The sequence below is a fragment of the Geomonas edaphica genome, from assembly GCF_004917075.1.
Taxonomy (GTDB): Bacteria; Desulfobacterota; Desulfuromonadia; order Geobacterales; family Geobacteraceae; genus Geomonas; species Geomonas edaphica.
In genome coordinates, this window is sequence record NZ_SSYB01000001.1 from 978,385 (window position 1) to 1,093,727 (window position 115,343).

The following is a 115,343-nucleotide window of genomic DNA, read 5'->3' on the forward strand; positions in this document are numbered from 1 at the left end:
CAGCGTCGCGGAGTCCGAAGAATCGAACAACTCCGCCTTCGGTACTATCCCCTAGCACCTCACCCTCCCCAAAAGGCAGGGGCTTAAGCCCCTGCCCCCCTTTCACCAAGCGCCCCCCTTACCTGCCACTGCACCACCTCGCCTAACCGATGACCGGCTGGTTACCGGCACCACGGCAGTGCTCCCCCCGTTTCCTTCCTCTCAACATTAAAGCAGAAGGGGCTGCAATTTAATTGTCTCACTCGCTGTACAACCGTGGGAGCTTCGCTATATTGAACGGCAGCAGTGTTAGCGCGCCTTAACTATCAAAAAAACGGAGGTGACGATGCTACATCTAAGGTACAAATTATCCGGTAAAACGTTGGTGGTCCTCGGCGACTGCCAACGGTACTACGGCGGATTGGCCACCCTGTCGTTGTACAAAAAAGCGGCCGAGCTGGCGGTTCCTCTGGAGGTGATCGGCGCAGCGATCAGTGACGCGGAGCAGAAGTACCGCAATGCCATCAACTACGACCGCGTCGCCATCGTAATGCGGAACCAGGCCTTCAAAGTCATGATCGATTTATTCAAGAAGGTCGCCGCTTATCTCCAGGTAGTCGCGACGGAAGACGACATCCCCGCACTGCTGCAGGCAGGACTTGAAGTGATTGCGTCCCCTAAAAAGAAAAGGACCACCACCTCTTCGCCTGATTAGGTGCCACCACAGCTCACCGTTACCCCTCCCTCGGGATGGAAGCTCCCCGAGGGAGGCCTTTCCTCGTTCCCGTCTCAACCTTGCCCACTTCAGGATGCCCCTTCACACCCCGCTTCGTGCCTTGCGACACTTCATTTGGGCTAAGCGCCATGGCACATCGTGCAATAAGCCATGGCACATCGTGCAATAGGTCATGGCACATCGTGCAATAGGTCATGGCAACTCGCGTAATAAGCCATGGCACATTGCGCAATAGGTCGTGGCACATTGCGCAATAGGTCGTGTCACATTGCGCAATAGGTCGTGTCACATCGCGCAATAGGTCATGGCACGTCGTGCAATAGGCCATGGCACATCGCGCAATAGGTCATGGCACATCGTGCAATAGGTCACGGCACATCGCGCAATAGGCCATGGCACATCACGCAATAGGCCATGGCACATCGCGCAATAGGCCATGGCACATCGTGCAATAGGCCATGGCACATCGTGCAATAGGCCATGGCACATCGTGCAATAGGCCATGGCACATCGCGCAATAGGTCATGGCGCATCGCGCAATATGTCATGGCACATCGCGCAATAGGTCATGGCGCATCGCGCAATATGTCATGGCGCATCGCGCAATATGTCATGGCACATCGCGCAATAGGTCATGGCGCATCGCGCAATATGTCATGGCACATCGCTTGATAGGTCATGGCACATCGCGCGATACGTTACTCCATCGAGCCCTAAGGGGATGACGCATGGCTCGATGCATTGCTCCATGTTTAAATGGGGGGGGCGGTTCGTAGATTGGCTTGACTGGCAGGGGGAATTGACATAAAGAGTGAAGAAATGAAAACCATCAAGAGACAAATAACTGCGTCGTTCTTTGAAACGGTGCTCTCGTCTTCCGTCGACAAAGGAGCAACTCGTTTCGCACTTTGGTTTTACCCTTCAACCACGAAGAACCAAAGAAGACGAGTGACCGACAGGTTCCGCTCGTACGCCTTAGGCCGTGAGGAACTGGAACCGGTTACTCTTTATTTCGAGACTGGTGATGCTCCTGAAGGGACACCGGTCGAGGCGATGCCCCTGACGTTCAGACTCAACGAGGAGTCGATAAATAAGCTGACCCCGCACCTGAAAAGACTGGTCCGGACATGTGATGCCGTCGCCACTTACGCCGACAACGATAGCTCGTTCCGCTGCGCCATCGTCCTTCACGAAAAGACTGTGCACCTGAAGGGGTGATTCAAGCGGACTCTATGATGAACGTAATGATCCCGCACACTACCACCATCAGCAGCAAACCGAAGATAAAAACGGCGTCTGCTACCCGCTCTATCCTGTACATGCGCTGCCGCTTTCTGGTTCTCAAGGCCCAATAGGACAGTAAACACGAGGTAAGAAAGATAAGCGACGCGACAGCCAAAATGTCATCCGCAAGTGTATCGACCCGCTTAATGGTTATGAAGACGCGTACCAGGCCGATTACCGTAAGGCAGACACCAACCATCGCGGCCGAAGCAGTGAAGATGTGGACGCTTATGTCCTCTTCGAGCTGGTACTCCTCAAGCTTGTCTTGCTCCATACAAACCCGCTCCCAAGCCCTCTTGCTCACCCTTTCCTGACTATATCGACGGAAATCTCCACAGCGGGGATCGTGCCTCTGTTCTCGAGCCAGTGCATGGTGTTCCTGTCCTCGGGCCAGCCTGCCCCCGGACCGTAGTCCGTGGCTATGCCGTTTCGGTGGTCCGTTATGGTTCCCTGCAGAATATAGACGGTGCCAGGCCGGTCTATATGGTCGTGCAGCGGACCGAAGACCCCTCCGGGCTCGATGGTCACCATGCGCATGCGCAGTTCGCGTCCCGCCATCCCCTCTATTTCAGGACCAAGATCTACACTGGTGAGTAGCTGCACCGTTACCCCTTTGGTCTCGATGCTTAACGGGTCATCACTCATCGCGCCCTCCTTCGTTCTCGAGGCGACGCTTCACTGCGTCTTTGAAAGGGTGAAGGACTTTACCATCTCCTGCACGGCAGGCAGATCCCTTGCGAAATAATACCGGTCCGGCGCCGAGTAGGTGATCTGGTAGTACCAGTTATCATGCACGAAGCCGTAGACCTCGGTACGATATTTCAGGCCAGATTTAGTGCTGTAAGTCAGGCGGACACGAAAACCGGGCTCCCCACCAATCATCGCGGGTTCATTTCCCTCCACCGCGTCCACCGGGAAGTTCTGGTCCGACTGGAATTCGTCGATGACAACTTCGGCAAGTTCCTGCGGCAGCATCCCCGCAGTCACCCGTCGCTTCGTGTGGGTAAACTGCTTCTCCTCCTGGAGCCCCTTCCTGGCGATCTCTACGTTCTGCAGGGCGGGATACTCCTTGCTGACCAGCATCAGCGCGCTGGTCCTTTGCTCTTTCCAGCCGGGCGGTTGGGTCACCGAAAAAGGCCGATTTTGCGTCCCCGGCTTGGTCGTGGCACAGCCGCCAAGGAGAACCAGCACCATCACAAGCAGCACCCTTTTCATTTATTGCCTCCCCTAATGCAGGTTTTGCAACATCCCCTCGATGTACCCGCGATCCTGAGCACCAGGTTGCAGCTTCAGATACTCACCAAGTGACTTACGCGCAAGCTCCGCGTCCTTTTCCTTGTAGGCGATAAGGCCCAACATGCGGTAAGGCTCGGGATACAGCGGGTCCAGCCGGACCGCCTTCTGATACAGCTCTTTTGCTTTCACCAGATCGGGATGGCTGCTGTCGCGGCGGTACGTCTCCCCCATGAGCAGGCAGGCCCGGGCATCCTCGCCACGGGCTACGATATAACGCGTGATGCAGTCCTGCGCCCTCCCGAAGTGTCCCGCCTTCATGTCCATCTCCGCATTTTCCAGCAGCAGCACGGCAAAGGTCCGCAGGTACCCCTCGGCATTGTTTTTCCCCTTTTTACCGTTCGCCTCGACGGCGAGAAGGGCGTTGAAGTTGTCGATCCGCGCCTGGAGCATCGGGTGCGAGGCGAAGAAAAAGGTCTCTTTGCGGTCTTCCGCCTTGGCCTCCTTCTGAAGGGCACTGAAGACTTTGGGTGCCTCGTAGGGATCGTAACCTGCCCGCATCAGCAACCGGAACCCTTCGCGATCGGCTTCAGCTTCCAGCTCGCGGGAGTATCCCTTCATGGATGCAAACGCTCCCAGGTGTCCCAGAGGGGTCAGGAGGTTCCCGGTCAGCATGCCGAGCACCGTCGAAAGAGCACTCTTGTCTTTTGCGTCGCGGAACTCCTTCAGCATGTGGCGATTGATGGCATGGATGCTTTCGTGGGCCAGGATCGTGGCGAGCTGCGCCTCGTTCTCCATGTTCGCCAACATGCCGGTATTGATGTAACCGCTACCGTTAGGGAAGATAAACGCGTTGCAGGACCGCTCCCTGATGATCCGAAACTTGAGAGGGAAGGCCGCGAGCTCCTCCCTGGTGCGCAGCGTCTTCACAACCTGGTCCAAGTAAAGTTCCATCTCCGCGTTCTTGTAGATCTGGCTGCTGACGTTCAGCTTCTTCACTTCCTCGTCAACCCGCAGCCAAAGCCGCCGCTCATCGTCATCCTGCGGGTATGCCGGCCCGGCACCTGCCACCGCGAAGGAGGCCGGACAGCAAAGCGCAAGAAACATGACGATGAGGCAAAGCCTGATCATTTCTTCAGTCCCGGGAATTCGTCGAGAGCCACCTCGACGAAACCTTTTGCCTGGTCCGGGTCGCGCAGGTTCGTCGAACCGCCCTTCAGGTTGTGCCAGAGGACGGTCCCGTTGCGGTCAACGAGGGCTATTCTGAGGGTCGTCCCCTCCCCTCTCGGTACGACGACGATCCCGGTGAACGCCGACATCATCACGCCCGAGACAGTGCCGAGGACATTCACAGCCTTTTTCCCGGCACTGGCATACTGGTCCACTCCATGGACGAGGAGCAGGGCATCGGCCCCAGCCGGATCCAGGATCTTGGGGATCGGACCGACGGAGTAGTCTGCGCCTGTCTCGTACGTCATCGGGGCGCTTTGGGTGAATCCGGGCTGAGCCGGAGCGGCATGGTACATGATGGCGTTACTCACCACCGGGAAGAGAGCGAGCACTTCCTTCATCTCCTGCTCATTTTGAGGGTCCGTCTTCAGCACCGATATTTTGGTGCCGGAGCCTTCAAACTGGGCGAGCAGGGCCTTGGTGACGTTGTCACTTGCGAGGTTCGACCATTCATCCATAAGTTCAGGGACGCCACCGGCGGAAACGAGGTAAACCTTTATGTCCGGTTTGGCAAAAACGATGCTCTTTATGTTCTGACATTTCTGTGAGAGGGCGGGATGAGTCTGGATGGTCCGTGGTGCGGCACACCCCAGCAGCAAGAGGGAGAAACCTATCGCGATAAAAACCAGCCGGGCACATCGTTTAAGGTTGTCCATAAAGCCTCCGACATAGTCAGAAAAAAAGCGAGATAGAAGCTGTAACGGTGGTCTCCAAACAAAGGGAATTCAAATACAGTAAGATTTTATGTCACAGTGAAATATTGTCAAAAATAACCAGTCTGGAATCATTGCAGCAACCAGTTTGGAACTCGAAGGATCCTCACCCCGTTACACCTACAGAGAAACCCTTGATTTTCCGAACTCTATCTGGTACAAGTCGTGTCCGTAAAGTAACCATTGACGCCGGCACCGCTTGTTCGATCCCGGCATTGCAGCCAATAAGCAACAGGGGACCAGCTATTTTAGCTGGTCCCCTGTTGCCGTTTTGGAGGAGCGTAGGTGAAAGACGGACACCCAGTCAGGAGAATTCCCCATGATCAGCAGACATAAGATGCTGCAGAAAGAGAATGCACAGACCTTGAAGCTGCCCATGGACCAACTGCAGTTCTTGCAGCAGTGTGCAGGATTCGAGTCGAAAGTGGCGACGTTGTACCACCATTACGCCAATATCTTTGCCGATGACGAAAGCCTCTCCATGTTGTTCAAGAAGACGGCAGTCGAGGAGGAAAACCACACCCAGCAGTTCCACCTGGCGATCAGGCTGCAAGGGACTGGCATGGAAGCGGTCAAGATCGACGTCACCAAAGCGTCCGCCAACCTGAAAAAACTGGAGGAAATCGTCGAGCGGCTGACAGGCTCGACGCCGTTTCCCGAAGACGCGCTTGACATGGCCATCCGCCTGGAGGAGCAAGTGGCCCTTTTGCATATGTCCAACGTGGTGCATTTCCAAGACGCAGGACTCAAGCAGCTTTTCGAGGCGATGATGGCGCATGACAACGGCCATGTCACCATGTTGAAGGATTACCGGGAGGTCATCCGCATGGGGAAAAGTACGATGGAATTTTGCTGACACCGAGATGTGAGCGGCACGTTACGCACGTCCCGCAAGGCAGGCAGCAGCCCCGTCACGAAGCCCATGCGCCAGCCGCTGGTGATGGACGATGTGCAGGGCCTTACACGCCCTGGTTATAGCGACGTACAGGAGGTTTCTGTCCGGGTCGGTCTGGCGGTAGTCGAAGGAGCTCGGGTTGTAGAGGATCACGTTGGTGAACTCGACTCCCTTGATGGCGTGAGCATGGATCACCTGGACCCCGGGCGAAAAGGAGACCTCCCCTTCGGCGTGCAGGCCGGGAACGCCGGAGAGCGCAGCGTGCAGCGCCTTGACGTCCGCCTTCTTCTTGCAAATGACACCGGTAAGCGAGCCGGGTGAGGCCAGCACCAGCCCCTCGACGATTTCCCGGATCTTCGCCATGGACTCGGCGGCGTTTCGCGTGGCATGGAAATCGAGTGCACCGGAATGGGCCTTGGTGGTGTCGGCGCTCCGCCCGCTCACCTGGGCGGCCAGATCGACGATCTCCTTCGGACAGCGGTAGGAAACGGTCAGGTTCTCCTTTTCCAACCCCTGCGAGTGGAGTTGGGCCATGACGCTTGAGAACCCCTGCGAGTCGAGGAAACTCAGGATCTGCTGCTTTTCATCGGCGCAGATGGTGATGCTTCGCGCCGCGGAGGTAGCGGCCACGATGGTGCGCAGCTCGAGCGAGGAAAGATCCTGGGCTTCGTCGACCACGATGTGGTCGTAGGCGTTCAGAGCCCCGAGCACTACGGTCCCTGCCGGGCGCCGCAGCTGAGCCAGGCGGAGCAGGATGCTGACATCGGAGAACGAGACCGTCCGCTCCTTCGCCTCGAACTTCCTTTGTGCCGCCCGCAGGAACTCCGCTCCGGAGTCGGTGCAAAGCGCGGCTACGACGTAGTCCTGCATGAGGAAGCGCCACAGGTCGGTGACCGGCTCGATCTTCGTGGTCTCCTTCACGTATTTCGCGAGAAGGGCCGGAACCCGGCTGCTTTTCTTCTGCGCCCCGAAGGGATCGTCGAAGACCGTCTTCAACGAGTGCACGCCGAGGGCGGCAAGCGCCGTCAGGGACCATGCGCTGTAGGTATCCACCCGGACCGGACCGAGGAGGGTATCGCTGCTTTGCTTCACGTAGTCGCGCAGAACCCTGTTGAACATGAGGACGATGCACCGCTCCGGGCGGTACCTCTCGGGGGCGTCGAACATGAGGTAGGAGAGCCTGTGGAGCGCCACCGTGGTCTTCCCTGCCCCGGCCGCACCGTTTATCACCACCACGCCGTCTTTTAGTTTGGTGATGGCGCGGAACTGCTCGGGAGAGATGAGGGCAGCAATGGAATCCACCATCCGGTGGTCCTCGGTCCGCTCCTTGGTGTCGGCGGTCGATTCGCCGGCCGAGCCGTTCTTGTGCCACGTGTCGCCGCGCAGTTCGTAGGTCTCCGAAGGGGTCTCGATCCTGTGCAAAGCCTTCCTGGTGATGGTCACCTTGTCCCGGCGGGTGATCACCCCTTCCCTCTCAACACCCCTGATGGTGAGTTCGTACTCCTCCCCTATGTCATACCCCTCGTAGAACGGACCCGTGATCTCCGCCTTGCGCCAGTCGATGACGATCACACGCTGGCCGTCCATGAGCGTCTGGTTGCCGATCAGGTACTCCTTCTTTCCGATCCTGCGGTCGGTGTCATGGATGCCTAAGATGCCGAAGTAGGGAGAGGCCTGCTGGGTGAATTCATGAAGGTACTTGCGCGGCGAGTGGTGCCCGTGCTCGATCAGTTTCTCCGCGATATCGTTCTTCTCGCGCCAGTCCACCGAGGCGAGGCGCTGCTGTTCCAGCTCCTTCGTGTAAGCCTCGTGCCTCCCGATCGTCTGCAGGCGGTCGACCGCGTATCGCCCGATCGCCTCATGCACCCTGTCCAGCCGCTCTATTTCCTGCTTTACGATTTCCATCAACTCCTCATACCGAACATAAAAAAGCACCCGCAGGAAAACCCGCAAGTGCCTTGTAGCTTTGGTTCCATGATACGTGTAACGCTTCGTCCAGGAAGCTCCACGCGGACTAGATATACCGAGATTCAAGCCCTCTTTCAAGCACTTTCTACGCCGAGGCCCGCCCCTTTCCCATCTGCGGTATCTACAAGAACAGACGGTAATCGAGATCGAGCGCAGCAGCCAGCTTTTTGGCGGTTTCCCTGCCTATCGGCCTCTTGCCACGCTCCATTTCGGACAAGTGCCGCTGCGGTATCCCGCAGAGTTCCGACAGCCTGGTCTGGGTAACCCCCACCTTACCTCGTGCGCCGCGCAGGATCGAGGCCGGCACGCTGCCGCGTCGCTCCGCCACCTCCCGCCAAGGGACCGACTCCGACTGTTCCAGTTGCTCGGCATATTTGGTAATGGCAGCAACGTTTGCTGGATGAACCATCAACTGCAGCGCAACCAGTCCTTCAGTAGGGCGCTTTTTCGTGCGTGCCAACATAGATTACCTCCAGGACGCTCACCCGACCGTTCACCACTTCCCAGACGGCAACGTAAGTAGGCTTCCCTTTCTTCACATGGCAGTGATACCTTTGGCTCCCACCAGCGAGTTTCGAGTAGTTCTTCCAATTATGTCGATTGGGGCCAAGAAGTTCCAACTCCGCAGTCAGCAGGTCCATGCGGTCCTGTACCGCACTCGGCAGTTCATCGTACTGCTTGGCTGCCTTCCTGGTATAGGTTACGAGCCATCTCATTCGCCATCCTATACTAGCTTTTAGTATAAAGTCAACGCACGCTCTGCGAGAGACTAATGGTGAATGGCCAGCAATGCAAAACGGATCACAACATCAGTCGTGACCCGTTTCCATTCCGATTTTACCACCAAAACCCCAAGGCTCCCGCTTGGAGCATCCCTCTCAGACAGTTCCGGCCTCTCGCATCGGGTTATAGCCTGCACATTTCGCACAGGAGATCCGGCAGACGCCGGTCTGGGAAGTGATGACCGGGAAATCAGAAACGAAAAGTTTTTTCTCGGTGCCGCAAATCCAGACAGTGGCCTTGGTAGCATCGCCAATCTGCTGAACTGTTACCACTTCCTGGTACCACAGTTTCATCTTTAATAGGTGTGACTGCTCGATGAGTTCATTGAGGCGATCGTTCACTTCCAGCACATCAGGAAAGCCCTCTGCGGTAAGGATGGGGGCCCCGTCCTGAAGGACGATTTTTGATCCACTCTCTCGGACCATCTCTACAGGCAACTCAGGTAGCTCGGCCTGGTGCACCACGTCCACGAACTCTTCCTCGACGTACCTGGCGTTCATCACCCTGTAGGAAAGAATCTTGGTGGTTCCATCGCAAGTTGGACAAGTAATCTTGCCACGCCCTTTACATTTCGTGCACGTGTGCCTGCCGGAGCCGTGGCAATGCAGGCAGGTGGTACTACTGGTATGAGACGAACCGTCATTACCCGTCCTCGTGACGTGCCCGGACCCGAAGCACCAGAAGCAAGAGGACCTTCCGGTCCCTGAACAATCCGGACAAGTGATCTTGCCACCAACGCATTTGCAGGCCTCCACTTTATCCGTGTGCGGTATCCGATACAGGTGGCGGCTCGTCTCGAAGATCTTCGGAGTGTCGAGCGGCATGTCCCAGATGGAGGGTGGGGTTCCCTCGTTATCCAGCGGACCGCCTCGATAGGGTTTCCTCTCGATGGAGTCCCATCTGGTCTCAAACTGGCTCTTCAGTCGGTAGCTGAATACAGACATCGAGAGGATCTTGGTAACCTTGTAGTGCGCGGACAGGTACCTTGGTTGCATCGGCGCTTGCCAGCCCCATTCATCAAGAAGGCTCAGAATCTCCTCGTGCGTTGGTGGTACTACTGTGATTTCGGTTATGGTTCCCATTGCGCGGCCTCTTTTCGGGATGTGTCAGGAAACTCCCGGTGGGAATTAGCAGAATGCTTCGCATTATGAAAGTGGTTTGATTATTTTAGGCTCCCAAACATGCCGACGGGAAAGCCATCAAGAGTGAGACCAGCCGCACTCTCCAACATCACCAGAGAGAAATGCCGACCTACGGGGGCAAGATCTATATCACGGCACAATTCGTTGATTACTTTTTACGCACTTAGCTTGGTCCGGGGTACTCATGATGGTAGGCACTCTGGCTGACATGCAGTTGTTCATACGCAAGCATAATAGCTAGATAATTTTTGCTTATTTATGAGCTTGCATTCAAAAAAATCTTGCCAAACTCTGCGTTTTTGCATAAAAATGCCAAATCCTCCCACGTGGAAAAAATCCCAAAGTTAGAAGGAGTCCTTGCTATGCGTATGATTGCCCTGTCGGCTGTACTTGTCGTCTCTGCCTTGTCACTAAACGGATGCATCATGCCTCATCAACCGACAGCGGAAGAGATGGAAATGCGTCAGAAACTAATGCAGGGTTTCCTTAACAGAATGGGACAGCCCCAGGAGGCCCAAGCCAAACAAGCGGCTAAGATCGAACAGGCTCCGGCCGTGAGCGAACAGGATCTCGCTGCGCAGATCGCCGCTTTCCCGGAACTTCCCGGTGGCGCAACCATTGTGAAGAAGAAGGACGGCTTTGAAGCGAACGGCAGGCGCCACATCGATCCCGAGGGCCAGATCGTCAAATACGGCTCCAGCGCCAGAACTGGCGATGTCACCTATATGGCCCAACTTTCCGAAGACAGCTATGCCATCAAGACCATGCGGGTCGGTAGCGAACCGATAACCATTGCCACCGCGAACGTGACCGCGACCGGCTGGAGCGTCGTCACCGCCACCGGCAAGAAACTCACAGGCGAAGCGATCATTCCATTGTCGCGAGGCTTCCTGGTCGGCCGTTCAACCGCCGGCTTCCTCTATACACCTGGCAAAGGGATCACCAGCATAGCTGTCCCGGACGGCTTCCTGATTGCACCTTTCCAGAACGGTGACATCGTCGGAACGCGTTACCTCCTGGTAGAGCGACAGGATATCGACAAAAGCGACCAGGTGGGCGGCATCATGAATGCCGTGTCCAGTCTTGGGAGCACTCTCGGCATCAACAAGAAGGAAGACTACATCCTCCTCCATATGGACTCCGGGAAGCAGGTTCCCATCAACGTGAGCATGGATGACAAGAAGGAAGGCGACTACTCGCAGTGCCGCCGTAAGGGAGCGGTGATGAATGCCTGCAAGAAAGTGGAGTTCTTCGAAAGCCTCTACGACAAGTACGGCATGCCCAACGGTGGTCACTACTACTGGCGCATTTCCTGGCAGAAAAGCGACAGCGGTCCGCTCCTGATCATCACCGAAAACAGCATGCGTGAAACCACCGTCGAGAACCTTGCCACCGGCAAGAAAACCCCGCTCTTCAACCGGCTGCTCGGCATCAACTACGTCATCGTGACTGAAAAGCCGGACGGCCGCATTGCCGCGACAGCGAAGCTGGGCTTTGATACCCAGACCATTGATGATGTCGAGCAGGCCCTCAACAAAGTGACCACCGCAGCACAATAGGAAGTACATCTTTAAATTGAAAAAAGGCCCCGGCGCGAAGCTGTACAAGCTCTCGCCGGGGCCTTTTCTTATGTTACGGAGTGTGTCAAAGAATCCACATGATAAGGGAAGCGTAAAAGGCGTCCCCTTTCTTCTACCCGGGTTACAGATGTCAAGACGGCGGCATAATTGATGGAGGGCACAAAAAAAGAAACTGCTTTGGGAGGTTGCCGCTGTAATTAGGACTGTTTTTAGCAAGTCCAATTGCGGTCTCTGACCAAAGCAGTTTCGTTGGTGGCTCCCGGCGGCAGAGTAGCGTTTTTAATGCTAGCAGTGTCTACGCTCAGCGGTCGGTTTTTTCAGGACCGATGGCTGGTGGAGCGGGAGCCTTTACCTGGTTCTGAAGGTTTTCGTTTTCGATAGATGTGGTTGGCATCCTTTCGGTACGATTGTCTTCATAGCAGGTAAGAGTAATTATCTGCCTGTCAGCTAGAAATGCAAACAGGAATTTTGGACATAACAAGCACCATAATTCCCGCGCGCCCCTCGCACCACCTGGGATGGCGCCCGACCTCGCCACCCCACGTCTTCTCCGCGCGCAGCACCCGACAGTATGCGATGGTGGTGCGTACCGCGCCATCGCCAGTAACCAGATACATCCTCCAGGCCCATCGGCCGGAATCAGGTCACCGCGACATCGAGGGTTCCTTCCCATAGACCATGTAGGTTGCACTGCTGTTTTGCCACCAGTGTAACCTTCCCGGTCGACGCTGCCTCTTTGGGGACCACAACGGTGAAGGCAACTTTCGGTACCAGGTACCCCCTCGGCTGCAGATCCACTCTTCCAGCGGGCTCGTTGCCAAGACTGAGCTCGATAAAGCCTATCCAGTGGGCGGGCATCATCCCGTGAAGCACTTCCCCGACCGATACTTCCACGGTGAAAGGCTTGCCGGCCGTTACTGATGCAGGAGCGGTGATGACAGGCGCATGGCTTTTCTCGAGCGGAGTCTTTTTAGTTGGGTCCTTTACCCTGTTGATTGTATCGAAGAGCCTCATGTCAACTTGGGTCGGGAAATAGCGCTCGGCCGCCGCAACCGTTCCAGCGAAGCCCGCGACTAAAGAGCCGGCAACTGTGGTTTTCAGAAAAGCCCGTCTGTTCATTTGAAACCTCCTCATGACATTGTCATCAGTCTGTTAATGATTGTGCCCCATCTGAGTCTAGTGGCTGGAGGAGACAAGTCAACGGAAGGTCGCTCATAATAGCAATACAGGGAAGCAGTTCGGTACGTACCACAGTGGAGGGCAGCCGGTGGAAGTAACTCAGGTGAACGTCTCCACCGGCGTGACTGACACGGTGCTGGCTGAGATTTTCAGGATGAGGAACAAGGGAACGCCTATAAGATTATTAGTTTCTCTTAGCGTCTTTAAGTCAATGCGGGGGCGATGCAAAGTTTGCCAAAACAAAAATGGGAGGGGGGGACGTTGTTGAGTTGGTTGACTTGCTGGAGTGAACTCAACGAAGTCAACAACGTCCCACTGCCCCTGCAGTCGTGCCCCGCTAGATTCAATGTTATTGCGCCGAAGAGCCAAAATGGCAACGGCAGTAGAGTCTCTGGTCCAGAATCTTATAAACTTACACGTGTCCCCTTGGCTCTTTGGCTCCCTTGGCTCCCCAGTTATCTCACTGTGTCTCATTCTGACGGAAGTGATGTCACCGGTAGCTCTCTTGCAAGCGGTTCGTCCTCTCGGGCCGGAACGAGGTGCCAATTCTGAATTCGCTCTAGGTGCGTCAGTACCCACCGTTCTTCGTCCGCAAGAAAGACCGGCACTTCTCCTTTGCTGTAAGCCGGGGGAGCAATGGTTGTGGCCCACTCCGGAATTTGGGGGGGCGACCTCATCACCAGAGTTGCATCAACGAAATCCTCGCCCTGATAGACTCCAGTTTCTGGGGAATAAAAATAGATTTTCATGGCGATTCTCCAGGCGTTTTCGTTTCATCCCTAAACATCACCATATCCCTTGGCATATTAAGACGGCGTGAAAATCCTCACCGAGGGCGTTAAGAAGCCGTGAAGACAAAAGAATTCTTCAACAGCACCTTTCCAGTAATAACAGGTGCAGTGAACCTTGCGATGACAAGCGAGTCTGGAATTAATCTGAGCAGGACAAACAATGAGTATTCAGATGTCTCTTTGCTGATTTGAAGATTGGCGAGCAGCAGGAAAACAGGGTAACGGGTGGGGACTAGCTTGGTTTATGGCGCTTCAGTTCTGTCGCAGGTTTTATGCCGCGCATGTAGTTGTGCCTCATGTAATTGCGTGAAGGTCTTTGGTATTACGGAATCCGGTTTGGCTATGTCAGTTGTAAAGGGGACGGCGGGGACGTTGTTAATATTTTTCACTTTTGCTCTACGTGCCCCACCCAATGTAAGTAGATTAACAACGTCCCCCTGCCCTATTGATCGGGATTTTGGTTCCTGCCGATCGTAGACAAAGTTTCGGTTTCCATGTTCACACCCCGATATCTTCATTCCACAGTTCGGGCTTTTGCCGAATAAACTCCTCCATCATACCAATACACTGCTTGTCCTGCAGAACTTCAACAGTCACATTACGCGATTTGAGGACATCCTCTTCACCCATGAACGTGTGGTTCTCTCCGATTATGACATGCGGTATCCCATACAAGATAATGGCACCGCTACACATAGGGCAAGGCGAGAGAGTGGTATAAAGCACGCAGTTCCGATATACAGAGGCAGGCTGGCGCCCGGCATTCTCCAGAGCATCCATCTCACCATGCAGAATAGCACTTCCGTTTTGCACTCTTCGGTTATGGCCCCTGCCGATAATTTTGCCGTCATGCACTATAACTGACCCGATTGGTACTCCGCCTTCTGACAAACCGGTTCGAGCCTCTTCCAGAGCTGCTTGCATGAATTTGTCCATGGAAAATTCCTCTCAGAGTTCAGTGTCGACATACACTGGAATAGGCGCAGTGTATGCGATTTGTCTCGCATTGATATGATACTGTAAATCACCATATCGTAAGTGACCAGGGTGACGACTTCCCTCTACTGTCATTCCTTCATTGACCGATGGGCCACGGCCTCATCCCGGTCCATGGCCAGCGCCAGCACCCGGTCGCCATTACTGTCAGTAAAATCTTCGTCGATCTGCAGCAGTGCCTGCCAGCGCCTAAACGCAGAAACAAAGACGACCGTCATCAGCGCCATCAGCATGACAGACAGGCTCGCCAAAAGATATAACCCCTTCGGCAGGAAGTTTCGGGTGATGTTGAGATACCCGGCCCACATACAGATCGGCATCATGAACAGCCCCGGACCAGCGGTGACCCAGGCATACTTTGCCTTGCCGAGCCGTGTTAACATGATGGAGCCAACGACCAGTGCGCAGGTGGCCAGCAACTGGTTGCTCATGCCAAACAGCGGCCAGATGGTGGAGATATCTCCGGTATAGACCAGATATCCCCAGGCTGTGGTGAACATGGCACCGGTAAAGACGATACCGGGAGTCCATGAGTTGTCGGCAAAAGGGGCGTACAGTCTGCCGAGCATCTCCTGCAGCAGGTAGCGCCCCACGCGGGTTCCCGCATCAACAGCGGTGAGGATGAAGACCGCCTCGAACATGATCGCAAAGTGATACCAGTAGGCCATCATCCCCTTCATGAGAGATACGGATGAAAAAATGTAGGCCATGCCCACCGCCAGAGATACGGCACCGCCGGGTCGTCCCTGGACCTGCTCGCCGACTTGGCGAGACAGTTCCGGCAGGTTGACCGGGATAAGACCGAGCTTGGAATAAGCGGCGGGCGCCGCATTGATGGCAAAATAATCGGTCGGCAGCAGCACACAGGCAGCAATCAGGGCCATGATGGCAACAAAGCCTTCGACCAGCATGGCGCCGTAGCCGACAAAGAGGACATCGCGTTCATTGGCAATCATCTTCGGCGTGGTGCCGGTGCCGATAATGGCATGGAAACCGGATAGGGCACCACAGGCGATGGTGATGAAAAGAAATGGGAAGGCGGCACCCGGGATGATCGGGCCGCCACCGAAGAAATACGGCGTAATGGCCGGCATGTGCAGGGTCGGATGGACGAAGATGATGCCGAGGGCCAGAGCGCCGATGGTGCCGATTTTCAGGTAAGTGGAGAGATAGTCGCGCGGCACCAGCAGGAACCAGACCGGCAGAGTCGAAGCGGCAAAGCCGTAGGCCGGAAGGAGCAGAGCGAGCTGCTTCTTCGAAAAGGTCAACATGCCCGCCAGGGTCGGGTCGGCGGCGACATGGGGGCCGGCATAGATCGACAGCGCCAGCAGCAATACGCCAATGATGCTCCCCCCTTTGATGTCGCCGGGGCGGATCTTCTGCATGTAGATCCCCATGATCATGGCGATCGGCATGGTGGCAAAGACGGTGAAGGTTCCCCAGGGACTGTTGAACATGGCGTTGACAACAGCGATGCAGAGCCCGGCCAGGGTCAGGATCAGGATGAAGAGCACGGCGACTGAAGCTACTTTCCCCGCCACCGTGCCGATCTCGGCTTCAGCGATCACCGAGATGCTTTTTCCCTTGTGCCGCACCGAGGCAAACAGCACAACCATGTCGTGAACCCCGCCCGCAAGTACCGCACCGATCAAAATCCAGAGCGCACCCGGGAGGAACCCGAACTGGGCGGCGAGCACCGGACCCAAGAGCGGCCCGGCTGCTGCAATGGCGGCAAAGTGATGACCGAAGAGGACGTACTTATTGGTCTTCAGGTAATCATGGCCGTCTGCGTAGCGCACAGCGGGTGTTTCCAACTCCACACGCAGGTTCATTACCCTGTTTGCCAGGAACAGCCCATAGAATCGGTAGGCGATGGCGAAAAGACAGGCCGCGGCAAAAATAAGGGTGAGTGAATTCATTGAGCACCTGTCACGCTGTTGGACTCGAGGATCTTCTGGGCAAGTTTCATTGCCTCCTGCATAACGGTATCTTCATCCAACGTAAGAAGCTTCCTGTTCTTCATGACAATCTTGCCGTTGATGATCACGGTTTCCACATCCTCTCCATTAGCGGCATACACAAGCTGTGAGTAAACGTTGTACAACGGAACCAGGTGTGGGCTATTCAGGTCGATGACGATCAGGTCGGCCCGCTTCCCCTCTTCCAACGAACCGATGCGCCTTTCCAGCCCCAATACCTTCGCCCCGCCGATGGTGGCTGCTTTGACCGTGTCGCGGGCGCTCATGGCTGTCGGATCAAGCCGCGACACCTTTTGCAGCAACGCGGCGGCGTTCATCTCTTTGAACATGTCCAGGTTGTTATTGCTGGCTGCCCCGTCGGTACCGAGTCCGACTGCGATTCCAGCACGGAGCATCTCCGGTACGGGGGCAACGCCGCTGGCAAGTTTCATGTTGCTTCCCGGATTGTGGGCCACACCCACCCCTCTTTCTGCCATGAGTCGGATTTCTCCGGTGGTCGGATACACGGCATGGGCCACGATGACCGTCCCCCCGAAAAAGCCGAGTTGATCGAGATACTCAAAGGGTGGCACGCCGTATTTTACCGTCATGTCGCTGACCTCCTTGCGGGTTTCGGCAACATGTATGGTAAGCGGCAGCCCCAAGGCGTCAGCCTGTTTTTTTGCGGACTTGAGGGTACCAGGGGAGCAGGTGTACGGGGAGTGGGTTCCGACCGCAATCGTTACCAGCGGATCGTTTCTCCACTTGGAAGCCAGCTTTTCAATGGTCTTAAAACTCTCTTCAGGACTCTTGCTGTCAGGTGTTGGAAAATCAAGCACCGCTTCCGCCACAACCGCTCTGACGCCGGCTTTTTTCGCCGCTTGAGCCAGCTCGTCGGCAAAGAAATACATGTCGCTGAAGGTGGTCGTGCCGGAGCGGATCATTTCAGCCAGCGCCAGATTGGCGCCGGTGCGGACCGAAGCGGCGGTGATGAACTTAGCCTCGGCCGGCCAGATATGCTTCGTGAGCCAGGTGTCGAGCGGCAGGTCGTCGGCCAGCCCCCGGAAGAGAGTCATGGCCGCGTGGGTATGGGTGTTCACCAAGCCGGGCATTATGACTTTGCCCGCCGCATCGATGTTCTGCCGGGCGGTATATCTCTTTTCCATGGTTGACGAAGGGCCGATGGCCACTATTTCACCCCGGTCTACCACAATGCTGCTGTGTTCGAGAATGGTCATTCCGTCATTCATAGAAACGACCAGACCGTCGGCAATGATGAGATCAACCGGGATTGTCGCACCGTTCACGTTTCGACTGCCGACAATCAGTAACAAAATGAATAAAACGTTAAATACTTTCATCCGGTTGAGGCCTCCGCCCTGAAGGTGATAACCGCTACGGTTGGATGTACATCCGGGGCCATCCTGAACGGAAACATCATGGTTTTGTTTTATCCGCCAGTTCCGCCGCAGCGGCCCGTCCCGCCACACGGCCGGTCAGAATGGACGTTCCCAGGAATGTTCCTTCAAGTGAAGCCTTCCCATTCACACCGGCGAGACCGGTAAGTTCACCCGCGGCATAGAGGCCGGGAATGCGCCCTCCCGACTCATCAAGGACCCGACAGGACCGATCGATAGATACGCCCACCATGCTCTTTCGTGCGAGCGGGTAACAAAACATTTGCTGGAATCATTCTGCAGCTCCTTTTGCGGCACGACCGCTTTTCATAAGAGGAAAGGCTATTGTTTCGCAAAATATTCCGCCGTTGTCCTGACCGATTTGATCCCGACCGAAATGGTCGAACCATCCACTTTCCTGCCGTGCAGGACGAATTCGCTAAGGCCGGTGTGGTTGCTGCTTCCCCAGTCATAGGTATAGCCGAGGCGGGTCCATGGATAGGGGGATGAGCCGGTGTTGTAGACGTTTCTGGTGCGGTTGTTGAACCAGGAGGAGTACGTTTTGAACACCCCGTAGTCCGTCCCTTCGGTCGCTCTGACCTTGTTGCTCAGGTCCAGCATGCGGAATGGATCGCTCGGAAAGCTCGTTTCGCAGGCCGTATCGGATATCTCGGTGTCGGGACAGGGGCGGAAAAGGTCCTGCGGCGAGACCCACATCTCGAGCATGTATTTCGCCTCTTTGGGATCACCCGCAACGGCATATTCTGGTGGCAATCCCAGCAGCTGGGCGATACGTAATGGCTGTGGCACGGCGTTCCCGAAGTAGTTCCTGATCTCGGGCACCACGGTCACCCAGGAATCGTACTTATAGGTCGGGCATTCGCCCCCCTCCAGGCAGGCCGTATTGCCGCTGCACCCCGCGGGATCTGAGCATTTGTAGTATTTTCCAGCATCCCCCAGCCAAGTCACCACCAGCAGGCGTGACCCGACCACACCGTTCTCCCAGACCAGATCGGGGTTCTCGTTGTTGATAGGCGTCAAGTAGCGTGAAATCTCTCCCGGAGTTGCCGTGCGGGCATCGGCCACGGCGCTTGAATACTGCGCCTGGAGCCTCACCGGCGTCGTAGGGACAGGCGCCGACGAATCACTGCCGCAGGCGGCAAGCAGGCATATGAGAGACATTGACGCCACTATGGTCAGGTGCTTTCGATATCGCACGACAGATCTCATTGCGCCAGTGACGGCAGCACCGCGAGCGCGGCGGCCTCAGCCGTACAATCAACAGCCGGTGTCAGCCCTTTGGCTTTCGCAGCGGCAATTTCAGCTTTTGCGGCTTCCAGCTCCGCCAGGAAGGCAGGATCCGCATGCAGCTTGGCAACGGCCGCCGCAGCAATGACGCGCCCCTGGACAACGTCGCTGTGCCAGTGGACGTTGCATACATTCCGGCTCTCGCCGAATGCAAGGCCTCGTGAAATAATCGCGTTGGTCTGGTCCGGAGAAATCTCGGAGAGAATAAGAGCCCACCCCCAACCGACCGCGGTATGTCCGGAAGGGTATGAGCCGTCGGTTTCCAGCTGGTCCATTTCATCTGGAGTGCAAATCGGTTGGTTGTTTATGACGAACGGCCGTGTCCGCTGGTATTTCTTCTTCGCGGCGTAGGTCGATAGGCCTATGTCTGTCAGGGTTCTGCGCAGCAGCATATACAGGTGCGGCGTATCAGCTTCATTGATAGCCGTATTTACCGAGCAGGCAAAGGTGCCGGCCGCATGGGGAAATGAGAGATCTGCGTCGGAGATGGCCTGTGCCCAGCGGGGTGTATCCTTCAGGGCAAAACTGCGCTGGCTGATCTCGGTATCAAGCGTTAGCGCGGCCGTTCCTTCTGCCGGAGGAGGCGGAAGCAAGGCAATGCTGTCGGGAAGAGCGCTGGTTGACAGATACCCCTGAAGAGTTCCCGGAATGGGGCCCGGGCCCGGGTTAACCACTGCATTGCCGGCAGTCTGGTTGCTGTCGCTGCCGCAGCCTGCCAGGCATGCCACGATTGCCGGCACGAGAAAATAACGGTTGCAGCAGAGTTTGGACAGAAAATTGGTCATCTCACCCCCCTCAGTAATTGGCTATTATGTTCTGCATTGCAGTGCTCAGCTGTTTGACCAGCTCGGCATCAATTGATCACGATCGAAATAGAATCCTTGCCAGTCGTTCCATTGCTCCTCGTTGCCGTGACCGTTACCGAGTGGGACCCCGCTGACAGCCCCGCTAAAGGGATGCCCGCGGCCCAGACTCTTCCATAGCTATTTCTGACGGCCGCAAGGGGACTCGACGTGAGGCCGTCATCTATGCTGTATTCGACGGAAGTGACTGTTTCCGGCGAGAAGACCATGGTTTTCAGCATAATGGTCTGTCCTGTGGTGAAGGGCTGCGCATTGGGGTTGCCCCCGCTATAGGAGGCGGTATTGCCGAGCGCGCTATTGGCCGGGGTCGTAATAAAGACAATTGGCCACTCAACGGTGTTAGGCTTTGTTGCATCAATGTTCACCAGCTTGACGGCAGGACTCATTGCCTCAAAATCGTAAGCAACAAGATAAAAGGTTGCCTGCTTCCCATGGGCACCGAAGGTATCAGCCCGGACGACCAGGGACTTATTACCGAGCCACTCGAGTCCGTGGGCGTGAACATGCCCGCTGAGATAAATTGGCGCCTTGAATTCGTCTATCAGTTGTTTCATGCGACCATTGCCATCGGTAATCTGGAACATATACTGGCCAATATTTGTTCCCGGAACATAGGGAATATAGCTTTCTGCGACGGGGCTATGGCCGAGTACGACATTGAGCGCCACAGGCTGGTTGCGGTCAGGATGGTTTAAAAGGGCCTGCTGCTGACTTGCCGGGAAATTGCCAATTATGTTTTCCATGTTTCGCGTTTGTGGATTTGCCGATGTGGATGCGGCGGTGTTGGTGCGAATCAGTCGTACGGTTCCCACCGAGCTTTCGAGGGTTGTGTAGCCATACCTGCTTGCCGTCTGGGAATATAGCAGGAAGTTCTGCAAACCGGCTTCGTAATCTAAAAGGGGATTTTGAACCTTGACGTCGTGGTTGCCGACAATATCAACATAGTTCGGGTAGGATGTCAGGATGCTGCTCTTCAAGAGATTACTGTAGGTCTGCCATGTCTCCTCAATGTACCCCTTTTCAGTCATGTCGCCAGTATGGACAATAGCAAGAGGGTTAATCACCGGTACAACCTCGGTAATGAGAGCGTTCATCAGTGCCTTGCCGCTCTGGGTAAGGTCTACGCCGTCTGTTGAAAGTCCGGTATTCGTTGCCGTCTTGGTATCCAAGTGCGTATCGGAGATATGCACAAAGAAGATCGGTTCAAGAGAGGAACGAGAGCTGGTCAATAATTGGTTTAACGCGAGCGTGGCGGTGTAAGTGGTCGGATTAGCGGGATCAGCGGGGTTTACTTCAACCACACTGGTATGGATTGCCGTTGTATCATCACTGAGAAGAGCCGTGTAGGTAAGGGTATGATTGCCGCCGGAAGTAGTCACGCACACCAGCTGGCCATTGATGATACTCCATGTCCCGCCAAAGGTTGCCGTATCAATCGTTGTGCTCCAGGTGCCGTCGGCATTGAATGCGAGTGTTCCCCTGGCACCGGTGCTGGCATGGGTAAATGTTTTGCCGGATACCTGCCCGGTGGTAAAGGTTGCGGTGAAAGCGGCAGTGCCGGCCACCGGGTTATTGGGGTCAGCGGGGTTTACTTCGTCGAAGCTGGCATTCATGCTGTTTGACGTAGTAGTGAGCAGTGTGTAGGTAATGGTATGATCCCCGCCGGCGGTTGTCACGCAGACCAGCTTGCCGTTGGTGATATTCCATGTCCCGCTGAAGGTTGACGTACCAATCGTTGTACTCCAGGTGCCGTCGGCATTGAAAGCGAGTGTTCCTGTGGAACCGGCGCTGGAATAGGCGAACGTTTTGCCGGATACCTTGTCAGCAGTAAATGTTCCTGTCGGCGTGCTGTCTGCACAGCCCGCCAATAGCAGTACCGCGACACTTAAAACCACAAAAAAGACCCGGCGACTGAAGCGCAGCATACCTTCCATGGTAGTTCTCCTCTACGGGTTGAGAAACTTGGCAACGCGGTTGGCGGCGTTGGCGGCGAGGTTGCCGTAATAGAACGCGTAGTCATAAATGTGGAAAAAGCCTGGCGCCACTGGGCTTGGACGCTTGAAATCTGCCGGGTCGACGGTTGAGCAGAGCACCACATGCGTCGCAGAGTTCGGGTCGAGAGCGCTCGTGACCGGATCGATGGCGGCGATTTGCGCATCTGCATAGCCGGCCACGGTCTGCACGGGGATCATGACATCGCCCTGATAGAACGGGGCCGTTGCGGTTGCATCGAACAGGCGCAGCGAGCCGGCATTGGCTGAGGCTGGGGCCTGTGTTGTCGTTCTGGTCCAGGAGATGGGGTTTATTGCCATGGCACCGGGGAAGACCACGGGGTTTCTGCCCGTAAAGGAAGGGCTTTGGGTGTTGTACGAGATGATCACACCGGTATCATCCGGCCCCTGGGCGAATTTCAGGTGGGGGTTGCGGTCGAAATAATCCTGCGTGAAGGACCAGCCGATGGCGTAGGCGGCGATCATCCTCTGATAGACGTCAGGATTGGCCTTCATGTAGTTTTGCAGCAGGAGAGCGGTTACCGTTGACCCCTGGGAATGACTGACAAGGATGAACGGCCGGTTGTTGTTGTAGTTTTTGATGTAGTAATCGAACGCTGCGGTGACATCCGTGGCCGGTGTCCCGTTGATAAAGTCATACACGGCGTCCGCAGTCGGCAAAGCCAGCGTGTAGAAGGCATCCGCCTGCCGATAGTAGGGGGCGTAGAGATTGCCGACAGCGGCAAAGGCGGTCGCCTGCTTCTGAAACCACGATTTTGCGCCGGCCACCATGAGGGGGTCGTCTATCGGCCCGATAACCGAACCATTGGTACCGGCAAAGTACGATGTCGGATAGACGTAGAAGATGTCGACATTTTTGACGGGATCAAGCTGTGACGGCACGGACAGCCAATTGGCGGCCTTTGCATAATCGATGGCCGGGGGATTCCGGGTCGCGGTGTCGCTGCCACACCCGGCCACGACCGTAAAGGCCGAAAGAATTGCGATTAACACCACCAAAAACCTGTTTCCCATGTGATCCTCCTTGTGCGTGATTTCCTGTCCGAATGATTTGTTTGCATCATCAAAGGCCCACCGCCGCATTGGGCGGTATACGTTTTCCGCATCAGGCAAGCGGGGTGTCTGCACGACACAGCCCTGGATCAATACCGGCTGCAAGGGCGGCAATCCGCGTCAGCTCGAGTTCTGACAAAAGCCGCAGCTCCGTGGGGGACAGCCTATAGCCTTGCTGCAGACATGCCGCCTCAAGGGAATCACCCACGGCGCGGCAAAAACGTGCATCGGTAATCAGTCGTCCCAATACTCGCTCAACCGCATCTTGTGACATAGCTACCTCCGGCCCTGGACGCCCTGTCCTAAACGGGACAGATTTGTTCGTTGCGAAGAACCATTACACAATAGGAGAGGCGAGTTTCGTGCCAGATGAAATAACGCGCGGTTTCGGTAGGTTATGGAAATACGACGGAGGGGGCTTGTCCCGGGCCGGACAAGCTGTCCGAAATCGGACAGCTGCGGATAATGAGATCAGTAGAAAAGCTTTCGGGAGGCTTTCAGCAGGCGTGCGGCAGAGGATTTGTTGTCCTTGCACTTCTCCAGAGCCCACTCCATCAACTGTCCGTTGACGGCATCCAACGAAAACTCTTCAGGTGAGAAATTGAAATTGAGGCAGATCCGGTCATCGGCCGGACCTGCGTTAAAAGTTCGAGGCTCTTTATGCAGACGTAGATGCTCGGGCTGGATCAGTTCGCCGTTGGTGACGATGCAGGCGTATTCCAGCATGTTGCGCAGCTCCCGCACGTTGCCGGGCCAGTCATGGGCAAGCATCAGGTCGAGGGCCGCCCGGGAGAGGCCGGGGAGCGATTTCCCCTGGTGTTTCCGGAAGCTGTTCAGTAAATGTTCCGAAAGCTGAGGAATGTCCTCGCGGCGTTCGCGCAGGGGGGGAATGGTGATCGGGAAGATGTTCAGCCGATGATAGAGATCCCGCCGAAAGGTTCCCTGGTTGCAGCATTCTTCAAGGTTGCGGTGGGTTGCCACGATGATCCTGAAGTCGGCGGTCTGCTGCCGGTCGGAGCCGACCTTCTCGTACACCCTCTCCTCCAAAAGACGCAGCAGCTTGGGCTGGAGCGAAAGCGGCATGTCGCCGATCTCGTCCAAAAAAAGGGTGCCTCCCCGTGCCCGGCTGCACTTCCCCTCGCGCTCCCGGTCGGCACCGGTGAAGGCGCCCTTCGCGTGACCAAACAGCTCGCTTTCCAGAAGGGTTTCCGGAATTGCGGCACAGTTGACGGCGACAAAACTGGCCATGGTCTGTCCGGTCCCCACATGGATGGCCCGGGCCAACACCTCTTTTCCCACTCCGCTTTCTCCATGGATGGAAACGGTGGTGCGGGGCGAAGCGACCACCTGCTTGGCCGCCGACAGCGTTTTCCCCATGACGGGGGAGATACTGGTGATGTTTTGAAAACTGTACTTTTCCCGTTCCGAATCGACCATGCGGCCATAGTTGTCCCGCAGCCGGGCACACTCCAAGAGCCTCTCCACCACCACCAGCAGTTCTTCCTGGATGAGCGGTTTCAGCAGGTAGTCATTGGCTCCCTCTTTCATGGCCGCCACGGCGGTGTCGATGCTGCCGTGGGCGGTGATGACCACAAACGGGAGCTGCGGATGGCTGCTGCGCACCTGGCGCAGCAATGTCATGCCGTCCATTTCCGGCATGACCATGTCGGACAGCACCAGGTCAAAACCGCCCTGCTCCAGCAGCGCCAGGGACTCAACCCCGCTTGCTGCGCATTCCACCTGGCACCCGGCATCCTCCAGATACCCCTTGATCATGAAGCGGTAGCTCTTTTTATCATCGACCACCAGCAACCGTGCACCTGGATTCATGCTGCGCACTCCTTCCCCAATCCGGCGGGTAATTGTTCCATTACCAGCCTTAGCTGTTCATGGCTGGCAGAGTGGGCATTTTGTTGCAGCCAGGACGCCAGTTCTGCCGGTTTCCGGTCGGCAAGGTGCCCGCACAAACCTTTCAGGGTGTGGGCGGCCCGGCAAAGACCATTGCGGTCGTCGCTCCCAAGGGCGATCTGCAGACACTCCAGTTCATCGTCGATGTCGGCCAGCAGCATCTCACGATACTGCCGGGCGCGCTCGGGGTTGTTGTTCAGGTCACTGCAGGTTCGCCCGTTCAAGAGCTGGTCCCCAGCAATAGACGTCACAACGGTTCTTCCACACTGGTCATGCATGGCCTTCGCCAGTTGTTCGGGGACAACCGGTTTGGGCAGCACCGCGTTGATGCCGACGCCAAGACATGCTTCAAAGGTGGCCGCTTCGACATCGGCGGTAATGGCGATGATCGGAACGGGTGTCTGCCGTCCCTCCTGCTCCCGCCCCCTGATCCGGCGGGCGACCTCCATGCCGTCCATGTCAGGCATGCGGATATCCATCAGGATCAGGTCAAAAGGTCGCTGTTCAAAAAACTCAAGACCCTGCGACCCGTTTTCCGCCAACACAACCTGATGCCCCCAGCTGGTCAAAATATCCCCCAGCAGCCGGCGGTTGAATTCGTTGTCCTCAATGACCAGCACCGAGCCCGAAGCCAGGTCGACGCGGTTTGGGGGCTCATCGGACAACGGTTCCGCTTCGCGCAAAGGCAACTCGACTAAAAAAGAGCTCCCGGCGCCGTGTCGGCTATGCATGGTTATACGCCCGCGCATCATTTCGACCAGGCTGTGCACGATGGCCAAACCGAGCCCGCTGCCGCCGAATTTGCGGGTGATGGTCGCATCGAGCTGCCGGAACGGTTGAAAAAGATGGGCGCGGGCAGCTTCGGGAATGCCGATACCGGTATCCCTCACCTCAAAACGAAGCAGCGGCTCTCCGGCTGTCAAGGTACGATCGGACGAGCTGACGACGAAGCCAACCTCACCGCTATCGGTGAACTTGACGGCATTGGCAAGGAGGTTGGCCAGGATCTGCCGCAGGCGGACCGGGTCACCAAAGCCCCACTCCGGAAGCCCATCGGCCATTTCGGCACGGAAAGCCAATTTTTTTTGCTCCGCCAGGGGGCGATACTGTTCTTCCAGCCCGTCTGCCAACTGGCGCAGATTGAACGGCACCGCTTCGAGCTCCATGTGTCCGGCCTCGATCTTGCTCATATCCAGGATGTCGTTGACCAGTTCCATAAGGGAGCGGGACGATTGTTCGAGGATCGCATGGTACTGTTCCAGTTTGACGGGATCGGTCGTCGTGCGAACCAGGCTGCTGAATCCCACCAGGGCGTTCAACGGGGTACGGATCTCGTGGCTGACGGTGGCCAGAAATTGGCTTTTTGCAAGGCTGGCGGCTTCCGCGGCTTTCTTTGCCTCGGAAAGCTGTATCGTTCGCTCTGCGACCTGCTCCTCCAGCAGCTGATTGCGTTCCGTGAGTTCCTGCAGCGGATAGACTTCGCCGGCACGGGCCATGCCATCGGGAAGTGATATGCTGCTGTGGCAAATTTTCCAGCCGGCGACTTCCTTGCGGAAGATGAGTACCAGACGGGCCACCGTCCGTGACAGGACGTGATCTTCAATGGGGAGATGAAGCGTGGAAAAGGCGGTGGTAACGGCGATGGTGTCTGACAACGACTGGATGGCCAGGTCTTTAAGCTCAATCCTCAGCGGATCTTTGACCTGGTCGAAATCCTTACGGGTGATCGCGACCCATTCCACCCGGTCTTTGATCAGCTTGTCCCCTCCCCCGGTAAATCCGGAAAAGTTCTCGCTGAATAAGCCTGTCAGCCGGTCATCGCGGGACGCATACATCCGGTGGTAGTCGTCAAACAGCTGCCGGATTTCTTCGTGGTCGATTGCATCCATTGAGTACGCCCTTCTTATAGGTACTTTGGGGATTTACACCCTAGGAGAGGACATCTTTCGTCTCAAGAGTCTTATCGACCGCTCAGTCAGTTATCTTGAAGAGTATCTTGTGGTTTGCGGTTAGGGGGAAAGACATGGCTGTGAAGGGGGAGTGCCTGTAAGGGCATAAATTATATGATTGAATTCCTACTGAGGTATTTGCTCAATATTTCACGTTGCGGGTTTTTTGTGCGCCCTCGCTCGCTTCACCGCAAGGGGTACAAGTGGACGCCTAAAGGTTATAAATTTCTCCCAGCGCCTTCAAGGCAATACATGTGTAATATAAACTTTGCAAAAATAAAAAGGATTACAGCAGATGCTGTAACCCTTTTATCGTTAGTACGAGAGAGGATTGTTGCTGAGATTTGATACTTCTTTACGATGGTCGGTCGAGCAAGATGAGTGTCGTGGCGTGGCCTGTATGAGCGACAGCTTTTCCACTTGTGGCAGGCCTGAATCTACTTACCGTACGAGGGGTAAAACTCTTTGCCGTGCTGCTTAATCGCATCACTTAACTTCTGTAGCGTCAACGTTTCAAAGTGCAGCACGTCCAGTTTGAAGACAAGATCCAACGACTCTAATTCATCCAGCAGACGAGAAAATTCAACACTATCCATTTCGGGAGCAATCACGGCCAGGTCAATGTCGGAATAGGGTTTCTCAGTCCCCTTGGCGCGTGAACCGAATATCATAACCTTCTGAACATGAGAGTACCTGCCGAAAACACCGGCAAGTTCCAGATAGTGACGGCGCGCCAAACCGTAGATCAGATCGTCGTCTGCCATGTCACCGCCTTTTGCGCTAGTTGCCGGAAAAGGGTTATCCCCTGCGCCACCACGAATGAATAAACTTCCTCAGCAAGTTCCTCGTTGTAGGTATGGCTGGTCATGTTTCGCATCTTCTGCAGATCACTCCAGGCATTGCCGTCCTCTATGAAGCCTGCTTCCAGTGAGGCCTGCAAGGTCTCGCGCGGCGTCCTGGCAAAAACATCCTCTTTCTCGAGGCGCAGCTTAAGCATCTTCCAGGCGAGTTCATGGGTAAACTCGAAACGCTGGATCACAGAATCCCTGAGAAACTCGTCCTTCGGTTGGCTGCCGGCCTTTTCCAACTGGGACAGAGCCTTGAGATAGTCCGAGACACGTTCTTCCAACCGTTCAGAATCCATTCTCGACTCCATATGCTGACGATGATGGTCGTTGGATGATAATTATCAAAAAAAATGGGTTACAGCAATGTTGCCGTAACCCATTTGATTTTTGTGGCGTCCCCGAGACGATTCGAACGTCCGACCCCTTCCAGGGCTCTACCGTCCTTCTCGTCTGTTCTAATTGCGACGCTACCGCGTCGGATTTGGTGCGCTCTTACCAGCTTAAAGGCTGCACTCAAAAACCAAACCCGAACCCCTCGAAAACCTCTATGTGTCACAGTTTGTGACACAGTGACTATTGCCCGAATTGTATATCAAATGCTGTCATGAATCAACCCCAAAAGCCCCGGCTATTGGTCGGCTCCCGCTTGCCCTACCCGTCCCGGACCATCTACCCCTGGACCACGTAGGAAAGGCCAACCCACAGGCCATCCTAGTGAGCCGACCAACCGTTTCACTTCTCCCGGTCGGGTTTCGTTTTACCCTTCCGGGCTCTCAGCTTTCCTGCAGGTTTTCGGCTCCGTCCTGACACCGTCAATTGAACGCGGCGCTTTTTCAGTATGTGTTTACGTATCCCCGCCCACCTGTAATTTAGGAAGATATGTTTCAGTCGATGGTGACGGTCGCAGAGCAACTCAACATCGTGGATAAGGTGGTGGTCTTTGTGATGCCCATGCCCCTTGCGCCCGCAGTGCCTACAAACTCCCCCTTGCTCCCTGCCCTCTGAAACAGCGCGTGCATACCTGAACGCAGTGAATTTTTTTGCATGTTTCTCTCCTTTCGTCGCCACCAACTCGTCATATCGACAGGGCCAACAAATATCTTCGCGAACCGGTCTGAAGCAAATCCAGGCGTACAGGTCTATAGGCTGCTCTTTGCCGCAGCAATTGCAAATCTTGGTCTCTTCCTTGTACCGCTGCACACTTCCTCCCTTAGAACGGTAGCAGCGCCTCCGGGTCATCCTGCTGCCCGATTCTAGCCTGGCGCTCATGCTCCAACTCCTTGCCAGCCCGCCTAGCCTTCTCCCGCACCATGTCGTATACCTGCTGCTCCGCGATGGACAGCTTTGCTCGTGGTCCGCGTTTCGCACCCTCCGGTGTGCCGCGCTTTTCCCGCTTGCTCTGTGTGTTCTTGGCAGTGCGGTTGGCCTTGTCGATGGCTTCACCGTACCAGCGGCGAATATCGCGGATGGACACTACTAGGTTCTCGTCAATGTCGATGAGGTCGTAATCGTACAGTGCGTTCCAGTAACGCTCGACATCACCGGGGGAGTAATCGTGCTTTTTTCCATACGTTTCAACCGTATACGGCTTCGACGCAGATGCCATTAGCCTACCCACGGTGCCATCAATAATCATAAGGGCGTCAGTCAACATAAGGGTGAAAAACCCAAGGATATGTTTGTCAGTGGCGTAGCGAGCTGATTCCACGTCGTTACTCTTGTACCAGTCTGTTGGAAAACAGAAATAGGGGAGCTTGGACATGGAGAGGTTCAAAATCCTGTTCCTGGATTCGTACAGGGCATCCTCCTTTTGCTACACAACACTTCACCGTTATGCCGCTCTTATACTTCTTTACTTGGCTTTCTTCTCCGCTGCTATTCGCGCGTCAGAGTCGGCTAACACCTGCAGGAACCACGCTGCGTCTTCAGTATCCTGCCAGCGCTCGAACCGTCCGGCGCGGCGGGCCGCTTCATCTTGCTCTTTCAGGATGGCGGAGATTGTTACTGAAAGTGTCGCAGGGCTCGTAAAAACACGCCTGTGCTGCCTCGTCGTACCAGCGGCGGCAGTTGAAGTACTATTCCTCGTCAAGCAGTCCTGCAAAATAGGCCCTGGTCGCTTCCCGCGATACCACGTATTCGATATCCATCTTTACACCTCTTCGACCGGGCGGGTGCAGGGCTCCATCCGTAGCTCCCGGCGAATCACTTCCAACCGCCCACCGTGCGCCTCCAGGTCTCCAGATGCATTTGGTCTAGGTCGTTGTGGTGTAGGTATTGAGGTCGCCGAACCGCTCCGACATGAAGTTACGGCAACCGACGCCGTGGCAGTCGCAGTAGAGGTCGGTCCAGTCCTCCTCGTAGTCACCTTGTTCGGGTCCTGCCGCCTCTTGGTCAAGTTCCCAATCGCGTTTCATGTATCCCATTGCTCAATCTCCTATCGCGCTCTCTCGTGCTGTTCTACAGTTGTGATGTAGTCGGTGGCGTGGTGCCCGGAGTCGCAGCCCCCGCAGTCCCACAGGAACTCGTACGAGGCCACCAGCTCGGAGTCAAAAGGTGCAGGATAGTCATTCAACAGCTAACAGTGCCCGGCGTCGCGGATGGCGGTCATGAAATCAACTGGGTCGGTGATGCTGTTCGTTCTGTGTCTCAACTTATCATCCTTGTCCGGTTGCGCTACCAGGGGTAGCAGCCAGTATTGGCGGTGGCGGCGTCGGTTAGGGTGTTAAACAAACCGTTGAAGATTACCTGCTCCGTCTCGGCCTGAAGTGCCAGTTGTTCTTCCAACATCTTGATGTGCTTGCAGTCGGTTCCAGGGCGGAATGTATTGCCTTTGCAACTGCACCGCCACCGGTAGGAGCGCTCAATAATATACGCGGGCTTGCCATCCTTGTGAATTCCGTAGCGACCATCGGCATAACTAATAAGGACGTAGATGGGCGTGGCCTTCTTCTGGTTCTCCTGCGCTCTTAGTGACATGGCTAGACCTCCTCAGTCGGGGCGGCCTTCCTGGTCTTATAGGCAGCATACAACTCGCGGCGGCGGCGATTGCGCCGTATCCGGGCATAGGTGGCCAGCAGCTCCTTGCGGCTGAAGTGGACCAGCCAGGTCTCAACCTCCAAGGTGATGTTGTTGCGACAGATGGTGCAGGTAATGGCGTCGTTTTTCACGGCGGTACTCTCCGTTCTATGGGTGTCGTTTCCTAGTGCGTGTAGTCATGACACCCCTGTCACGGTGTCATTGTCCTAATAGACTCTTTGTTGCCAAGGATGTTGTGAATGTAACAAATCTTTTTAAACGTGTAAAGTGTGTTTAGTACAAAAAAGTCTTACAAAACATACGCTTATTATGTTTTTTGATATAGCTAATATCAATAATTATAACAAGGTAACAGCTTTATATAGTATATGTTACTGGTAGTTTATCTCAATGAACTGAATTACAAATTCTGATATAGTATGCTTGAAAAACATTTTTTGAGGAGATGGTTTTTTTGTGTGGGCTGAGGGGGCTGAGGGACAAAAACTAAGTTTTTCGTACAGTAGCCTTGGAAAAATAACTCTATTGCGCTGGGGTTGGTATTGCTGAGGTGCAGGACAGTGTCGGCGAGATTCGGGAGGTGGGCTTGGTACTAGTGAAGTTTGTCATTGATTTGTCCGCTGACAAACCAGGGACATCCGCTGACAAACTGTGGACGTTCGTGGACAAATAACTTAAACAACATTTAATCAAATTTAGAGGGAATTGGGGCTCAACCAGCGATGTTTCATCAAGTGTGGCAACAGCGATAACACACTTAAATATTTAGACATTTAGGAAATTATTTGTCAGCTGACAACTTGAGTTTGTCCGCAATTTGTCCATTACCTAGAAGAGAAGACAAATGCTATTTTATATCACTTTTTATAACCCAAGATGCTCACTCTTATAAACTCCCTCCCCTCTAAGGACCAAAGATACCGCACATCTGGAGGGATACGCCCCGGTCACTGGGTCCCGGTACACGGATAGGTTTTTTCGGTAAGCGCCTACCCCATTTTTGGGTAGACCGGTTGTCTCAGCCAGCGCGAATATCTCCAAGAGAGGGTGGTATTCCTGGTGCCCAAGGCAGGTTCCAATTCCTCGCCACGCGAGAGACCGGTCCGTTTCAGAGGTCGTCGCCCTCACCCCAAGTTTTTTGGAGTCGTGTGAGCCTGGGGAAAGAGAGCCTTTTCAGGCCAACCTCTCAACGACAGGCAAACAAAACCCTGGCGCTGCGCGGTTGCCATACGACGGCTGACAGAAAGGCGTCGGCATGGACAACCTGGCTTACTTGCAGTTTTTTTTGACCGCGCCCTCTTTCTGATTGGCCCTGTAGTTGGTCAGGATTCGGCTGAGAGCCCAGCCTTCCAGTTTGCCGTGTCCGGCCCCGAACAGCAAGGCGGCGCGCTCTTTCATCCCCATCGGCATTATTTGCTGCCTGATGAGTTCGCGATTGCCCCAGAGCTTCGCGTACGACTCCAGGAAGAAAAACGCATCCTCGGTCATATCTCGGTTCAGAACCCTCGCCTTTTCAAGTTCAGGGATGGCTTTCACTGGTATTACGAAATCCGCAGAGAGCTGCTTCGGGCTCATATCTACCCCTTTTCTGGTTAGACAGAAAGTAAGGTACTTCCGTTTATAACCAGCAAATGCAACTTACAGCTTCCACAGACCCCTTTGCCCTTGCGCTCTGTTCTTCAGCAGTGCTTTGGGAGCGAATATTTTGCGGTTGGGTTCTCGACCATGGGACAACCATGGCTCGCCAGTGCGGAAGGGACTACCTCACCATCAAATCTCTGACCTTAAACCCGGATTTTACGGTTTAGCCGGAACAGCTTCAGGTTTGCCGTCCTTCTTCTTCCTCAATGGTCTCGGAGGTCTGGGGGGAATCTTTTCACTTAACCGTTTGGTTTTGACCTCATGGATATAGAGGGATTCAATAAGGCTTTCGCATAAATCGAGGATATTGTTGAGTTCTCTAGGGTTGGGGCAGTAGTCCCGGTGTATCGTGGCGTGTCCGGCATCCAGAACAACTTCCAGCCGTTCCCTCTGTTTTGTTGAGATAAACCCCTGTCTGCACATTTCATCCAGGTTGGCGGCAAAGGTGCCATGGTCGGTGACTTTGTCTATCATCATGGTCTCGATAATGGCGCGTATCCCCATGGTGGCAAGACGGTTGCTGCCGTTTTGCATGGCTATGTGTACTTCATCAAACATCTCTTCTATGAGACTGAGCTTGGTGCTACCCAAAGAAATTATGTCCCGGAACCAGGAAGGCTTTTTCCTGGAAATGGCGGGTGGGTAGTACTTGGTAGTGACGACAAGGCCGTCTTCGTCCCAGTCCTCCGAAAACCGTGACCGGTGTCGCAGGATAATCGCCTCGCACCCACAGCACTTCAGCAATTCATATGCGTCATCGCCGTAAATGTCGCATTCATCGTCACTCCATTTGGTCTTATGCAGGAAAAGAAGATGATGGTTTCTTTCCCCCAAGCAACTGTTACAGTGGGATTTAACGATTACCTGCTTTTCCGGCGATTCCGTCATATCATTTTCCTTGAGCTGGGACATCAACTAGTTATCTCATCGAATGGAGCTTCCTCTTTTGGAAAAATCGTGGTCAGCTCTTCGACGGTCAACTTGTCATTAAAAAATTCCTTAGCAGTAAGATTCCACATGGTTATATTATCGTTGCAGCTCAATTTCAAGGTGTTGCGGATACACTGCAGGGTTTCGTCAGCCATTTTTGGGTCAAATGGCGATATTACCAACATCTTGCGGGAATGGTCGCCGTTAAGCGCCTGTGAGATTATGCCATTGATATGCTCATCAGCGAAGCCATAGCCGACGCATATCAGCAGCTGAACCTCAGTCATCAGGCGTTTCCTGAATTCATAGGCAAAGAAGAGGAACGGGTCGATGTACTGCAGCTTGTACGTGGTTCCGAAAATTATTTCTATTTGCTCGGACGGTATACCTTTGTCCTTATAGGTGAGTTTCCCCCCGTCCCGTATCCAGTCTATAGAACCGTGGAGTTTATACAGAAAAATATTATTTTCGAGCTGAGCCTCGTTTTCATATATTTTCCAGTCCCAATACTTATCATCGCCGAACCCCCTCTCTACACCGGACTCCTTGCAAGATTTCTCCACACAGAGGTCATAATTCAGCGTGAACACACGCAACGGATGATTATAGCGTTTTTGAAACCTTGACAAACCCTCAAAGTACTGGGAGTGTTCATCATATTCGGAGTGAACCCATTGTTGGCTCAACTCTTCAACAATTTTTGTGCGGAAGGCACCAAGCTTCTCGAAAGTATTGTCAGTGACTTCCGGCAATTTGGGGTTCCAGGAGCCGATAAATGGGAAGAGCGGGTGTTCATCGCTTTTCCTCAGTTCGTCAAGGGTGTTCACCAGCCGCTCAATGTTAAAGTTGCCGTACTCAAACTTGCCCTTGATGCCATCCCCGTAGATAATCGCGGACTTCACGAAATTGTATAAGGATTCGAACCCTTTCCACGATGGCGTTTTGAGGAGGGTTTCCAATTTGCTAATCATGCCGCAGGATGCCGGGATACCAGCATCAACGCTTGCCCCAGCACCGAGAAGAAATATCACCTCATCTTTTCTGAATTCCATAAGAACTCCTTCTATAGGAACCACGGCGGCATGTTTTCAATATCTATCTCTGGGAGGCCAAGCTTGTCGAAATGGCCGATATAGTCAGCGATTATCTTGGCGTAATAAACCGATACCGGAGACGTTTTGGCGTTAAATCCGCGCCAGTTGGCTCCCGATAGGTTTATGGCATCTTGCAGATAGCTAATTTCGTCACTGCTGCTTAATTCCTCAGCGCTGAAGTGAATAAACTCAACATTCATTGGTCTGGCAATACGGTGGCGGACGGTTGGGTTGTGGTACTGCAGACCTTCGAACCAGACGAGGTATTGCCGCCGCCCCAGCGGAACGCATGAGCTTTCGAACGGTACTTTGCTGTTATTTTCGAGGGCAAATCCGAAATATTTACTGTGCTCGTTGAATTTTATTACGACGATTTCTTTCCCGCCAACATTCACCAACCCCGCCTTCAGCGCTTCAACCTCCTCAGACCTGAGCTTAAACGGTGTATGTATAACGAACTTATCGTATTTAGCAGCCATGCTGTTGATGACACCCTTGATGTTCTCTGTGAGGCCGTTCAGATAGGTGTCCTGCTGTTCTGACTTCGAAAGGATTTTGATGCTGTCGTACAGGCCACTGGAGTCGGTCAGGACAGAGTAGGCGAAGTACCGCGATATGGTGCCATCGTCCTGTTTTCTGTGGGCCTGACCAATACCAATAATCAGGCATTTTTCATGGCGGGGTTGCAGCTTCCATGGAAGACCACCGAGCTTGCTGAATGCCCCAAGCCCGATATTGGAGATTGACCACTTGAGGCCGTCCCTTGCCCGCATCCTCTGGAGGCTGACGAACTGTGTGGGCAACCCTTTTGACAGGAACTGATGCTTGATACGATAGTAGGCATCATTTTCTTCAGGTGTACACTCCATTCTTGACCATGGGATGAGCAATAGGGGTAACGTAGGCCGGTCACCTGCAATCTCTTTCAATTGGGTAATGGCGGCAGCTATGGTTTCCGGGGAATAATCTGCCAAAGGAAGACCGGTGACGTGCTCCCTCCCCAGAGAGAAGGAGAACATTGCCTCCATGCCGGGAAAGGTGCCAAACTTGTCGCCTTTCAAGGCATGGAACAGTTCGTAGGAGAATGGTTTGTCTTCAGGCCGGTACATGAAACAAATGAGGCTGTTATCGGCCATCCTGATGAGAGGGCCATGTTTCTTGATGCCCTGGAACTGAGAGGTTTCTACCCGGTTGTTGTTGAAAATGTATTTCTTGGCTTCCAGGTGCTTGCTGGTAAGTTCCCCGAACGTGGTTCTCAGGTCGGTTCCCTCCTCAAGCGGGAATAACCTTGGTTTGTAATAGCCTATGAACAGTTGCAATTTTTTATAAATATCGGCGTAGAAGTTGATATTTTCCCTGCCGTCCGGCCCTAGGCTGAGGCTTTTCTGCTGAACAGCCTTGTTGAACGGTTGTCCCTCAGCTTTGTTGAAATGGAAGCCAATCAGGAACCCGAATTTTTGGGAGGCGTTCAGATAATAAGGTTCCAACCATATCACCTCGTTGCCGAGGTCAGATACCGAGATTATGAAGTCTACTCTCTTTTTGAAGCTGTCATTGACCGTGAAATCGGTGCCTTCTCGTAATACCTGCCTGCATTTTCGCACCAGGCTCTCAAACAACTTGTGAAGGGTCAGGATATTGTTGACAGACGAGCTGATGGTCACTGACTCGAACCCCTCAATGACAGTATCAGAAATAAAGTACGGCGCGAACTTAGTGTCCGGATTGTTTAAATTTCCAGGTAAGTTATATCTCTTGACGTTCGGATACGGAGATGGCTGGTCAAGGTCTACCACCTTTTTCAGATAGCAACTCACCTGAAACTGCTGGTTTATGATTTCCAGAAAATTGAGGGCAACTTTATCATTAAGCTCAGCCATCATTAAACCTCGTCTTTATTTGCTTGTCCCTATCATCTGTTTCCCTGGGGGTCAATTTACTTGTTAGTAAAGGTGGTGACTGTGCCAATAGCAGGATAAACAAACGAATTGGCAGGTAATTTGTTTCTTTCAAACATGAGGAATGATTCTTGAATCTCCTTATAGGTCCCTACTATGCCAGCAAGGGTAGGACAAATGATGAACATGGAGACATTTTCCCCTTTATCCCCTCCCGCCACGAGTTCTCCAGAATAGCTCTTCATTACCAAAAAGTTGTTCCCCAAGTTCGGATGAACCAAATCACACAGGAGATTGTACAATGATTGTAGATTCTTAGACTCCTTACACCAGTGTTCAATACATGTCATTACGTTTGTTTGGGAAGGATGTTCTTGTCCCGCCTGATTAGTCAGCTCGGTAAACCTTCCCTCCATAAATGCATCCCAAGAAAATCTATTACCCCTAACCAATTTATCTAATAAATTAATTAAGTTTTTAAGAGTTGCTTCACTGTACCCATCATCGCACTTGGAAGAGAATAGCTCACTGAAACCTTTGTTCCGGGCATAATACCTAAAGGTTGCAGCGTTTTCTATAATGGAACGGCCACACATTGAATAAACAAGGTAATTTTCGTCTAAAAGACTTTGAGCGAGTGCAGCATAAAGTTGTCTGAACTTGTCGATGTACACAGATAATGCAAAATCTATATACGAATTATAAAATTTTATTGTATTAGGATGTTGTTTGAATGAACATCCAGTTTTTGCGTAGCCAGTTAATGCGTCAATTACGTTAGACAGGTCATCGACCAAGACCCAATGAGTGTTAGGAAGAAGTTCTTTTAGTTTATCCATTTGCATTCATGACTCCACATTACCATCTCTGCAAAAATAGCTAAATCATATCTTATATGCAGCGATGTCTACATCCTTTGTTGTCTATGAAACCTTTTTCGAAACGGTAATCATGGAATCGACAAGTCTTTTGATGTCCAACACACTATCACCTTTTACCAGCACCCCTGCTTCTAGTGCAACTGCCAGGGAAGATGCCAGCATATTGGCAGAGCCAATGTAGGCTTGGGTGTCATCCCCTAGAACCAACTTTGCATGAAATGTTTCAAAAGGGATACGTCGCCCTTCATGACGAAGGTTGTAGTCAAGCAATCGCACCTGCAAACGGTCCAGTTCACCTGCAACTTCGGTCAGTGACAACTTGGCCGCGTGATAGTCACGAAGTATCAAGATTCGCTCTACGCGTTTACCGTCAGTCAGCTTGAACATGCCTACTATCCATTCAGCGCCGACCTTGTCAATAAATGGGGTCACAATAACGAGCCGATGATTCGCCTCCCGAGCTATGATGGAAAAAACCGAATCGGTCACACCAAGCCTCACGCAGTAGGGGCCCTGCTCGGGTAATACGTCGCACAGCATGCTTGGTTCTTCAGGCAGGGTCAATACGACTTGGACTTCGTCTTTGTCTTTATGTACACGCTGGTAAATTGCCGCCCCAGTCAATTGTTGAGCAAGAGCCAATAAGTCTTGAGGTTCGACAGTCGCCACCCACCATCCTGGTCCAGTTTCGTCAATCATCCCGACGGCTGCCATTGAGTTCAGAATATGCGGAATACGCACAGCTTCATGCATGCCCAAATCTGCGGACCGTTCAATAAACTGGGCAGACACTGCGTTATGTCCGGATTTTGCCAATACCCGGACTACATTCCCCGCAGAGGCAGGATAAGGCCATATCAGTTCGAAGAATTTTTCTATGGTGCCTTCTTTCATGCCGTCGTAAATGTGAAATAACCGACCAAGTCCTCTCTTTGAAGGGACCATCGGGGGGCAGGGCCATTTTTCAAAGCACTACGAGACAATAGCTGGTTCCCTGCTATGCAAGTAGTCTCTGGTAGCATGATACAGCCGGGACAAGCTCCCCCTCGATGGTCACAAAGAGAGCCCGAACTACACTGCAGCTTATTCGCAGACAACAGCTGTTCCAACACGGTCACGTTGAAGTTACGCCACATGGACGATAGATTGCCTAGGTCCGGAGTCATCCCGCTTCTGTAAACGATAAATGCCAAATCAGCAGGAAACAGATATTCACCAAACGAACCCTGCTCCAGTCCCGAGAATTCTGAAATGGTGACGATAAACTGGTGGGCCATCGTGTGGAGTAGCATATACGTCATGTTGCAGATTGTCCTTGCGACATCGGCCTCCTGACTCTTGTAGTCGTCCAGATATGGACCAAAATCGAAATATTGTTCGATGTAACTTGCCCCGAACTTCCTCCCGTTGGCTAGGTGTAGTCCCGGCAACTGGTTCGCTCCTAGCCACGTTAAGACCATTGCCTCATCGAGCTGGACGTAAAAGGCCTCGTTCTTCTGGTGCAAGACGTATAACGGTCGCTGCCCTCTCGCGACCGGTTCGAACGAACGTAGACAGACCGGCATTTGCAAGCCTTTCTGTTCGGTGGTTGGAGTTGGCGAAACCCTTGTGTATCCGTATGAGTACTGGACTAGGTCAAGTTCCCGAAGCATTAGGAATTTGCTAACGCCAAGCTGCCCCAACACCGTCCTCAATCTCTCCTGGTACACCTCCTTTACCTCTTGCTTGGATGTACCTTCAGGAGCGACATCTGGAGGAGGGTTCAATAAGTCGAAAATCTGTTTGCGTATGCCCCCGGCAGTTTGAAGTTTCTTTTCCTGAAGGCGCGAATGCTCAATTCCAAGGCGGATAGGGTCGAATCTGCGAGTATAGTCTTGTCGTTCCCGCACCCTGGCTGACAGCTCATCGGGAATAGCAACCCCTCGTTCTAACCATCCTTTTTGCCTCCAATCCTCAACCATTTTGTCAAGCTGTTCCTGGAAATGTGATGCCACGTCCGCTGGAGCAGCGGCTTTCATGGTCTTCATTCCTGCATAAACCACATAAGCCCCGCCCTGGCCGGCATTCTCCAGGGCGGCCTTCATCTCATCGTCGGATGCTGGCCGCTGTGGATAGTTGTAAATGGTCATGAGTTCGCCAGCCAAATCGTCTTGCTTGTCCGGACGCAATAGTTCAAAAATGGCGGCATCAGGATACGGAATAAATCTGTCGGTCTGCACATAGTAAAGCGACGATGCCCGGTATGAAACTGGCAGCATCAGCATTTCTTTCGGCTGGTGCACCGTCCCCTGCCGGATTTTCTCCTCCAGCAACTCCTTTGTCTTCGGGTCACGTCGGGTCAGTTCCTGCGTGGATGGACATCCTTCCTTGCTACACTTAAAATGCCAGTCTGAAAAGACACCGGTATTTGATTTAATAAGATAAAATTCATTATTGCCGCATTGACAAGGCCGTTCTGGGAACAAAGGCTCATAGTTCCCGCTCCAGTGGGCAAAAACTACGTCTAGCTGAACCCATCGATGCTTCCCGCCAGTTTTCTTACAATCAGTGCGGTTCTTCTGCTCCTCATTACTTCTCGCATAAACGTCTACGTCAGAATATTTATGCAAGAGGCCACAATCAGCACAAACAAAGTTCAAGGGGTCCGGATAGTAGCCAATCTGCGTTGGCTCCAATAGGATAAACTGGCTCATATCGAAGGCGGGCTCTTCACGAAAATCGAGAAAAGCTGCACGGTCGAGAACCTGCCTCGGATAAACTGGAGGACCTGAAGCATCACGGGTTCTCATCCCGGCTTGAAACCAGTTCGAGATAATCTCTCGCATCTGCTCTTCAATCTGCTGGGCAACGACGGTAACAATATTGGAGTTATAAGCATTAGTGAGTATTGGGACGGAAAGAAAACACCCCTTCCCCCCCTCAAAGGTGAACAAGGACCCCGGAGCATAGCTCAATGCTAATTGAACTTTAGAACGACTTATGATTGGTCCTTTTTCAGACATAGCTATGCGTCTCCTTCATTGTCCATTTCAGAAAACACTGCGGTTTGCTTCCTTACATCCCTCGTCGCAATCAGTATCGCGCTGTCTATTGCTGGTCTTTTCAAGATACCTTTCTGTGCTCGCTCGGGAAGATACTTGCCCGCCATGATTACCCCTGCTTCATCGATATCTCGTAACGAGGTCATCGGCCTTCTTGCAACACGAGACCCAGGCCAGAACTTGTCAAGGGCAGTCAGGGTATCGGAACGTTCATCAAATTCGGTTGCCAGACCGTTAATCTCGGTACGAATCAAACCGTTATAATGCTCTCGGTGGTTCGGCTGTCCAATACAGCCATGCCCCCTGCCGGTGACGCCTACGGCCTTTACGGCGAAGTCTCCAGCAGCAGTTAAGAACTGTGCAAACGTCATGTCCCTGATGAGCTTTTTCACCTCATGAGTGTTATCAATAGGGGAAACAGCTGTCTTGTCTGCTGCCTTGACAAAAATCCTCTGTTCTTCACACCCAACCAGCCACGTTTGGAAAAAGCTCGGAATTACCCTCTTGAGCGCATTGTCAGCCCACCTTTCTATCGCAGCCGGAGCAATCATTCGCTCAAGGAAGCGATGGAAGATATCGTGTACCTCGACTATATACCGGTCGCGCCGCCGCTGGGGGACCGGTATAAGGAGGCTAAATCCGACGTGGGTCCTACCCACCCTCGATGACGCCTGAATATATTCAGCTATGTCTGTAGGGGTACCGGCAAAGAACATGGCGTTAAACTTGTCAACGTCAACCCCATGGGAGATAGCAGATGTAGCGACGATGTTCCGGAGGGAATCGTGCAACTTATCAGGGGTGACCGAATCACTAGCAACCCGCATGATATTTTGAATGGTCTTGACATCTACTCCGCCAGAAATAAGTTCAGTTTTAATATTGGCTGGAGGTAAGCCTGCAGCAATATGAAGTTTTGGTGCTTCTCCAGACAGAGCGTCTATAACCTGGTCGCCGCCTTTTTTGTTTGTAACGTAGGTGAGTGATATTCGAAACAAGTCGACCAGACTTAACAACGCCTCCGCATCAACTGCCAGCGCGTCAAGAACGGCTTCGTGGTACACCCTTACTGGAGAGTCGGAGAGAGCTGCCTTAAGAAGCTCGACCGCCGCTGGCGCATCATCTTGGACAAGCCGCCATAATTTCGAAATCATCGTGTGGTAAGCGCTCAGGACATTTACCGTGGTGACGGTGTGCAGTCTGCCATTGGTCATTATTGAGGCATATACCCTCGCCCATGGTGCATGAAATTCCGAAACCTGTTCCCTCTGGTCTGAAGGTGCAACCTCAACCGTATGCTGACGGTGGGGGTTCGGAGCCTCTTGGGGGTGCGCATAAAAGCTTTCGTAAAGAGAAGTGCCGGGATATGGGAACTGCAGGTGCTGCCGTTGATATAGTGCTTCGATTTGACGTTTTGGAGTAGAAATGGTCGCCGTAGCAGCAATCACTTTCGGCATCCTCGGTTTACCGTTTTCCCCTTTCACGACCCTGGAGCCAAGTAAAGGTGAAAGGCCAATTAGCAGTTGCTCGAAGGCTGTTTCAAAAAGACCGGCGAAGGTACCGAGGCTTTCTTCGAGGAGGTGCGCCTCGTCCTGAATCATCAGCGACGGAAACGGGTCAGAAAATAACTCATCTCCATCTTCAAAAGCCGGGGCAACACGAGTCAGCTCCGGATTTTCGAGAGCGGCTTGGAGGTCCCTACGACTTCGTGGACTACTGAGCCTGCCAGTGGAATCAACGAATCGGGCTAGGCCCAACATACCAACTATTTTATTGATGGTGGAATCGTGTTGGCCAATCAGGGCAAGCTTGTCGATGGTTCCAAGAACTATGGCAGGGGCATGAGCGTAGATATCTTGGTCGGTAAGCAGAAACGGCAGTGGCGTAATGCTACCATTCATCCGGTTCCAATTGCAGTCATCCTGAGCGCATATTATGCCGACCCTGTTATCCCGGTCAGGATAGTATCTCAACTCGGTAGGCCCTCTATTGCAGTATGGGCAAATCGGGACTTTATTGAATGCGTCGTTGGCAAGGTCGTAAGAAACTCTATCAGATGTTCCTTCGGCAGGCATTTTTTCGCCAATTTTGAGAATTCCTTTGATATCCTCCGGGGTATTTCTGTTTGGTGTATTTGCTTTCCCCACCCAGAATCCGATTTCGAAAGGGGCACCTTTTATTTTTTCTTCGTATTTTATTTTCTCCGCATATGCAAGCAGTCCAAAAAGCCGTTGAGCCTGCTGCAGGGTCAAGAGACGCAAGGGATACCGGATAAGTGAGGTAATCCCACGGTGTTTCCCACGTAAACGGTCGAAAAACAGGTTGAAAATAAGGAGCCCGTAAAAAGCCTCAGATTTACCGCCGCCAGTGGAGAAATAAAGAAGCGAAGCCATTTCCTCATCCAGCGTGTGGTCCTGCCAAGCTCGAAATTCCTCCATTCTTGAGGCTATCGTCGGAATATGCGCAATTATAAAGGCTTCCTGAAAAAGACGCCAACCTTCAACCCCCTTGTCCACCCCTGCAGTGAACATGGTCTTGTTCAATAGCACCCAAGACCTGTAGGGGATTGCTTTTCTGCAAGATGGGTCCTGTCTGAACGCCACCTGAGATTCCTTCAGCAGGTCTATCCCCCGACGGACCAAAGAACATTCCCTCTCGAAGGCTTCCAGAGCGGTTTTATATTCTTCAGTTTCCTCATGACGCTTGCGCACGTCGGTTTCGTATTGTGCCGGATTCACTTTCTTTTGCTGGAGAATCCACTCTGCGTATTCATCTGTGATGCGACACAATTCGTCGATATTCGTTGAAACGTCGCATAGTTCTTGGTATTTCCACGGAATCCCCAAAATCGCCCTCGGGGTGATTCGGGGGAGAATGTATCTCGGGAGCCAAGTTGTCCTCAGCAAGACGTTCTCAGTGTTTCCCGCCCCCACCTCAACACCGCAATTAATGCCCAAGGCCGGATAGGTCATAAAGTTTCGGAAGCGGAATGATGGTTGAATCCTCGCCAATTTCAAGCGTTTGTGAACCGCAACAGGAACGGCCACAACCACCTGCACTTGGTGAACCGCTGCATCGTGGCACAGGTACCTATTTCGGGCTGGCGCATTATTTTGGTTTTCAAATGACACCCTGACGTTGAGAACCGAGGAGTCAGAGAAGTCAGGAGTCCGGTCAAGGACCAAACGCAGCTTGTCCAAGGGAGGCAACAAAGCCGAAATATCTGGTGCGGTCTGCCTCACTAAAACCAGTAACGCATCCCAGGCAGCTTGGTTTCCGATTTGGGATGGCGCTATCATCTGTTCTCTGTATGCCCACTCTAGGCCCTCCTGAGAGGCGAGCCACACCCTCACCTTCTGAGCGATATTAGTCCAAAGCCGCAACTCGAAATCCCGCAATAGACTGTCAATTTCCGCCGCTGGTGCTGCGAGTGGTAAAGTTACCTGCTCAGATACGACGGAAAATCTACGCCATTTTTGAGGGATGTCTGTAGGCTGGGCAAGACCATCAGGCAGGACGACATCAGTGCCAGCTGTTATCACAGCAGGCCGGCTCGATTCTTCCTCCTCAGGAGCAGTCTTGTCTTGTTCTCCAGCGGCTTCGTCATCTTGGTCCAATTCAGAGATGCCGTCCTGACCGTTTATGATAATGCCCCGCTGGCGGTATATCTCCTCACTGGCAACAACTCGAAGAAGCGCTTTTTTGCGGCGTTGGTCCTCTGGCTTGCCCTGCTCCTCCGCGAGAAGGGCATCAGTACGATTCCTGATTGCATCGCGTATCTCCCTTTGCACTGTCGAACGGAGCTGGAAGGTGGGCTTTAGCTGGTATTTTTCAATTTCTTCCCAAGTGGGTAGGACCCTGATGTAGACGGCGAAAGAAACCTCCACCCCCATATCACCGGATGCTGGATTGCTGACCTGTAAATCCATGCCTAAATTGCTGATATGAATGTCACTGGTTTCGTCGTCTGTACCGCTCTCACTCATCGCTGGCAGCAGGAAACCTGACACGAACTTCCTGCTAGGCTTTGTTCCATATACAATTTCGCCATCAGCGCCCTGCCCAGAAACAAATCTGTACGTCAGATTCAATAGGCTGTCGGTTAGCGCTTCCTTTGCCTCAACGAAATCTTTGCCCTTAATGTTCCGTATTTCCATTTTCATGCTCCCTGATAATGTAAGCTACGGTAAATACATTTCTGCAGGCGATATCTATCAGATTCAGCAGGTCTGTTTCGTCCCCATGGAAAAACTGCTTAACTGATGCCGGGTCCAGGAGGAGCTTGTAGAAAACCCTGTTCCTGTCAAGACCCGCACGGATGCGAACCTTTCGTGTGCTTTGTATGGCGGCAGCCCAATACCAATCAATCTCACCGTCAGACACCCCAAGTGCTTTCATAAAGAGCTTGAAAACCTTCCTAATTTTAGGCGCATTCGGTTTTACGAGGTCTCGGGGCATTTCAAGCAGTCCCTCAACATTAATCCACCTGACAATATTGCCGACATTTTCACCTTCTCCGATATCGGCCCCGCGCGCATCGCATTGCATCCGGCGCTGAATGGCTTCAGCCTTCTCCCGCATACTGCCTCGGATTCCGCGCACTTTCTCAACGACTCTAGCGTGGTATGCCTTCAGCGTTTCAGAAGCCATAGCGGTGATGTTGATTTTGTCCGAAGCAGCATCTAGAAATTCAGAAGTTATGACAAAAAATCTGTCGCCACTTTTAAGTTGCGAAACCTGCACCTTGGAAAAAGGCTGGAGGTCATTCTCTTCCTGGTAGAGCAGAATTTCAGACCCCTCATAGGCGGAAACTTGGGCACTGTCATCGGTTACGATTATCACAGGATGCCCCTGAAACTGGCCATGTTCAATCTCGCGTAGGTTGTAGATGAAGGCATTGGCAATCATCTTCACTTCATCTAACTCACCTAGCAATGAGATTCGGCTTCCTGCAGCTCTTTCTAAAGCTTCACGCATTGCAAGTAGTCGTGGTTTGATTACCCCCAGTCCGGGAACCTTCTCAAGAATGCCTACGTAATGAATGAGAGACAAGACGGTCCCGGCATCACAGAGAAAGGTGATGTCAGGAGGCATCACCGTCTGCGCAATCAATGGCGATAGGTATTTTTGCCGAGGCAAAACAAAATAGACCTTCTTAGTTTCCGTCAAGAGGGTCGTTGATAAATCAAGCGCTTGTCTGGCATCAAACAGAACCAGTTTGGCGTCGCCATTGCCATTCCCGTTAGTTATGTGTTTTAACCGGTTAGCTATCATCCACTCCGCAAAAGCCTTCACTGGCTTACTTGGAAAAACCACAGCATGGCTAATCTCAGGGTGTGATAAGAGCTTTTGATAAACCACTTCGAGCCGTGACTGAAGGGGGGTTGATTTTTTCAAACCATCAATAATGGTACGAGTGTTTTTTAGAAAGGTCTCCGCTTCAAACCTTTCTGCGCCAGCCTCAGCCATTTCCACGAGCTCTTTGGTTTTTGTCCACTCTTCGACGGGTTTAATTGCTACCGTTTTGACGTCACGGCCAGATTGGTCGCAATACTCTTCGAGGAAGTTCATATAATCGTCAAAACCACCAGGCAGATTTACGGCATTTCGTACAGTCTGGTTCAGGGCATCAATTTGGTCCGCAAGTTCCTCAGAACCTAAGTCTTTGACTTTGTTTCTGAGTTCTTGGCCAGCGGTAAAGACATCCGCCATTTCCTCAGCAAAGGGAGCCACCATGACCGAGGGAATGGGACTGCCATCGGCCACTTTCTCTTTGTCGTCAAAGATACTTTGCACTACATTAAGGAAAGAATACTGGGATACATGCCGTTTCTGCCGACGCTGTTCCTCATAGTCGGCAAGTGTTTTGAGGTGGAGTCTGTTGAAAATAGTGGGGTCTTCAGTGAGAGCCAAGAGAGGTGGGGTCCCGCGTTCATGCCCCGAGAAAGCCTTTGTCAGAGCAGAAAGGAGTTCCGCAAGCTGCTTTTGCCAATCTTTTCCGATGCGGCTATATGGGTTGTATAGGTCCAAGAGCACCACATCGGGCCTGCGTGCGGAAAACAAATCTCCTCGTGTTAGGTCCCGCTTTCTGTAGCTACTTGGAATCCCCAGCATGAAAAAAATGGCAGATTCAATTTGCAGCAGTGGCCCATCCGTGAGGGAAGCACTGATATACCTTTGGGCTCGCTTGAGGAACCCCTGATTGGCTAGGGGGAGATGTTTAACAAATCCGGGCTGGAACGTCGCTTGGGGGGTTATCTCGTATAATGTGGGGTGGGTAAGTTCTGGGTGTCTCGGAAGAATAGAGTGGTGGCCCCCTCCAAAGGTTTGCTTGATGTGCGCTTCGGGGTTTAAATCCTTCACCCGATTCAGGGCCATATGAAATTCGAAATTCAGGTCTTTCTTCGAATCAAAACAGCCGTTCAAGCATCTTAAATTGCCCTCAACAAACTCCTTTCGGTCTACAAGGATTCGCTTCTGCGCAATATCGGTGTTTTGTTTCCATGGCCAAAAGTAAGAGCAAAATGAAAAGACCTCACGTGTATCAGGAGCGTTAGTTTCAGCTGCTATTTGGATTAATTGAGACAGCGCATGAAGTACCGCAACATTTTCGACTCGAGAAGGCCAGGTAAGAACAGCAGTAGATTCATCTGTTTCCATGCAGAGACAAAATAGCTCTAAGAGGCCCCTAGCAACATCGTTCAAATGAACAATGGAGTTGGGGTCGGAGACGTGTCTGAACGGGAAATCGATGGGCAACTCGTAGCAGGTCATTTTTTTGTCATTGCAGTCCTGCGGTAGGATTCTTCTATGAAATCATCCATTTCATTGGTGTCGATATTGCCGCTCAACCACTCTCTGACAAGGGAGGGTGATGGCAATGGCAAATCTTTAAGTAGCTTTACCGAAATACTCACTGTGCCTGATATCTGACGATATCTGTTGTCAACGGGCTTACTATTGAGGAGCCGACACATCGCCTCATACCCGAGGCTTTGTTCGACTCCTGGAAGTGGATAAACAACAATCGTGTGGTTCTCACTTATAAAGGACCTGAACTCGTCAAGCATGCTTTGAGGTATGTACCCAGCTATGAGCCTCCTGGCCTGCCGCCGATTGGTAGTCCTTTGCAGAATGACCGCCGGGCTGTTGATGAGCGATTGGCTGGGCTCATCAAACCTCACTAAAGACATCAGGTGTGCTTGACCATGAAGTCTGTGGGTTGAGAGCCTGCACGGCTGATTCGGCTTGACACAGTGAGCCCATACAAGTGGGTATTCATTGCTGTCAGGGCTATCGCCTTCTCTGCATCGTTCCTTTTGTCGGTTCCACACGAAATAACCAGCTCTGGCTCCATACCCGTAGTCTGCAAGTCTTGCGAATGAATCCGAGAAAAAACCCTGGGTTAATAGATTGGGAGAGGACTCACATGGTAGAACCCATGCGCGGTCCGAGGGGGTGGATGGAACGTCGATAGTCCCCAATTCCTGATATGTACCATCATTATTCAGATACCTGCAGCTAGGAATACTTTTGGGGTCCTTTCCGTCCTTTTTTCGCAAAAAAAGAACGCAGGCGTCCTGGAGAACGTCCACGAAAAGGCCATCTCTTTCATCAATCAAATCAATTGCCAAAACATCGGCATCCTCAAGAATTGATTTTCGGAGGTTCGCAAACGAAGGACCCGCGAAAAAACTGGTGGGGATAACGAGGGCTATAAAACCGCCCTTCTTTGCCCAGTCGATAGACAGCCGTATGAAGAGGGCGTATTTGTTGACTTGTCTGTCCGTCAAAGAGTCAGCAAATTTCTCTAAGATATCGGCGTCAGGGTTCAGTATCTTTCCATAAGGAGGGTTGCTTACGACCACATCGTATTGGCTATCTTGCCCAACTACTCTCAAAGAATCTTCATTCAGAATCACTCCTGACATATCCTTTTTAAAAGTAGGAAGTTGCAAGGAAATGTAATCATTGAGAATGATACCTGACAATTTAGCAAGGCTGTTATCGATTTCGACGCCAGAGAGATGGGTCAAAAGATGAATACCAATTTCGGCATCAGCCTTCCCTTGGGCTCTCAAATCTTCTATCAATGCGGCAGACAGAGGCGTTAAGAAAGCGGCCCCACCGGAGGCGGGGTCGATGATTCGAGAGGAAGCGAGTTCGCAGCCAAGTTGTTTAGCCCTGGTTATGGTGTACTTGGCAATGAGAGGTGGGGTAAAATATGCAGCTAGCTCCCTCTTGGTAGCTCTGGGAATCAGACTGGTAAAGATATTCCCTAACCAGTAATATCTTTCTTCAACGTTCAAAGGCTCCATGAACGCTGGCATTGGCTGTTCGCCGGTAAGAATGCGTGCACAGATGTCTACAGGTGCAACCTGCTGAGCAATCTCTTCCTTGACACCTTCTATGTACTCCTTGACCGCATTTGGTGAAGGCCTCGAGTTTTTCATTTCCGCTTGTTGATGCGGTTCCCATGTGGCATTGGCGATAGTCGAAGTAACGAACTGGGTGCAGATGTTACGGTCAGTGACAAATTTCTTCACCTGCGCCCTCCTTCATAGAATCCCATAATCACAACATTTTAAGCCGCCAACCTACAAAATTAAAAGATTTTTGTCAAGTCTAGAGGAGACTATCAAAAAAAGGAATCACTGAATCATTTCCTGTGAGATTTGTTGACGCGACCCAATCGACCTCCTTTCATTTACTCTTTGTTCGGCCTTTAAAGTCTTATCGAAGTGCTCCAACAGGACTCTAGCAACCCTGCATGGCCTTTTGATAGGTCGTGGCAATGTATCAATTATTGTAACGTGGTAGCGGAGCTCGCAATAACATACTTCTCTAAGCGGCCGCAACAGAGTCCAAATTTGAGCGAGCAAGTAAATAAATACTTCGTATTACTGAACAGGGATAAGTCAATTGTTGTGGTGACTGATACAGCCTCATCGCAATTCGACCCCTTATATCCCAACAACTTATGCTATCTTGATGGTCGTTGAGCACATACAGGAGGGTGAGACATGGAGTCTGAGCAATTAAGACAGCAAGCCAAGGATGGGGATGTGCTCCTGGTGGAGGGTTGACAATGCCGGTCACGCGGCGAGGCTCGGCCAGGCACTCGATGCAGCGGCGATGACGTACGCAACGCAGTAGGCTGACAGAGCCATCGCGTCCCTTCAGAGTCCGGTTTCTGACTCCACACCGGCACAAGTCGAAGGGATGACCATCATCAACAACGCAGGCACAGGGGGCTAACCTTCACGATTTACTTGACAAGTCATACCAAAACGTGCTAATTTTCCGCTGCTTTCGATGGGAAATCTCACTTGTTCTAATGGACAAGTGGGATTTTCTTTTGGGAGGTGTGGATATGGTTGTGTTCCTTGTGCTGTTGTCCATCGGGTCGTGCGTGTTGACGTTCGCCTGCATGATTTGGCCGTCGCTGAATGATGCATTACTAGTGTTCGGCATCGACCACCTTGGCGCGTGGGCATTCCTCGCGCAGCTCTGTTCTATAATGCTCGTTGTCGCTTATTCCGGGTCATTTGGGGTTCCGGTTAACATAACAAACGACCACGAGCCCCGCACCGTGGTGCACGTCCACACCCGCCAGCGTCGCAGCCGCCGCCAGAAGCGTCAGGACGCAGAGCCCCCGCAGCCGCCCGCTCCATACTCCTAATCCCTCCCCGTCCTGTGGTTGGCCTCGGCTATTCTATTGCCGGGGCCTTCCGTCGCCGGGGCCGCACATCTCAAGCAGCATCATCTCCCGTGCCGACTTGCAAGGCCGGATGTAATGCGGAACAGCTGTGACTATCAGAGTTACAGCATCCTCGGCCCGCCTATTGAAGGCTTCCATCTCTTCAACGCTAGGGTTTTTGGACTCTGCGTATTGCTCGGCTAGCTCGAATATGATTTCGTCCCTTGTCATTTCGACATAGACAGGATTGCAGTGCTGGAGCGTCGCGTAGACTCTAGGTATTCTTCCTATGGCCGCACCTCCTTGTAACTATCATCGAAAAACATAAATAAAGCATACCGTAAATTACCAAAAAAAGATAATAAAAATAGGCGTTTAAACTATACAGAACGACCTATTTTCACCTTGTTCCAGTCCACAGGATACACCAACTTCTCGATGTCCTCTTTCAGGGCTAGAACCTCGGTTAGGCTGGTATAGGTCTTATCTGTCTCCGTGTCGGTCCTCCTCTCGTGTCCTACGATGTCAGCTCTGTGCGTTGCAGTCACCCCGGCGTCATTCAGCCTGGTGCTCAACGTGCTGCGCCAAGAATGAAACACTTTGCACGGGTCCAAAATCTTCTTCCGAAGCTCCCGCATGTACCATTTATAGTCGTACTCTCCGTTAGCTCGATGGCGCGGCACATCGAACAACTTTGCCCCGTCCGGCAGCGAGTCAACATATTCCAGTAGCCCTAGCTCTAACAACTGGCTATGGATAGGGACCGGCCTCGCGCTCGCCCCGGTTTTGTGATTGTCCATCATCACACACCGCACCCCTCCCCTATCGACGAAATCCTCTTTGACCAGGTCGCAAATGTCCCCGGACCTTGCCCCGGTGAAGCAGCCAATCAAAGGAAGCCAGTACATGTAGGAGCGCCACCGTTTGCCGCCTGGGTGCTGCAGCATCTCTTCTAAAATCCATCTGACTTCATCATCGGTATATGGCTTGTAGCTATTGCTGTTTATCTCGGCCTTGGGCACCTCATATTTCACTTCTACGCATGGGTTGTTTTGGATGATGCCAGCCGCGACAGAGTAGCGCAGAATCGATGAGAGTCTTTGAAGGTATTTGTTAACGGTGCGGGGAGCGCAACCGGTGGCGCTGATGTGCTCGCGGATTTTGATGACAAGAGAGCGGTCGATAAGCCTCACGACCTTGTCACCTATGGCCCCTTCAAACATCTGGTAGGCCCGCCAGTATTCCTGACGTCCTTTCGCATCCCAGCCGCCGCCCTTGCTTTGCTCGTACTCCTCTGCCATAGACCTAAGAGTCGGTTCGCCCTTGCTCTGGCCGCTGTACTCCACCGCAGACGCGACCAAGGCCCGCGACTCGCTCCATGTGAGCTTCAAAAGGCGGATGTCAGCAAACGCCTTATCTATGCGGTCGTCAATCTGTCCGGCGATGCGGTCGGCCACTCGCTTGCTGTTAGTCCGCAATGAAATACGAATTTGGGGGGTGTGGTAGCAAAATAGAAGGTCTTGCGGGATGCGCCGACGATAGCTGTATTTTTTGCCGCGCTGAATGAGGTACGGAGACATAAAAAAACCCCTTGAAATGCATCGATGTGTCCAGTAAGTGACACAGTGACATTATTTCAAGGGGTTTTGATTTTAAAACGCCAGCTTTTCTGCACACTTAGCTAGCGTTTTTTGCGTATGGCGTCCCCGAGACGATTCGAACGTCCGACCCCTTCCTTAGGAGGGAAGTGCTCTATCCGGCTGAGCTACGGGGACAAGTCAGACGGACTTTATACAACAGCACCATCTGTTTTGCAAGATGTTTTGTTAAAACTTGAGCAGCGAGAAGACCTTGTCTTCGGGCAGTTTCTTCCGCCCTTCGAGGAACTCAAGCTCGGCCATGAAGCAGCATTCGACGAGCTCTACGTCCATGCTGGTGATCATGTCGACGACGGCGGCCATGGTACCACCGGTGGCCAAAAGATCGTCGGCGATCAGCACGCGGTCACCCTTGTTGAAGGCGTCGGTGTGGATCTCGAGGGTGTCGGTGCCGTACTCGAGGTCGTAGGTCTTCTTGACGGTGGTGGAGGGAAGCTTACCGGGCTTTCTAACGAGCACGATGCCGGCACCCAGCTTGTACGCGAGGGCCGCGCCGATGATGAAGCCGCGAGCCTCAACTCCGACTACCTTGTCGATCTTCTGCCCGACGTAACGGTGCGACATGAGGTCTACCATGCGCTGAAACGACTTGGCGTCTCCTAAAAGCGTGGTGATGTCCTTGAAGAGGATCCCCTTCTTGGGGAAGTCCGGGATGTTCCTGATGATGCTTTTAAGATCTTCCATGTCCAACGGCCGCTCCTTATTTTCCATTAGTAGCACTGCGCCCCATTATGTCGGTGGCTTCCACAATTTTTCTGAGTTTCTCGAGGGACTTCGCCTCGATTTGGCGGATCCTCTCGCGGGTCACGCCGAAGCTGCGCCCGATGGTGTCTAGTGTCTGCGGGTCCTTGTCGTCGAGGCCGAAACGAAGGGTCAGGATCTTCTTCTCGGCGTCGGAAAGGGTCTCGAACCACTGGGATACCAGCTCGTACTTGTTCAGGTCCTCAAGCAGCACCGCGGGGGAGATGGTCGAGGTGTCCTCGATGGTGTCGATGAGGAAGTAGTCGTTGTTCTCCCCCATGGGACGCTCGATCGAGTAGGTCTTTTTCAGAAGCACCATGAGACGGCGCACGTAGGTGACGTTCACCTCTAGGGCGTCGGCGACTTCCTTCACCGAGGGCTCGCGGTTCATCTTCTGCACCAGCTCGCGGGTCACCCTGAGCATCTTGTTGATGTCGTCGGAGACGTGCACGGGGAGGCGGATGGTGCGGGACTGGTTCACTAGGGCACGCTCGATGGACTGCCTGATCCACCAGGTGGCGTAGGTGGAGAAGCGGCACTCCTTGGAGAGCTTGAAGCGCTCCACCGCCTTGATGAGACCCATGTTCCCCTCTTCGATCAGGTCGAGGAAGGGAAGCCCGCGGTTTATGTAGCGCTTGGCGATCTTCACCACGAGGCGAAGGTTGGAGACGATCATCCGGTCGCGGGCGGCCTTGTCTCCAAGATCGATGCGCGCCGCCAGTTCCTTCTCCTCGTCGGCGGTGAGCAGCTTGGTCTTCTGGATCTCGCGCAGGTAGAGCTTGATGGCGTCATCGAAATGTTCCACCTCGACGGCCTTGATCTCCTCTTCTTCTACCTCGGCCTCTTCGTCCGCCTCTTCCTCGACCCGTTCAAGTTCTACCGCGTCGGGGTCCTGCTCGCCGTCAAGAAAGAGAGGTTCCTTCTCCTCCAACAGTTCGTCGTTTTCCATGCAAGACTCCTTTGGCAAGGGTTAGGTGTATGTACAGGTCCTGCCTACGCTTCGTCGCTCCAGCCGTTTTTCCCGATCAGTCTCACGAATCTGCAGTCGTCTGCCTCTTCACGGGTCACGCTACCGTCTATCCCTTTTCTTACTACCAACAGTTTCTGATCAACGCGGTCGCCGACCGGAATCACCAGGCGTCCGCCCGGTGCGAGCTGCTCGATGAGGCACTCAGGAAGAAACGGTGCGCCGGCGGTGACGAGGATGGCGTCGAACGGTGCTTCCTCGGGCCACCCTTCGGTGCCGTCGCCGATCTTCAGGTTTACGTTCAAAAGCCTCAGGCTGTCGAGGGCCTTGCGGGCCTTCAGCGCCAGGGGCCGGATCCTTTCCACGGTGCAAACGCGATCGGCGAGGGTCGCCAGCACGGCGGCCTGGTAGCCGGACCCGGTGCCTAGTTCAAGCACCTTCTCGCGCCCGGTGAGCGCCAAAAGCTCGGTCATGCGCGCCACGATGTAGGGCTGCGATATGGTCTGTTTCTCTCCGATCGGGAGTGACCCGTCGCTGTAGGCCTGGGCCGACATCGCCTCTTCGACGAAGATGTGCCTCGGCAACTCGAGCATGACGTTGATCACTCGCTGGTCGGTTATGCCGCGTTTCACCAGCTCTGCGACCATCCTCTTGCGTGCTACAGCTGAATTCATTCCACCCCCGATCTTTAGCAACGGGGAAATATAGCAAATGGCGTGCTAAAAGTCCAGCATCACGGCAATTCCCACGCCTCCAGCTGGCCAATTGCAGCGTGGTTGGTGAAGTCGATCTGCAGCGGTGAGACGGAAATGTGCCCGCGAGAAACGGCGTGATAATCGGTGCCGGGTACGTCCTGGAAACTGAGATCAACGGTGCCGATCCAGTAGTAGTTCCTGCCGCGCGGATCGACCTTGTCCACGATGGTCCCTTCGTAGCTCCGTCTACCCTGGCGGGTGACCAGCGCGGGGAGGAGCGCTTCGGCGGGGACATCGGGGACGTTGACGTTCAGGTAGGTGTCGCGCGGCAGGCCGCGTTCGGCTACGGACTGGGCGAGGCGGGCGGCGAAGGAGGCTGCTGCGTCGTAGTTGTCGCCCGCGCCGCGCGTAACGAGGGACACCGCGATGGCGGGGATCCCCATGAGGGTGGCTTCCAGTGCGGCGGCCACGGTGCCGGAATAGGTGACATCGTCGCCTATGTTGGCGCCGCGGTTGATGCCGGAGATGACGAGGTCGGGCCTGAAGGAGAGGAGGTTGTGGATGCCCAGGTTGACGCAGTCGGTCGGCGTCCCCTCCACCGAGAAGATGTTGTCGGCGATGCGGGCGGCCCTTAAGGGATGGTGCAGCGTGAGCGCGTGCGAGACGGCGCTTTGTTCACGGTCCGGGGCGACGACGACCACCTCGGCTACCTCGCCCATCCTCCTGGCAAGTGCGGCGAGCCCGGGGGCGTGGACGCCGTCGTCGTTGGTAAGCAACACTTTCACGGTGGTTCCCTCTCTGGTCGTTATCCCCGGCACGATGCACACCTATCTTGCATCGGCCGTGTGGGGGGAAACTTTAATTCGCTCTAACCAACAGCAATCATCTTGAGGATGGCGCAAGGCAAATCCCCCCTGCCCCCCCCTTCGCAAAGGGGGGGACGCCGGGGCTCGTGCAGCGCTTCGTGGGTACCTGCACTTCGCGTTCACCGAATTCCCGTTAGCCTACACGAGCTAGGGAAGAGGACAGGCTGATCGAGCCGCTGCGCTCCCCCTCCCTGTCCCTCCCCCTCCGGGGGCGGGGACGCAACGAAGGCTTAGTCAGCGTTTCCCTTCTTTCCCTTGAACTCGGCGCAGGCCCAGTCGATCTGGGAAAGAAGACCGCGCAGCGAAGCGACCTCGCGCTCGTCGAGTTCGGCGCGGGAGAAGATGCGCCGCATGGTGCGCATCATGTGGTCCGGGTTCTGCGGGTTCAAGTAACCGATCCTCAGGAAGGTCTTTTCCATGTGGCCGTACATCGGCTCGAGCGACGCGGAACCGGCAAGTTCACGGGCTTCCTTTACCGGGACAGGTGCCGCTACACCTTTCAGGAACTCGTAGCAGAAGATGAGCACGGCCTGGGAGAGGTTCAGGGAACCGAACTCGTCCGCGGTCTCGATGGTGGACTGCCAGCGGCAAAGTGCCACCTCGTCGGTGGTGAGCCCGCTGTCCTCGCGTCCGAAGACGAGGGCCAGGCGGCTTGTCGGGGCGCAGGCGGCGAACTTCTCTACGATCTCGGGCGGCGTGCTGATCTCGCTGCGGTACTTGCCGTGGCGCCGCGTCGTGGCGACGGAGTACTCGCAGTCGGCGATGGCATCCTCGAGGGAGGTGAAAATGCGGGCGCGCTCCAGCAGATTACGCGCGGAGACGGCGAACTTGATCGCGTCCAGGTGGTCTACCTGGCAGGGGTTCACCAGGCGCAGATCGGCCAGACCCATGTTTTTCATGGCACGGCAGACCATGCCTATGTTGCCGGGACTCTGGGTCCCTACCAGGACGACGGAAACTCTTTGCTTCAAATCCATGCGGTACCTTTGTTCATTGTGCGGAATGGCGTCCGGTTGGGGCGCGGCGGGCATTAGACCATAAAAGGGAGGTGATTGACAATTGGCAATTGAGGATTGGCGACGGTGGGCATGGGTGGGGCTTGAGGCAACTCCCCTCTGTCCCCCCTTCGCCAAGGGGGGGACGTTAGGGTTCGGGCAGTGCTGCGTGGACCCCGCGCAGGTGTAACCTATGTCTCCGCACGTGTGTAACCCATGTCTCCGAACAGGTGTCACCTAAGTCTCCGAACGCATCCCTAATCTACCACCAATTGAAAGGTGGACCGCTGGGGCTCGGGTGGGACTGAGCAAGGGCTTGGGACATGTGAGGCGGGGACGGCTAGAGGCAAATCCCCCCTGTCCCCCCTTCGCCAAGGCTACGGGGGGCAGGCTCCCCCTTCGCAAAAGGGGGGGACGCAATGGCAGCAGCGTTCTTCAACGCAACACTATCTCTTAAGCTAATGTCGCAGCAAGCTTCCCCAAAAGAGGTGAGTCTTGAGGTTTCCGTCCCTATGGGTCAGGCGCGTGGGGGGTGGGGGGTGGGCCTGGGGTGTCGGGGGCGGGACTTGATGCGGTTCAGGCGGGCTCGCGCGTGCCGCTTGCGCCAACGGTGCACGACGAAATGACTGGACCAGAAACAGGCGATGACACCGGCTAATACGAGCATCAGGTACGGCTCGTAACTCTCCAGATCTTCTATGAAGAGGGATGCAGTCTTACCAAAGAGATAGCCGGCAAGCGAGAAGATGACGGACCAGGTAAGAGCGGAGAGCAGGTTTAGAAACAGAAAGCGACGCGAGGGAAAGGTGGTCATGCCCAGGATGATCGGGAGGATGATGCGGAAACCGTAGGTGTAACGGGAGACGAACGCAACGAAGGTGCCGTAACGCTCGATGAGCCGCAGGGCTTTACGGAACTTTCGGGCGATGGTGGTGAAAAGCCGGAGGAGTTGCGCCCCTTTCCGGCGCCCTATCTGGAAGTAGAACTGGTCGCCAAGGAAAGAGCCGACCAGGGCGGAGAGGATGACCAGGTATATGTCGAGGTATCCCTGGAAGGCGAGAAAGCCCGCGAAGATGAGGACGGCTTCTCCTTCAAGGAAGGTGCCTAGAAAGAGCACCCAGTAACCGTGAACCTGCAGGTATTCCTTGAACAGTTCCTGCACGGCAGCTCCAGTTATGACAGTGGGGGATCGGCTGATTCAGTGACCGGGACACTGGAGAGTATACCGCATTCTCTGTCGTCCTTTGGATGTTGGGGGAGTGTGGGACGGGAAATCCCCACTGAACGCTCGGGCTCGTGCGTGCTTCGTGGGAATGGTTTAGGACGGGCTGGCGTTTCGGGTGAGGAATAATTTCTGGGCGGGAGGATGTTGGACTAAGACAGAGCTGCAAATCCCCCCTGTCCCCCCTTCGCAAAGGGGGGAACGCTAGGGCTCGTGGGGGCTTCGTGGGCGAACACCCTCACGGTGCTCAGGGTTGTCTAAAGAAGGGCTACTTGCGGTAGACGGGGTTTTGGCCTCTGACTTCGACTACGGGGGCGTCTTCTAGTTCTTCGAGATTGCCGGTGTCGTCTTCATAGTCGTTCTCGCCGACGGCCCAGGCGTAGAATTTTTCGGAATCGAGAAGCACCGGCTTGGCCGGAATGCCGTAGACGCGATTCTGCATCGCCTCGTCATAGAGACCTACGCATCCGTGAGAGGCGGGCTTGCCGGGTAGATCGCGGGCGTGGATCCAGTAGGCGGCGTTGTCGGGACCGATGTGGAAACGCATCGCGTTGTCCATCGGATATTGACCGGTTTCGTCCTCAGTTTTGTACAGGGAGGAGGTGTGGGTGCGATGCCGCGCATCGATGCGGAAGATGCCAACGGGGGTTTCATGCCCGGGCGCGCCGGTGGCGGCTGGGGCGGAGAAACGAAGCTTGCCGTTCTCGTAGGCGCCCATCCACTGCTCGGTCATGTCGATGAGGATGTATTTCCCGTAGCGTTTCGCCTCGGGGTACTCGGCGGGCATCGGGGTGTAACTGCGCGCGGCGGCCATATCAACGGGAACCTTGATTGTCATCCCCGGATAGACGTGACGCCGGTCGATGCGGTTAAAGCGCGCCACGACGGGCCAGTCCTCGCCGAAGAGGGACTCCAGGGTCTCGCTGGGCTGTATGAAATGCCCGCGCCAGGCGACCTTGGCGAGGCTCGGGTACTCCACGCGGGTCAGGTCTTCCTTGGCTGGATCTTGGGGGTTCGCTCCGGGTAAGGAGATAGCGGAGGGGTTATATACAACGATGGAAAAAAGGACTGCCAGTACGACGAACGCCAGAAGCTTACGTAACATTCTTGCCTACTCCCAACCGGAAAACGACTAATGGGGCCTTAGGCCCCATTTCTGTGTTAATTAACACTTTTGCCGTGGCCGGTCAAGTAAAAGCGCTTCCCGCCATGACTTTCTGCACCGCGCTGTAGGGATCGGTACTCCTGTCGCGCAGCCCGGTGAGGATCTCCTGGTAGGTGCCATTCGCACTGATGGCGCTCATGACGCTATCGAAGAGTTCGTCCCTCAGTGTATCGGCGAACACCTTGGCGTTTCGCTCCTCGATCAGGCGCTGCAGGGCACCAGACTCTTTCAGGTAGGTGCGGTGCGCGTCGAACTCCTCGACTAGTTCCTCGATGCCGACGCCCCTGCTCCCCTCGGTTTTCATGACACGGGGAAACCAGCCGTCGTCGTCTGGGTGTTTCATCTCGAGCATGGTGGTGAGTTCGCGTGCGGTACGCTCGGCGCCGTCGCGGTCGGCCTTGTTCACGACGAAGACGTCGCCGATCTCGAGGATGCCCGCCTTGATCGCCTGGATATCATCGCCAAGGCCTGGGACCATGACGACGACCGTGGTGTGCGCTGTGCTGACAATATCGACTTCGTCCTGTCCGACGCCGACGGTCTCGATGACGATGACGTCCATCCCCATGGCGTCCATGACGTTCGCAACATCCATGGTGGAGCGTGAGAGGCCACCCAAGGCGCCGCGCGTGGCGAGGCTGCGGATGAAGACGCCTGCGTCGTCGGCGTGGCGGTTCATGCGGATGCGGTCACCGAGGATGGCGCCTCCCGAGAAGGGGCTGGTCGGGTCGATGGCGACTACGCCTACCAGGAGGTCACGTTTCCGGTAGGCCGCGACGATCTGGTCGACGAGGGTCGACTTCCCCGCCCCCGGAGGACCGGTGATGCCTATGATGTAGGCGTTGCCGGTATGGGGGTAGAGGGTTTTCAGCTCCTCGACGGCGCTTTTGAAGCGGTCGTCGATGTCGCGCATCAGACGCGCGGCGGCACGGATGTCGCCGTCGAGCACACGTTCGGCTAAGGACATAAGGACTCCAAAAAACGTTCAACGTTCAGCGTTCAACGTTCGATTTGCTTGGCCGGCTGGGGCCGACGCTTTTCTGGCTTACCATTAAGACAGCGAGTAGACGTTCGACATTCAATGTTAGTTGGGCGTCAAAACCTCACCCAAAGAGTGCACCAAGTGATACGCCGCGGGCTGCCTGTTTGGCAATCACGCGGCGCATGGTGGTTTCGGTTTGTAACGTTGAACGTTGAACGTTGAACGGCCGTTCAGGCCGTTAAGCGTGGGGCGTTATGTTGTCGCGCACCCAGCCTACGATGGTCTCGGTGGAGGTGCCGGGGGTGAAGACTTCGGCGATGCCGGCTTTCTTGAGGCCGGGGATGTCATCCTCGGGAATGACGCCGCCTGCCATGAGCACGATGTCGGCAGCTCCCTTCTCAACGAGGATCTCTTTCACCGCGGGAAGCAGGGTGTTGTGTGCGCCGGAAAGGATGGAAAGAGCGACGCAGTCAACGTCTTCCTGGATGGCGGCGGAGACGATCTGCTCCGGGGTCTGGTGCAGACCGGTGTAGATTACCTCGAAACCGGCATCACGGAAGGCACGGGCGATGATCTTTGCCCCCCTGTCGTGCCCGTCCAGACCGGGCTTTCCTACCAACACGCGAACTCTTCTTTCTGCCATGGCAAACCTCCGCTATCAAGTATATTGAATGGTAAGTTATTTCTCGATGCCGACGCGCGCGTTGACGCCCGCCTTGTAGTAGTGCTTGATCTCGCACATCTCGGTGACCAGATCGGCCGCCGCGATGACGCGCTCATGTGCATTACGGCCGGTTAGAACGAGCTCGACCTTTTCCGGCTTCTTCGCCATGAGATCAAGCAGCGCTTCCACCGGTAAGAGTCCCATGGATACGGCGCCGTTCACCTCGTCGAGAATGACGAGATCGTACTCCCCTCCCTGCAACTTCTCCGCAGCCAGGGCGAGCGCCTCTGCAGCAAGATCCTTGTCGGCCTGGTGCGGGTTGTCCTTGTTCACCCAGCCGGGACGCCCGGTCTGGATGATGGTGAGAAAAGGCGCCAGTTTCTCGGCGGCCATCTGCTCACCGTAGGGCCCGCCCCCCTTCATGAACTGGATCATGCAGACCTTCAGCTCGCGACCGACGGCACGCAGGGCAAGTCCCAGCGAAGCGGTGGTTTTTCCCTTGCCGTTGCCGGTATACACCTGAATAAGACCGCGTTCCAGTTCCAAAACGACACCTCTTGGTATTTGTGCAGGGCCCCTATTGGCAGGGTAAGAAACTGTTTGCGCTGACGCTAACGGAAGCCCCTCGAGACGCCGCACTATAGCAACAGCCAAAGGACCGTGTCAAGGCGAAATAGGTATAATCTAGAACGATGTTAGCGCGCAAAGAGCCGACGGTGCCGGTTCGCGTAGACCCGTCCCGTCAGGTCATCCCTCCCCCCCGCAGCACATGCCTCCATCCGCCCATCGTGTATCTCGCCACATGTTTGCAGATCGAAGACCTGTGACGCTCAGACAGAGGAAGGCAGGCAGAAGGTGACAGCCAATCAGGAAATTTTCGCATCAGACTAGGACGAATAAGTATCAGCACCAGCGTCAATACTTGTCCTTTATCGGCCGTGAGTGCGGCTTGAGCGGCGATAAACAGTCTTGACATCGATTGGGCCATCTGATACATACACAGAACACATCGGGCGATTAGCTCAGCGGGAGAGCACTGCCTTCACACGGCAGGGGTCACTGGTTCGAACCCAGTATCGCCCACCATGAAAAAAGCAAAGGCCAAGTCGAATGACTTGGCCTTTTTCTTTTATCTTTGCAACTGATCAGCGGTCGGTGATGTCGCGGTCGATGCCTCGGAAACCGCAGAAATTCCCGTCATCGTCGAAGATGGGAACGCCGCTACTCTCTAGAAGCACTTCCTTGCCGTCCTTGCGCAGATTCACGTTCTTCAGGTTATGGAAAGGCTCGCGCCTTGATACGATGTCGCCAAAGACCATGAGCAGCCGCTCTGCCTCGTGACACGGCATGAGGTCGAAGGGGGTCTTCCCGAGTACCTCTTCGGGACCGTAACCCAAAAGGTCGTACACCTTCGGGCTTACGTAGCTGTACTCCCCCTTCTCGTTCACCTCCCAGACCCAGTCAGAGGTCACCTCGACTAGTGATTTGAAGCGCTGCTCGCTCTCCCTAAGCGCTTCCTCGGCCTGTTTCTGCTTCGTGATGTCCAGAAGCACCATGCGGCACTCCTGATGCGCGGCGGAGGCCTCCATCGCCAATAGTACCGGCGTCCCGTTTAACAGCCTCACCTCGCACTCGAGCTTTCCCTTGCGATGCCGGACCCGCTCCAGGCACTCCAGAAGTGAGGAGCGGTATCCCTTGGCCACGAGATCGAGAAAATCCATCCCCTGCAGGACGATCCGGTCCCGCTTCAGAAGCGAGCAGCAGGTGAGGTTGGTCTTCACGATGCGCCGGTCGAAGTCGGTGGAGAGATAGCCGACGGGGGCGTTGTCGTAGAGTTCCGCGTACTGGGCCATGGCGCGGTCCAGTTGGGTGTAGGCGTCCAGCAGTTGCTGGTTCTGCCGTTCCAGCTCATTATTTTGGGCGTTGGAATCTGCCATGCGGCCCCCGGAACTATCAGAACTTGAGCCTGAGACCGACAGTAGCGTTGTGGGTTTTAAGCTCCATTTCGGTGTTCAAAAAGGAGGCTTCGGTGGTACCAAAGTACCGATAGGCGAGGTCCAGAGAAAGCAGGCGGTTCAGCGGAACCTCTAGACCGGCACCCACCTGATAGGCAAAAACAACGTCGTCATCGGATAAATAGGAAAGCTCACCGGTGCCGTTAGTCTGATAGCCGTAAGTGTCGTTCAGATGCAAGGCGGCGAAGCCAACCCCGCCACCGATGTAAGGTGTTATCGGACTCTGGTTGCGTAGATCGAAAAACACGTTCGCCATGAACGCCGTCGTATCAACGCTACCGTCCACGACCTTGAATCGCCCACCGGCGTTGTCATTTATCGTGTCGAACCTGATGTCCTTGTAGGAGACTTCCCCCTCAAAGCGGACCCCACCGAAGTCGTACCCAAGGACACCGCCAACGTTCACGCCAGGCTCAAAAGAAATTCTGTCGTTAAAAACGGAGGTGCCGTCATAGCTGGTCGCATCGGTCTTCTCCGGGACGGTTACGCCTACAAAGCCGCCGATGTAGGGCCCCTGGCGAAATGGAGCCGCCGACGCCAGGGTCGGAAGTGCGAGTGATGCCACAACAAGGATTGCTAAAGTTGTTTTTTTCATGGATGTCCTCCTTCTGTTTGCAGGTCTCTTCTCAATCAACAGCAATAACAACAGACATGCGGTGAAGTATACAGCGTCCTGCTACGCTTTGTACAGTTTTCGTTATCTACAATGGAATATAGCGAGCCTTTCCGATGCAGTAGCGGGAGTCTCTTTGTCAGCCACGGCAGGCGTTGACAGCTTCCAGTGACTTTTCTATTGCTACGAAAAGGTCCTTGTAGTCCACCGGCTTCGCTATGTAATGATCGAGGTGGAATCCGGTTCCGACACTGTGTTCGACGGTTGCCCTGCCGGTGTCGGCAGTGATGAAGATCAACTGCACATCCGGTTTCATGGCCCGGAGGGCCTGGACCATAGCTATCCCATCCATCTCAGGCATGTTCACGTCGGTGATCACGATGTCGAAGCTCTCCTGCGTGAAGAGATCGACCCCTTTTCTGCCATTGTTCGCCGTGCAGATCTCCATGTCGACGTACTTGCGCTGCAGCACCACGCCCAGTATCTCCAGGGTGTCCCTGTCATCTTCAACGACCATCATTCTAAGCTTCATATCAGACCTCTATCCTGAACTCAGCGCCGCCCGCGACGTTGCGCGCGGTGAGCACCCCTCCCATGTTTTTTTCAATGATGGTCTTGGACATGAAGAGTCCTACCCCGGTTCCGGCCTGCGGCCCCTTCGTGGTGAAATACGGGTCGAAGATCTTGTCGATGATCTCCTCCGGGATCCCCCCCGCGTTGTCGGTGACCACCACTATCGACCTATCCTTCTCCTCTCCGATGGCGATGAGCACCCGCGGTGACTCGATGGCACGCTCGACGATGGCGTCGCGTGCATTAAGCAGAATGTTCAGCAGCACCTGGGAAAACTCGTTCGGGTACCCATCGATACAGGGGTCGCCTTCCTGCTTCAATTCCACGGTGATGTTGAGCGACTGCAACCATCCGTCCACGAGGGAGAGGGTCTTGCCGACCTCATAGGCGATCCTGAAGCGAACCTTCTCCTTATCCGGACGGAAGAAGCTCCTGAAATCGTCGATGGTCTGCGACATGTGCTTCACGATCTGCATGGTCTTGCGCGCATGCTCTTCCAGGTATTCCCGGTCTACCTGACCAAGCTCGTAAAAAAGAGGCGGTTGCTGGACCATGAGGCCAAGGGCGTTAAGCGGCTGGCGCCATTGATGGGCGATGTTGCCGATCATCTCCCCCAGGGCCGCCTGCCGGCTTTGCTGGGTGAGAAGCTGTTCCTGCCTGCGCAACTCCTCGAGGGCACGGATCTTTTCCGCGGTCTCGCTACGCAGCTCGTCCATAGCGAGGGAGAGCTGCCGCTCGGCAAGATCGCGCTCCGTCTCGCGCCGCTGCAACAGATGCGACGCCTGCACGAGCGCCTCAGCCACCTCGGTAGTCTCCTTGACCGACTCGCTGCGTATGCTCGTCACCACCCTCCCCTGCCCTATGGCGAGCGCGGGCTCCACGAGGCTCAGCACGTCTTTGGCGATGCGGCGCCCGATGAAGGTGGCCAAAAGGAGGCCGAGCATGGAAATGGCGGCCACCCCGGCGACGGTCCACGCCACCCAGAGGTAGATCTGGTGCAGTACCAACCGCTTGGGCACCCCGAAGGCGACGGTCCAGCCGGAGAAGGAAGACTTGGCAAAGGCGGTGAAGGCCTCTTCCTTCGCAGGGAAGGTCTGCATGATACTCCCCTCGCCTGCCGCCTCGGCGGCACGGCGCAGCTCTGCGCCGGCCTGCTTCCCGACAACATCGCCAAGATTCACTGTGCGGGCGGTTATGACGCCGTTACGGTCCAACACCGCGCCGTACCACTCCTTGAAGACGTTCTTGCTTTGCAGAATCGCGGAGAGTTTTTCGGACGAGAAGGTCATGGAGAGATCAAAGGCTACGCTGCCGTCGATGATGACGGGAACGTCTATGGCGATGAGCGGTCGCTTGGTGACGGCCCCGGTGAAAAGGTCGCTCACCTGCGGCTGTCCGGTCCCGAAGATGCGCCGCACCATGGCGAGGTTGCTGCGTTTGGGAAGCGTGCTCCCGAAGGGGCGATAGGTGTTGATGAGCTGCTGCCCGTCCCGGTCGGCGATGACGATGTCCACACCCGGGTAGTTCCGTAGGACCTCTTTGCACTGCTGATAAACCGCGGGGAGGTCCCTGTTCCTGAACGATGGGGAGGTGGCGAGAGCGGCGAGCGACGCCTGGACGTTTGCAAGTTCGCGGTCCACCACGAGGGACATGGCGCGCGCGTTCACCAGCATGTCGCGGTTCACCTGGTCCAGTTTGGTCACGTAGGCGTGGCGCACCATCACGGCGGCCAAAAGCCACACGGGCAGCACGCACGCAGCGACCAGGAAGCAGAGTTGTAGGCGGATTGTGGACTTCTTGTTTTCCGGCATTGAGGTCCTTTACTGGGCCGTTACTGTCTCAGTGGGCGCTTTCCCTGCCGGGTGCAGCGTCACTCGAGCATTTCGGTAAGTATAGCGTCGAGGCTCTTTCCCAGGTAAAGGCTTTCCAGCAGTTTCTGCAGCGTCGTTTGAATCCCTTTGTACTGGCAGTTTGCCACCAGTTGGTTCTCAAGAATCTGCAACTGATCTCTGGTCATCCTTCCTCCTTTTCTCATTATCGGAGCCGCCGACACCAATTCTGCCAAAGGCACGTTTTCTGTCAATGCACGTTGAAGGAAAAAAGCTGAAGGATTACAAGATGAAGTGGCGTTAAGCTGATGGTTCCCAGCGCCTGAACCAGGCAAGGAGTGCATCGGCTGATTGAGCGCCTGAGATCTGGTCCACGGTCTTTGTGCCGCGCAACAGATGGGTGACGGGGATCCCCCTTACCCCGAAGCGTCCCGACAGGGTCGGGCTGTCATCGCAGTTCACCTGGATCACAGCGGCCCTTCCGGCCAGAAGTTCTGCAGCTTTTCGCACCGCCGGTGCGAATGAGACGCAGTGAGGTCACCAGGGGGCCCAGAATTCGACGAGTACCGGGCCGGAGTAGGAGGACACGAAGGCGTTGAAAGTGGAGTCGTCCAGTTGCAATGGATGGGAGTAAAGCGGAGGAAGTTCGCCGCGGCAGCTGCCGCACTTGCCGGCGATACCTTCCTTGTCGGCGGGGACGCGGTTTAAGGCGCCGCATGAGGGACACCTGACTTCGAAATTTTGCATGGTACACCTCCTGTTGGTATTCTACCATCCCGCGGTCTCGGTGCAGATTGATATGATTCAGGAGGATTCTCTCGTTTCAAATTTGCGAAGTTTCTGCTATGTTAGGTCGTTTGCTTCGCCCCTCTACCAAGGGAAACTATAACGGAGGTCTTGTTCCGCATGAAGTTCCGCATCCTGTTCCTTCTCCTTGCCGCCCTCTTCGCCGCTACCGGCGCACAGGCGGCGCCCGCCGCAAAGGCCGCCCCGGCCGCAGTCACCCAGGGAGTCCACGTCCCGATCCTTCTTTACCACCGCTTCGGCCCCACCGTGGCCGACGGCATGACGATAAAGACCTCGGTATTCGAGGAACACCTGAAGTACCTGAAGGAAAACGGCTATACCGTCATCCCGCTCAGGAAACTGGTGGACTACTACCTGAAAAAGGGACCGGCGCCGGCACCGAAGTCAGTGGTTATCGTCGAGGACGACGCCCACAAGTCGGTCTACACCGACATGCTGCCGCTGGCCAAGAAGTACAACGTCCCGGTCACCGTGTTCGTCTACCCCTCGGCCATCTCGAACGCCAAGTACGCGATGACCTGGGAACAGCTGAAGACGCTGCAGAAAAACGGCTTCGACATCCAGTCCCACACCTTCTGGCACCCGAACTTCAAGAAGGACAGGAAGAAGATGGCTCCGGCCGAGTTCGAGAAGTCGGTGCAGACCCAGCTGAAGAAATCGAAGGCGCGCCTCGAGGAGAAACTCGGCACCAAGGTTGACATGCTGGCGTGGCCCTTCGGCATCTACGACGACTACCTCCTGAAGCGTGCAGCCGAGGCCGGCTACGTCGCCACCTTCACCATCGAAGCGCATCACGCCGGTCCGAACGACCAGGTGATGAAGCTGCCGCGTTACCTCCTCATCAACGCGGACCAAGGCAAGTCCTTTGCCCGCATCGTTGAAGGGACCGCACCGAAGCGCAACATCGTCTACTGACAAAAAGGGGAGCGGTGGTAACGCCGCTCCCCGCATATGTTCGGTGATCCGTATGAGTAAAGAGGAAGGGTGCGGGAAAGACTGCAAGAAGCACCCGTGCGAGGACTGCAATTTCTGTCAGTGGTGCTCAGATGACAGGTGCAGGATGTGCAGAGGGAAGCAAAGCGGCAAGAAGAAGCTTTCCATCGCCGAGCAGATCGCCCTTTACGAATCACTGAACCGGAAGAAGCCCGCCTGAAACATCCCCGATTCACGAAAAGCGCCGTTTAAAATCCTCAAGTAGTCATTCCCTCGTCCGAAGAGAAGTTGAGTCAGATGTCGGTTCCCTGCCGCACCTGCACCCTGGTCACCCTAACGCGCGGCGTAACACCGGTCAGCTCGTGGTACAGCGAGGCCAGGTAGCGCACGGTCACCACCTTGTGGAGGTACGACTGCGTCCAGCCGTAGAGGAGCTTTCTGAGCCTCGACGGAGTGCGGCTGCCAAGCAGCAGCGGGCAGTAATCGGAGAGCCGCACCGTGACACGGATACCATCCCCTGCCGGTGCGGTCACCAGCGAGAACATGCCGTTGTCGCACTCACCGGGCTGAACCAGGAACCCACCGCAGATGTAGAGGTGCACGGCATGCGCCCCCTCGATGGTCTCGAAGCGGGGAGGTGCAAATGAAAGCAGGGAGAGACCGGTCCCGGTGACGCGGAAGCGTACCCCGTCGGCGTCGGCAACCGGGGTGATCATACCGAAGGTGGCGCGGCGCACGACCTTGAAATAATGCTCGAGTAGGAACGTGGGGGCGGCGCGCAGCGAGACCGAAGAAGGAAGATCGATCCACTGAACCGAGAAGACAGAGCTGTCCGGAAGCAGTATCTGCTGGTGAAAGATCTCCAAGTGCTTTGTTGGAGGGCGTGGCATGAAGGCTCCGGATACTGCGGCAATGACAGTCGGCAAAAGATACCACAGAGTACCGTAATTTGGCACGCATCAAAAGGCAGACGCAACCCGAAGGGAGAGGTTCATGGAAATAGTGGCATGGTCGGATAGCCTCAGCCTCGGCATATCGAAGGTGGATGAGCAGCACAAAAGGCTGATCCAGATGATGGAAGAACTGGACGAGGCGATCAGGAAGAATCAGGGGGCGGACGCGGTGGAGGACGTGCTGACGAACCTGTTCAACTACGCCCAGGCGCACTTCGCAGTCGAGGAGGAGCTGTTCCGCAAGCACAAGTATCCGGAGATGGCGCTGCACGAGCTGGAGCACCAGCGCTTCATAGCGAAGGCGTTCGCCTTCAAGGAGCGCCTTGGGAGCAACAAGCCGGGGCTCGCGCTGGAACTGCTGAATTTCCTCTCCAGCTGGGTCTTGAACCACATCGAGCTCACCGACAAGCGCTACGCGAAGTACCTGCGCGACTGCGGCGTGAGCTAGCGGCCCCTACCCTTTCACAGCTACGACGTATTTAAGATAACGCCCTTCCGCAAAGGTCACCGGGTACGGAAAATCCTCCGGCTGCCCGGTGACCGCAATCACCTGCAATTCCGCCCCACCCTGCAGTGCCCCCCTGCGCAGTTCCTTCAGGTAATCCGCAAGATCGACCTTCTGGTGGTTCGACGAGGTAATGAGGAGCCCACCCGGCTTTATGAGCCTCACCGCCGACGCGACGAGGTCGGAAGTCCCGCCGCGCGTGGTGAAGCGGTTTTTGGAGGTGGTCGAGAAGGAGGGGGGATCCATGAGGATCACGTCGTACACCTTCTTCTGGCGAGCGAGGTCGTCGAGCGTCGTCAAGCAGTCCCCCACCAGAAACTCGTGGCGCTTCGGGTTAAGCCGGTTCAGGTTGAAGTTTTCCCTCGCCTGCGCCATGTATCCGGGTGAGGCGTCCACGCTGGTGACGAGGCTCGCCCCCGCCGCGGCAGCCGCCACGGAAAAGGCGCCGGTGTAGCTGAAGAGGTTTAAAAAGCGCTTTCCCTTCACGCGTGCCATGAGTTCGCGGCGGTTCTTGCGCATGTCGAGGAAGAGCCCGGTGTTGAGTCCGCGCTCGAGGCTCACCTGGAAGACGAGGCCGTTCTCGCGCACGTGGTGCGGTTCCGGCGCTGGGGTCCCGGCGAGGAGATGGCCGTACTTCTTACTGTCGCTGGCGGCCTCGAGCTCCCGCGTGTTCTGGGGGCGCACCTTCTCGTAGATCCCGGCCGGTGCGAGGAGGTCTTCGAGCGCCTGGGTGACGAGTTTGAGGTACCTGCGCCAGCCGGAGCAGTAGATCTGCACCATGAGGTAATCGCCGTAGCGGTCGACGGTGAGGCCGGGAAGGCCGTCCCCTTCGCCGTTCACCAAGCGGTAGGCGTCGGAATCTTCCAGGTTGGCGTGCTGCTTTCTAAGCTGCACCGCACGCTCCAGGCGCTTTAGCACCCATGCGCGGTCAAGGCGCATCCTCTCGCGCGAGAGCACCCGCGCCACGATCCGGTCTGCCGGGTCAAGGAGAGCGGTGGCGAGAAAGGCGCCGGAGGCATCGACCAGTTCCACGAGGTCCCCGGCCTCGCCGGCATGCCATTTCTTGGTATAGGCATCGGCGATGATCCAGGGGTGCCCAAGCTCGATCATCCGCACTGACTCGCTTCCAACGACACACTTCTTTGACACGTTTGCTCCTTTGGGGAAAGGGGGCTGCCCTTGATTCCCTTACTGCTTGCGGCTAAAAAGTTATTATTTCAGCGCTTTTCGGGAAGTAAGGACTCGCGATCTAAAAGGCAAATCCCCCCTGCCCCCCCTTCGCAAAGGGGGGAACGCTGAGGCGAGGGCAGCGCTTCGTGGCGAGCACTACTCTGCATTCTCCAGATTCGTTGCGAACCAAAAGAAGGGGCGGCGCTCCGTTTAGGAACGCCGCCCCTTTGTGATGCCGGTTACGCACTTACCCTAGTGGGTTACCTGACCTGCCTGCTCTGCGGCCATGGCGCCACGTGCCTGCTCCATCGCTTCGAATTCCTTGAGCTTCTCGCCCAGCCAGAAGTGCAGCTCGCGGGCGGTCTGGTGGTTCACAACGATACCGTTGATGACCTGACGCACCAGGCTCCTGCCCAGATCGGACGGCTCAACCTCGGTCTCCGGACCGATCTGGCCGACGGCGGTGATCTCATGGCTGATGGCGTTCGGAAGCGGCTGACGCTCAAGGTAGAAGTTGATGACGAGCTCGCCGCGCGGAGAGATACCGCCGTGGGCGCCATTCACGTAGACGGGGTTGTAGTCGTAGGTGAAGATGTATTTAAAGGTCATTTCGTTCTGTTTGGACATGCGGCTGCTCTCCTTTGGCTGATGGCATTTGAATAACGGCATGCGTCTTATAACACGGAGCGCCCCCGGAAGGCAAACAAGAATGTAAAGGGCGCTAATGTCCGCCGACTCAGACGTGGTGGCGGTGCTCGGTCTTCGAAAGGTAGTAGTCGTAGTCCCCCTCGTAGACGCGCATCTCGCCGTGGTCAACCTCTATGACCCGGTCCACCAACTCGCGCAGGAAGTGACGGTCGTGGCTTACCAGGATGACGGTACCCTGGAATCCCGAAAGGGCGTCCAACAGGATCTCGCGCGACCGGATGTCCAGGTGGTTCGTCGGTTCGTCGAGGACGAGGAAGTTGACCGGACGCGCCAAGAGCGTGGCCAGCACGACACGGCTTTTCTCGCCGCCGGAGAGGTTCTCGATACGTTTGTCGACGTCGTCCCCTTGGAAGAGGAAGGAACCCAGGAGGTTACGGATGACGCCGATGGTGGCCAGCGGAATGACGTCCTGCACCGTCTCGAAGATGGTCTTCTTCGGGTCGAGGATCTCCATGGCGTGCTGGCTGAAGTAGCCGAGCTCCACGTTGGCACCGAGCGCCACGCTGCCGGTGGTCGCCTCGGTCTGCCCGGCGATGGTCTTCAAGAAGGTCGACTTGCCCGCGCCGTTCACACCGACCACGGCGATCTTGCTCAGGCGCTTGATGACGCCGGTCACCCCGGAGAAGATGGGGTGTTCGCTCCCGTCCGGGTTCGGCCAGCTCTTGCCGAGGTTCTCCATGATGACGACGTCGTCGCCGCTGCGCGGCGGTTCGTTGAAGACGAACTTGACCACCTTGTCCTCGGGAGGGATCTCGATGCGGTCGATCTTATCGATCTTCTTCACCCTGGACTGCACCTGGGCGGCATGGGAGGCGCGGGCGGCGAAGCGGGCGATGAACTCCTCTTCCTTGGCGAGCATCTCCTGCTGACGCTTGTAGCTTGCTAAAAGCTGCTCGCGCCGGATGTCGCGCTCGCGTTCATAGAAATCGTAGTTACCGCCGTAGGTGGTCACGGTCTTGTTGGCCACCTCGACAATGCGGCTCACCACGCGGTTCATGAAGTCACGGTCGTGGCTCGTCATGAGGAGCGCGCCCTTGAACTCGCTGGCAAGCCACTCCTCGAGCCAGATGATCGATTCGACGTCCAGGTGGTTGGTCGGCTCGTCCAGAAGAAGCACGTCCGGCTGCAGGGTGAGGATACCGGCAAGAGCCACGCGCATGCGCCAGCCGCCGCTGAAGGATTCAACGGGGTTGTGGAAACGGTCCGGACCGATGCCGAGGCCGGTGAGGACTTCCTGGGCGCGGGAGTCGAGATCGTAGCCGCCGCGATGCTCGAACTCCTCCATCGCGACACCGTAGCGTTCGAGAAGGCTCGCCATGTCGTCGTCGGACATGGGTTGCCCCATCTGCTCCTCCATCTGCTTCAGCTCGCCCGCAAGGCGCACCGTCTCCGCCGAGACCGCCATCACCTCCTGAAGAGCGGAGCGTCCCGCCATATCGCCGATGTTCTGGGAGAAGTAACCGATGCTGGTCTTCTTGCCTACGGTGATTTCACCGGCATCCACCTCTTCCTCACCGGTGATGATCCGGAAAAGCGACGTCTTGCCGGCGCCGTTGGGACCGACAAGCCCGGTCCTCGTGCCGGAAAGTATCTGGAAGCTCGCGTCGCGGAAAAGTACCTGCGAGCCGTGCTGTTTCGTGATGTTGGAAAGGTGGATCATGCTTTCTCCCTGGACTGATTTTGAACTTTCCAGCGTTAGCATGAACGCGCCGCAGTGACAACTTAATTTTTGTAAAGGTGCAGGGGAGAGTGGTTGATATCCCGCGTAGGCGACGCGGGGTGTGCGTCATTTAGCGTACAGATGGGACAACTAGTGTGCAAATGCCGGACAGTGAACAGGGAGCAGCGCAGCGGCGAGCAGGGCAGCCAAGAGATGCATGGCAGATAAATGTCAGTAATAGCAGGAGAAGTGGCGTTAATGAGAGATAATGTCACAGGCGGGATTTTGGGCCTTCTTTGTGCTTCAGCGAGATGGAAGCCTTGATTGTCACAGGGAGGGGAATATGAACATCTATAGCGCGCTGATGATGTCCGTAACCATGATCATGACCGCGGTAATGCTGCCTCGCATCTACTTTTCCTGGATCACGGCGCAGCATTGCGACGAGGCTGAGATCGATCAACTGGAGCAGCTGCTCGCGGAGCAGAACCGCTGGGTCTGGCGCCACTTCGGTTGCGCGACCCTCGCCGTCGCCATGATCTGGATGGCGCACAACTCGCCGAACGACCTGGGCATCCCGGCTTCGATGGAGATGACGCTTGCGTGCTACGCCACGGTTTCGCTCTTCTTCGCCGTGCTGGAATCGCTCATCGCCCAGAAGGTTGCCGCGTACCTTGCCCTGGCGCCGGTCGCGATGAGGGAAGAAAAGGACTAGTCCTTCCTGATGAAGCGCTCCACCCCTCGCCTGAGCAGGTTGGCGAGGTAAATGGAGACGAACATGATGAGGGCGACGTTGACGAACCTGGTCCAGATGGGATCGGCGACGACGGTCGCCCTCGCAGCGCTGTGGTAGAGATAAAAGCCGCTTGCAACCGCCCCAACGATGGCGCCCCCCGCCACGAAGGGGCGTCTTAGTTTCGAGACCGTTTTTTCCTTTTGTTGCACGTTGATTCCCCTTCCCGGCCTCAGTGGTATTGGCGCTCGCCGAAGAGCGCCGAGCCGACCCGCACCAGGGTAGCCCCCTCCTCGATTGCCGCCTCGAAGTCCCCGGACATCCCCATGCTGAGCTCACGCATCTCGACGCCCTCTATTCGCGCACCTGCAACCTCTTCGGAGAGTTCGCGCAGCTTCCTGAAGAAGGGGCGCGCCAGTTCCGGTTCGTCGAAGAAGGGGGGCATGGTCATGAGACCCACGATTTTCACGTGCGGCAGTTGTGCCACCTCGCGCACCAGGTCGATGAGCTCCTCGCTGCTGGTGCCACCCTTGGTTTCCTCGCGCGAGATGTTCACCTGGATGAGGATCTCGCACACGCGGCCCAAGGCGCCCCACTGCCGGTCGATCTCTTTTGCGAGGCTTGCGCGGTCCACGGAATGGATCAGCTCGACCTTCCCGGCGATCTGCCGCACCTTGTTGCTCTGGAGGTTGCCGATGAAATGCCAGCAGATCCCTTCCGGCAGCTCATCGACTTTGCCGACCAGTTCCTGCACGTAGTTCTCGCCGAAGATGCGCTGACCGAAGGAGTATGCCTCGGCGATGGCCGCGGCAGGCTTGGTCTTGGAGACGGCGACGAGCCGGACCTCCTTCGGATCGCGTCCGGCCCTAAGTGCGGCCTGCGCCATGCGCCCTTCGATCGCTTTCAGGTTTTCGGTTATCTCGCCCATGGCACCCTCCTTACTGCGGCAACGCGCCCATTACCCTCAACTGTTCCACCACCTCGCAAAGCGGCAGCCCGACCACGTTGGTGTAGGAGCCGTCGATCTTTTGCACCATGTGGGCGGCGCCCCCCTGGATGGCGTAGGCGCCAGCCTTGTCGAAGGGGCAGCCGGTGGCTATGTAGGCCTCGATCTCCTCGTCGCGCAGTTGCTTGAAGTACACCTTGGTACGCACCGCCTCGACGACGGCGCCGTCGCGTTCACGGTCGTAGATGGCGAAGCCGGTGACGACCTCGTGCGGCACGCCGGAGAGTTTCTTCAGCATGCGGAAGGCGTCGTTGTGGTCTTTCGGTTTGCCCATGATCTCGCCGTCGCAAAGGACGATCGTATCGGCGCCGAGAAAGAAGCGACCGTCGGTCTTTTCCGAGGCGGCGCGGGCCTTTCCTTCGGCCAGACGCAGCACGTGGTCCACCGGTTCCTCGCCCGGAAGCGGGTCCTCGCAGATGTCGGCGGGGAGGACGCGGAAGGCGATGCCGGCGGATTCGAGCAGTTCGCTGCGCCTCGGAGAGGCGGAGGCGAGCACTATGGGTTGGTTCATATCGGTACTCCTTGCAATTTACAGCGAGACTATCAAGCGGGGGATAAAGGCAAATCCCCCCTGTCCCCCCTTCGCAAAGGGGGGGACGCTGGGGCTCGAGTGGCGCTGCGTGGGCTGCTGGGCTGCTGGGCTGCTGGGCTGCCTGCGAATAATTATTCGCCTTTACGGCGGCGGCAGAGACGATAGACCAGAATGACGAGAAGGACAGCGGCGGCGCCCAGAGCGGTTCTTTTGTGGCTGCCGGTGGCTAGACCGTAGACGAGGGAGGCGACACCCATAACGAAGACCAGGGCCTCAAGGGACAAAAGCCTGCCGACCACGCTTATTTCCTGACTCTCCTTGTTTCCCGTCATGGCACCCTCCCCATCCCTCGCGGCGACTAGGCTATCACGACAGCTAGGCCGTCACCTCGGGAAGCCATTTCTCCAGCGCCTCAAGACCGCGCTGGGCCAGAAGACCGCGCTTTTCCTTCTTCTTTATGCGCCCAACCAGGGGCGGGAAAAGCCCGTAGTTCACGTTCATAGGTTGAAAGTGCTCGGCTTCGGTGTTGGTGATGTGTCGTGCCAGGGCGCCTATGGCTGTTTCGGCGGGAGGGACGATGAGCGTCTCTCCCAATACCAGGCGCGCGGCGTTGACGCCTGCCACGAAACCGCTCGAGGCGGACTCGACGTACCCTTCCACGCCCGTGATCTGCCCGGCGAAGAGGATCCTGGAATCCTCCTTCAACTGGCAGGTGGGGAGCAGAAGTTTCGGGGCGTTGATGAAGGTGTTGCGGTGCATGGAGCCAAGACGCAGGAACTGCGCGTTCTCGAGCCCCGGGATCATGCGGAAGATCCGCTTCTGCTCAGGCCAGGTGAGCTTCGTTTGGAAGCCGACCAGGTTGTACATGGTGGCCTCCATGTTCTCCTGGCGCAGCTGGATCACGGCGTAGGGCTCGACGCCGACGCGCGGGTCGACGAGCCCCACCGGCTTCATAGGTCCAAAGCGCAGCGTCTCGACGCCGCGGCTCGCCATCTCCTCGATCGGCATGCACCCTTCGAAGTGCACCACCTTCTCGAAGCTCTTCGGCTCCACCTTCTCGGCGGCAAGGATTTCCTGAACGAAATTTTTGTACTGCTCCTCGTCCATGGGGCAGTTCAGGTAGTCGTCGCCGTCCCCCTTGCCATAGCGCGAGGCGCGGAAGGCCCTGTCGTAGTCGATGGAATCGGCGGCGACGATGGGGGCGATGGCGTCGTAGAAGTAGAGGTAGTTACCGGTGAGGCGGCCGATCTCCTCGGCGAGCGCGCCGCCGGTAAGCGGCCCCGAGGCGACGATGACGATCCCCTCTTCCGGGATGCGGGTGATCTCCTCGTGCACCACCTCGATGTTCGGGTGGGACTCGATCTTTCTGGTCACGTACTCGGAGAAAAGCGTGCGGTCGACGGCGAGAGCACCGCCGGCGGGGACCTTGGTCGCTTCGGCGCCTTCCATGAAAAGGGTGTGCAGCCGGCGCATCTCCTCCTTCAAAAGCCCCACCGCGTTCTCGAGGGCGTCGCCGCGGAGCGAGTTGGAGCAGACCAGTTCGGAGAGGCCGGGGAGGTGGTGCGCCTCGGAATACTTGTGCGGTTTCATCTCGTAGAGGCGGACCTTCACGCCGCGATTCGCCGCCTGCCACGCTGCCTCACAACCGGCGAGACCGCCGCCTATAACCGTTACATGCTGCATTCAATTCTCCTAAAACCTTAAAAGCTTCAACGCAAAGACGCAAAGCCGCCAAGGCGCAAAGAAACCTTCTGGATGGAAACTGCAAAACCAAAGTCCAAAGGCTTGGAAAGGTCTTTCGGGTTTAACCCGTTTTTTCCCTTCGCGTCTCCGCGCCTTTGCGTCTTTGCGTTAATGCCTTTTGCTTCTGAAAATCAAAGCGGGGCCCGAAGACCCCGCACGAAAAACACGCTTTTACCGACTCCCTATCCTACTCCTTGTTGCTCTGGTAGTCGCACCCTTCCTTTGGACACTTAAGGAACTCGCCGGTGCGCTTGTACACCTTCTTCACCAGAAGCGGGAAGCCACACTTCGGACAGGGCTTTTGCACCGGCAGATCCCACAACGCGAACTTGCACTCGGGATACCGGTTGCACGAGTAGAAAAGCTTCCCGAAACGGGACTTCTTCTCGATCAGCTCTCCCTTGCCGCAGGCGGTGCAGGTGATGCCGGTCCCCTTGGGCTTCACCAAGGGCTGGATGTTCTTGCAGTTCGGATACGCGGAGCAGGCGAGGTACTTACCAAAACGCCCTTCCTTGATGAGCATCTTGCTGCCGCACTTGTCGCAGACTTCGTCGGAGACGACCGGCTCGGCCACCTCTCCGGTCTCCTTGTCGAGACGACGGATGTAACGGCACTCGGGATACCCGCTGCAGGCGAAGAACTTGCCGAACTTGCCGAGCTTCACGACGAGGGGCTTGCCGCACTCGGGGCAGACCTCGTCGGTCGCCTCGGTGGTCAGGTCGGACTTGCTCACCTCCCCTTCCTTAAGCTTCAGAAGGTTGATGAACGGCCCCCAGAACTCGTGCAGAAGCGGTCGCCACTGCTTCTCGCCGCGGGATACCATGTCGAGCTCTTCCTCGAGGTTTGCGGTGAAGTTGTAGTCGACGTATTGGTTGAAGTGGTTGGTCAAAAGATCCGAGACCACCATCCCGACGTCCTCGGGGAAGAAGCGCTTCTTGTCCAAGCGCGCGTACTTCCTCTCGGTGAGCGTGTTCATGATGGAGGCGTAAGTGGACGGACGCCCGATGCCGTACTCCTCCAGGGTCTTCACCAGGGTCGCCTCGGTGTAGCGCGGCGGCGGCTGGGTGAAGTGACGCTCGGGGAGCAGGTCGTTCAGCTTCAGGATGTCCCCCTCGGTCATCGGCGGGAGCATCCCTTCCTTCTCCTTGTCCTCCGCCTCGTCGTCCACACCCTCGATGTAGAGCTTCATGAAGCCGGCGAAGCGGATCACGGTGCCGGCGACGCGAAAACGGAAACCGGGGCCCGCGGTGATCTCGACGGAGGTCTGATCGAGGAGCGCCTCAGCCATCTGGCAGGCAACGGTCCTCTTCCAGATCAGGTCGTAGAGCTTGAACTGGTCCGAGGTGAGGAATTTCTTCAGCTCGATCGGAGTCTTGGAGATGTAGGTCGGACGGACCGCCTCGTGGGCCTCCTGGGCGTTCTTCGACTTGTTCTTGAAGAAGCGCGGCTTCTCAAGGGCGTACTCCTTGCCGTAGAGCGAGGTAATGACGCTCTTCGCCTCTTCGAGCGCCACGTTGGAGAGCGCCACGGAGTCGGTACGCATGTAGGTGATGAGACCCATGTGCCCGTCGCCGATGTCGATACCCTCGTAGAGCTTCTGGGCGGTAGACATGGTCTTCTTCGCGGAGAAGCCGAGCTTTCTCGCCGCCTCCTGCTGCAGGGTGGAGGTGGTGAACGGCGGCGACGGGGAGCGTTTCCGCTCGCTCTTGGTGACCTTGTCGACCCGGTATTCGGGGTCAACCGGTTTTTGCACCACGAGCGGCACACCCTTCTCGTCACTCTCCTGGAGCGGGAACTTGCGCCCACCCAGAAGCCCGAAGAGCCGGAAAGCTGCGTCCCGGTCGGGGATGTCGAACTTGGAGAGCTTCTTTCCTTCCGCCTCGACCAGCGCCGCGGTCAGCCCCTGCTTCTTGGCGGTCTCGAGCTTCGCACCGATGGTCCAGTACTCCTGCTCCTTGAAGGCCTGGATCTCCTTCTCGCGCTCGCAGATGAGCCTGAGTGCCACGGACTGGACGCGTCCGGCGGAGAGGCCGTAGCGGATCTTCTTCCAGAGAAACGGGGAGAGGGTGAAGCCGACCAGGTAATCGAGGATGGAGCGGGCCTGCTGGGCGTCGACCAGTTCGAGCGCGATATCGCGCGGGTTTTGCACCGCGTGCACGATGGCGTCTTTGGTGATCTCGTGGAAGACGACGCGCTTGATCTCGAAGGGGGGCTTCTTCTTGCCGTCGAGCCCCAGCGCCGCCAGCAGGTGCCATGAGATGGCCTCCCCCTCGCGGTCGGGGTCTGTTGCAAGCAGGAGCGCGGAGATACCCTTCATCTCCTTCTTGATGGCGTCGATGTGCTTCTTGCTTTCGGGGAGCACGGCATACTTCGGCTCGAAGTCGTGCTCAACGTCCACCGACCCTTGCTTGCTCGGGAGGGCGCGCACGTGACCGAAGGAGGCGAGCACCTTGTACTCGGGGCCGAGGAATTTTTCTATGGTCTTCGCCTTTGCGGGCGACTCGACGATGACGAGATTTTGAGACATGTAACCACCTGGTAACGGTAATGGTTCAGACCGGCGTGAAACGCTTGCCGGGGAGCTGGATTATCACTCCCTTCACTTCCAAGCGCAGTAAGGTAGCGGAAACCTCGCCGGCTGTCAACGCGCTCTGCGCGATGAGCTCGTCGATTTCAAGCACCCCCTGGCAGATGAGGGCGTAGAGTTCGGCCTCCTGCGGGGTTAGCGGGAACGACGGGGGATTTCCTTTGGGATGGGTGAAGCGGGGCTCGATGGAGAGTTCCTCAAGGATATCCTCCACCTGCTGCACCAGCTTCGCCCCCTCTTTGATCAGGGCATTGGCGCCGCGGCTGCCGTTCGCGGTGACGTTGCCGGGTACCGCGAACACCTCGCGCCCCTGCTCGAGCGCGTAGCGCGCCGTGATGAGCGACCCGCTCGCCTCCCCCGCCTCGACCACCACGACACCGCGCGACAGGGCGCTTATGATGCGGTTGCGGCTCGGGAAGTGCTCGGCCAGCGGCTCGCTCCCCATCGGGAACTCGGTGATGACCGCCCCGCTCTCGCAAAGGGTGCGGTACAGGACATCGTTCTCCGGGGGATAGATCACATCTATGCCGCTGCCAAGGACGGCGACGCTTCTTCCGCCCGCCTTGAGGGCACCCCAGTGGGCCGCGGTATCGATGCCGCGTGCCATGCCGCTAACCACCGTGATCCCCTGCCCGGCCAGTTCCCGTGCCAGAAGTGTTGCGGTGCTCTGCCCGTAATGCGAGGCGCGCCGGGAACCGACCACGGCTACCGCGGTCTCGCTGCCGTCCAGCTCCCCCATCACATAGAGGTAGGGGGGCGGGTCCGGGATCTCCATCAAAAGGCGCGGGTAGCGCCCGGAAAGGATGTCCACCACCTGCACCTTTTTCGCGGAAACCTTCTCGCACTCTGCCTGCGCAAAAGGGGCGAAGTCGTGCTCGACGATGGATGCGGCCGCGGCGGCACTCACCCCTTTCACGGCGACAAGCTCGCGGTACGGCGCCTTGAGCGCCGCCTCGGGCGAGCCGAAGTGCGCGAGGAGCCGCAGGAAGGTGACGTTTCCCACCAGGGGGACCGATTTCAGGGCGAACCAGTAGTAGTGATCCATGGGGTCACCCCCTTTGGCGTCACCTGCTCTTTTTCATCTCCACGCGGTCGCCGCGGTACACGGTGTCCACGCTCTTAACGATCACGGCGGTGGAGCTGTTCATCCCGGTGGAAACCACCACAAGCGCGCCGACAACCTCCACCGGGAGCTTATCGATCTTCACCTGGGTGTAGCGCTGGTCGGGCACCACGTCGCGCACGATGTAGAGCATGTTGCCGGGCTGCACCCCTTGCGCCTTGCCGAGATCGAGGAAGACCACGTCGTTCACGGCGAGGGCCTGGTTACCGGTCTGGGTCTGCACGATGTAGCCGGTGAGGTCGCGGTCGGCGGCTCTAAGCGGCACGGTCAGCTTGCGCTCCTGGTACGGCATCAGGAAGGAGCCGGCGCTGATCTCCAGGAACGATCTGGTGACGATCGCCTTTGAGGCCTTCTCCTCGACCTCTGAGAGCTGCAGCTCGCCAAGCGGCATCACCTGCTGGCCGAGGATCACGTTGGTGATCGGGTGGCTCACCGGACCGATCTTCTTGTAGATGAGGAAGCGGTCGCCGGGGTTGCCGCCGTTTACACGCCCGATATCGGTATAAACGATGTCGTCGGCACCGACCATCTCGCGGTTCTGGTACAGGGAGATGATGATGCCGGAGGGCTTCATCCCGTTCTCGATGAGAAAGCCTTCGCTGCCGTTCACTGCAAAGGTCGCAGCCTGGGGCTCCTCGCGCGGCTCCTGGGGCTTGGGCTGCTCCGCCTGCGGAGGTGCCGGGATAGGCTCGATCTCGATGCGGTCGGAGTAGATGCGCACCTTCTGCCCCGGGTAGATGAAATGCGGGTTGCCGACGGTCTGGTTGTTCGCCCAGAGGTTTGGCCAGTAGTAGGGATCTCTCAGGAAGCGCTGCGACAGCCCCCAGAGGGTGTCGCCGGGGACGATGGTGTAGATGGTGGGTTGTTCCTGCGCCGCCGCAAAGGGTGCGGTGGTGGTGAGGCAAATGAAGAGCAGTGCCGCCAGACCAAGGTATTTTCTCATAGGCTCCTTTAGGGGCGTGAACACCCCACCCTCCTACTCGGGCACGCGCGCCGCGAGGTCTTTGCAAATTGATACAACGGCTTCATGACAACAGGCGGTACAGGACGGCCGAATCATTCATTAGTACTTTGCCGTCTTTGAAAGGGTAACACGACCGGAGCGGACCGGTAAAACCGCGATGAGAGCGGGTCGGCAAGAGTGCCGTTTCCCGGCCTGAAGTGTGAGAGCCGAGAAAAATTTAACATAATTAAAGCGTTTTGCCTCGCAATGTCAAGAATAAAGACCTTTTGGGCAGCGGTGTACGGTTAGATCACCGTAGCTGCAAAATCCCCCCTCCCCTTGCGGGAGGGGGTACGGGGGTGGGGGAAGGCGCCATCATCATCTTGGCATGCGGCTTCACCACCCCCCCGGCCCCCTCCAGTCAAGGGAGGGGGAGAGGTGGAAACGGTCCGATTGAGGCTGACAGGACAATGCTGCCTTTTTGGGGGGTTCATTATCGCCGCGCTCTATGCTACGTTGTCCCGGTGCAGGACCGGCGCCAGGGCCGGCAGCCTCACAGATCCACAGGCAGGTACGGTCAAGGGAGTGAAGGTGACGCAAGAAGAACTGGGTAAGGTGACGTTGCAGAAGAAGATGCAAGGCGGCAGGACGGCGGGTGGGAGGATGAAGCCCGAGCTCCTCGCTCCGGCGGGGAACATGGAGAAGCTGAAGGTGGCGATCCGCTACGGCGCGGACGCGGTGTACCTCGGGGGAAAGGCCTTTGGTCTCAGAAACCTCGCGGGGAACTTCACCGGGGAGGAGCTCAAGGCGGGGGTAGCCTACGCGCACGCGCACGGCGTCAAGGTGTACCTCACCGTGAACGCCTTCGCCGACAACGCCGATCTGCCGGAGCTCGAGCACTACCTGGACGAGGTCGCCCACATCCCCTTCGACGCTTTCATCGCCGCCGACCCCGGTGTCGTGGCGCTCATCGCCGAGCGCCATCCCGGACGCGACATCCATCTTTCCACCCAGGCCAATACGACCAACTGGCGCTCCGCGCGCTTCTGGCAGTCCCAGGGGGTGACCCGGGTGAACCTCGCCCGCGAGATGTCCCTCAAGGAGATCGCCGAGACGGCCAGGCGCTGCGACATCGAGCTCGAGGTCTTCGTCCACGGCGCCATGTGCATCTCCTACTCGGGGCGTTGCCTCCTTTCGAGCGCCATGACCGGGCGCGACGCCAACAAGGGGGAATGCACCCAGCCCTGCCGCTGGAACTATTCCATCGTCGAGGAGACCCGCCCGGGCGAGTACTTCCCGATCCACGAGGACGAAAGCGGCACCTTCATCTTCAACTCGAAGGACCTCTGCCTGATCGAACACCTCCCGGCGCTCGTGGAGAGCGGGGTGCACTCGCTGAAGATCGAGGGGCGCATGAAGGGGATCTACTACGCGGCGAGCGTGATACGGATCTACCGGGAGGCGCTGGACCGCTACTGGGAGGACCCGGAGGGTTACCGGTTGGAGCCGCACTGGCTCGAGGAGCTCGCCAAGGTGAGCCACCGCGGCTACACCACCGGCTTTCTCTTCGGCAAGCCGCGCGACGTCGACCACGAGTACCTCTCCTGCTACGTGAGGAACTACGAGTTCGTGGCGCTCGTTGAGGAGGGCCTTTCCGAAGGGACGCAGGTGCTCGTGAGAAACCGCCTGAAGGTTGGCGACGTCCTCGAGCTGATCGGCCAGGGGGCGAGCTTCACCCGCTTCACCCTGACCGGGATGCGGGACCTAGAGGGGACGCCGCTCAGCGTGGCGCACGCGAACCAGCGCGTGGTCCTCGAAGGGGTGGCCGGCGCAGGAGAGTTCGACCTGATCCGGCGCGAGAAGATCGACTAGCCTCCCACCACCCTGTTGCGCCCTTCGTTCTTGGCCCGGTACAATAGCTGATCGGCACAAGACAAGAGCGCCGCCGCATCGGCGCCGTCTTCGGGGAACCCGGCGACGCCGATGCTCACCGTCACCCGCCCGAGCGGCTGGGTCTCTCCCCCCGCGAAAGGGTGTTCCGCCACCCGGCTGCGCAGATCCTCCGCAACGTTCAAGGCAAGCTCCTTGCCGGTCTCCGGAAGCAAAAGGACGAACTCCTCACCGCCGTAGCGCGCCGCCAGGTCGCACGCCCGCGTGTTCGCGGTCAGCAAACCGGCGAGCCCCTTCAGGAGACGGTCCCCCTCGGGGTGGCCGTGGGTGTCGTTGTAATGCTTGAAGTGGTCCACGTCGAAGAAGATGAGCGAGCAGCGCTTGTCGTAGCGTTTCGAGCGCGCCACCTCCTGGGCCAGCGACTCCTGGAAGTAGCGGTGGTTGTAGAGCGAGGTGAGGCCGTCGCGCACCGCCATCTCCTTCAAGGCCCGGTTCGCCTCCTGGAGTTCCTCGTTGGCGTGGGTCAACTGTTCTAGGAGCTCCCGGTTCTGCGCCACGAGGCGCGCCTTTTCCGCCGCGCGCCCCGCCACCGCCGAGATGAGGTCGAGGCTCTCGAACGGCTTCACCAGGTAGTCGTAGGCGCCGGCACGCAGTGCGGTGATAGCGGAATCCAGCGATGCATGGCTCGTCATGATCACCACCTGGGTGTCCGGGTTGTGCTCCTTGATCCTGGTCAAAAGCTCGATGCCGCTCATCCCCCCCATCCGGATGTCGGTGATCACGAGCTGGTGCGAGCCGGACCGAAACACCTCCAGCGCCTCCTCGCCGCTCGCCGCCTCGGATACCTTGAAGCCGTCGGCGGTCAGCACCTGGGACACCACGCTCCTCAGGGTCTCCTCGTCGTCAACAACCAGCAGATGCATGTCCGTCCTCCTCTACCGCGGTGTTGTGCTTTACAGCCCTACCCCTCAAGCAATGTTTACCCGGGAATTCCGGGTGTGGCGGGAAACGGTGTCCACGAAGCGTAGCAGGTGCCCATGCGCTCCCCCCTTTGCGAAGGGGGGACGGGGGGGATTTGCTTTTTGCTTCGAGACAGCCACGGTATTCCGCAGTCTCATTTGTTATCGAAGGCGAGCGCCAGTCAGAAAGAGCTTGTTGCTTAAACCAAGGCAAATCCCCCCTGCCCCCCCTTCGCAAAGGGGGGAACGTGATGCCATGCTCACTGCTCCGAGACTAAAGCACGGTGCGTCCCAGGAATTTCCTGAAGAACCTCCCGCAAAGGCGGCGGCTTTACGCTGCCTGTACTTGGGCGGGAAGGGTGATGATGAAGGTCGTACCCACACCCTCCTCACTTTCCAGGCGGATATCGCCGCCGTGATCCTTCACGATGCCGTAACTCACCGAGAGCCCGAGACCGGTCCCCTGCCCGGCGGGCTTCGTGGTAAAGAAGGGATCGAAGATCTTTTCCCTGATCTGCTGCGGTATGCCGGGACCGTCGTCGGCCACCCGGACTTCTACCCCGCCCGCGTCCAGGCGTTTCGCGCTCAGGCGCACGGTGCCGGCCGCCCCCCCCATGGCCTGCTGCGCGTTGATCATCAGGTTCATAAGCACCTGCTGCAGCTGGTTTGCGTTGCCGCGGCAAAGGGGGAGCCCCTCCTCCACCTCCTTTTCCACCTTCACGCTGTTGATCCCCAACTGGTGGTCCACGATGGCCAGGGCGTCGCTCAATACGAGGGCGATGTCCACGGCGGAGAACTCGACCTGCTCCTGGCGCGCGAACTTAAGTAGGTTCTCGATGATGGTCTTGCAGCGTTTGGTCTCCTTCTCGATGATGTGCAGGTTCTTCTCCAGCGGGTGCCCGCTCTCCACGCCGCGAAGCGAGAGCTGCGTGATGCCGAGGATTCCGGCGAGCGGGTTTTTCACCTCGTGGGCGATCCCGGCGCCGAGCGCGCCGAAGGCCGCCATCTTCTCCGACTGCACGAGCTGCCCATAAAGCTCCTTGAGCGCCTGCTCGCGCTGTTTGAGCTCGGTCGCCATCCGGTTGAAGGAGTCGCCGAGCGCGCCGATCTCGTCACCGGAGGAGGCCGGCACCTCCACCTCGAAGCGCCCCTGCCCCACCATGCGCGTAGCCTCGGAGAGCTTTTCGATCGGACGGGTGAGATGGTGCGACCAGAACTGGCTCAAAACCGCGGCCCCCACGAGCAGGACAAGGGAGAGGACGAGGAGGTCCAGTAACAGCGCGCGCGAGGTGAGAAAGGCGGCGCTCTTCTTGATCTGCACCCCCACGGTGAGCCCCCCGGACATGGTGCGGGAGAAACCTCCCACGATGGCGGCGCCCCGGCTTCCATACTCGCGGGTGAGCCCGGAGACGCGGCTCGCCTTTTTCACCCAGGGCCACCACTCCCCTTCAGGAACGCTCCCGATGCGCCGTGTCTCCGCGTGGGCGAGGAAGCGGCCGGAGGCGTCGACGACGAAGGTATCGAAGACCCTGGAGCGGGTGGCGATGCGCTGCAGCCGGTCGAGCCGGATCACGGCGGAGGTGAGTACCGGCTCGTCCCCGTCTGCCGCAGGTTCGGCGATGGTCACCTTCATGGCTGGAAAGGCGCGAGAGACCGCGGCGAACTCAACGACCGGCTCCCCTCCGCTCACCGGATCGCCCCCGGAGTCGCGGGGGGAAACGGCAGCCTCTTTCCCCTGGCTCCCTGATGAACGGTTTGCCGTGGCGGCGGGAGATGGCGCCAGTACGCGCAGCAAATCCTCCCGGGTCACGCCCACGGCATCGAGGGCCGCCTGGTCGTAGACGTCCTCGTCGCCGTCGGGGGCGCTGCGGGCCACCATGACGAACTCGCCGAACTCCTCGAAGAGACCCTTAAGCGCCTGTTCGCGCCCCCCCATCTCCCGGTCCGCCATGAGGCGCGAGAAGAGCTTCAGCTTCTCGGTGTATCCGGTCACCAAGGTCCCCGCCTCCTCGGCGCTGTGCAGCGCCATAGTCGAGGTGAGGTCGTGGATGTAGGCGGTCTTGTCCTTTTGGAACAGGGTCGCCATGGTAAAGGTGATCAGGCTCAGCACCACGGAGACGACGAGGAGCTGCGAGAGCAGGATCTTGAACCTGAGCGGGAACTTCAGTCTGGTTTTCATTTCACCTCCTCCCCTGCCTGTTTGCCGTACACGACCCGAGAGGCGTAGCTCGCGTTGCCGGTCTCATCCACCGCTTCGACCCGGACCAGGTTCACCCCGGCCTTCAGCGTGAGTTCGTGGCTGAAAGCGCCGGTCAGGGCTGTCCGTGCATCCGCGCCGTTCACGTAGACGCGCGAGCCGGGGCGGGAAGTTCCGGTAAGGCGGAACGCGCCGACCGTGGCGCTTTGCGGCGGGAAGTCGACGGCAAGCGGCGGTGCTTCGGTCTCCTGCAGGAGACGGCAGTTCCCGGGCCTGCTGAAACGTCCCTCGCGCCCCTCCTCGATACGGCTCACCCTCCAGTAGTAGTTCCCCGCGTCCAGGGTGCCTGCGGTCACCTCGGGTGCGGTCACCTTGAGGTCCATGACCGGCTTCTTGAAGCCGGGCTCCCTGGAGAGCTGGAAGTGGTACAGGGCGCTCCCCCCGGTCCAGTTGAAGCGGACCCTAGGGGGAAGCATGCGGAACCGGTATATGAGCTGGTCGTTTTTGAGCGCGGGGGGCGAAGGGAGCGGCAACGCCGGACCGGCCGCGACCCCGCGTCGAAGCGTAATGCCGTAGTTCGCTGGAACACGCACCGGGCCGTCCTCTCCTTCCACGTTCAGCTGTCCCGAGTAGACGACAAGGCTCGTGGCGTCATCGCCCAAGGGGGTAAAACGGAAACGGGACGAGCCTGGCCCCACCCGCGCCAGGTGCCCCACGGCAGCCACCTCCATGCGCACCTTCTTCGAGGCGGAGAGGCACCCCTGCAGCTCCCCTTCCACGTGCACCCGGTAGGCCCGCGCGGCGCCGCCCATCCCCTCGTTCAGGCGGGTGACGACGAGCATGGAGTTGCTTCCCAAAGTGAGGTAGTCGCCGGGGGTGAAGGAGATGGTGGCCCCGGAGCGGTCGAAGGTCTGCACCGCGTCGTGGTTGAAAAGTAGCATCCCTTCCCGCGCGTCCCCCCACGCGACCGAGTCGCCGGGCCGGCAGCGCACGTCCCGCACCAGGGTGGTTAGGGCCGCCTCTGCGCTCCTCGCCCCACCCTGCCGGGACGCGGGTTTAACGCCCGACTCTCCCACGAGCTCGCGCAGGGGGGTGCCGGAGGGGAAGACGGCGTAGAGAAGGAGCATGAAAAGCCAGAAGATCGCGAGCACGAGGAGAAGCGCCGCGCTGGTCTCGGCGGCTAGCGTCGCCCATTTACGAAGAGGGGAACCGGCACTCACTTTTTCACCTCCTCGCGCAGCGTCTCCTTCTCGGAGCGCAGGCGCAGGTTCAAAAGCTTCGAGCACCCCGACCCGTTTCTGAGCACGACCCCCATGACGCGATCGCCGCTTCGTACCGGCAGGTCGAGGGCGAAGGAGCCCGCGCCATCGACCGGAACCTGAGCGCCGTCCACTTCGAGCCGTTCACCTGCGCCGACGGCACCCAGAAGGCGGCACCCGACCGCGCCGTCCGGACCGACGCTCACCCCGGAGGCGGAGCCCCCGAAGGGAACGACGACGGGACCGGCGGGGTGCGCGAGGGTGAGAGCCGGAAGCGGCAGCGCGGTGGCGAGGTAGCGCCCCTGTGCGTCCCCCATCTCGATCTGCAGCCGCTCGGTGGCGCCGGGAAGCGAGGTCTCGAAGCGCCCGAAGCCGTCCACGGGGAGGTCGCGCCCGTTGATCACCGCGAAGGGGCGGGTGCGATAGCGGTCGTCCGGCGCCACTTCCTTCACCTGCCGGAAGTCCCCCTTCAGCTCGACGCGGCGGTTAAGCCTGCGGCCGGGGGTGGTCGTGTTGTCGGCCACCGGGCGCGACTTGCCGTACCAGCGCCTTAAAAGCCGCTGCGGGTCGATCCCTTCCACCCGGACCAGGTAATCCGCCGCCGAGTCGCACCGCTTGCGCGAGAGCTCGACGTTATAGGGGACGCTGCCGATGCCGTCGGTGTGTCCCTCGACGATCACCTTCTCGCGCGGGCGCTCGCGCAAAACGCGCGCCGCGCCGCTTAGGAGCCTTTTCGCCTCGGGGGTGAGCGCCCACTTGTCGAATACGAAAGCGCCGCCGGCCAGGGTGAGGAGCACCACCTCGTTGCGGTTCACCCCGAAGAGCTCGCGGCCGGTCCTGAAGACGGAGCCGTCCCGGTAGGTGACCTGGAGCTGCCCCTGGTAGATCTCCCCCTCGACCACCTCATTGCGGTCGGTCTCCCCGTCCCACGCGACCCGCGGCGGCGGAGCGCCGACCCCGGTGAAGGCGCGCAGCACCTCCCCTTCCCGGTTCATCATGACGAGGTGCCACGAGGCGACCTCATCCGCCGCTTCCACGGTCATCAGCAGCCCGAGCGGCACGGCGAACTTGCCACCTTTTAGTTCCAGCGAGGCGAGGCGCTCGCGGGTCAGAGTGACCGCGGTGGAGGGAAGGCGCGCCGGCGAGCCGTTCACGAGCAGGGTGAAGAGTTCCGCGCTCCCGGAAACGGCAAGAGGCTCGTCGATCCGCTCCAGGGTGACCAGCATGGCGGGGATGATTTTCGGCTCGGGCACCGGCACCGGTTGCAACGCGACCGGTTCGGGTGCCGGGGGCGGGGGCGGAAGCGGCGTAACGCGGGCCTCGGCGCTCTCGAACATATCCTCGTCGAACTTCACCTTGATCCCGACGAAGGGGCCCTGCCCCTGGTAGCTCTCGCCGGTCAGGTCGCGGTCGTCCAGGCGCGCGTAGTTGTACCCCGCGGAGAGGACCACGTTACGGTAGACCCGGTAGCCGGCGCTCCCGACCGCGCCCAGGGAGTGCATCCCGGCGTCGTACTGGTTCAAGAGCTTCAGGTAGGCGGAGAGCTCCCAGCGCTCGGCGAGGTCGTAGGAGAGACCGGCGAGGATGAGGTCTGTGTAGGTGCCGAGCCGCCCTCCGGTCCCCTCGGACCAGTTCAGTTTCCCGGCGTATTTCCCCTGGGCGGTCCACCGGCTCACCAGGCGATAGGTGGGCTCGGCGGAGAGGATGAGGCTGCGGTTGTCCGGGGCGCCGCTCAGGGTGCCGCGTTTCTCGACCTTGTAACGCAGGAGGGTGAGGAGCTGCCACGGATTGCCGCCGGGGGGGCGGAAGGCGCCACCTATATAGCTGTCGACGACGAGGTCGTTCCCCGTGTCGGCGTCGCGGTCCCAGAGGGAGGCCTTGCCGACCAGGGTGAGCGCGGGGCTCACCTTGAAGGCGGCATAGGCGCCGTAAAGGGAAGCAGTCTCCTCGGGGCCGGTCCGGATCTCGTAGCGGCCGGTCAGCTTCACATCCTTTGCGCGCAGGTATTCGCCCGCCATGGTGAAGGCGGTACGGGTGCCGTTGTTCCCCTGCACCGTCTGCACCCTTTCGAAGGTGGAGTTGACGAAGAGCCCCTGCGCCAGGCGGTAGCGGCTGTTCAGGCCGAGGATCGCCTGGCCGCGCTCCCCGGAGAGGGAGTTCTCGACCTGGTAGCCGGTGCGCGAGTCGAGGCTGAAGCCTTCCTTCTCCATGAGTTTTGTGTGCAGGTCGACGTTTTCCTGCTCGGTGCTCCCGGCGACCCCGCTGGAGAGGCGGTAGCCGGTGGTGAGGCGCATCCGATCGTTGAGCGTGCTGTCGAGCCCGAAGACGGTGGCGTTGCGCACCAGGGGGGAGCCCTCCTGGTACTCCTCGGTCAAAAAGGCGCGGGTCCGTTCGTTCAGCCGGTAGTCGAGTTTCAGGAAGGTCTTCGTCTGGTACTCGGCGATGCTCGAGGAGGAGAGGAGCTGTTCGCGCCTGAGCGTCGCATCGAGCTTCGGGCTCAGGGGGGCCTTGATCCCGGCCCAGACGAGGTCGGAGGAGCCTTCCTTGCCGTCGATATCCTCGCGGATGATTTTCACCCCCGCGTCCGCGTCCAGGAGGGAGAACCTGCGTGAGGCGCCGATCACGTTGCCGAAGAGCTTGCGGTCGCGCAACTCATCGCGCTGCACGAAGCTCTCCGCGTAAAGGCGCGTGTTGCGTGCGGCGCGGTAGTCCAGGCGGCCGCCGAACTTCTCGGTCCCGGTCTCGTTACCGCTCATGAAGGGGTTGAAGAAATCGGCTTCAACCTTTCGGTAATAAAGGGCAAGCACAAGCGGCTCGACGGGGCGCAGGGTGAGGTCAGCCTTCCAGGCGCTTCCCCTTCCCTTCTCGAGGCTCTCGCTCACCGCCCCTTCCCCTTTCAGGGAAAGCCACTCCCCCAGGCGCCACCCCGCGTCGAGGCCGAAGAGGGTGGTGTCCTTCAGGGCGTGTTCCTCGACTACCGCGGTGCCACCCAGGTAGGAGCCATTCCCCGAATCAAGAAGGGCACGGCCGCCGTAGACGTAGTGCTTCTCGCCTCCCCCGGAGGCCTGGTAGGTGACCACGATGGAGACCTGGTTAAGGTTCTGGTCCAGCGAGGGGACCGGCTCCTTGAAGAGGATGGTGCCAGCCAGGTAGTCGATGGAGTAGTCGGCGTAGCGGAGCTTCTCGGTGATGGAGATGACACGTTCGGAGTGGTAGCGGTCGCGAACCTCGATGCGCACCCGCTCGCTGTTTTCAAAGACCGGCCTTTTGGAGAGGAGGTAATGGCCGGAGGTGCCGTTACCGGGGATGTCATCGCGGATGATGGCCTCCTCGGTACGGCTTTCGAACCCCTTCACGGTGAGGTGATTGCGGTTAACCTCGAACTTCGCGCCGTTCAGGGCGCGGTCATAGCGGGAGAACTCGTTTTCCGAGAGGTCGGTGCGGTAGTCCCCGCCCATTATGTAGGAGCGTCCCGACTCGAGTTTCAGGTATAGCTTGCCGCGCGACTGCGCGTCGTAGCCGATGTCGGTGGCGTCGCCGTAGACCGGGTAGTACTTCTCCGGGTCGATGCTCTGGAAGACGCCGTCGCGCCGCTCCTTGTGCGAGTCGTAGGCGGCGGTGAAGAGGTATTTGTCGAGGAGTTTGCCGCGGGTGAAGAAGGCGAGGCGCTCCTCGTGAAAGAGCCCCGCGTCGAAGCGATCGTCCTTGCTGATGTTTGCCTGGTTGCCGCTGCTCGCCTTGGCACCGACGGTCGCGGTCCCGAGGCCGACGAGGATCCAGTCGCGCCGTTCGTTGGCGGCCAGGGGGGGAGCCGGGGTGTTAGCCGGGGTGTTAGCCGGGGTGTTAGCCGGGGTGTTAGCCGGGTTTGGGGCGGCCATGGTCGGACCAGTCGGACCAGTCGGACCAGTCGGACGGGCCGCCTGAGCTGCACCGGCCCCAGTTCCGGCAGCCCCGGCTCCGGCAGCTCCGGCAGCCCCGGCTCCGGCAGCTCCGGCAGCTCCGGCAGTGCCGGTCGGCACCAGCGCAAAATCACCCCGCGCCGGACCGCCGAAGGGGACCGTCACGAACTGGCTCCACCCCACCCCGGCAAAGGCGGTGTTGTAAGGCACCGACTTGAGCCCAGCCCCAAGGGTGCTCCGGTCGATCTTCAGCACGTGATCGCCCGCAGATACGCCGGTGAAACTGTAGTTACCTTCGGCGTCGCTCCAGACGTACGAGCCGTCCTCCAGGTAGATGCGCACCCGGGGCTCTCCCGGCTCGCCGGGATCGGGGACGCCGTTGCCGTTGTGGTCCCTGAAGATCCTTCCCAGAATCACCGCCTTGTCCCCGAGGATGGACGGACGCACCTTCACGGCGGCGCTCGCCGGGGGTGAGACGCTGCTGCTCCCGGCGGCGGTCACGCCGGAGGCGCGCGCCCAGTTAACGCTCGTCCCCACCAGCACCTCGGCGGAGAGCACGAGCCTATAGTTCAGGGTCTTCCCGGCTCCCGGGGCGAGCGCCCCGATATCCCAGGTGAGCTGCTGCGAGGCACCTACCGGATCTGCGACGGAGAAGCCATCGACATGGCTCGAGCCCTTCAGGTAACGGAACCCCTTGGGGATCCGGTCGCTAACCGTCACGTGCTCCAGCGCGGCCGCGCCTACGTTTTCCACCCGCACCGCGTAGGCAACGATGTCTCCCGCCTCGGCTACGCTGCTCCCGGCCTTTTTCGCGACCAGCAGGGCGCGCGCGAGCACCGTGTTGAAGGTGCTGTTGGTGAGGGTCGGCGTGGGGTTTATGCTGCTGGTGACACCGGCCGTGTTGACGATGGTGGCGTTTCCCTGGGCGTCCGAACGCACCACGGCGTCAAAGGCGAGCGCTCCGCTGAAACCGGCGGGAAGCTCGGGTATGTCGTAGATGAGCGAGCGGCTGGCGGCGTCGTAGCGAACCGTCCCGGAAAGGCCGGCGGGAAAGAGGGCGCTCCCCTCCTGGTACTCGAGCAGCGGATCGAGCGGGTCGATGACGCGCACCCCGGACACAGGTGCGGAGCCCGCGTTGGCAAGCGTGATCCGGTAGGAAAGAAGTGTCCCGGGAAGGACGGCGCCCGCAGGGGTCACCGACTTCAGGAAGGACAGCCCTCCCGGAAAGGGGACCTGCACCTGGTCGTTCGTACTGCTCGAGCGTGCGGGAGTCGCGACCGAGGATGCGGTGACCAGTATGGCGGCGACCTTCCCTTCGCTCCCGGCAGGGGGCGTAACCCTGAGCAGCAGTTCCACCGAGCCGCCTGCTGGAACCGGGCCGAGCACCTGGACGCCCTCGGCGTTGGTGGGAACGGGGGTCACCCCGTCGGGGAGGTAGAAGCGCAGCTTGGGGAGGGAAACCGTCTCCCCCCAGCTCCCCTGGAGGGTCGCTTTCAACTGGAAACTGTCGGAGAAATTCCCCTTGTTGGTGAGGGTGTGCGCGAAATCGACGGGAACGCCCGCCGGGGTGGTGGCGTTTCGGGGGGGGACCAGGTCCGGGGCGGCCAGATCCTTCACCGTGATCACGGTCTGGTTGGAACGCGCCTGGCGGGAGACCGGAGCCGCATAACGGGCGCCGAAATCGTGGGTGATCACCGTGCCGGACGGGGTCAGCGCGAGAGAGACGCAAGGCATGGCGAGCAGAAGCGCCAAGACCGCAAGGCACGCCCGGATTGTCCCCCCTCCAATGTACCGCCACGCCGGGATCTTCATCGGTATCCCCGATCAATGCATTATTTAATTTATCTATTGCACCTGCGCCTTGAAGAATATGTACACCGTCCTGCCGGGGGCGATGCTTCCTCCTGCCTTATCCCCCGCACCCTGGCCGATGAGGGCCATGATGCTCCCTTCCTGGATGCTGGCGACGCCGCATTCGGCGGCGGTGCAAGATGGCCCCTCCCCGGCAGGTGCAAACGAGACGAAGAGGGTGTCGGCAGCGACGGAAAGCCCCGCCGGGATCGGGCTTTCCAGGTTCACTTTCGTAGCAGGCGCGGAGCCGCTATTGGTGATCCCCATCCGGTACTGGATCTCGTCGCCGGGAATCGCTTCAGCGCTCGCCTCGAAGACGCCCCCTCTGGTGAGGTTGCGCACCGCTTCGGCAAGCCCTACTACCGGGGCGGCCGCCCTGGTCCCCACCTGATCGCTGCCGCTTGCCCCCTCACCGGTTGCGGCAAGGAGATGGTCGCAGCGCGCCCCGTCGCTGCTGGTTTCCGGGACGGTGACCACCAGGAAGAAACGGAAGGACGCACCGGGTGCGAGTGTCCCGGTAGTCGCACAACTGCGCGTTTCACCGGGCTGGCGCACACCGTCCCCGGCGATACCACCGCCAGCCCCGTCGTCGGCGAAGAGCTCTCCTTTCCACCCGCTGCCGCCGCTCACGCCAAGGACGAAGCTGTTCGCCGTGTTGCCGACGTTGGTGACGGTGTACGGGTAGTTCACCACGGTGCCGGGAGCGCCCACGCCGTCCGGGGGGGCGGAAACGGTAACCGCGGCGGTCTGTCCGCAGGCGACGGTCTCGGTCTTCACTTGGTCCACGGCGAGCGCGTCGCGCGTGGAGACCGCGGTGAGGGGGACGCGGTAACTGGCACCCAGGGTGAAGAGAACGGGGGCCACCTGGACCATGAGCAGGGTCGAACCTCCGGGAGGGAGCTCCGGGGTGAGGTAGCCCGCGCCCGAGATGGCGGCGGCGCGGTCCACACCACCGGGATCGGTGTAGCTGACCGTAAAGGCACTGCCGCTGCCGGGCCCGGTGACGAGGAAGCGGTCCGGCTGGTCTCCCGCGTTCACAAGCAGCACGGCAAAACGCGCCGGGATTCCCGAGTAGGCGGCCTGCGACCGCGACTGCAGGGTCGCACTCCCCTCGTAGATGCCTCCCCCCAGGTACGACGCATCGGACTCGCCGGCAAGCCGGACCATGAGGTCGGGCTGGTACGCCGCGAAGGCCGCGTTTCCCATGAAGAGCAGAATAACGGGAACGTAACGCAGCCACGATAGCAGTCGTATCAAAGGGTTACGCACGTTGCGATATTTATTAATTTCAATTAATTTCATAACCATGAAAAAATAACAGAGGATCGGCGTGAGGCAACCGGGGAAAGAAAAATTGTCTTTTGTGCGTCCGGATGGTATGAACGAAGGCCGGACGCGAAGGCGTCCGAGGGGGGAAAAGATGGAAACCGCAAGCCGTTACTACCAGTTGGCCAACCGCGACATCGTCTACATGAAGTACATCCTTGAGGCGCACGAGGGGCTCACTACAATGAGCACCGTCGACGGCAAGCGCGGCATCGTCCGGGTTAACTACCCGGTATGTTTCGCCGAAACGGTGGACGAGATGATGCGGGCCTTGGCCGGGGAGATCACGGTGACCGAGGTGACCGAGGAGGGGGAGCCATGCTCGAAGGGATAGACTGCGCGGCGCTTCTGAAACGCGCCCTCGCCGCCGGTGGTGAGTTTGCCGACATCTACTACGAGGACGGCGTCTACACGAATATAGCCTGCGAGGACGGCAAGGTGGAGCGCGTGCTGGCGGCTGCTGACCGCGGCGTCGGCATCAGGGTCATCTCCGGCTTCTCCACCGCCTACGCCTACACGAACCAGCTCGACTACCGCTCGCTTTTGCAACTGGCGGAGACGGTGAGCCATGGCGTCCGTTCCGGGCTCCCCGCCCCTGATTTCAACCTCTGCGCGCCGCGCCGCGCGCCGGGACAGGCCGTTTCGCTCCCGCCGGTCCAGGTGGAGCTCGCGCGCAAGGTCGAACTGGTGAACCGGGCCGACGCCGCCGCGCGCGGCTTCGATGCGCGCGTGCGCCAGGTGCTGGCGGTGTACCGCGATTCCCGGGTGAAGACCCAGTCGGTGAACTCCCTCGGTGAGTTCCACGAGGACGACGCCTGCGCCTCCGTCTTCATGGTGCAGGTGGTGGCCCGGGACGGGAAAGAGACCCAGACCGGGTACGAGCCGGTTGGCGGGACCCGCGGCTTCGAGCTCTTCGACGCCGTCTCGCCCGAGGAGCTAGCACTCACCGCGGCAGGACGCAGCGTGATGATGCTCGGCGCGCGCAAGTCCCCCGCCGGACGGCTGCCGGTGGTCCTTTCCAGCGAGGCGGGCGGTACCATGGTGCACGAGGCGATCGGGCACGGACTCGAGGCGGACTTGGTGCAGGCCGGCACCTCGGTCTACCGCGGTCGCGTGGGGGAAAAGGTCGCCTCCGAGCTCATCACCGTGGTCGACGACGCCACCATCCCCTACGCGCGCGGCACCTTCGGCTTCGACGGCGAAGGGACGCCGGGGCAGCGCACCGTCCTGGTGGAAAACGGGGTATTGAAGGGGTATCTCTACGACCGGCTCTCGGCGATGAAGGAGGGATGCACCTCCACCGGCAACGGGCGGCGCGAGTCGTACCGCAGCCGTCCCATCGTGCGCATGACCAACACCCTCATCGCACCGGGCAAGAGCCATCCTGCCGACATCGTTAAAAGCGTATCCAGTGGGCTCTTCGTCAAACGGATGGGGGGCGGTCAGGTCAACACGGTGAACGGCGACTTCGTCTTCGAGGTGTCGGAAGGGTACCTGGTGGAGAACGGGGTGATAGGCGAACCGGTGCGCGGGGCGACGCTGGCGGGTAACGGCCCGGAGGTCCTAGGCCAGATCGGCATGGTGGGCAACGACCTCGGTTTCGGCATCGGCACCTGCGGCAAGGACGGCCAGGGGGTCCCGGTCGCCGACGCGCAGCCCACCCTGCTCATCCCGGCCATCACCGTCGGCGGCGCGCGCTAGCGCCGCCGTCGCGGCCTGACCGCAGGGGGGGCCGCCCCTCTTACCTCGAGCCACTCCCTCCGCGCTCAAGTTCCTTTTGAAGCCTCTCCAGAACCGGCAGGACCCGGTCGCCGATCCATATCTGCGGGTTCGACGGGGTCTCCCCCCTCTCCTCTTCCCACTTCCCGATGGTTTCCCTGCTTTTCTCGAAGGCCTTGGTGAAGCTGAAGGTCTCCTTCAGCGCTTGGCCTACGAAGGCCTCGCCGAACCAGGTGAAGTTCTCCCCGAAGCCGCAGCCAAACGATTCGTGCGTCGCGTCCGACGCGGTGATGACGAGGCTCCCAGCGTCCTTGAGCGGATCGACGAAGCCCCCGGAAAAGCAGGCTGAAACCACGACCACCTTGTAACGGATGCCTGATTTGACGAGCAGCCGCTTCAGGAGCTCCGGGGTGACCTGCTTCAGCTCAAGGGGGGAGTTGCTGACGGCGAGCTCGTGGTCCCGCGAGCCGTGCGAGCTCAGGTAGAGGAAAAGGACGTCCTCGTCGCGGTTCATCACCTCGCCCACCCGCGCGAGGGCGCGTTCGAGGTTCCCGACCGTGGCGAAGGGAAGCGCGGTTGCGCTCTGCGGGTTGTTCACCAGGAGCACCGAGCGCCCGGCCGTGCCGAAGCGTGCGTCGAAGGTCTGGCGTGCCACGGTCAGCTCCTTCAGGAAAACGTCCTGCGAGGCGTCGCCGGCAAAGCCCACGAAGTAAAGGTCCGGAACGCCGGGGCGGCCGGGACGCAAGCGGGAAAGTTCACCATCCAGAAGCCTTTGCTGCGCACTCAGCACCTCGTCGTCGATGGTGAGTGCGCCGCTTTCGTTCCCACCCTCGCCGCTCGCCCAAAGGTCGCCGCGCTGGAAAAAACACAAAGGGGCTGCCACCAGGGCGAGATACAGCAAAGCGATGCCGATACGGCGTGAGAAATTGCGCGTTTTAAGGCGCAGGAGAAAAACGAGAGCCGCCGCGACCCACCACCCGAAGAAGCGGTAGTAATGGGGCGCTGAGAGGTAATCAGAGATGACTTCGAAGCGCCGCCACTGAGCGAGCCACTCCAGTGCGCCGTGGCAGAGCTCAACCGGGATGCTGAAGGCGACCAGCGCCGCCGCGAGGGGGACGACTCCTGCCCCGGGTGCGAGAAGCCGCTGGGCCGCGACCCCGAAGAAGAGAAAAAGCGGCAGGTAAAAGAGGAAGTACGGCAGCGAGTTCGCGTAGAAGCTGCCGCTTCTCCCAACCAGCAGGAAGGAGACCAGCAGGTTGAAGGCGAGGTCGGCCAAAACCAGCATGACGAGGTTGCCGGGTAGGGCTCTGAGCGTCTCCAGTTCGCTGCGCAGAAAGAGCACGCAGCGCACCCCGTCCAGGAGGTCGCGGCCAAGCTGCGCGAAAAGCGCACGACGCGGCGCGGGCTCCGGGCGCCGCAGCGGGAGGCCGGTCTCCTCCACCCCGCCGGCAGTCGCCGCGGCGTCGTCGACCGGGGCGTCAGGACGGTCCGTATCCGTTACAGGCGCTGTTTCGGGCACCTTATGCATGTCAGGTTCATTGGGCATGGTCGAGCATCATATCATGAAGACGCAGCTTTGGAAGAGTGTTTAAGCTGGCTTTACTTGATTTTATTAACTTTTTTGTTTTTCAATCGCTTCAATCCTGCTACCATTGCCCTCTGCCGGTACGTATAACCGCGCCGACCAACCACTTCCCACAGCTTTAGCGAGGTTTCCACCATGACGATCAACAAATGGTCCAAGTCGAGCTGGCGTTCCTTTCCCGCCAAACAGCAGCCGGTATGGCCGGGAGAAGCGGCGCTGGACGACACGCTGAAGACGCTGTCCCAGCTCCCGCCGCTGGTTTTCGCCGGGGAGTGCCAGACCCTCCGGGCGGGGCTCGCCGAAGCGGTCGAGGGGAAGGCGTTCGTGCTGCAGTGCGGAGACTGCGCCGAAGACTTCTCGCGTTGCACCGGGCCGGACATAAGAGAGCTTCTGAAGGTCATCCTGCAGATGGCGGTCGTCGTCGCCTACGCGGGGGAGAAGCGCGTCCTCAAGATAGGGAGGATGGCGGGACAGTACGCAAAGCCCCGTTCTTCCGACACGGAGCTCGTGAACGGTGTGGAACTCCCAAGCTACCGCGGGGACATGGTGAACCTCCCTGACGCGACGCTGGAGGCGAGGACCCCCGACCCGCGCCGCATGCTGGAAGGCTACTACCGCGCCGCGGCGACCCTCAACCTGGTCCGCTCCTTCACCCTTGGTGGCTACGCCGCCCTGGACCGTGTGCAGGCGTGGCACCGCGCCTCGCTCGACGCCCTTCCCGCCGGGCAGAAGTACGAGGACCTGGTGCGCCAGATCTGGAAGACCATCAACTTCATGACCGCGATCGGCCTCGACCCGCAGCACACCCCGCAGTTGAACCAGGTCACCCTGTACACCTCGCACGAGGCGCTCCTGCTCGATTACGAGGAGGCGCTCACCCGCATGGATTCCACCACCGGCGGCTGGTACGACTGCAGCGGTCACATGCTCTGGATCGGCGACCGCACCCGGCAGCTAGAAGGGGCGCACGTCGAGTTCCTGCGCGGCGTGAAAAACCCGCTCGGCATGAAGATCGGCCCGAACTACGACATCGACAACATCAAGGCAATCGTGGAACGGCTGAACCCGGAGAACGAGGCGGGGCGCCTCACCCTGATCACCCGTTTCGGGGCGGACAAGGTTTCCGGCTACCTCCCGAAGCTTTTGCGCGAGATGCAGCGCGAGGGGTACAAGGTGGTCTGGAGCTGCGACCCGATGCACGGCAACACCTACCAGAACGAGTTCGGGCAGAAGTCGAGGAAGTTCGAGGACATTATCCGGGAGATCAAGACCTTCTGGGAGATCCACAAGTCCGAAGGGACCGTGGCTGGGGGCGTGCACCTGGAGCTCACCGGCGACCACGTCACCGAGTGTACCGGCGGCAGCCGGCAGCTCCTCGACAAGCACCTGCACCAGAACTACCAGACCAACTGCGACCCGCGCCTGAACGCGGAACAAAGCGTCGAGCTCGCCTTCGAGCTCGCCGAGATGCTGCACCCCTGCAAGTAGCGCGATACCGGGGAGGGGGTACGGGAACGCCCCCCTCTCCTAGCGCGCTCCCCCTTTTTTCTGCAACGCCCGTGCGAGGTTTTCCTGCGCCACGGCGTCCTCAGGTTTCAGCCGCACCGCTTCCTGGAACTGCGCAATCGCCGCATCCAGCTCTCCCTTTGCCAGGTACGCCTCGCCCAGGTTGCTGTACGCCTTCGCGTAACCGGGGTGAACCGAGATGGCCGTCTTGAACTCGGCCACCGCCTCGTCCGCCTTCCCGTTTCTAAGCAGCGCAAAGCCCAGGTTGTTGCGCGCTTCGGCAAAGTTCGGCTTCCGTTTCAGCACGACCTGGTAATAATCGATGGCGCGCCTGTCGTCTCCCTTCAGCATGCAATCAACGGCGAGGTTGTTGTAGGCGGCGTCGAGATCGGGCTGCAGGGCAACGGCCGCCTCGTAGCAGCTGACCGCGGCGTCGATGTTCCCGGTCTCGTCGAGAAGCCTCCCCAGGTTGTAAAGCGCAACCGGGTTGCGCGGGTTTATCTGCAGCGCCTTTTTGAGGTACTCCATCGCCTCTGGAACACGCCCCTCCTTGGAGAGGGCGACGCCGTAGTGGTTGTTCGCCCTGGACTTCTCAGGCGACTTGGCGATCACGTCCCCCCACAGACTGAGCTGGCTCTCCCACACCGTGTTTCGCTGCCAGGTAACTACGGCAAATACACCTACCAGGAGCGCCGCTCCCCCATAGACGGCGCGCGTCGGGAGGTTGCGGCATGCGAGCAGGATGGCGGCGACCAGGGCGGTGAAGGCGCCCGCTGAGGGAAGGTAGACGCGGTGCTCAAAGATGACGTCCGCGATGGGGATGACGCTCGATTCGACGGAGAGGGTCACGAAAAACCAGAGGATCCCAAAGGCGATCATCCTCCCCAGTTCACCCTTCACCTGCCGGTCTTCGTCCAACTTATCTCCTTTTCCGAAGCCGGAAACGGAGGAGGAGCGCAGTTGCACCATGGCGACCGCGAAGAGCCCGAGCAACAGTAGGAATGAGAGGAACACCTGTGGCGCAAACAGTGAGTGGTACACCGGGTAGTCGTAATCGAGGTTCTGGTTGACCGGCAGCACCAGCAGACTCAGATAGGTCGCGATTACGCTGAACTGGGTGATCAGGTATTCGCCGCGCGAGATGTTGACCGTCTCGCGGCTGAGCTCATTCACGTCCGAGAGGAGCTCACCGAGAGGTTTTCCGGCGTTCGCTACGACGACAGCCGCGGCGATGACGAAAAACGCCGCCCCGGAGACAAGAAGGAGGTTACGTTTCCGGCTCGGCTTGAAGAAACAGAAGTCGTAGAGAAGCAGCGCTAGCGGCAGCGTCGCCGCCACCTCCTTGGTCTGTGCCGCGAGGAGTGCAAACAAAAGCGCCGCCGCAAAGTACATGAACGGAACCAGCGGCTTTCTTTGCCCGCCCTCCACCGCATCGCTCGGCGTAAGGAGCACCCTTCCCCGGGCGTAGCAGAACAGGGTCAGCAGGTAGAAAAGGGTAACCAGCGAGGCCAGCCGCTGCACGATGTAAGTCACAGCCTGCGTCTGTACCGGGTGGACCACGAAAAGAAGCGCGGCAAAAAGCGGCAGCAGTTCCAGGCTCCGGAGCATTTTATTGGCCCCGAAGAAGGGGGTCCGCAAGGTCACCCGCAGCAGGAAGTAGAGCACCCACGCGTTAAGGACGTGGATGGCGATGTTGAAGAGGTGGTAGCCGAAGGGATCAAGCCCCCCCCACCGGTAATTGAGGGCAAAAGTGAAGTACCCTACGACGCGGCGGGGATTGAATGCCCTCCCCTCGCCTCCCAGGAAACTGGAGAGGTCCCGGATGGTCTCGTTGTCGATGATGGAGGGGATGTCGTCGAGGACGAACGGGGAATGCAGGGTGTTGCTGTAGGCGGCGATGCCCAGGAGCATCATCAGCAACAGGTGCACCGGGATGCGGAACCGGTGGTAAAGGGTTTCGGGGGCGGGATCAGCCGCACGGGCAAGCATCTGCCGCGTCATATTCACCTCTACATATGCGCATTAAACATAAGTTGGCGGAGTCTAACCTTTTTCATCTCAAGTTGCAAAGAAAATACGCGGCGAGATGAGATTGGAGGCCACACTAAGGCCGTGCGGACCGCTTGTGGAGTCAAGGGCGTCTGTCGCTGTGGCGGCTTGTGCGGTCGCGGAAGTTTTTGGTGTACGCCGGGAGTTCAGACGCTATAATTCAGCACGAGGTGCCCATTAAAATCATCGCGCCCACTTTCCAAGAAATGAGGTCATCACATGAGAATTGAGGTATCCGTCGCTAACCCGTTGCAATACGAGACCCCGGCGCTTGTCGTCGGATGTTTCGAGGACGAGCAGGACCAGTTGTTTCTTGAGCTTGATGCCGCGCTCGGGGGGCTGCTCCAGCGCCTTGCGGAGAGCCGCGAGTTTTCCGGCAAAAAAGGGACAGCACGACTCATCCACACGTTGGGCAAGATCCCCGCTGAACGGCTTTTGCTCGTAGGTTTGGGCAAGAAGAAGGAGCTTGGCAGGGAACGCCTGCGCCAGGCCGCGGGGAACGCGGTTCAGGCGCTGCGGACTGCGCGTGTCGCCTCTTTCGGTAGCACGCTGCATCGTGCCGGGGAGCTTTCAGACGGCATCGAGGCGGTTGCCGTCGGCATGCTGTTGGGAAGCTACAGCTTTGATCTCTATAAGACCAAGGAGAAAGAGCAGCGCTTCAGTTTCGACACGGCGACCGTGCTGGTGGCGTCGGAAGCCGAGTTGGATGAGCAGCGGCAGGCAGCCGGCCGTGCCGAGATCCTTTGCGAGGCGGTGGCGCTCGCGCGGGACCTCGTTTCCCACCCGGGGAACGTTGTGACCCCCGTCTATCTTGCCGATACCGCCCGGGAGTTGGCCGACCGAAACGGGCTCGAGTGCAGGATCTACGAGCTGGACGAGCTGGAGCAGATGGGGATGAACGCACTCATCGGGGTCGGCAAGGGGGCGGCGATCGCGCCGCGACTTATCGTGCTGCAATACCATGGCGGCAAGGGGCGTCCCACGGTGCTGGTCGGCAAAGGGATCACCTTCGACTCCGGCGGGATTTCCATAAAGCCCGGCGCCGGGATGGAGGCGATGAAGACCGACATGGCAGGCAGCGCCGCGGTCCTCGGGACCATGGAGGCGGCCGCGCGACTCAGGCTCCCAGTGAACCTAGTCGGTATCATCCCGACCGCCGAGAACATGCCCGACGGCAACGCCTTCAAACCGGGCGACGTCCTCACCTCCCTCTCCGGGACCACCATCGAAATCACCAACACCGACGCAGAGGGACGCCTGATCCTTTGCGACGCGCTCCACTTCGCCCAGCAGTTCAAGCCTGCCGCCATGGTGGATCTCGCCACTCTCACCGGCGCCTGCGTGGTCGCCTTGGGACACGAGGCGAGCGGGCTCATGGGTAACGACCAGCGCCTCATCGACTCCCTCAGGCGTGCCGGCGAGGAAAGCGGAGAAAGGGTATGGCCGCTTCCCCTTTGGGAGGAGTATGGCGAAGTCATGAAGAGCGACATCGCCGACCTGAAGAACGCCGGGAGCCGGGACGGCGGTAGCATCACAGCGGGGTGGTTCCTGAAGCAGTTCGTCGGGGAGACCCGCTGGGCCCATCTGGACATAGCCGGCACCGCCTGGAACGACAAGCCCCGCCCCTACGCCCCCAAGGGAGCGACCGGGGTAGGCGTAAGGCTACTGATCGAGTTTCTGCAAGCACGCTAAACAAAGCAATGGGGCGCCCTGTCGGGCGCCCCCAGCCCCAGCCCCAGCCCCAGCCCCAGCCCCAGCCCCAGCCCCAGCCCCAGCCCCAGCCCCAGCCCCAGCCCCAGCCCCAGCCCCAGCCCCAGCCCCAGCCCCAGCCCCAGCCAGCCAGCCACCAGCAGCCAGTGCTTCGTCGGACCAGTCGGACAGTTAGCATCCCCGCCAAAATTGACATCCCCCTGCCCGCCGGGTAGCCTTTAAAAGTTTTTAACCATGGGGTCACAGAACCCAGCCAGGAGCCCCCATGTCGAAAACGATCTCGGTAATGACCTACAACGTCCATAGTTGCATCGGTACCGACGGAAAGCTGTCGCCACTGCGCATCGCCGAGGTGATCGACCAGTGCAATGCGGACATCGTCGCCCTGCAGGAGCTCGACGCAGGGCTGCAGCGCACCCAGATGATCGACCAGGCCCACCTCATCGCCATGACGCTGGAGATGTCCTTTCACTTCCACTCCTCGATCCACCTGCAGGAAGGTGGCTACGGCAACGCCATACTCAGCCGTGGCAGCGTCCAACTGATCAAGGCGGCCCCCGTCCCCACCGACCCGCTGCACCCCTCCTTCGAACGCCGCGGCGCGATATGGGCCCAAATAGAGTTGCGCGGCCACATCGTGCAGGTCCTGGCCACCCATTTCGGGCTGAACCGGGGCGAACGCGTCCGGCAGGCCCGCAGCATCACCGGCCACGAATGGCTCGCCCACCCCGAGTGCCGTCACCCAGCCATCCTCTGCGGCGATTTCAACGCCATGGCCGGCTCCCACGTCTATCGCCTGTTGACCCAACACATGCACGACGTCCAACGCGGGGTGAAAGGGCGCTTTCCCAGAGGAACCTGGCCTTCCCAACTCCCCTTCATGCGCATCGACCACATGTTCGTCTCCCGTGACTTGAAGGTACGCAACGTCTCCGTTCCAAAGACCCCTCTCAGTAGGGTCGCCTCGGACCATCTGCCGCTCGTGGTCACACTGGAGCTGCCATGAACATTTTGAAGCCGGGCCTGAACTGCATGGGTATCTACGACGCGGACGAGACAGGCGTCCTGGTCGACGCCGAGGACTATTACCGCGCCTTCTACCATACGGCCCTGGCCGCCCGGAGCTATCTGCTCATGGCGGGGTGGCAGTTCGACTCGGAAGTGCGCCTGCTGCGCGGGACGGATGAACAGGACGCGCTCGGGGGAGGCAGGTTCCTGCGCTTTCTCGATCGGCTGTGCGAACGAAATCCCGATCTGCAGGTCTACATCCTCGCTTGGGACTTCAGTGCCATCTTCTCGCTCGAGCGTGAATGGTTCCAGGGCATCATCTTCAACTGGACCTCCAACAAGAGAATTCACTTCCGCTTCGACAGCAGCCATGCGCCAGGGGCGACACACCACCAGAAGTTCGTCATCGCCGACGGGGCCCTCGCCTACCTGGGTGGCATGGACATCTGTTCCTCGCGCTGGGACGACCGCTACCACATGAAGGAAAACCCGGAGCGCATCGACGTCGACGGCCACCGGTACGGTTCATACCACGACATCCAGACCTACCACACCGGACCGGTGGTGCAGGTGCTCCTCGCCCTGTTCCGGCAGCGCTGGCGCGACTCCGGGGCCGGTGAGCTGAAACTGCCCGAGGCCGGAACCCTCGTCCCGACCGTCCCGTCCGGGGCCTTCAAGATGCCGACGACGAAGGTGGCCATAAGCAGGACGGTGGCCCCCACCCCGCCCACCACGCCCCCGGAGATCCAGGAGATCCGCCGTCTCTTCGTAGACGCCATCATGTCGGCACAAAGCCTCATCTACCTGGAAAACCAGTATTTTAGTTCGCAGGCTATCTTCTGGTCGCTAGTCGCACGCATGAGCATGCCGGAGCGCCCACGCCTGCAGATCATCCTAATGCTCCCGGACCGGCTCCCGCTCACCGAGGAGCTCTTCCTTGGCCTTCCTCAGATACGCATGATCCGGTCGCTGCAGCGGGTGGCGGAGAAGACCGGCCACATGCTGAGCGTCTACTCTTCCGCCCAGGCGGACCACGACGTCAGGCAGATGACCTTCATCCACAGCAAGCTCCTCCTGATCGACGACCGCTTCCTCACCATCGGGTCTGCTAATGCCACCAATCGCAGCATGGGGCTCGATACCGAGTTGAACGTCGCATGGGAGGCCTCAACCGCGCCATGCGATGAAGAGCTGACCCACGCCATCCGCACCCTGCGCTCCTCGCTGCTGGCCGAGCATGCCGGCCTCTTCGGCTGTGGTAAGGAGAGAAAATTCGAGGAAATGGAACACCTGACCGCACATCTCGAATCCCTTGCCGACGACGACGAAGCTAGGCTGTGCCGTTACCAGCCCGATCCCACCTTTGAAAACAGCGAGCTTCCAGAAGCGCTGGAGCCAATCGCCCGCGTGGTCGATCCGGCGCAACCGGTCGACAACGAGTTCATCTTCGAGAGCTTCACAAAATCGGAGCTTGGTTCCTTCGCAAGGGGTATATTTAAGTTAAGCCAGATGCTCATCCGGCTTTGAAAACCCGAGAAGGAGGACACCAACATGGCAGAAAAAACGACTAAGACAGGTGTCGAGATCGACGATCACGCATGCGATGTCAGGGTCTGGAGTCCGTCCTGTCAACGCAACGTCTACTCAAATGACAGCGAGAAATATCTCTGCGCTTCGTGCGGCACGATTCCCGATCTCAAACATGAGATGCATCACGAACACTTCCCTCACCTAAGCGGCGATACCGACGATATGAGCTGAGGGCAAAAAAAGACAGGGGCGAAATATCGCCCCTGCCGTCTGTCTCATCATATGCGCTTTCTTGATCAGCGCGGCAAACCCGGCCCTTCTCCCGGCCCAACAGATTCCACCCGCGGCACCACCCCTTGGAAAAGCAGACCTGCCACCTCCTGCACCTCCTCCGCAGTTACCGCCGAGATAGCTTCCAATGAAAGTTCGATCGGTTCCGGCGCACCCAAAAGCGAGGTGGTGTTGGAGATCCTGCGCACCTGGGTCTCGCAGTCGTCCAGCGCCATGAGCCGCGCGCAGCGGATCTGCTCCTTGGCGGCCGCCAGCATTTCCTCGCTCACCTTTTCGTCGCAAAAGCGCAGCACCTCGCCATGGCAGACGTCCACCGCCTCCTGGGCCCGCTCCGGACCAGTCCCCGCGTAGATCATGAGGCCGGCCGAGTCGGTGTAGGACGACATCATGGAATAAACCGTGTAGGCAAGCCCCCTGCGTTCGCGCACCTCGCGGAAAAGGCGCGAGTTCATGCCGCTGCCAAGGATCTGGTTCAGGACGGCAAGCTTGTGGCGATGCGCGTTGCCCGCCGGAGGAAGCGGGTACCCCATGTAGAAATGGGTCTGCTCCATTGCGCGCTGGTAGTGAACGTTCTGCCCGACGGCGACGCGGTACCCTTCCGAAGGCTTCCTCCCTTTCGGGGTGCCGGTCGGAAGCTCCGCCAGAAGGCGCGCGGCCTGCTCCACGACCTGCTCGTGCTCCACGTTTCCTGCGACGGAAACGATGGTCGCGTTGCTCAGGTAATTGCCTAGTTTATGCTCCATCAGGCGTTCCCGCGAGATGTTCCCGATGGTCTCCGCGGTCCCGAGGATCGGCGTCCCGAGCGGGTGTCCCTGCCAGAACCCCTGGTGGAACTGGTTGTATATGAAGCGACCTGGGTTGTCCTGGTTCATCAGGATTTCCTGCAGCACGACGCCGCGCTCTTTCTCCACCTCGTCCCCGGGGAGCCAGGAGTTGACGAACATGTCGGCCAGAATGTCGAAGGTCGCCGGGATGATGGAGGCGAGAGAAACGGCGTAGTAGAAGACCTCCTCCTGGCTCGTGTAGGCGTTGGCTCGGGCGCCGATGCTGTTGAACTCGTCGGTGATGCGGTCCGCATCGCGGCTCGGGGTCCCTTTGAAGAGCAGGTGCTCTATGAAGTGCGAGGCGCCTCCGGTCTCCGGTTCTTCATTTCTGGTGCTGGAGTCGATCCGGATGCCGACGGCGGCGCTTTGCATACCCTGTATCTGCTGCGTGACCACGCGTATGCCGTTGGGAAGCGTGGTGAGTTGAAGCTTGGGGGCGGTCGAAAGGGTAAACATAAAGGCTCCTTAAGCTTGCGGAATATTTGGTTTTCGCTGTCAGCAATTATAACACGCAGGTTGTCGGGAAAACAGATGGACAAAAAAAAGACGCCTGCCGATGAAACGACAGGCGCCTGTGCTGCGTTTAAAACCTTCTTACGGGCTACTTGAACTCGGCGTAGCGCGAGAGGACGAAGGCACGATCCTTCGCGTCCTTCTCGTGGCAGCCGAAGCAGTCGCGCTTGCCGTCGAGCCCGGAAGGCTTGCCGTCGGGGGTGAAGCCTACGAAACGCCAGCCGCCGGTCTCCTGGGCCTTCTTGTCACGCTGCATCATGACGATCATGGTCTTCTTGCCCGGCACCTGCTTGCCGCCTTCCTCCTTTATGGAGTAGTTGACGGCGACGAAACGGCTGCCGTCTGGGTAGTTGGCTGCTCCCGACTTGTAGGCAGGCATCGCCTTTTTGTTCACGTAGATGTAGTGGATGCCGTAGAACATGGACTTCTTGTCGGTGATCACCCTCGCCTTGCTTTTTTCCCAGTTCTCGTAGTTCCTGGGAAGGGTCCCCTGCTCAGCGGCAAAGGCAGCGCCTGTTACGCCTACCAGAGCTGCAAGAGCCAGCAAAGAAAACATTTTTTTCATTGTCGTGCCTCCGATTGATGAGAAAGTTGGTCCGTTTTCGGACATCGAGGTCCGAGCGCGGGCCCTAAAGAGATACCACGCCGTGGCGATGCTATCAAAGGCTATATTAAATTAAGTTCACGGCAAGACGGTCCGGCTGGAAGTGCCCGATGCGGCGGGTGACCAGGGATAATCCGCAAGGTGGTCGGCAAGCTCGTCCTTGTGATAGCGATTAACCTTCTGAGCCAGGAGCACCAGGGTCATCACGACAGGCAGGGTGAAGATGAAGATCCCGGTCAGCCCCATCAGGTTCTCACCGATATAGAAGGTGACCCCAAGGTTGAAGACGATCACGCAAAGGTAGAGAAACGGCCCGTAAAGCGAGCGGAACGGGGCGGCGGCAACGCCTGCCGGGCGCCGCTTCGCGCTCCCCACACGGTCAATCCGCTGCAGGACGAAGATGAGGGCGGCGCTCACGAGCAGCCATCCCCAATAGTTGGACATCGGGATGCCGAAATGGGTCCCAACCTCGCGATACCCGTAGATCCTCCCCAGAAACCAGCGGCTCCCCTGTAGCGCCACCGGGTCGGTGATGATGTCCAAAAAGACCTGGAACAGCGAGCCCAAAAGCAGCACCGGGAAGGAGCGGCGCAGGCGTGCCGTCTCGAGGAGCACGAGGTCTCCCTTTACGCGCTTCACCGGCCCCAGGATCAGAAGTGCCGTGGCGTAGCTGCAGTAGGTGAGGAAAACGTAGGAGAGCGAGTCGAAAAAGGGTACGCCCGCGATCCAGAGTTCACGGTCGCGCGTCACGTCCACGTAGTAATACCAGCCGTAGGGAAAGCCCGAGTTGATCGAGGAATATTCCGAGGCGAAAGCGACCAGGTAGCCGCAGACGGTGAACCACGCCGTCTTCTTCCACCCGAGGTGCAGCACGGCGGCGACGAGGTAGACAGCGAAAAAAGCGAAGACGTAGGGACGCATGGTGAAGGTCCCCACCGCGATGTCGAGGATGTGGGTCATACCGGCGGGTCTCCGATGTAGCAGCGATCTTTAGGATGCGATGTGGACAGAAAAGCATCGCCCCCTCCCCCGCCTGCAGGTCGAAACCCGCATGGAGGAGGAGGGGGCTGTAGATGGAGCTAAAGCCTTACACCTTTAGAAAAGCGTCCCGACGATGGTGCCTAAGACAGAGATCGGGCCGGTGTCCCCGAGACCTTCCATGGCGCGTTCCGCCTTTTTGAGCGTCGCCGTGGTGTCGCGGTAGAGCTGATCCTCGTTGACCAGCTTGCCGATGGTCCCCTGGCCAGAGTTGATCTTCTGGGTGATCTCCTTCACGTTTTTCGACGCGTCGCGCAGGTCGTTGTAGAGGGAGTCGTCGTGCACCAGTTTGCCCATGGTCCCTTCGCCCTTGTTGATCTTCGCGGTGATCTCCCGGACGTCCTTCATGCTCGCGTTCAGATCCTGCGTTCCGCTTCTGAGGTCCTTCAGAAGGGCGGATGCATCGGTGTAGACGGCATCGTCGTTGACGAGCTTCCCCAGAGTCCCCTCGCCGCGCTCGATCTTGCCGGCGACCACCTTCAGGCTCGACACGGCGCTGCTCGCGTCGTCGAAGAGCTTGCGGTCGTTCAAAAGCATGGCGAGCGACCCTTCGCCGCGATCCATCTTGCCGGTGATGCTGCTGATGTTGGCGATCGTCTCCTTCAGGTTGCCGCGGTTGTCGTCCAGGATGCCACTGATCTTTTGCATCACCTCATCCTGGTTCTTGTTGAGGTTCTTGACCAGGATCTTAGTGTCCTTGATAACGTCTGATAGGTCGTCGACGATGATGTCGATATTGGCGACATCCTTACCCTTTACCACCCCCCCCTCGGGAAGCAGCGGCGCGTTCGGGGAACCGAAGGAGAGCCCGAGGAACTGGCCGCCTAAAAGGTTGGTGAGCCTCAAGCCCGCGACGGTGTCAGTTTTGATCCGGGTACCGGGTTTCACCTCGAAATCGATCTCGATTTTATCGTTCAGCACCACGATATCCTTGATGCGGCCGACGTCGACACCCGACAAACGGACCGGGTCGCCAACCTTGAGCCCCGTGATGCTGGTGAGGTAGGTCTTGTACTTGATGTTTTTCTGGAACGGGTTCCACTTCTCCCCCACCTCCAGGAGCACGCCCAGAATGATGAGACCGAACACGAAGAACATGCCGACCTTTTTCTCGACTGACAGAGCCATATATCTCTACCTCCGGAACAAAGGAAAAACAGTTACATAAGGAGCCTGGTCAGGACGTAGTCGGCGACCAGGATCAGCATGAAAGATAGAACTACGGACCGCGTGGTGGACTGACCGATCCCCCTAGCGCCGCCGGAAGTGGCGAAGCCGACGTAGCAGCAGACCAAGGCGATGATCGCCCCGAAGACCATGGATTTGGTGAGGCCGATGCCGATCTCCTTCATCTTCAACGCAGCGGTCAGGCTGTCGTAGTAGGTGGCGTAGGAGACGAAGATCTGCGGATGCAAGTTGCTGATAAGCGCACCGCCGACGATGCCGATCAGGTCTCCGTATAAGACCAGCGCAGGGACGCAGATTATGCAGGCGATGAAGCGCGGCATGGCCAGGTAGCGGACCGGGTCGATGTCGAGCGTCTTCAGCGCATCGATCTCCTCGTAGACCGTCATGACACCGAGTTCCGCAGCCATGGCGGAACCGCAGCGCCCGGCGACCAGGAAGCTCGTCATGACCGGGCCGAGTTCTCGCACCATGGAGTGCCCGACGATGGCCCCGATGATGTTTTGCCCGCCGTACTTCTGCAATTCGACACCGGTCTGCAGCGCGAGCACCATACCCACGAAGAAGGCCATGACCGATGCCACCGGGAGGGTGTCCCAGCCGATGACCGCCATCTGCGTCAGGATGCTCGGGATGTTGCGGGGCGCCTCCCGCACGAAGTAGATGATCTTCCCCTGTAGGATGGCCATCTCCCCCAGCACCTGGTGAAAATAGAGGACCCTCTTGCCTAAGCGTTCAAAAACTTGCGTCACTTATCACCCCATTTGGGTCCGAAGGGAAGCCAGAAGAGATTCACCCCCTCCTGACCGCCGTCGCGCTTCAGGCTGATCAGTCCCTTCAGAAGTTTCAGCTCGCGCCCCTTGTCCGTCCTGCGGTAGGAGATCAGCGGGAAGAGCTCGTAGGCGAGGTCATCGCCGCGCCGCTCGTGCCAGAACAGGTTCCACAAAAGACTGGAGGTGGAGTTACCCGCCTCGTCCCACCGCCTTTGATAAAGGCGCCAAAGCGGTGCCCATTCCTTTTCGATCCCGTCCTTGTCGAGGATCGGCTCGAGCAGAGCGGGGAACGAGAACGAGGAGACGCCGTCGGTGTTCTTCCGGTAGAGATAAAGCGGCCACAGTGTGTTACGGCGCCGCTGGTTTCCGTCTTTGGGCCAATACTCGCGGTTGTCACGGTACAGGAAAAAGAGCACCCGGTCCTGCTCCTGGCCGAATATGTCCGATTTCAGTTCCTCGTGCTTGTACAGCGGCCACATGTACCAGGTCTTCTCCCCTTCCGGGTAGCTCTCATGAGAGTAGAAGGGAAGGAAGGCGTCACCGTTTTTCTTCTCGCCACGTACCTTGGTGATGAAGGGCCAGAAGTAATCCACTTCCTCTACCTTCTTACCGCGGTCCTCGGTGTAGCCGAAGAAGGGCCACAGGTAGCTGCGCGAGGTCCTCTTGGGAGAGTCGGTTGAGGCGTACAGCGGGAAGATGAACTTCTTCTCGGTCGGGTTGTCGGTGTTGAGCCCGGTCTTTTCGGACGTGTAAAAGGGCCAGAGCACGAAGCGCTTCTCGTACACCCCGGTCTTGTGCGACTGCCCGTAAAGCGGGAAGACGTCGAAGCCCGACTCGTTCTCGCCTGAAGTGGTTGCGAAGATGGGCCAGAGGTAGTGCCTCGTCGTGGTCCCCTTCTTCACGGTGCTGCCGTAAAGCGGGAAAAGGACGAAGTGATACTCGTCACGCCAGAAACGCTCGTAGATATTGCCGTAAATCGGGAACAGGGCGCGGTACGGTCCATACTTCTCCGACTCCCCGGATATGTAGAACGGAAACAGCATGGTCGATGATTCCCGCTGGGGTTCCGCTTCATCTTTACGGTAGGTGGAGGTCCTGAAAAGTTGCAGCACCTCGGCGTTCCGGGCCTCAGGTGTATTCTCACTCGACGCCACGGGATAGAGGTAGTACGTGGAACTTGCCTTGTCCCTTGTATTGCTGGTCCGGTAGAACAGCGGTCTCAGGGCCAGGTCGCGGTTGTCCCCACTTTTCTGATACTTGAAAATGGGTCCAAGAATCGAGAGGTTGCTGTAACGCTCGCGCGGGCTCTCGCGGTAGTCCACCAGGGGCCACAGGGTGAAGATGGTCCCGTCCTCCTGCTTAGCCTCCTGCTTAGCTTCCGACTTAGCTTCCGGCTCGGCGTGCCCTGGCGCTGAGAGCAGCAGTAAGGCAAGCAACGCAGTTATGGACGTGACGGAGCGTACCATGAACCTCTTGGGACCACCTTAGTTGAAGATACAAGGTCGGATAGTAACTGCTGCAATTACGCTGAGTCAATCAAAATGTACTATTGAGTACATTACAGTAATGGCGCAGTATGACATTTAATACAGGTGACACAAGGGCTTCACACCGCTCGACTCACCGTCAAAGTTATGCCACTTCCATTGAAAATGTCCAGTCGCGCGGCAAAAAGAGCGAGGCAGGAAACTCTCTGTCTCCTGCCTCGGCAAGTCTCTCTGAATGTAGCTTATGCTTGATCAGTACTTGCTGTCAGCGTAGTCGACCCATCCGCCGGCGAGAACAAGCGCCTTGTCAAAGGGAGAGATCTCGAACTGCATCGACTCCTCACGTCCCCCCCCTTTGATAGTGAGCGAGGTGTTGGCAACGTCTACCTCTATGGTGGCGTCTGCGGCGTCTGCGAAGGTGAAGAGTCGGTCGATCTGCCCCGGCGCAAGCTCGATGGCGGCCATGCCGCAGTTGAACATGTTCTGGCGGAAGATCCTGGCGAAGGACTCGGCGATGACCACGTGGATGCCGTTCACCTCGAAGACCCACGGTGCATGTTCGCGGGAGGAGCCGCAACCGAAGTTGGCGCGGGTCACCACGGCGCCTGCGCCGAAGGTTTTATCGCTCTTCGGGTCGAAGCCCGGGAGCTTCAGGTCCTCGAGGAGGTACGGCTTCAGGTCCTCCTTGGTGATCTCGGTGAGGTACTTGGCCGGGATGATTTCGTCGGTATTTATATCGCTGCGGTCCAGGAAGAGGACCGGGCCACCAAATTTTTTCATGTCAGTCTCCTGTAAGCGGGCACGCCCCGCGATTCGTTGTCAACTGTCAATTGTCAATCGTCAATTGATTACAGATACTTGCGCGGGTCGGCAAGCTTCCCTTCAATGGCGGAGGCGGCGGCGGTAGCCGGCGAAAGCAGGTGCACCATGCCCCCCTTCCCCATCCTGCCCATGAAGTTGCGGTTCGTGGTGGAAGCGCACACCTCGCCCTCGGCGAGAACGCCGTTGCTCATGCCGAGGCAGGCACCGCAGGTCGGGTTGGTGACACAGAAGCCGGCGTCCATGAAGATCTGGATCAGCCCCTCGGCGACCGCTTCCTTGTAGATCTGCGGAGTAGCCGGGGAAAGGATGCCGCGCACCGTCGGGGCAATCTTCTTCCCCTTGAGGATCTGGGCGGCAACCCTCAGGTCCTCGATGCGGCCGTTGGTGCAGGAACCGACGTAAACCTGGTCCACCGGGGTTCCAGCCATCTCTTCGATGCTCTTCACCTGGTCCGGCTTGTAGCCGAAGGTGCAGAGCGGGGTGAGATTGGAGAGGTCTAGATCGATGACCTTGTCGTACTCGGCATCGGCGTCGGAAGCCCACTTGGCGTACTCGGCGACGGCCGCTTCCTTGGAGGCGAAGGAGTCAGAGATGAAAGGCCAGAGGTAGTCCACGGTGACGCGGTCCGGTGCGCAGATGCCGGAGGTGCCGCCCGCCTCGATGGCCATGTTGCACAGGGTCATCCTGGACTCCATGGTCATGGCGTCGACGATCGGGCCGCCGAACTCGATGACGCGGTCGGTGGCGCCGTTCACGGTCAGTTCGCTGATAACGCGCAGGATGGCGTCCTTAGCGTAGACACCCTTGGGCAGGGTGCCGTTCAGGTTGATCCTGATGGTCTTCGGCTCGCGGAAGGCACAGACCCCTTTCAGGATGCCGACTTCGAGGTCGGTGGTGCCGACCCCGGCCGCGAAGGCGCCAAACGCGCCATGGGTGCAGGTGTGGGAGTCACCCATGATGACGGTGTTGCCGGGGCGGATGAACCCTTTTTCGGGGAAGATGGCGTGGCAGACGCCGTTCGCGCCGATATCGAAGAAGTCCTTGATGTCGTGGCGGCGCGCCCAGTCCCTGAGCATCTTGGCCTGGGTGGCGGTCTTGGAGTCCTTGCTGGGCGTCACGTGATCGATGACCGCCTTGATCTTCGTGGTGTCGAAGACCCGGTCCTTACCGCGCGCCATGAGGTCGGCGATCGCGATCGGCGTGGTGATTTCGTGGCACATGACCACGTCGATGCCAAGCACTTTGGTTCCTGCAAAAGGCTCATCAACCAGATGGGCCGCGAATATCTTTTGAGCCGTTGTCATACCCATAAATAGCGCTTCCTTTTGAGTTTGAAGTGTTTTTACCAGTCGCCAAGATAATAAAATAAGAGCAACAAATCAAACTAATAATTGTTCAATGTTATTAAACATTTGCCTGCTCGTACAGCCATGCTATAATGGCCGCCTCAATCCAACAGGGAGCCGCGTATGCAACTTCGTTTCAACAGGACAAACAGCGAAATCGACAAGATGATTGATGATCTGATGGAGAAGGCGGGCGGGGTGCACCACCCCGAGCAGACGCGCGAGATGATCATCGCCGCGCTCAAAGCGGGACAGGACACGAGCTACCTTGCGGACCTGAAGCTATTGAGCAACACCATGAAGGAGATGCGTTATACAACGACGGTCTTCGCACCCTACCGGCAGAAGAAGAAGGTGACCATCTTCGGCTCGGCCAGAACGCTCCCCGAAGAGGAGATGTACAAAAAGTGCATTTGCTTCAGCCGCCTGCTGGCGGACAAGGGGTACATGATCATAACCGGAGGCGGTGGCGGCATCATGCAGGCCGGCAACGAGGGAGCGGGAAGCGAGTGCTCCTTTGCGGCGAACATCAAGCTCCCCTTCGAGCAGAGCGCCAACCCGATCATGCTGAAGAACCCCAGACTCATCACCTACAAGTACTTCTTCAACCGCAAGGTCGCCTTCGTGAAGGAGTCCGACGCCATTGCGGTGTTCCCGGGCGGGTTTGGCACGCTGGACGAGGCGATGGAGGTCTTCACACTGGTTCAGACTGGTAAAACGTCCCCCAAACCCCTGGTTCTGGTCGACGACGAGGAAGGTTACTGGGAACACTTCTTCCGTTTCATCAAGGAAAGGCTGCTGGTTAAGGGGTTCATCTCCGCCGAGGACTTCTCCATCTTCACCATCACCAAGAGCTGTGAAGAGGCGGTCCAGGTCATCGACGAGTTCTATACCAACTATCATTCTATTCGCTTCGTGAACGGCGAGCTCATTATCCGTCTGACCAAGGTACTCACCCCCGACCAGATCGAGATGCTCGAGAACGAGTTCCCCGAACTGAGGTTAGACGGCAGCCGCATCGAGCTCATTAGCGCTCGCCCCGAGGAGGCGGACGAGCCGGACCTGCTCGAACTGCCGAGGATCGCCTTCCGATTCCACCACCAGCACTACGGTCTGCTGATAGCCTTCATTAGGCGCTTGAACACCTTTTAGCCGGGCAAATAAGAAACAATTGTTTTGAAATATTTGCTTGACAAGGTTATTACACGATGTTAATTTTTATCCCAGCAGCTAGTTCTGGAAGTTTGCCGCGCCGAAAAGCCAAAGGGTTATCAACACTTTGTGCCATTTCCAGCCAAAGAACCTTCCGGAAATTGCAGCATCAAACGTAGATCCGGCAGAGACCCGGAGGTTAGAAAAAGGAGGCAGGAAAATGGCACAGGGCAAGGTTAAATGGTTCAACGACGCGAAAGGGTTCGGTTTCATCGAGCAGGAGAACGGCGAGGACGTATTCGTGCACTTCTCTGCCATCACCGGGGACGGCTTCAAATCCCTGGCTGAAGGGGAGGCGGTCTCCTTCGACGTAACCAACGGGCCGAAAGGTCTGCAGGCTGCAAAC

The 115,343-nt window shown here is 57.8% G+C and carries 100 protein-coding genes and 2 tRNA genes (2 of these 102 only partly in view); 19 read left to right on the plus strand and 83 right to left on the minus strand.

Features of this window, described 5'->3' with window-relative positions; genetic code table 11:
• The 3 genes from E8K79_RS04205 to E8K79_RS04215 all read left to right on the plus strand — a co-directional run.
• Positions 1 to 55, plus strand: the end of a protein-coding gene (locus tag E8K79_RS04205; protein WP_162604589.1) for a choice-of-anchor D domain-containing protein. 1,673 nt of this gene lie to the left of the window's left edge; only the last 55 of its 1,728 coding nucleotides appear in the window; its start codon lies beyond the left edge, outside the window; it ends in the stop codon at positions 53 to 55.
• 270 nt (positions 56 to 325) lie between these two features.
• A complete protein-coding gene (locus E8K79_RS04210) occupies positions 326 to 694 on the plus strand; it encodes a hypothetical protein (protein ID WP_136513609.1) in 369 nt (122 codons plus the stop codon).
• A gap of 969 nt (positions 695 to 1,663) precedes the next feature.
• Entirely contained in the window at positions 1,664 to 1,933 is a 270-nt protein-coding gene (locus E8K79_RS04215) for a hypothetical protein (RefSeq protein ID WP_136513610.1), read from the plus strand.
• 1 nt (position 1,934) lies between these two features.
• On the opposite strand, the gene E8K79_RS04220 is transcribed toward E8K79_RS04215, so the two are convergent.
• Genes E8K79_RS04220 through E8K79_RS04240 form a run of 5 tightly spaced genes read right to left on the minus strand, consistent with a single transcriptional unit; the run spans position 1,935 to position 5,118 of the window.
• The gene (locus E8K79_RS04220) at positions 1,935 to 2,273 is read right to left on the minus strand and encodes a hypothetical protein (protein ID WP_136513611.1); all 339 of its coding nucleotides are present in this window, start codon (positions 2,271 to 2,273) and stop codon (positions 1,935 to 1,937) included.
• Between the two features lie 26 nt (positions 2,274 to 2,299).
• On the minus strand, positions 2,300 to 2,644 hold the full coding sequence (locus tag E8K79_RS04225; protein WP_135869619.1) for a cupin domain-containing protein: 345 nt from the start codon (positions 2,642 to 2,644) through the stop codon (positions 2,300 to 2,302).
• Between the two features lie 30 nt (positions 2,645 to 2,674).
• On the minus strand, positions 2,675 to 3,214 hold the full coding sequence (locus E8K79_RS04230) for a hypothetical protein (protein ID WP_136513612.1): 540 nt from the start codon (positions 3,212 to 3,214) through the stop codon (positions 2,675 to 2,677).
• Positions 3,215 to 3,226: 12 nt separating this feature from the next.
• On the minus strand, positions 3,227 to 4,363 hold the full coding sequence (locus E8K79_RS04235; protein ID WP_136513613.1) for a M48 family metallopeptidase: 1,137 nt from the start codon (positions 4,361 to 4,363) through the stop codon (positions 3,227 to 3,229).
• Positions 4,360 to 5,118 carry a hypothetical protein gene (locus tag E8K79_RS04240; RefSeq protein WP_136513614.1) on the minus strand — a complete coding sequence of 253 codons (759 nt, stop codon included), beginning with the start codon at positions 5,116 to 5,118 and terminating at the stop codon, positions 4,360 to 4,362. The genes E8K79_RS04235 and E8K79_RS04240 overlap by 4 nt, the downstream gene beginning before the upstream one ends.
• A gap of 376 nt (positions 5,119 to 5,494) precedes the next feature.
• Between E8K79_RS04240 and E8K79_RS04245 the strand changes: the two genes are divergently transcribed.
• The gene (locus tag E8K79_RS04245; RefSeq protein WP_246043710.1) at positions 5,495 to 6,031 is read left to right on the plus strand and encodes a rubrerythrin; all 537 of its coding nucleotides are present in this window, start codon (positions 5,495 to 5,497) and stop codon (positions 6,029 to 6,031) included.
• A gap of 21 nt (positions 6,032 to 6,052) precedes the next feature.
• Here E8K79_RS04245 and E8K79_RS04250 read toward each other — a convergent pair whose 3' ends face one another.
• The 4 genes from E8K79_RS04250 to E8K79_RS04265 all read right to left on the minus strand — a co-directional run bounded on the left by E8K79_RS04250 (position 6,053) and on the right by E8K79_RS04265 (position 9,903).
• The gene (locus E8K79_RS04250; RefSeq protein WP_136513615.1) at positions 6,053 to 7,975 is read right to left on the minus strand and encodes a UvrD-helicase domain-containing protein; all 1,923 of its coding nucleotides are present in this window, start codon (positions 7,973 to 7,975) and stop codon (positions 6,053 to 6,055) included.
• A gap of 184 nt (positions 7,976 to 8,159) precedes the next feature.
• Positions 8,160 to 8,501 carry a helix-turn-helix domain-containing protein gene (locus tag E8K79_RS04255; protein ID WP_136513616.1) on the minus strand — a complete coding sequence of 114 codons (342 nt, stop codon included), beginning with the start codon at positions 8,499 to 8,501 and terminating at the stop codon, positions 8,160 to 8,162.
• Positions 8,470 to 8,754 carry a cytotoxic translational repressor of toxin-antitoxin stability system gene (locus E8K79_RS04260; protein ID WP_136513617.1) on the minus strand — a complete coding sequence of 95 codons (285 nt, stop codon included), beginning with the start codon at positions 8,752 to 8,754 and terminating at the stop codon, positions 8,470 to 8,472. Before E8K79_RS04260 ends, E8K79_RS04255 begins: the two co-directional genes overlap by 32 nt.
• A 162-nt stretch (positions 8,755 to 8,916) precedes the next feature.
• Positions 8,917 to 9,903, minus strand: coding sequence for a DnaJ-like cysteine-rich domain-containing protein (locus E8K79_RS04265; RefSeq protein ID WP_136513618.1), 987 nt, complete (start codon positions 9,901 to 9,903; stop codon positions 8,917 to 8,919).
• Positions 9,904 to 10,421: 518 nt separating this feature from the next.
• Between E8K79_RS04265 and E8K79_RS04270 the strand changes: the two genes are divergently transcribed.
• Positions 10,422 to 11,522: a hypothetical protein gene (locus E8K79_RS04270; RefSeq protein WP_136513619.1), complete on the plus strand. Its 1,101-nt coding sequence runs from the start codon at positions 10,422 to 10,424 to the stop codon at positions 11,520 to 11,522.
• 660 nt (positions 11,523 to 12,182) lie between these two features.
• Here E8K79_RS04270 and E8K79_RS04275 read toward each other — a convergent pair.
• From E8K79_RS04275 to cobO, 41 genes are all read right to left on the minus strand, one after another.
• Positions 12,183 to 12,662 carry a class II SORL domain-containing protein gene (locus E8K79_RS04275; protein ID WP_136513620.1) on the minus strand — a complete coding sequence of 160 codons (480 nt, stop codon included), beginning with the start codon at positions 12,660 to 12,662 and terminating at the stop codon, positions 12,183 to 12,185.
• Positions 12,663 to 13,192: 530 nt separating this feature from the next.
• Positions 13,193 to 13,471, minus strand: coding sequence for a hypothetical protein (locus E8K79_RS21225; protein ID WP_198419768.1), 279 nt, complete (start codon positions 13,469 to 13,471; stop codon positions 13,193 to 13,195).
• 540 nt (positions 13,472 to 14,011) lie between these two features.
• Positions 14,012 to 14,449 (minus strand): nucleoside deaminase, encoded by a 438-nt coding sequence (locus E8K79_RS04285; RefSeq protein ID WP_136513621.1) that lies wholly within the window; start codon positions 14,447 to 14,449, stop codon positions 14,012 to 14,014.
• A gap of 131 nt (positions 14,450 to 14,580) precedes the next feature.
• A complete protein-coding gene (locus tag E8K79_RS04290) occupies positions 14,581 to 16,428 on the minus strand; it encodes a carbon starvation CstA family protein (protein ID WP_136513622.1) in 1,848 nt (615 codons plus the stop codon).
• Positions 16,425 to 17,828 (minus strand): amidohydrolase, encoded by a 1,404-nt coding sequence (locus E8K79_RS04295; protein WP_136513623.1) that lies wholly within the window; start codon positions 17,826 to 17,828, stop codon positions 16,425 to 16,427. Before E8K79_RS04295 ends, E8K79_RS04290 begins: the two co-directional genes overlap by 4 nt.
• 76 nt (positions 17,829 to 17,904) lie before the next feature.
• Positions 17,905 to 18,147, minus strand: a complete 243-nt coding sequence (locus E8K79_RS21655) for an FAD-binding protein (RefSeq protein ID WP_136513624.1) — start codon at positions 18,145 to 18,147, stop codon at positions 17,905 to 17,907.
• 59 nt (positions 18,148 to 18,206) lie between these two features.
• Positions 18,207 to 19,046, minus strand: coding sequence for a hypothetical protein (locus E8K79_RS04305; protein WP_136513625.1), 840 nt, complete (start codon positions 19,044 to 19,046; stop codon positions 18,207 to 18,209).
• A 44-nt stretch (positions 19,047 to 19,090) separates the two neighbouring features.
• Positions 19,091 to 19,957, minus strand: a complete 867-nt coding sequence (locus E8K79_RS04310; RefSeq protein WP_136513626.1) for an acid phosphatase — start codon at positions 19,955 to 19,957, stop codon at positions 19,091 to 19,093.
• Positions 19,958 to 20,025: 68 nt separating this feature from the next.
• Positions 20,026 to 21,969, minus strand: a complete 1,944-nt coding sequence (locus E8K79_RS04315) for a metallophosphoesterase family protein (protein ID WP_136513627.1) — start codon at positions 21,967 to 21,969, stop codon at positions 20,026 to 20,028.
• Positions 21,970 to 21,981: 12 nt separating this feature from the next.
• On the minus strand, positions 21,982 to 23,061 hold the full coding sequence (locus E8K79_RS04320) for a DUF3089 domain-containing protein (RefSeq protein WP_136513628.1): 1,080 nt from the start codon (positions 23,059 to 23,061) through the stop codon (positions 21,982 to 21,984).
• Positions 23,062 to 23,152: 91 nt separating this feature from the next.
• The gene (locus E8K79_RS04325; protein WP_136513629.1) at positions 23,153 to 23,374 is read right to left on the minus strand and encodes an Os1348 family NHLP clan protein; all 222 of its coding nucleotides are present in this window, start codon (positions 23,372 to 23,374) and stop codon (positions 23,153 to 23,155) included.
• Between the two features lie 197 nt (positions 23,375 to 23,571).
• Positions 23,572 to 24,930 carry a sigma-54-dependent transcriptional regulator gene (locus E8K79_RS04330; RefSeq protein WP_136513630.1) on the minus strand — a complete coding sequence of 453 codons (1,359 nt, stop codon included), beginning with the start codon at positions 24,928 to 24,930 and terminating at the stop codon, positions 23,572 to 23,574.
• Positions 24,927 to 26,897: an ATP-binding protein gene (locus E8K79_RS04335; protein ID WP_136513631.1), complete on the minus strand. Its 1,971-nt coding sequence runs from the start codon at positions 26,895 to 26,897 to the stop codon at positions 24,927 to 24,929. The genes E8K79_RS04330 and E8K79_RS04335 overlap by 4 nt, the downstream gene beginning before the upstream one ends.
• 497 nt (positions 26,898 to 27,394) lie before the next feature.
• Positions 27,395 to 27,721, minus strand: a complete 327-nt coding sequence (locus tag E8K79_RS04340) for a nucleotidyltransferase domain-containing protein (protein WP_136513632.1) — start codon at positions 27,719 to 27,721, stop codon at positions 27,395 to 27,397.
• On the minus strand, positions 27,703 to 28,101 hold the full coding sequence (locus tag E8K79_RS04345) for an HI0074 family nucleotidyltransferase substrate-binding subunit (protein WP_162604590.1): 399 nt from the start codon (positions 28,099 to 28,101) through the stop codon (positions 27,703 to 27,705). Before E8K79_RS04345 ends, E8K79_RS04340 begins: the two co-directional genes overlap by 19 nt.
• A gap of 914 nt (positions 28,102 to 29,015) precedes the next feature.
• Positions 29,016 to 29,579, minus strand: coding sequence for a hypothetical protein (locus tag E8K79_RS04350; RefSeq protein WP_136513634.1), 564 nt, complete (start codon positions 29,577 to 29,579; stop codon positions 29,016 to 29,018).
• 478 nt (positions 29,580 to 30,057) lie between these two features.
• Positions 30,058 to 30,228 (minus strand): hypothetical protein, encoded by a 171-nt coding sequence (locus E8K79_RS21065; RefSeq protein WP_162604591.1) that lies wholly within the window; start codon positions 30,226 to 30,228, stop codon positions 30,058 to 30,060.
• Positions 30,229 to 30,478: 250 nt separating this feature from the next.
• A complete protein-coding gene (locus tag E8K79_RS04355) occupies positions 30,479 to 30,781 on the minus strand; it encodes a hypothetical protein (RefSeq protein WP_136513635.1) in 303 nt (100 codons plus the stop codon).
• 2 nt (positions 30,782 to 30,783) lie between these two features.
• On the minus strand, positions 30,784 to 30,972 hold the full coding sequence (locus tag E8K79_RS04360) for a hypothetical protein (RefSeq protein ID WP_136513636.1): 189 nt from the start codon (positions 30,970 to 30,972) through the stop codon (positions 30,784 to 30,786).
• A gap of 1,138 nt (positions 30,973 to 32,110) precedes the next feature.
• Complete coding sequence (locus tag E8K79_RS04365; RefSeq protein ID WP_136513637.1) at positions 32,111 to 32,416, minus strand: hypothetical protein; 306 nt, start codon at positions 32,414 to 32,416, stop codon at positions 32,111 to 32,113.
• Positions 32,417 to 32,638: 222 nt separating this feature from the next.
• Positions 32,639 to 33,394, minus strand: a complete 756-nt coding sequence (locus E8K79_RS04370) for a DUF4145 domain-containing protein (RefSeq protein WP_136513638.1) — start codon at positions 33,392 to 33,394, stop codon at positions 32,639 to 32,641.
• Positions 33,394 to 34,464, minus strand: coding sequence for an SIR2 family protein (locus tag E8K79_RS04375; protein ID WP_136513639.1), 1,071 nt, complete (start codon positions 34,462 to 34,464; stop codon positions 33,394 to 33,396). Before E8K79_RS04375 ends, E8K79_RS04370 begins: the two co-directional genes overlap by 1 nt.
• 11 nt (positions 34,465 to 34,475) lie before the next feature.
• Positions 34,476 to 36,389: a Piwi domain-containing protein gene (locus E8K79_RS04380; protein ID WP_136513640.1), complete on the minus strand. Its 1,914-nt coding sequence runs from the start codon at positions 36,387 to 36,389 to the stop codon at positions 34,476 to 34,478.
• 53 nt (positions 36,390 to 36,442) lie between these two features.
• A complete protein-coding gene (locus E8K79_RS04385) occupies positions 36,443 to 37,249 on the minus strand; it encodes a hypothetical protein (protein ID WP_136513641.1) in 807 nt (268 codons plus the stop codon).
• 78 nt (positions 37,250 to 37,327) lie between these two features.
• Complete coding sequence (locus E8K79_RS04390) at positions 37,328 to 38,179, minus strand: phospholipase D-like domain-containing protein (protein ID WP_162604592.1); 852 nt, start codon at positions 38,177 to 38,179, stop codon at positions 37,328 to 37,330.
• Positions 38,176 to 40,287 (minus strand): hypothetical protein, encoded by a 2,112-nt coding sequence (locus tag E8K79_RS04395; RefSeq protein ID WP_136513643.1) that lies wholly within the window; start codon positions 40,285 to 40,287, stop codon positions 38,176 to 38,178. Before E8K79_RS04395 ends, E8K79_RS04390 begins: the two co-directional genes overlap by 4 nt.
• A gap of 2 nt (positions 40,288 to 40,289) precedes the next feature.
• Positions 40,290 to 44,483 carry a DEAD/DEAH box helicase gene (locus E8K79_RS04400; RefSeq protein WP_162604593.1) on the minus strand — a complete coding sequence of 1,398 codons (4,194 nt, stop codon included), beginning with the start codon at positions 44,481 to 44,483 and terminating at the stop codon, positions 40,290 to 40,292.
• Positions 44,464 to 46,986, minus strand: a complete 2,523-nt coding sequence (locus E8K79_RS04405) for a hypothetical protein (protein WP_136513645.1) — start codon at positions 46,984 to 46,986, stop codon at positions 44,464 to 44,466. Before E8K79_RS04405 ends, E8K79_RS04400 begins: the two co-directional genes overlap by 20 nt.
• A gap of 110 nt (positions 46,987 to 47,096) precedes the next feature.
• Positions 47,097 to 48,872: an HsdM family class I SAM-dependent methyltransferase gene (locus tag E8K79_RS04410; protein ID WP_136513646.1), complete on the minus strand. Its 1,776-nt coding sequence runs from the start codon at positions 48,870 to 48,872 to the stop codon at positions 47,097 to 47,099.
• Positions 48,873 to 50,406: 1,534 nt separating this feature from the next.
• Complete coding sequence (locus E8K79_RS04420; protein WP_136513648.1) at positions 50,407 to 51,606, minus strand: DUF6538 domain-containing protein; 1,200 nt, start codon at positions 51,604 to 51,606, stop codon at positions 50,407 to 50,409.
• A gap of 118 nt (positions 51,607 to 51,724) precedes the next feature.
• A tRNA-Arg gene (locus tag E8K79_RS04425) sits at positions 51,725 to 51,801 on the minus strand.
• Between the two features lie 51 nt (positions 51,802 to 51,852).
• Positions 51,853 to 52,368: an adenine phosphoribosyltransferase gene (locus E8K79_RS04430; protein ID WP_136513649.1), complete on the minus strand. Its 516-nt coding sequence runs from the start codon at positions 52,366 to 52,368 to the stop codon at positions 51,853 to 51,855.
• Between the two features lie 16 nt (positions 52,369 to 52,384).
• On the minus strand, positions 52,385 to 53,374 hold the full coding sequence (locus E8K79_RS04435) for a sigma-70 family RNA polymerase sigma factor (RefSeq protein ID WP_135871568.1): 990 nt from the start codon (positions 53,372 to 53,374) through the stop codon (positions 52,385 to 52,387).
• Positions 53,375 to 53,418: 44 nt separating this feature from the next.
• Positions 53,419 to 54,066 (minus strand): protein-L-isoaspartate(D-aspartate) O-methyltransferase, encoded by a 648-nt coding sequence (locus E8K79_RS04440; RefSeq protein ID WP_135871566.1) that lies wholly within the window; start codon positions 54,064 to 54,066, stop codon positions 53,419 to 53,421.
• A gap of 59 nt (positions 54,067 to 54,125) precedes the next feature.
• Positions 54,126 to 54,872, minus strand: a complete 747-nt coding sequence (surE, locus tag E8K79_RS04445; protein ID WP_135871565.1) for a 5'/3'-nucleotidase SurE — start codon at positions 54,870 to 54,872, stop codon at positions 54,126 to 54,128.
• A gap of 311 nt (positions 54,873 to 55,183) precedes the next feature.
• The gene (locus tag E8K79_RS04450; RefSeq protein ID WP_136513650.1) at positions 55,184 to 55,930 is read right to left on the minus strand and encodes an RNA methyltransferase; all 747 of its coding nucleotides are present in this window, start codon (positions 55,928 to 55,930) and stop codon (positions 55,184 to 55,186) included.
• Between the two features lie 535 nt (positions 55,931 to 56,465).
• Complete coding sequence (locus E8K79_RS04455; RefSeq protein WP_136513651.1) at positions 56,466 to 57,110, minus strand: DedA family protein; 645 nt, start codon at positions 57,108 to 57,110, stop codon at positions 56,466 to 56,468.
• 328 nt (positions 57,111 to 57,438) lie between these two features.
• Positions 57,439 to 58,275 carry a L,D-transpeptidase gene (locus E8K79_RS04460; protein WP_135871559.1) on the minus strand — a complete coding sequence of 279 codons (837 nt, stop codon included), beginning with the start codon at positions 58,273 to 58,275 and terminating at the stop codon, positions 57,439 to 57,441.
• An 82-nt stretch (positions 58,276 to 58,357) separates the two neighbouring features.
• The gene (meaB, locus tag E8K79_RS04465; protein WP_136513652.1) at positions 58,358 to 59,302 is read right to left on the minus strand and encodes a methylmalonyl Co-A mutase-associated GTPase MeaB; all 945 of its coding nucleotides are present in this window, start codon (positions 59,300 to 59,302) and stop codon (positions 58,358 to 58,360) included.
• A gap of 253 nt (positions 59,303 to 59,555) precedes the next feature.
• Complete coding sequence (locus E8K79_RS04470; RefSeq protein ID WP_136513653.1) at positions 59,556 to 59,960, minus strand: cobalamin B12-binding domain-containing protein; 405 nt, start codon at positions 59,958 to 59,960, stop codon at positions 59,556 to 59,558.
• A 36-nt stretch (positions 59,961 to 59,996) separates the two neighbouring features.
• On the minus strand, positions 59,997 to 60,527 hold the full coding sequence (cobO, locus tag E8K79_RS04475; RefSeq protein ID WP_136513654.1) for a cob(I)yrinic acid a,c-diamide adenosyltransferase: 531 nt from the start codon (positions 60,525 to 60,527) through the stop codon (positions 59,997 to 59,999).
• A 465-nt stretch (positions 60,528 to 60,992) separates the two neighbouring features.
• Here cobO and E8K79_RS04480 point away from each other — a divergent pair.
• Positions 60,993 to 61,067, plus strand: a tRNA-Val gene (locus tag E8K79_RS04480).
• A 59-nt stretch (positions 61,068 to 61,126) separates the two neighbouring features.
• On the opposite strand, the gene E8K79_RS04485 is transcribed toward E8K79_RS04480, so the two are convergent.
• The 6 genes from E8K79_RS04485 to E8K79_RS04505 form a co-directional block, all read right to left on the minus strand.
• On the minus strand, positions 61,127 to 61,918 hold the full coding sequence (locus E8K79_RS04485) for a PAS domain-containing protein (RefSeq protein ID WP_136513655.1): 792 nt from the start codon (positions 61,916 to 61,918) through the stop codon (positions 61,127 to 61,129).
• Positions 61,919 to 61,934: 16 nt separating this feature from the next.
• Positions 61,935 to 62,591: an outer membrane protein gene (locus E8K79_RS04490; protein ID WP_136513656.1), complete on the minus strand. Its 657-nt coding sequence runs from the start codon at positions 62,589 to 62,591 to the stop codon at positions 61,935 to 61,937.
• Positions 62,592 to 62,748: 157 nt separating this feature from the next.
• Positions 62,749 to 63,141 (minus strand): response regulator, encoded by a 393-nt coding sequence (locus tag E8K79_RS04495; protein ID WP_136513657.1) that lies wholly within the window; start codon positions 63,139 to 63,141, stop codon positions 62,749 to 62,751.
• A 1-nt stretch (position 63,142) separates the two neighbouring features.
• On the minus strand, positions 63,143 to 64,993 hold the full coding sequence (locus E8K79_RS04500) for a sensor histidine kinase (protein WP_136513658.1): 1,851 nt from the start codon (positions 64,991 to 64,993) through the stop codon (positions 63,143 to 63,145).
• Between the two features lie 59 nt (positions 64,994 to 65,052).
• The gene (locus E8K79_RS21230; protein WP_198419456.1) at positions 65,053 to 65,199 is read right to left on the minus strand and encodes a hypothetical protein; all 147 of its coding nucleotides are present in this window, start codon (positions 65,197 to 65,199) and stop codon (positions 65,053 to 65,055) included.
• Positions 65,200 to 65,311: 112 nt separating this feature from the next.
• Positions 65,312 to 65,758 (minus strand): thioredoxin family protein, encoded by a 447-nt coding sequence (locus tag E8K79_RS04505; RefSeq protein ID WP_136513659.1) that lies wholly within the window; start codon positions 65,756 to 65,758, stop codon positions 65,312 to 65,314.
• A gap of 159 nt (positions 65,759 to 65,917) precedes the next feature.
• Between E8K79_RS04505 and E8K79_RS04510 the strand changes: the two genes are divergently transcribed.
• Entirely contained in the window at positions 65,918 to 66,733 is an 816-nt protein-coding gene (locus E8K79_RS04510) for a polysaccharide deacetylase family protein (RefSeq protein WP_136513660.1), read from the plus strand.
• Between the two features lie 311 nt (positions 66,734 to 67,044).
• Here the strand turns inward: E8K79_RS04510 and E8K79_RS04520 are convergent, their stop codons facing one another.
• Positions 67,045 to 67,641 carry a hypothetical protein gene (locus tag E8K79_RS04520; protein WP_136513661.1) on the minus strand — a complete coding sequence of 199 codons (597 nt, stop codon included), beginning with the start codon at positions 67,639 to 67,641 and terminating at the stop codon, positions 67,045 to 67,047.
• Between the two features lie 103 nt (positions 67,642 to 67,744).
• Here E8K79_RS04520 and E8K79_RS04525 point away from each other — a divergent pair, with 103 nt between their 5' ends.
• A complete protein-coding gene (locus E8K79_RS04525) occupies positions 67,745 to 68,152 on the plus strand; it encodes a bacteriohemerythrin (RefSeq protein WP_135871538.1) in 408 nt (135 codons plus the stop codon).
• A 6-nt stretch (positions 68,153 to 68,158) separates the two neighbouring features.
• Here E8K79_RS04525 and E8K79_RS04530 read toward each other — a convergent pair whose 3' ends face one another.
• The 3 genes from E8K79_RS04530 to E8K79_RS04540 all read right to left on the minus strand — a co-directional run bounded on the left by E8K79_RS04530 (position 68,159) and on the right by E8K79_RS04540 (position 71,747).
• Entirely contained in the window at positions 68,159 to 69,358 is a 1,200-nt protein-coding gene (locus E8K79_RS04530) for a class I SAM-dependent rRNA methyltransferase (RefSeq protein ID WP_136513662.1), read from the minus strand.
• A gap of 273 nt (positions 69,359 to 69,631) precedes the next feature.
• Positions 69,632 to 70,006 carry a hypothetical protein gene (locus E8K79_RS04535; protein WP_136513663.1) on the minus strand — a complete coding sequence of 125 codons (375 nt, stop codon included), beginning with the start codon at positions 70,004 to 70,006 and terminating at the stop codon, positions 69,632 to 69,634.
• Between the two features lie 109 nt (positions 70,007 to 70,115).
• Complete coding sequence (locus tag E8K79_RS04540; RefSeq protein WP_136513664.1) at positions 70,116 to 71,747, minus strand: ABC-F family ATP-binding cassette domain-containing protein; 1,632 nt, start codon at positions 71,745 to 71,747, stop codon at positions 70,116 to 70,118.
• Between the two features lie 343 nt (positions 71,748 to 72,090).
• On the opposite strand from E8K79_RS04540, the gene E8K79_RS04545 reads away from it, so the two are divergent.
• Positions 72,091 to 72,462 (plus strand): hypothetical protein, encoded by a 372-nt coding sequence (locus E8K79_RS04545; RefSeq protein WP_136513665.1) that lies wholly within the window; start codon positions 72,091 to 72,093, stop codon positions 72,460 to 72,462.
• On the opposite strand, the gene E8K79_RS04550 is transcribed toward E8K79_RS04545, so the two are convergent.
• The 8 genes from E8K79_RS04550 to E8K79_RS04585 all read right to left on the minus strand — a co-directional run bounded on the left by E8K79_RS04550 (position 72,459) and on the right by E8K79_RS04585 (position 80,414).
• Positions 72,459 to 72,692: a hypothetical protein gene (locus E8K79_RS04550; RefSeq protein ID WP_136513666.1), complete on the minus strand. Its 234-nt coding sequence runs from the start codon at positions 72,690 to 72,692 to the stop codon at positions 72,459 to 72,461. The genes E8K79_RS04545 and E8K79_RS04550 overlap by 4 nt on opposite strands.
• A 20-nt stretch (positions 72,693 to 72,712) precedes the next feature.
• Positions 72,713 to 73,408: a YggS family pyridoxal phosphate-dependent enzyme gene (locus tag E8K79_RS04555; RefSeq protein ID WP_136513667.1), complete on the minus strand. Its 696-nt coding sequence runs from the start codon at positions 73,406 to 73,408 to the stop codon at positions 72,713 to 72,715.
• Between the two features lie 10 nt (positions 73,409 to 73,418).
• Positions 73,419 to 73,997, minus strand: coding sequence for a Maf family nucleotide pyrophosphatase (locus E8K79_RS04560; protein ID WP_136513668.1), 579 nt, complete (start codon positions 73,995 to 73,997; stop codon positions 73,419 to 73,421).
• 152 nt (positions 73,998 to 74,149) lie between these two features.
• Positions 74,150 to 74,350 carry a hypothetical protein gene (locus E8K79_RS04565; RefSeq protein WP_136513669.1) on the minus strand — a complete coding sequence of 67 codons (201 nt, stop codon included), beginning with the start codon at positions 74,348 to 74,350 and terminating at the stop codon, positions 74,150 to 74,152.
• 43 nt (positions 74,351 to 74,393) lie between these two features.
• Positions 74,394 to 75,701, minus strand: coding sequence for a methylenetetrahydrofolate--tRNA-(uracil(54)-C(5))-methyltransferase (FADH(2)-oxidizing) TrmFO (gene trmFO / locus E8K79_RS04570; RefSeq protein WP_136513670.1), 1,308 nt, complete (start codon positions 75,699 to 75,701; stop codon positions 74,394 to 74,396).
• A gap of 247 nt (positions 75,702 to 75,948) precedes the next feature.
• On the minus strand, positions 75,949 to 78,288 hold the full coding sequence (gene topA / locus E8K79_RS04575; protein WP_136513671.1) for a type I DNA topoisomerase: 2,340 nt from the start codon (positions 78,286 to 78,288) through the stop codon (positions 75,949 to 75,951).
• A gap of 25 nt (positions 78,289 to 78,313) precedes the next feature.
• Entirely contained in the window at positions 78,314 to 79,393 is a 1,080-nt protein-coding gene (dprA, locus tag E8K79_RS04580; RefSeq protein ID WP_136513672.1) for a DNA-processing protein DprA, read from the minus strand.
• 19 nt (positions 79,394 to 79,412) lie between these two features.
• On the minus strand, positions 79,413 to 80,414 hold the full coding sequence (locus E8K79_RS04585; protein WP_136513673.1) for a LysM peptidoglycan-binding domain-containing protein: 1,002 nt from the start codon (positions 80,412 to 80,414) through the stop codon (positions 79,413 to 79,415).
• Between the two features lie 633 nt (positions 80,415 to 81,047).
• On the opposite strand from E8K79_RS04585, the gene E8K79_RS04590 reads away from it, so the two are divergent.
• The gene (locus tag E8K79_RS04590; protein WP_342782499.1) at positions 81,048 to 82,286 is read left to right on the plus strand and encodes a peptidase U32 family protein; all 1,239 of its coding nucleotides are present in this window, start codon (positions 81,048 to 81,050) and stop codon (positions 82,284 to 82,286) included.
• Here E8K79_RS04590 and E8K79_RS04595 read toward each other — a convergent pair.
• The 5 genes from E8K79_RS04595 to E8K79_RS04615 form a co-directional block, all read right to left on the minus strand.
• Positions 82,283 to 83,227 carry a GGDEF domain-containing response regulator gene (locus tag E8K79_RS04595; protein WP_135871512.1) on the minus strand — a complete coding sequence of 315 codons (945 nt, stop codon included), beginning with the start codon at positions 83,225 to 83,227 and terminating at the stop codon, positions 82,283 to 82,285. The genes E8K79_RS04590 and E8K79_RS04595 overlap by 4 nt on opposite strands.
• A 367-nt stretch (positions 83,228 to 83,594) precedes the next feature.
• Entirely contained in the window at positions 83,595 to 85,442 is a 1,848-nt protein-coding gene (locus tag E8K79_RS04600; RefSeq protein WP_136513674.1) for a sensor histidine kinase, read from the minus strand.
• Positions 85,439 to 86,680 (minus strand): hypothetical protein, encoded by a 1,242-nt coding sequence (locus E8K79_RS04605; RefSeq protein ID WP_136513675.1) that lies wholly within the window; start codon positions 86,678 to 86,680, stop codon positions 85,439 to 85,441. The genes E8K79_RS04600 and E8K79_RS04605 overlap by 4 nt, the downstream gene beginning before the upstream one ends.
• Positions 86,677 to 92,430: an OmpA family protein gene (locus tag E8K79_RS04610; protein WP_198419770.1), complete on the minus strand. Its 5,754-nt coding sequence runs from the start codon at positions 92,428 to 92,430 to the stop codon at positions 86,677 to 86,679. Before E8K79_RS04610 ends, E8K79_RS04605 begins: the two co-directional genes overlap by 4 nt.
• Before the next feature lie 33 nt (positions 92,431 to 92,463).
• Positions 92,464 to 93,726, minus strand: coding sequence for a COG1470 family protein (locus tag E8K79_RS04615; RefSeq protein WP_246043713.1), 1,263 nt, complete (start codon positions 93,724 to 93,726; stop codon positions 92,464 to 92,466).
• Positions 93,727 to 93,889: 163 nt separating this feature from the next.
• Between E8K79_RS04615 and E8K79_RS04620 the strand changes: the two genes are divergently transcribed.
• Both E8K79_RS04620 and E8K79_RS04625 read left to right on the plus strand, forming a co-directional pair.
• Positions 93,890 to 94,129 carry a DUF4911 domain-containing protein gene (locus E8K79_RS04620; protein WP_129126343.1) on the plus strand — a complete coding sequence of 80 codons (240 nt, stop codon included), beginning with the start codon at positions 93,890 to 93,892 and terminating at the stop codon, positions 94,127 to 94,129.
• Complete coding sequence (locus E8K79_RS04625) at positions 94,114 to 95,496, plus strand: TldD/PmbA family protein (RefSeq protein ID WP_136513677.1); 1,383 nt, start codon at positions 94,114 to 94,116, stop codon at positions 95,494 to 95,496. The genes E8K79_RS04620 and E8K79_RS04625 overlap by 16 nt, the downstream gene beginning before the upstream one ends.
• 40 nt (positions 95,497 to 95,536) lie before the next feature.
• Here E8K79_RS04625 and E8K79_RS04630 read toward each other — a convergent pair whose 3' ends face one another.
• Positions 95,537 to 97,042 (minus strand): C13 family peptidase, encoded by a 1,506-nt coding sequence (locus E8K79_RS04630; RefSeq protein ID WP_198419771.1) that lies wholly within the window; start codon positions 97,040 to 97,042, stop codon positions 95,537 to 95,539.
• A 192-nt stretch (positions 97,043 to 97,234) separates the two neighbouring features.
• On the opposite strand from E8K79_RS04630, the gene E8K79_RS04635 reads away from it, so the two are divergent.
• A complete protein-coding gene (locus tag E8K79_RS04635) occupies positions 97,235 to 98,587 on the plus strand; it encodes a class II 3-deoxy-7-phosphoheptulonate synthase (RefSeq protein ID WP_136513679.1) in 1,353 nt (450 codons plus the stop codon).
• 39 nt (positions 98,588 to 98,626) lie between these two features.
• Here E8K79_RS04635 and E8K79_RS04640 read toward each other — a convergent pair whose 3' ends face one another.
• Positions 98,627 to 100,606 (minus strand): tetratricopeptide repeat protein, encoded by a 1,980-nt coding sequence (locus tag E8K79_RS04640; protein ID WP_136513680.1) that lies wholly within the window; start codon positions 100,604 to 100,606, stop codon positions 98,627 to 98,629.
• A 267-nt stretch (positions 100,607 to 100,873) separates the two neighbouring features.
• Between E8K79_RS04640 and E8K79_RS04645 the strand changes: the two genes are divergently transcribed.
• The 4 genes from E8K79_RS04645 (at position 100,874) to E8K79_RS04660 (ending at position 105,133) form a co-directional block, all read left to right on the plus strand.
• Positions 100,874 to 102,346 carry a leucyl aminopeptidase gene (locus E8K79_RS04645; RefSeq protein ID WP_136513681.1) on the plus strand — a complete coding sequence of 491 codons (1,473 nt, stop codon included), beginning with the start codon at positions 100,874 to 100,876 and terminating at the stop codon, positions 102,344 to 102,346.
• Positions 102,347 to 102,629: 283 nt separating this feature from the next.
• Positions 102,630 to 103,370: an endonuclease/exonuclease/phosphatase family protein gene (locus tag E8K79_RS04650; protein WP_136513682.1), complete on the plus strand. Its 741-nt coding sequence runs from the start codon at positions 102,630 to 102,632 to the stop codon at positions 103,368 to 103,370.
• Positions 103,367 to 104,899: a phospholipase D-like domain-containing protein gene (locus tag E8K79_RS04655; protein ID WP_136513683.1), complete on the plus strand. Its 1,533-nt coding sequence runs from the start codon at positions 103,367 to 103,369 to the stop codon at positions 104,897 to 104,899. The genes E8K79_RS04650 and E8K79_RS04655 overlap by 4 nt, the downstream gene beginning before the upstream one ends.
• 24 nt (positions 104,900 to 104,923) lie before the next feature.
• Positions 104,924 to 105,133, plus strand: a complete 210-nt coding sequence (locus tag E8K79_RS04660) for a hypothetical protein (protein ID WP_135871489.1) — start codon at positions 104,924 to 104,926, stop codon at positions 105,131 to 105,133.
• Between the two features lie 65 nt (positions 105,134 to 105,198).
• Here E8K79_RS04660 and E8K79_RS04665 read toward each other — a convergent pair whose 3' ends face one another.
• The 8 genes from E8K79_RS04665 to E8K79_RS04700 form a co-directional block, all read right to left on the minus strand.
• Entirely contained in the window at positions 105,199 to 106,473 is a 1,275-nt protein-coding gene (locus E8K79_RS04665; RefSeq protein WP_136513684.1) for a M16 family metallopeptidase, read from the minus strand.
• Between the two features lie 145 nt (positions 106,474 to 106,618).
• Positions 106,619 to 107,095 carry a cytochrome P460 family protein gene (locus E8K79_RS04670; protein WP_136513685.1) on the minus strand — a complete coding sequence of 159 codons (477 nt, stop codon included), beginning with the start codon at positions 107,093 to 107,095 and terminating at the stop codon, positions 106,619 to 106,621.
• 117 nt (positions 107,096 to 107,212) lie between these two features.
• Positions 107,213 to 108,094, minus strand: coding sequence for a carotenoid biosynthesis protein (locus E8K79_RS04675; RefSeq protein WP_136513686.1), 882 nt, complete (start codon positions 108,092 to 108,094; stop codon positions 107,213 to 107,215).
• A gap of 135 nt (positions 108,095 to 108,229) precedes the next feature.
• Positions 108,230 to 109,300, minus strand: coding sequence for an MlaD family protein (locus tag E8K79_RS04680; protein WP_136513687.1), 1,071 nt, complete (start codon positions 109,298 to 109,300; stop codon positions 108,230 to 108,232).
• Positions 109,301 to 109,332: 32 nt separating this feature from the next.
• Positions 109,333 to 110,109, minus strand: a complete 777-nt coding sequence (locus E8K79_RS04685) for an MlaE family ABC transporter permease (protein WP_198419772.1) — start codon at positions 110,107 to 110,109, stop codon at positions 109,333 to 109,335.
• Positions 110,106 to 111,596 carry a hypothetical protein gene (locus E8K79_RS04690; RefSeq protein WP_136513688.1) on the minus strand — a complete coding sequence of 497 codons (1,491 nt, stop codon included), beginning with the start codon at positions 111,594 to 111,596 and terminating at the stop codon, positions 110,106 to 110,108. The genes E8K79_RS04685 and E8K79_RS04690 overlap by 4 nt, the downstream gene beginning before the upstream one ends.
• Before the next feature lie 273 nt (positions 111,597 to 111,869).
• Positions 111,870 to 112,397, minus strand: a complete 528-nt coding sequence (locus E8K79_RS04695; protein WP_136513689.1) for a 3-isopropylmalate dehydratase small subunit — start codon at positions 112,395 to 112,397, stop codon at positions 111,870 to 111,872.
• A gap of 68 nt (positions 112,398 to 112,465) precedes the next feature.
• On the minus strand, positions 112,466 to 113,749 hold the full coding sequence (locus E8K79_RS04700; RefSeq protein ID WP_136513690.1) for a 3-isopropylmalate dehydratase large subunit: 1,284 nt from the start codon (positions 113,747 to 113,749) through the stop codon (positions 112,466 to 112,468).
• Between the two features lie 159 nt (positions 113,750 to 113,908).
• On the opposite strand from E8K79_RS04700, the gene E8K79_RS04705 reads away from it, so the two are divergent.
• Together E8K79_RS04705 and E8K79_RS04710 are read left to right on the plus strand one after the other, a co-directional pair.
• A complete protein-coding gene (locus E8K79_RS04705) occupies positions 113,909 to 114,937 on the plus strand; it encodes an LOG family protein (protein ID WP_136513691.1) in 1,029 nt (342 codons plus the stop codon).
• A gap of 220 nt (positions 114,938 to 115,157) precedes the next feature.
• Positions 115,158 to 115,343: the 5' portion of a cold-shock protein gene (locus tag E8K79_RS04710; RefSeq protein WP_135871471.1), read on the plus strand. 18 nt of this gene lie beyond the right edge of the window; 186 of the gene's 204 nt are visible here — the first part of the coding sequence; its start codon is at positions 115,158 to 115,160; its stop codon lies beyond the right edge, outside the window.

Coding starts and splice junctions, on each gene's coding strand:
- E8K79_RS04210 (WP_136513609.1), top strand. CDS start 326: ATGCTACATCTAAGGTACAAATTATCCGGTAAAACGTTGGTGGTCCTC.
- E8K79_RS04220 (WP_136513611.1), bottom strand. CDS start 2,273: ATGGAGCAAGACAAGCTTGAGGAGTACCAGCTCGAAGAGGACATAAGC.
- E8K79_RS04225 (WP_135869619.1), bottom strand. CDS start 2,644: ATGAGTGATGACCCGTTAAGCATCGAGACCAAAGGGGTAACGGTGCAG.
- E8K79_RS04230 (WP_136513612.1), bottom strand. CDS start 3,214: ATGAAAAGGGTGCTGCTTGTGATGGTGCTGGTTCTCCTTGGCGGCTGT.
- E8K79_RS04235 (WP_136513613.1), bottom strand. CDS start 4,363: ATGATCAGGCTTTGCCTCATCGTCATGTTTCTTGCGCTTTGCTGTCCG.
- E8K79_RS04240 (WP_136513614.1), bottom strand. CDS start 5,118: ATGGACAACCTTAAACGATGTGCCCGGCTGGTTTTTATCGCGATAGGT.
- E8K79_RS04245 (WP_246043710.1), top strand. CDS start 5,495: ATGATCAGCAGACATAAGATGCTGCAGAAAGAGAATGCACAGACCTTG.
- E8K79_RS04250 (WP_136513615.1), bottom strand. CDS start 7,975: ATGGAAATCGTAAAGCAGGAAATAGAGCGGCTGGACAGGGTGCATGAG.
- E8K79_RS04255 (WP_136513616.1), bottom strand. CDS start 8,501: ATGTTGGCACGCACGAAAAAGCGCCCTACTGAAGGACTGGTTGCGCTG.
- E8K79_RS04260 (WP_136513617.1), bottom strand. CDS start 8,754: ATGAGATGGCTCGTAACCTATACCAGGAAGGCAGCCAAGCAGTACGAT.
- E8K79_RS04265 (WP_136513618.1), bottom strand. CDS start 9,903: ATGGGAACCATAACCGAAATCACAGTAGTACCACCAACGCACGAGGAG.
- E8K79_RS04270 (WP_136513619.1), top strand. CDS start 10,422: ATGCGTCAGAAACTAATGCAGGGTTTCCTTAACAGAATGGGACAGCCC.
- E8K79_RS04275 (WP_136513620.1), bottom strand. CDS start 12,662: ATGAACAGACGGGCTTTTCTGAAAACCACAGTTGCCGGCTCTTTAGTC.
- E8K79_RS21225 (WP_198419768.1), bottom strand. CDS start 13,471: ATGAAAATCTATTTTTATTCCCCAGAAACTGGAGTCTATCAGGGCGAG.
- E8K79_RS04285 (WP_136513621.1), bottom strand. CDS start 14,449: ATGGACAAATTCATGCAAGCAGCTCTGGAAGAGGCTCGAACCGGTTTG.
- E8K79_RS04290 (WP_136513622.1), bottom strand. CDS start 16,428: ATGAATTCACTCACCCTTATTTTTGCCGCGGCCTGTCTTTTCGCCATC.
- E8K79_RS04295 (WP_136513623.1), bottom strand. CDS start 17,828: ATGAAAGTATTTAACGTTTTATTCATTTTGTTACTGATTGTCGGCAGT.
- E8K79_RS21655 (WP_136513624.1), bottom strand. CDS start 18,147: ATGTTTTGTTACCCGCTCGCACGAAAGAGCATGGTGGGCGTATCTATC.
- E8K79_RS04305 (WP_136513625.1), bottom strand. CDS start 19,046: ATGTCTCTCATATGCCTGCTTGCCGCCTGCGGCAGTGATTCGTCGGCG.
- E8K79_RS04310 (WP_136513626.1), bottom strand. CDS start 19,957: ATGACCAATTTTCTGTCCAAACTCTGCTGCAACCGTTATTTTCTCGTG.
- E8K79_RS04315 (WP_136513627.1), bottom strand. CDS start 21,969: ATGGAAGGTATGCTGCGCTTCAGTCGCCGGGTCTTTTTTGTGGTTTTA.
- E8K79_RS04320 (WP_136513628.1), bottom strand. CDS start 23,061: ATGGGAAACAGGTTTTTGGTGGTGTTAATCGCAATTCTTTCGGCCTTT.
- E8K79_RS04325 (WP_136513629.1), bottom strand. CDS start 23,374: ATGTCACAAGATGCGGTTGAGCGAGTATTGGGACGACTGATTACCGAT.
- E8K79_RS04330 (WP_136513630.1), bottom strand. CDS start 24,930: ATGAATCCAGGTGCACGGTTGCTGGTGGTCGATGATAAAAAGAGCTAC.
- E8K79_RS04335 (WP_136513631.1), bottom strand. CDS start 26,897: ATGGATGCAATCGACCACGAAGAAATCCGGCAGCTGTTTGACGACTAC.
- E8K79_RS04340 (WP_136513632.1), bottom strand. CDS start 27,721: ATGGCAGACGACGATCTGATCTACGGTTTGGCGCGCCGTCACTATCTG.
- E8K79_RS04345 (WP_162604590.1), bottom strand. CDS start 28,101: ATGGATTCTGAACGGTTGGAAGAACGTGTCTCGGACTATCTCAAGGCT.
- E8K79_RS21065 (WP_162604591.1), bottom strand. CDS start 30,228: ATGGGATACATGAAACGCGATTGGGAACTTGACCAAGAGGCGGCAGGA.
- E8K79_RS04355 (WP_136513635.1), bottom strand. CDS start 30,781: ATGTCACTAAGAGCGCAGGAGAACCAGAAGAAGGCCACGCCCATCTAC.
- E8K79_RS04365 (WP_136513637.1), bottom strand. CDS start 32,416: ATGAGCCCGAAGCAGCTCTCTGCGGATTTCGTAATACCAGTGAAAGCC.
- E8K79_RS04370 (WP_136513638.1), bottom strand. CDS start 33,394: ATGTCCCAGCTCAAGGAAAATGATATGACGGAATCGCCGGAAAAGCAG.
- E8K79_RS04375 (WP_136513639.1), bottom strand. CDS start 34,464: ATGGAATTCAGAAAAGATGAGGTGATATTTCTTCTCGGTGCTGGGGCA.
- E8K79_RS04380 (WP_136513640.1), bottom strand. CDS start 36,389: ATGATGGCTGAGCTTAATGATAAAGTTGCCCTCAATTTTCTGGAAATC.
- E8K79_RS04385 (WP_136513641.1), bottom strand. CDS start 37,249: ATGCAAATGGATAAACTAAAAGAACTTCTTCCTAACACTCATTGGGTC.
- E8K79_RS04390 (WP_162604592.1), bottom strand. CDS start 38,179: ATGAAAGAAGGCACCATAGAAAAATTCTTCGAACTGATATGGCCTTAT.
- E8K79_RS04395 (WP_136513643.1), bottom strand. CDS start 40,287: ATGTCTGAAAAAGGACCAATCATAAGTCGTTCTAAAGTTCAATTAGCA.
- E8K79_RS04400 (WP_162604593.1), bottom strand. CDS start 44,483: ATGGAAATACGGAACATTAAGGGCAAAGATTTCGTTGAGGCAAAGGAA.
- E8K79_RS04405 (WP_136513645.1), bottom strand. CDS start 46,986: ATGGAAACAGATGAATCTACTGCTGTTCTTACCTGGCCTTCTCGAGTC.
- E8K79_RS04420 (WP_136513648.1), bottom strand. CDS start 51,606: ATGTCTCCGTACCTCATTCAGCGCGGCAAAAAATACAGCTATCGTCGG.
- E8K79_RS04430 (WP_136513649.1), bottom strand. CDS start 52,368: ATGGAAGATCTTAAAAGCATCATCAGGAACATCCCGGACTTCCCCAAG.
- E8K79_RS04435 (WP_135871568.1), bottom strand. CDS start 53,374: ATGGAAAACGACGAACTGTTGGAGGAGAAGGAACCTCTCTTTCTTGAC.
- E8K79_RS04440 (WP_135871566.1), bottom strand. CDS start 54,066: ATGAATTCAGCTGTAGCACGCAAGAGGATGGTCGCAGAGCTGGTGAAA.
- E8K79_RS04450 (WP_136513650.1), bottom strand. CDS start 55,930: ATGGATTTGAAGCAAAGAGTTTCCGTCGTCCTGGTAGGGACCCAGAGT.
- E8K79_RS04460 (WP_135871559.1), bottom strand. CDS start 58,275: ATGTTACGTAAGCTTCTGGCGTTCGTCGTACTGGCAGTCCTTTTTTCC.
- meaB (WP_136513652.1), bottom strand. CDS start 59,302: ATGTCCTTAGCCGAACGTGTGCTCGACGGCGACATCCGTGCCGCCGCG.
- E8K79_RS04470 (WP_136513653.1), bottom strand. CDS start 59,960: ATGGCAGAAAGAAGAGTTCGCGTGTTGGTAGGAAAGCCCGGTCTGGAC.
- E8K79_RS04485 (WP_136513655.1), bottom strand. CDS start 61,918: ATGGCAGATTCCAACGCCCAAAATAATGAGCTGGAACGGCAGAACCAG.
- E8K79_RS04490 (WP_136513656.1), bottom strand. CDS start 62,591: ATGAAAAAAACAACTTTAGCAATCCTTGTTGTGGCATCACTCGCACTT.
- E8K79_RS04495 (WP_136513657.1), bottom strand. CDS start 63,141: ATGAAGCTTAGAATGATGGTCGTTGAAGATGACAGGGACACCCTGGAG.
- E8K79_RS04500 (WP_136513658.1), bottom strand. CDS start 64,993: ATGCCGGAAAACAAGAAGTCCACAATCCGCCTACAACTCTGCTTCCTG.
- E8K79_RS21230 (WP_198419456.1), bottom strand. CDS start 65,199: ATGACCAGAGATCAGTTGCAGATTCTTGAGAACCAACTGGTGGCAAAC.
- E8K79_RS04510 (WP_136513660.1), top strand. CDS start 65,918: ATGAAGTTCCGCATCCTGTTCCTTCTCCTTGCCGCCCTCTTCGCCGCT.
- E8K79_RS04520 (WP_136513661.1), bottom strand. CDS start 67,641: ATGCCACGCCCTCCAACAAAGCACTTGGAGATCTTTCACCAGCAGATA.
- E8K79_RS04525 (WP_135871538.1), top strand. CDS start 67,745: ATGGAAATAGTGGCATGGTCGGATAGCCTCAGCCTCGGCATATCGAAG.
- E8K79_RS04535 (WP_136513663.1), bottom strand. CDS start 70,006: ATGTCCAAACAGAACGAAATGACCTTTAAATACATCTTCACCTACGAC.
- E8K79_RS04540 (WP_136513664.1), bottom strand. CDS start 71,747: ATGATCCACCTTTCCAACATCACGAAACAGCACGGCTCGCAGGTACTT.
- E8K79_RS04545 (WP_136513665.1), top strand. CDS start 72,091: ATGAACATCTATAGCGCGCTGATGATGTCCGTAACCATGATCATGACC.
- E8K79_RS04555 (WP_136513667.1), bottom strand. CDS start 73,408: ATGGGCGAGATAACCGAAAACCTGAAAGCGATCGAAGGGCGCATGGCG.
- E8K79_RS04560 (WP_136513668.1), bottom strand. CDS start 73,997: ATGAACCAACCCATAGTGCTCGCCTCCGCCTCTCCGAGGCGCAGCGAA.
- E8K79_RS04565 (WP_136513669.1), bottom strand. CDS start 74,350: ATGACGGGAAACAAGGAGAGTCAGGAAATAAGCGTGGTCGGCAGGCTT.
- trmFO (WP_136513670.1), bottom strand. CDS start 75,701: ATGCAGCATGTAACGGTTATAGGCGGCGGTCTCGCCGGTTGTGAGGCA.
- topA (WP_136513671.1), bottom strand. CDS start 78,288: ATGTCTCAAAATCTCGTCATCGTCGAGTCGCCCGCAAAGGCGAAGACC.
- dprA (WP_136513672.1), bottom strand. CDS start 79,393: ATGGATCACTACTACTGGTTCGCCCTGAAATCGGTCCCCCTGGTGGGA.
- E8K79_RS04585 (WP_136513673.1), bottom strand. CDS start 80,414: ATGAGAAAATACCTTGGTCTGGCGGCACTGCTCTTCATTTGCCTCACC.
- E8K79_RS04590 (WP_342782499.1), top strand. CDS start 81,048: ATGCAAGGCGGCAGGACGGCGGGTGGGAGGATGAAGCCCGAGCTCCTC.
- E8K79_RS04595 (WP_135871512.1), bottom strand. CDS start 83,227: ATGCATCTGCTGGTTGTTGACGACGAGGAGACCCTGAGGAGCGTGGTG.
- E8K79_RS04600 (WP_136513674.1), bottom strand. CDS start 85,442: ATGAAAACCAGACTGAAGTTCCCGCTCAGGTTCAAGATCCTGCTCTCG.
- E8K79_RS04610 (WP_198419770.1), bottom strand. CDS start 92,430: ATGAAGATCCCGGCGTGGCGGTACATTGGAGGGGGGACAATCCGGGCG.
- E8K79_RS04620 (WP_129126343.1), top strand. CDS start 93,890: ATGGAAACCGCAAGCCGTTACTACCAGTTGGCCAACCGCGACATCGTC.
- E8K79_RS04625 (WP_136513677.1), top strand. CDS start 94,114: ATGCTCGAAGGGATAGACTGCGCGGCGCTTCTGAAACGCGCCCTCGCC.
- E8K79_RS04630 (WP_198419771.1), bottom strand. CDS start 97,042: ATGCATAAGGTGCCCGAAACAGCGCCTGTAACGGATACGGACCGTCCT.
- E8K79_RS04635 (WP_136513679.1), top strand. CDS start 97,235: ATGACGATCAACAAATGGTCCAAGTCGAGCTGGCGTTCCTTTCCCGCC.
- E8K79_RS04640 (WP_136513680.1), bottom strand. CDS start 100,606: ATGACGCGGCAGATGCTTGCCCGTGCGGCTGATCCCGCCCCCGAAACC.
- E8K79_RS04645 (WP_136513681.1), top strand. CDS start 100,874: ATGAGAATTGAGGTATCCGTCGCTAACCCGTTGCAATACGAGACCCCG.
- E8K79_RS04650 (WP_136513682.1), top strand. CDS start 102,630: ATGTCGAAAACGATCTCGGTAATGACCTACAACGTCCATAGTTGCATC.
- E8K79_RS04655 (WP_136513683.1), top strand. CDS start 103,367: ATGAACATTTTGAAGCCGGGCCTGAACTGCATGGGTATCTACGACGCG.
- E8K79_RS04660 (WP_135871489.1), top strand. CDS start 104,924: ATGGCAGAAAAAACGACTAAGACAGGTGTCGAGATCGACGATCACGCA.
- E8K79_RS04665 (WP_136513684.1), bottom strand. CDS start 106,473: ATGTTTACCCTTTCGACCGCCCCCAAGCTTCAACTCACCACGCTTCCC.
- E8K79_RS04670 (WP_136513685.1), bottom strand. CDS start 107,095: ATGAAAAAAATGTTTTCTTTGCTGGCTCTTGCAGCTCTGGTAGGCGTA.
- E8K79_RS04675 (WP_136513686.1), bottom strand. CDS start 108,094: ATGACCCACATCCTCGACATCGCGGTGGGGACCTTCACCATGCGTCCC.
- E8K79_RS04680 (WP_136513687.1), bottom strand. CDS start 109,300: ATGGCTCTGTCAGTCGAGAAAAAGGTCGGCATGTTCTTCGTGTTCGGT.
- E8K79_RS04690 (WP_136513688.1), bottom strand. CDS start 111,596: ATGGTACGCTCCGTCACGTCCATAACTGCGTTGCTTGCCTTACTGCTG.
- E8K79_RS04695 (WP_136513689.1), bottom strand. CDS start 112,397: ATGAAAAAATTTGGTGGCCCGGTCCTCTTCCTGGACCGCAGCGATATA.
- E8K79_RS04700 (WP_136513690.1), bottom strand. CDS start 113,749: ATGGGTATGACAACGGCTCAAAAGATATTCGCGGCCCATCTGGTTGAT.
- E8K79_RS04705 (WP_136513691.1), top strand. CDS start 113,909: ATGCAACTTCGTTTCAACAGGACAAACAGCGAAATCGACAAGATGATT.